Below are 112,291 nucleotides of genomic sequence, written 5' to 3'. Positions count from 1 at the left end.
GTCAGTAGCATCCACAACCTGCTGCGCGCGGTCATTGCTCTGTGCTTTTGCCCAGGTCACCGCCTCGTCGATCAGTTTGCGATACTCAGGGATCTGCGCGGCGTTAAGGATCAGAGAAGGGTTGGTTGTGGCATCCTGCGGCTGGTACAGCTTCATTGCCGCGATATCTCCGGTGTCAGCGACGACAGTGGTGAACTGACGAAGGGAGGTCAATTTATCCGTCATGATAGTGTTTCTCTTTTAACGTGCCCTGGATAATTCACACTACCGACAGCTTGCCAGCAGCGGAAAAATGACAGGTTTACTTGTTAGGGGGATGTAACCGGTCTGCCCTGATGATAACACGAGTGAGAGGCAGCGCAACCGCAGACAGTGCGCTTAGGCAGAGTATGATAAACTCAGAATATTAACAGGCTGCTAAGTAACAGCATGCACAATCAGTGGTAGCGCTTACATATTCACTTTGGCATCAACAAGAGGGACGTTAGTGCCTGATTTCTTTTTCTTTATCAACGAAGTCCTCTGGGGTTCGATCATGATATACCTGCTTTCAGGAGCAGGTATCTGGTTTACGTGGCGCAGCGGTCTGATTCAGTTTCGCTATATCCGCAAATTTGGCAGAAGTCTGAAAAACAGCGTCACCCCACAGCCGGGCGGCCTGACCTCGTTTCAGGCGCTCTGTACCAGCCTGGCCGCGCGCGTCGGCAGCGGTAACCTGGCCGGTGTCGCGCTGGCGATCGGCGCGGGTGGTCCGGGCGCGGTATTCTGGATGTGGGTGACGGCGATTATCGGTATGGCCACCTCCTTTGCTGAATGCTCGCTTGCGCAACTCTACAAAGAAAAAGACGGCAAAGGTCAGTTTCGCGGCGGTCCCGCCTGGTATATGGCTCGCGGGCTGGGAATGCGCTGGATGGGCGTTCTGTTCTCGATCTTTTTGCTGATTGCCTATGGCCTTATTTTCAATACCGTTCAGGCAAATTCCGTCGCCCACGCGCTGCGCTTTGCCTTCAATTGTCCGGAGTGGCTGACGGGCGGCGCGCTTGCCCTTCTCACCCTGCTGACCATTGTGACCGGGCTCAAAGGGGTTGCCCGCCTGATGCAGTGGCTGGTTCCGCTGATGGCGCTGCTGTGGGTGTCCACCAGCCTGATGGTATGCGCGATACATATCGACGAGGTGCCGAACGTCATCGTCACCATTTTCCAAAGCGCGTTCGGCTGGCGCGAAGCGGCTTCCGGCGCGCTGGGTTACACCCTTAGCCAGGCACTCACGGCGGGTTTTCAGCGGGGTATGTTCTCCAACGAAGCGGGAATGGGCTCCACGCCGAATGCCGCCGCAGCGGCCGCATCCTGGCCTCCGCATCCCGCCGCGCAGGGCATTGTACAGATGATTGGCGTCTTCACAGACACCATTGTTATCTGCTCCGCCAGCGCGATGATAATGCTACTGGCCGGTGCCGCTGAACAACCGTCCGGTAGTACGGCAGGCATTCATTGGGTACAACAGGCGCTGGTCTCCCTCGTCGGCGGCTGGGGCGCGGGCCTTGTCGCACTTGTCGTGGGACTTTTTGCCTTTAGTTCCATTGCGGTGAACTATATCTATGCCGAAAACAACCTTATCTTCCTGAAAGTTGACTCGCGTCTGGCCCGCAACATCCTTCGCGCGGGCGTGCTGGCGATGGTGTTTGTAGGTTGCCTGCTCAGCATGCCGATGATCTGGCAAATAGCGGACGTCATTATGGCGCTGATGGCCATCACGAACCTGACGGCCATTTTGCTGCTTTCACCGGTTGTGGCGCTGATCGCGCGCGATTATCTGCGTCAGCGCAAGCTCGGCGTACAGCCCGTCTTTGACGCCTCACGCTATCCCGAAATCGAGTCACAAATTGCCCCTGGCACCTGGGATGATTTGCCGCGGCAATAACAGCTATCGATCAATTCAGGGCGATTTTTTGTTAAAGTCGCTCTAAATTTCCTGCAAGGACTGGATATGCTGATTCTGATTTCACCTGCCAAAACGCTCGACTACCAGAGCCCGCTCGCCACTGAGCGTTATACCCAGCCGGAATTGCTGGACTACTCGCAACAGCTGATCCACGAGGCGCGTAAGCTTTCGGCTCCGCAAATCGCTTCGCTGATGAGCATCAGCGATAAACTCGCCGACCTGAATGCCACCCGTTTTCATGAGTGGCAGCCTGACTTCACGCCCGCCAACGCCCGCCAGGCGCTGTTGGCCTTCAAAGGTGACGTCTACACTGGCCTGCAAGCAGAAACGTTTAGCGAAGCCGATTTCGATTTTGCCCAGCTGCATCTGCGCATGTTATCCGGCCTGTACGGGGTGCTGCGACCGCTGGATCTGATGCAGCCGTATCGTCTGGAGATGGGTATCCGCCTGGAAAACGCTAAAGGTAAAGATCTGTACCAGTTCTGGGGCGATGTCATTACCGACAAGCTTAACGCGGCGCTGCAAGCCCAGGGGGACAACGTGGTGATCAACCTGGCCTCCGATGAGTACTTCAAATCGGTGAAGCCGAAGAAGCTGGATGCGGACATTATCAAGCCGGTATTCCTCGACGAGAAAAACGGCAAATTTAAAGTGATCAGCTTCTACGCCAAAAAAGCGCGCGGTCTGATGAGCCGCTTCATCATTCAAAACCGTCTGACGAAGCCAGAGCAGCTCACTGGCTTTAACAGTGAAGGGTATTTTTTCGACGAGGCATCGTCAGGAAAAAACGAGCTGGTGTTTAAGCGTCACGAGCAATAAAAAGACAACCCCGCCAGCTGGCGGGGTTTGTGTTAATGGTGCTTCCGGTCCGGGCCCGGGCGACGATCGTCATGACGGTGGTGATCGTCACGATCGCGATGTTCATCGTGCGGACGCCAGTGGTTATCGCGCCAGTCATAGTGAGCTTTCCACCAGTCATGGTCGCGCCAGCGGCCGCCATCCCAGTAGTGCCCGTTATTATCCCGATCGCCAATTTGCAGTTTTACCGCTGGCACGAGGGTGATCTCAGCTGCCTGCACCGCCATGGGAGCGACCAGCATCAGTGAAAGCGCGATAAGTGCAGGTTTCAGTGTAGACATAGGTGACTCCTTATTCTTCTTGCCCAACGTGGGCCGATGTAAGGAGAGTACGTGATGGGGACGGGGGATGTTATTCTCTGCAATCCTAAACGCTAAGTGACCGCATTTATTGGGAATTTCTGCTTTTTTCCTGCTGTTTTTCTCCTTAATTTCTTCACAAAAAAGCCGGGTGGCGCTGCGCTTACCCGGCCTACGATGAGTTCGCCGTTGTAGGCCCGGTAAGGCGAAGCCGCCACCGGGCAGCACAATCACGCTCGGGTCATCATCAGCTTACGCAGCGCGGCAAAGTCTGCGGGCAGCTCATGAGACAGCAGCGGCAGGTCGGCGCGATCGGCCAGCTCTTTTGGCAGCGGCAGCGTTTCCCCCAGGATCGCTTCCACGCTCTCTTTGAACTTGGCCGGATGGGCGGTGCCGAGGAACAGGCCATACTCACCCGGTTGAAGCTGATCGCGCAGGGCACGATAGGCAATCGCCGCGTGCGGCTCAGAGGTATAGCCCACCGCTTTCAGCTCGCGCATGGTGGCTTTAGTGGTTTCGTCCGTCACCGCTGCGTAACCCAGATCGCCCAGACGCCAGACCTTACGGCGGAACAGCTCTTCCACACGCGGCCAGTTGTTAGGCTGTGACACATCCATCGCATTGGAGAGCGTGGCCTGAGTCGCGTTCGGCGCCCATTTTCCGTCCTTCAGGAAACGCGGCACGGTGTCGTTGGCGTTGGTGGCGGCGATAAAGCGCTTCACCGGCAGGCCGAGTGATTTCGCCAGCAGGCCTGCCGTCAGGTCGCCGAAGTTCCCACTTGGCACGGAAACCACCAGCTGATTGCGCGCGTCCTGCGGCAGCTGCGCCACCGCTTCGAAGTAGTAGCAGATCTGCGCCAGCAGACGGCTGATGTTGATGGAGTTGGCAGAGTTCAGCCCCAGCGCCGCCTTCAGCTCTTCGTCATCGAAGGCCTGCTTCACTAGCGCCTGACAGGCATCGAAATCGCCGTCGATCGCCACGGTTTCAATGTTGCCCCCAAGGGTGCAGAACAGTTTTTCCTGAAGCGGGCTGATTTTGCCTTTCGGATAGAGGATCACCACGCGGACGTTTTTCAGGCCGTAGAACGCATGGGCCACCGCCGCTCCGGTATCGCCTGAAGTCGCGGTAAGAATGGTCACCGGTTTGTCGCCGCTAATGTGGGTCAGCATCTGCGCCATAAAGCGACCGCCGAAATCTTTGAACGCCAGCGTCGGGCCGTGGAACAGCTCCAGACAACCAACGTCAGGCTCCACCTGCTTCACCGGCGCCGGGAAAGCAAACGCCGCACGCACGCGCTCTTCGAGCAGCTCCTGCGGGATTTCGTCGCCGATAAAGGCAGACAGAATTTTGGTGCTGCGGGTGACAAAGTCCTGCTTCAGCAGCTCATCGATTTCGGTCAGCTGAAATTCCGGCAGGTCGTGGGGGAAGAACAGCCCCTGATTTTTGCCAAGCCCCTGCGTTACCGCCTGCGCGAAGCTGACCTGCTCGTTATGATCTTTAAGGTTGTAGAGTTTCATTCGTTATCCCAGTACTCGTGCGCCAGCCGTGTCCAGACGGCAAATATGAACAAAGCCTTCCTGATTTTGCAGGTAGTGTTTAGAGAGCCAGTCCGCCACGCGCTGCGCGGTGTCTGGCTTGTCGCATAAGGCGAACAGCGTCGGGCCGGAGCCGGAGATGCCGCACGCCTGTGCGCCGATATCCATGGATGCCTGTCGCGCTTCGTTAAAGCCCGGCAGCAGCTTCGTGCGATACGGCTCGGCAATGACGTCTTTCATCAGTTTCGCCGCCAGCTGCGGCTGACGGGTGTAGCAGGCGTGAATAAAGCCCGCCAGATGACGCCCGTGGGCGATACAGTCCTGACGACGATACTGCGCCGGCAGGATCGCACGCGCTTCGGCGGTAGACACTTTAATGCCCGGATAGGCCAGCACCCACAGCCACTCATCAAACCCTGGCACCTGCTGGCTGATGATGCCATTTTCTTCAATCATCAGCTGCATGCCGCCAAGGAAGCACGGCGCCACGTTATCATAATGAATGCTGCCGGAGATGCGCCCTTCCAGCTCGCCCATCAGCGCCAGCAGACGGCTGTTGTTCAGCGGCTTGCCGCAATGCTCATTCATCGCCACCAGCGCGGCGACCACCGAGCAGGCGCTCGAGCCCAGCCCCGAACCAATCGGCATGCTCTTTTCCAGCGTCATGGCGACCGGCACGTTTTTGCCGATCTCCTGACAGAAGCGTTCCCAGCACTGATAAACGATATTCTCGCGCGGTTCAGACGGCAGCTTACTGGCGAAGCGGCCGATGTTATTCAGGCTGAAGCGCTCTGCCGCCTCAACCGTAACCGTATCGCCCAGCAGCGAACCGTCCACCGGCGTGACCGCCGCGCCCAGCACGTCAAATCCGACGCTCATATTGGCGCTGGAAGCCGGGGCATATACTTTAACCATCTTAAACTCCTAACTTCCATGACAGGGTACGCAGCAGATCGGCAAACACGCCCGCCGCCGTCACATCATTCCCTGCGCCATAGCCGCGAAGCACCAGCGGCAGTGGCTGATAATAATGGCTGTAGAACGCCAGGGCGTTCTCGCCGTTTTTCACCTTGTACAGCGGATCGTTGCCATCCACTTCGGCAATCTTCACCCGGCAGACGCCGTCTTCTTCAATGTTGCCAACATAGCGCAATACCTTACCTTCATCACGGGCTTTCGCAACGCGTGCGGCAAAGGCGTCGTCAAGCTGCGGCAACCTGGCCATAAAGGCGCTGACGTCACCGCTGTCATCAAATTCTGCTGGCAGCACCGGCTCAATCACGATATCCGAAAGCTCCAGCTCGCGGCCAGTTTCGCGCGCCAGGATCAGCAGCTTACGCGCCACGTCCATGCCGGAGAGGTCGTCGCGCGGATCCGGCTCGGTGTAGCCCAGCTCGCGCGCGGCGCGGGTGGCTTCCGACAAGCTCATCCCTTCGTCCAGCTTGCCGAAGATAAACGACAGGGAGCCGGAGAGGATGCCGGAGAAACGCTGTAGTTCGTCGCCCGCGTTGAGCAGGTTTTGCAGGTTCTCGATGACCGGCAGGCCCGCGCCCACGTTGGTGTCATACAGAAACTTACGGCGCGACTTACTCGCCGCCAGCCGCAGCTGGTGATAGTAATCCATCGACGAGGTGTTGGCCTTTTTGTTTGGCGTCACCACGTGGAAACCTTCGCGCAGGAAGTCGGCGTACTGATCGGCCACCGCCTGGCTGGAGGTACAGTCAACAATCACCGGGTTAAGCAGGTGATATTCTTTCACCAGGCGGATCAGGCGGCCCAGGTTAAATGGCTCTTTCGCCTCTTCCAGCTCCGCCTGCCAGTTTTCCAGATTCAGACCGTGGACGTTAGTCAGCAACGCTTTCGAGTTCGCAATGCCGCAAACGCGCAAATCGATATGTTTCTTCTTAAGCCACTCCTGCTGGCGCTTCACCTGCTCCAGCAGCGCGCCACCGACACCACCGACGCCCACCAGGAACAGCTCAATCACCTGGTCGGTGTTGAACAGCATCTGATGCACCACGCGCACGCCGGTAGTGGCGTCATCGTTATCCACGACAACGGAAATGGAACGCTCTGATGAGCCCTGGGCAATCGCCACGATATTGATATTGGCCCGCGCCAGCGCGGCAAAGAATTTGGCGGAGATACCGCGCAGGGTGCGCATGCCGTCGCCGACCACAGAGATAATCGCCAGACGTTCCTGAATCGAGAGCGGCTCCAGCAGCTCTTCTTTCAGCTCCAGATAGAACTCTTCTTCCAGCGCGCGGCGGGCACGCAGGCAATCACCCTGCGGAACGCAGAAGCTGATGCTGTATTCGGAAGAAGACTGCGTGATCAGCACCACAGAGATCCCGTTGCGGGACATAGCGGCAAAGACGCGTGCCGCCATGCCGACCATGCCCTTCATCCCCGGGCCGGAGACGCTGAACATCGCCATGTTATTGAGGTTAGAAATGCCTTTCACCGGCAGGTCATCTTCATCCGCGCTGGCGCCAATCAGCGTGCCCGGCGCCTGAGGGTTACCGGTATTCTTAATCAGGCAAGGGATTTGGAACTGGGCAATCGGGGAGATGGTACGCGGGTGAAGAACTTTAGCGCCGAAGTAGGAAAGCTCCATCGCTTCCTGGTACGACATCGACTTCAGCAGCCTGGCGTCCGGCACCTGGCGCGGATCGCAGGTATAAACGCCGTCGACGTCAGTCCAGATCTCACAACAGTCTGCGCGTAAACAGGCCGCCAGCACGGCAGCGGAGTAGTCAGAGCCGTTACGCCCCAGCACCACCAGTTCGCCCTTCTCGTTACCGGCGGTAAAGCCTGCCATCAGGATCATATGGTCAGACGGGATTTTGCTCGCCGCAATACGGCGTGTCGACTCGGCAATGTCGACGGTGGATTCAAGGTAGTGGCCCACAGCCAGCAGTTTTTCAACCGGATCGATGACCGTCACGTGGTGACCGCGCGCTTCCATCACGCCAGCCATGATGGCGATAGAGAGTTTTTCACCCCGGCAAATCAGCGCCGCGTTGATGCTGTCCGGGCACTGACCAAGCAGGCTGATACCGTGAAGAACGTGTTTAATCTGGGCAAATTCAAGTTCAACGGTGCTTTTCAGCTGCGCCAGCGGGAAACCAGGCTGGGCGTCGGCCAGCCCCTGAAGCAGATCGGCAAAGATACGCTCGGCGTCGCTGATGTTCGGTAGTGCATCCTGACCACCGATGGTTTTTTCAATCATCGCCACCAGGTGGTTCGTGATTTTGGCCGGGGCAGAGAGCACGGTGGCAACCTGCCCCTGCCTGGCGTTGCTTTCCAGGATATCGGCAACACGCAGAAAACGTTCTGCATTTGCCACTGACGTACCGCCGAACTTCAACACTCGCATGGTTCTACCTCATTTCCTTTAGCCGAAAAAAAAGCCCGCACTGTTCAGGTGCGGGCTTTTTTCTGTTTTTCCTGTACGCGTCAGCCCGCATCGTTACCTGTGGTAATGATGATGGTTGTAGTAATGGTGGTGATGCTGATGCGTTTCATGGATGTTGTGTACTCTGTCATTATTATCTGTCTGTGCTCTATTCTTTTAGGGTTAAAGGATCGAGCCCCTTAAGTCAATGAATTTTTAATTCGATCACAATTCGAGATATTCTCACGTCCCGCTGCGGGCAGATTTATTTTCATCGGAATACCCCAGATGCAACCCCAGACATCAGCAGGATCGGCCATAATAAAAACCTATGACACTATTTTACTCGGCTAATTTTTTTTTCAATATCATGAAGCAATCGGTGCAGCATTGCCGTGTCGCGCTGCTCAAGACGCCCCAGGCGCTGCTGTAACCAGTCCACCATTTTTTGATCGTCAGCGACGCCCAACTGCTCAAGAAGGTTATTTGCACGAACACGCAGTGCCGCCAGCTGGTTTTCATCCGAAACTGTCACCGGTGGCTGAGAAATTTGTATTAAGGATGCTAATTGATAGCAATAGACCATCACCGCCTGCCCCAGATTGAGTGACGGATAATCCGCCACCATCGGCGCGCCCGTCAGCACGTCAGCCAGCTCCAGCTCTTCGTTAGTCAGCCCGGAATCTTCTCGCCCAAACACCAGCGCGGCTTTCTCCAGCCACTGGCTTTTCTCTTCCAGCATCGGCACCAGTTCAGCAGGCGTGGCGTAATAGTGAAACTTCGCCCGGCTGCGCGCGGTCGTCGCGACGGTAAACGAAATATCGTGGAGTGCGTCGGCGAGCGTAGCGTAAGTGGTTATATTATCGAGAATATCACCCGAACCGTGCGCCACCCAGCGCGCAGCAGGCTCCAGATGCGCCGTGCTGTCCACAATACGCAAATCGGTAAACCCCATAGTCTTCATGGCACGCGCCGCAGCGCCAATATTTTCAGCTCTTGCTGGTGCCACCAGCACAATCGACAGATGCATTTACGCTCTCTTTTTAATCAGTTAGCAGGTAAAAATGTGATTCAGTTCAACATATTACGCAGCGCGAATTTACAATTTTGCAACACAAATCACCGAAATAGCGTTTCATAACAATTAAAAAAAGCTAAACTATTTTGTGGCTGAACAATCAGTTAGAATGTTAACAGAAGTCCATTATCCTTATGTTTTGTAATGATAATGACCATATGAATACTCTTTTCTGATTGGATTCGTACCGTTTATCAATCAATGTCCGCAACTAGTTGGTTTATTGAAAAATTGTGACAAAGGCTAGCATTCAGCTACGATGATTTCATCAAACTGTTAACGTGCTACAATTGAACTTGATATATGTCAACGAAGCGTAGTTTTATTGGGTGTCCGGTGTCACTTAGCCTGTTATGTTGCTGTTAAAATGGTTAGGATGACAGCCGTTTTTGACACTGTCGGGTCCAAAGGGAAAGTACCCACGACCAAGCTAATGATGTTGTTGACGTTGATGGAAAGTGCATCAAGAACGCAATTACGTACTTTAGTCACGTTAAGCCGATCATGTTAATTTGCGACATGCATCAGGCAGGTCAGGGACTTTTGTACTTCCTGTTTCGATTTAGTTGGCAATTTAGGTAGCAAACATGCAGACCCCGCACATTCTTATCGTTGAAGACGAGTTGGTAACACGCAACACGTTAAAGAGCATTTTCGAAGCAGAAGGCTACGATGTCTTTGAAGCGACCGATGGCGCAGAGATGCATCAGATCCTTTCTGAAAATGATATCAACCTGGTGATTATGGATATCAACCTGCCGGGCAAAAACGGGCTTCTTCTGGCGCGCGAACTGCGTGAACAGGCGAACGTCGCGTTGATGTTCCTGACGGGCCGTGACAACGAGGTTGATAAAATTCTTGGTCTGGAAATCGGCGCGGATGACTACATCACCAAGCCGTTCAACCCTCGCGAGTTAACCATTCGTGCACGCAACCTGCTGTCCCGCACCATGAATCTGGGTACGGTAAGTGAAGAGCGTCGTAGCGTCGACAGCTACAAATTCAACGGCTGGGAACTTGATATCAATAGCCGTTCGCTGATTAGCCCGAACGGTGAGCAGTACAAACTGCCGCGCAGTGAATTCCGCGCGATGCTGCACTTCTGCGAGAACCCGGGCAAGATTCAGTCCCGTGCAGAACTGCTGAAGAAAATGACAGGTCGTGAGTTGAAGCCACACGATCGTACCGTTGACGTAACCATCCGCCGTATTCGTAAGCACTTCGAATCTACGCCGGATACGCCGGAAATCATCGCCACGATCCATGGTGAAGGCTATCGTTTCTGCGGTGACCTCCAGGAGTAATTCTCCCGTCACGCAGTAAAAAACGGCGCATTTGCGCCGTTTTTTTTATCAATGCCACGGCATAATCGGTACCGCGCTTATTGCGTTTTTCGGTGAGCCGTCCACGACTTTGTCGGAATAAGCCAGATAAGCCAGAGTGTTACGCTTCGCGTCATAAAAACGGACTACCTGTAGCTTTTTGAACACCAGCGAGGTCCGTTTCTGGAATACGACGTCGCCCTGCGCTTTGCCGTTTTTGATTTTATCACTCAATTCCACCGGGCCAACCTGCTGGCAGGAGATGGCCGCGTCAGACGTGTCTTCAGCCAGCCCCAGGCCGCCTTTAATCCCGCCGGTCTTTGCCCGGCTGACATAGCAGGTGACGTTTTTAACGTCCGGATCGTCAAAGGCTTCCACCACAATTTTGTGGTCCGGCCCAAACATTTTAAACACAGTATCCACGGAGCCAATTTGCTCCGCCTGTGCCACGCGCCCTGCCATCAGCGCCAGTGCTGTAAAGACTAAAACCTTGTATTTCATATTGTTACCATTCATAAAAATTACGCTGAGCGATTATTCAACAGGTTAGATAAAAATGTAGCAAGATCACAGGATTAGAATATATCCGCACATAAATCACTACAAAAAGCATTTATGCGCAAAAAAAACACTGAATGCTAAAACGTCAAAAAATGCTATTATCCGCTAACCTGTAAACAGGCACCTGCGGCAGTTTTAAGGATGAGGATAGTATATGGATCAGGCTGGAATTATTCGCGACCTGCTCACCTGGCTGGAAGGTCATCTCGACCAGCCTTTGTCACTGGATAATGTGGCGGCAAAAGCAGGCTATTCCAAGTGGCATCTGCAAAGGATGTTCAAGGATGTCACCGGTCATGCTATCGGTGCCTATATTCGCGCACGTCGTTTATCAAAGTCTGCTGTCGCGTTGCGCCTGACCGCGCGACCAATCCTGGATATTGCCCTGCAATATCGCTTCGATTCACAGCAAACCTTCACCCGCGCCTTTAAAAAACAGTTCTCGTTAACGCCAGCGCTTTATCGCCGCTCGCCGGACTGGAGCTCCTTTGGTATGCGTCCGCCGCTGCGTCTGGGCGAGTTTGCGATGCCAAAATATGAAATCATCACCCTGCCGGAAACGCACCTGGTCGGCACCACGCAGAGCTACTCCTGTTCCCTGGAGCAGATCTCCGAGTTCCGCCATCAGATGCGCGTTCAGTTCTGGCGCGAATTTTTAAGCCATGCTCCGGCGATCCCGCCGATTCTGTATGGCCTGAACGAAACGCATCCCAGCCAGGAAAAAGACGACGAGCAGGAGGTGTTCTATACCACGGCGCTGACGCCTGACATGGCGAACGGTTACATTCATGGCTCGAAGCCTGTCGTGCTGGAAGGCGGCGAGTATGTGATGTTCTCATACGAAGGTTTAGGAACGGGCGTTCAGGAGTTCATCCTGACCGTTTACGGGACCTGCATGCCGATGCTGAATCTGAATCGCCGTAAAGGTCAGGACATTGAGCGCTACTATCCGGCGCAAGATGCTAAACCGGAAGAAGGCCCTATCAATCTGCGTATGGAATTCCTGATTCCGGTACGTCGTTAACGCTGCAACTCATCCAGTGCAGGGGCATCAAGATGCGAAATGTCCCCTGCCATCTCAACTACCCACCCCGATGCCAGCCAGGCACTTTCCTGATAGTCGATACGGGAAATGGAACAGTTGCGCAGACGCAAACGGCGTTCGGCGTAAGCCGGCAGTCCCAGAATGGTGCTCACCAGGCAACCCAGCGCGATACCGTGGCTTACCAGCAGCGGTCGGCTACCTGCCGGGAGTTTCAGGCACTCGGCCAGCGCGGCATGCATGCGCACGCTCAGCTCCTGCATGGATTCCCCTTCAGGGATGCGACCATCTTCAGTGCCGTTCACCAGCGTGCGGCGCCAGCCTTCTTCGGTTTCCGTCAGCGTATCGATAGGACGTTTTTCCAGCACGCCCATATCCAGCTCGCGCAGACGCGGTTCGAGTGTCACGTCGCAGCCACAGGCATCGGCGATGATGCGTGCCGTCTGCTGCGTGCGGCCTAAATCACTGGAGATGACGTGAGTGATACCCAGCGTTCTGGCGCGCTCCGCCACCTGCCACGCTTGCTGCACACCTTTGTCGGTGAGAGGACTGTCTGACTGGCCTTGAATACGTCGCTCGGCGTTCCACTGCGTTTCACCGTGGCGAACAAGGTATACCTGTAACATGCTTTTTTTCCGTTATACTGCGATGAATTTTTTAAATCGAGCTTAATTATGCACCATGTTGTCTCTGCTACCACCAATCCTGCCAAAATTCAGGCAATTCTAAGGGCATTTGAAGAGATCTTCGGCGAAGGATCCTGCCATATTGACGCCGTCGGCGTCGAGAGCGGTGTGCCGGAACAGCCGTTTGGCAGCGAGGAAACACGCGCTGGCGCACGAAATCGCGTGGCGAATGCAAAAGCCGCCGCGCCAGACGCTGACTTTTGGGTCGCGATTGAAGCAGGCATCGACGAAGGGGCGACCTTCAGCTGGGTTGTCATCGAAAGCCGTGAGCAGCGCGGCGAAGCGCGTTCTGCCACGCTGCCGCTGCCGGAAGTCATACTGGAGAAAGTCCGCGCGGGTGAGGCGCTGGGGCCGGTAATGTCGCACTACACCGGCATTGATGAAATTGGTCGTAAAGAGGGGGCGATTGGCGTCTTTACGGGTGGCAAGCTTACGCGTTCAGGCGTTTACCACCAGGCCGTTATTCTGGCATTAAGTCCGTTCCATAACGCGATTTATCGTTAAGTTTGCAGGCCGGATAAGGCGAAGCCGTCATCCGGCGTTTTTCAGCAATACCGCTTCCAGCCACTGACGCAGTTCAACCGGCGCCGACTTCAGGCTGTTTGAACCACGGGTGATGGTCGCGATGCCCGCGCCCAGCTCGTTTTTCAGCTCGCGCTGGCTCATTTCGCCGCGCAGCAGTTCCTCAATAATGCGTACCCGCGTGCCCAGCGCTTCGCGTTCATCGGGCGTCAGCATCAGCTGTAGCAACGGTAAATGCAGATCTTTGTCGTAAGACTGGCGGAGCAACTCCACAAAACGAAGCCACTCCTGATGACGCTGTTCGGCCATGGCCGAGGAATACGGGGAATGCTGGGTCATGTTATGCTGCCTCTTGTACTCATTAGCGAGTACAGCATAACACAACCCGCGCCGATCAGTAACGTCTCTGCCACTCGGCATCGCTCATCAGGGTATCTTTCTGCCCCATGAAGTAGCGATAGTAGGCGTCATAAGCCAGCACATTCTTCACATAGCCGCGCGTTTCCGAGAACGGAATGCTCTCGACAAACGCCACGGCGTCGATGCGCCCTGCGCTGTTGCCAAGCCATGTCCGCACGCGGCCAGGCCCGGCGTTGTACGCCGCTGACGCGAAAATACGGTTATTACCGAACTGCTGATAGACGTACTGCAAGTAGCTGGTACCGATGTTGATGTTAGTCTCCGGATCCAGCAGCTGGGACGGGCTGCTGTAGCCTGGAATATTAAACATCTTCACCGTGTGCGTCGCGGTACCCGGCATAATCTGCATCAGGCCGCTGGCACCCACCGGAGAACGCACTTTCGGGTTCCAGGCGCTCTCCTGACGGGCAATGGCCATCGCATAGCTTTGCGGAATATCTTTGCCGCTGGTGTAGCGATCGAACAGATCCTTATAAGCCAGCGGGAAACGCTCTTCGAGATGATCCCACAGTTTGCCGGCGATCGTCGCTTGCACGCTCAGATCCCACCAGCGATTATCAAATGCATAGCGGGCAAGCTGCGCTTTCTCATCGGTGGTACGGCTGGTGACCAGATTCGCCCATTCGCTGCGCGCGGTATTATCCAGATTCCAGTACATCAGCTCGCGCACGCGCGCCATTTCCGGCCCCTGCGTCAGCGCCGGGTTCGCGTTGGCTGGCGCTTTGTCGATCTTCAGGGTGTACTCCTCGCCCAGACGCTGCGCCGCCGCCATCGGGTAGAATCCGCGCTGCTGCATCAGGGAGTGGAGGATCTCTTTGGCTTCATCTTCACGACCACGTTCCAGCAGCATGTCCGCCTGCCAGTAACGCCATTCATCTTTCTCTTTGGCATCCATCGGCAGACGCGCCAGCCAGGTATTGAGGCCACGACGATCGCCCGTTCCCAGCGCCATGCGCACGCGACGCTCCACCAGCGAGACAGAGTTCGAACGCATCACCGCATCGTCACGCCAGCGCGCCTGTTCGTCGGTGACATCTGTCCCCATCAGTCGCCATGCAACGATATCGCGCAGCTCCTGAGTTTGATCGTCATTAAGCTGCTGGGCCTGCACCAGCTGCGGGATCATCAGCCGGGCGTTTTCCACATCATCACGCGCCACGCTGGCAAAGGCCACCGCCGCCATCTGGCGGGTAAAATCGGTCGCGCCGGTGGTACGCGCAAACGTCAGCACGGTATTGGGATCGTTTGCCAGACCGATAACGGCAGACGCAATGGTCTGATAATCTGCGGGCATCTGGCCCGCCAGCACGGTGACCAGCCGGGTGTTTCCGGCCTTCATCGCCAGGCGAATACGTTCCAGGTAAGAGAGCGGATCCTGCTTGCCCGAGGCGCGCCAGGCGCTGAACAGCGGGTCACAGGCGTTTGGCTGGCTTTTGCCCGTCAACCACAGCTCTTTCGCGCCGGTCCAGGCTTCCTCCTGCTGACCGGTCGCCCATTTCGCATAATAGTAATTACACTGCGCTTCCGTCGCGCCCGGTTTATCCGGGCTGAAAGCCAGCAGGCCGCGCCAGTCTTCGCGGCGGGCCAGCTCGTTCACAAACCGGGACTTCAGGGTGCGCGCAGGCGGCAGGGTCGGGTTCGCCTGAATGAAGTTATTCACGGTGACGGTCGGTTGATTCATGAGATCGTCCGTGATCTGGCGATACTCAAGATACGGATACAGCGGATAATCCTTCAGCGTCGGCATCAGCGCCTGCACGGTATCCATCTGCTTGTTGTCCCATGCCTGTTTAATCTGGGCATAGCGGTTACGTTGTTCATCCAGTGAATCGGCATGCACCGCCTGGCTTACCGCCATTACGCATACGCTGGCAGCCAGCAGACGCCAGACCACCCGTTTGGCTTTTTCCACAAGCTCTTCCTCATTGTTTTTCGTCAGTTGCAGCGTCTTGCCACGTCAAAGTTACATCAACTTATGCTAACCAGGCATCCCACAACGCGCCACGTCATGGACACTTTTTTACCTTTCTTGCGCGTTTTAACACTCCCGACGTTCCTGGCTGGGATTAGGGCGTGAAAAAGGCTACACTTCGAGGCTGAAATTCATTCTCATCACGATAAAAGAGGCGAAGTCCAACGTGGCTCAATTCGTTTATACCATGCATCGTGTCGGCAAAGTTGTCCCGCCGAAACGTCATATTCTTAAAAATATCTCGCTGAGCTTCTTCCCGGGCGCAAAAATCGGTGTTCTGGGTCTCAACGGTGCCGGTAAGTCCACCCTGCTGCGCATCATGGCCGGCATCGATACAGACATCGAAGGTGAAGCCCGTCCGCAGCCTGGCATTAAGATCGGCTACCTGCCGCAGGAACCTCAGCTGAACCCGGAACACACCGTGCGTGAATCCGTTGAAGAAGCGGTATCCGAGGTGGTTAACGCGCTGAAAGGTCTGGATGAAGTGTATGCCAAATACGCCGAACCGGATGCGGACTTCGACAAACTTGCTGCACAACAGGGCAAGTATGAAGAGATTATCCAGGCGCACGACGGTCACAACCTGAACGTGCAGCTGGAGCGCGCGGCCGATGCCCTGCGTCTGCCGGACTGGGATGCGAAAATCGCTAACCTGTCCGGTGGTGAACGCCGCCGCGTGGCGCTGTGCCGCCTGCTGCTGGAAAAACCAGACATGCTGCTGCTCGACGAACCGACTAACCACCTGGATGCGGAATCCGTGGCGTGGCTGGAGCGCTTCCTGCACGACTTCGAAGGCACCGTTGTGGCGATTACCCACGACCGTTACTTCCTCGACAACGTCGCAGGCTGGATCCTGGAGCTGGACCGCGGCGAAGGTATTCCTTGGGAAGGCAACTACTCCTCCTGGCTGGAGCAGAAAGATCAGCGTCTGGCGCAGGAAGCTTCTCAGGAAGCGGCTCGTCGTAAGTCTATTGAGAAAGAGCTGGAGTGGGTGCGTCAGGGCGCGAAAGGCCGTCAGTCTAAGGGCAAAGCCCGTCTGGCACGCTTCGAAGAGCTGAACAACACTGAATACCAGAAACGTAACGAAACCAACGAACTGTTTATTCCACCTGGCGCACGTCTGGGGGATAAAGTGGTTGAAGTGACCAACCTGCGTAAGTCCTACGGCGACCGTCTGCTGATCGACGACCTGACCTTCTCCGTGCCGAAAGGTGCTATCGTTGGCATCATCGGTCCGAACGGCGCAGGTAAATCGACCCTGTTCCGCATGATGTCCGGTCAGGAACAGCCTGACAGCGGCTCTATCACCCTGGGTGAAACCGTGAAGCTGGCTTCCGTGGACCAGTTCCGCGACGCAATGGATAACAGCAAAACCGTGTGGGAAGAGGTTTCCGGCGGTCTGGATATCATGCGTATCGGCAACACCGAGATGCCAAGCCGCGCTTACGTTGGCCGCTTTAACTTTAAGGGCACTGACCAGGGCAAACGCGTGGGCGAGCTGTCCGGCGGTGAGCGCGGTCGTCTGCACCTGGCGAAGCTGCTCCAGGTTGGCGGCAACGTTCTGCTGCTTGATGAACCTACCAACGACCTGGACATCGAAACCCTGCGCGCGCTGGAAAACGCCCTGCTGGAGTTCCCGGGCTGCGCGATGGTTATCTCGCACGACCGCTGGTTCCTGGACCGCATCGCAACCCACATCCTGGACTACCAGGACGAAGGTAAGGTGGAGTTCTTCGAAGGTAACTTCACCGAATACGAAGAGTACAAGAAACGCACGCTGGGCGCAGACGCGCTGGAGCCGAAGCGTATTAAGTACAAGCGTATTGCGAAATAAAAGCAAAACGGCAACTTCGGTTGCCGTTTTTTATGTTTGTACCCTCTCCCCGTGGGAGAGGGCCAGGGTGAGGGCATCAGGCCGCACAGTGTGTAGGCCGGGTAAGGCGAAGCCGCACCCGGCTTTTTTATTTGCCCACGTAATACCGCTTCACCTCATCAAACTGCATCGCAAAGTCGATATAGCTCATCAGCGCAGGCGAATTGAGCTTACGGCTCGGGTAGGCCAGCCAGAGATCGTTTCCCTCAACGCTCCACGCCGACAGCACCTTCACCAGCGCGCCCTTTTCGATCTTATCTTCCAGCAGGAATGCGGGTAACAGCGTGATCCCCGCCCCGGCAATGGCGCATTCCCGGGCGTACACCAGGTTATCCGTCATGTGGGCGTTATCCGGCAGGTAGCGGTAATCCTCATTCTCGCTTCGCAGAAGCCACTCTGACCATGCCCGGTGCGTAATGCAGCGGTGATCCACCAGCTGTCGGGGATGGATTAACGGCGCCCGACGCGCCAGGTAGTGGGGCGAGGCCAGCATGTAGCGCGGACAGTGCCCAATCATGCGGCCAATCAGGGAAGAATCCTGCGGTTTGCCGGTGCGCAGCGCCACGTCAAAGCCAGACTCGACCAGATCCACCACATCGTCTGAGATCGACACATCCAGCGACACGTCCGGATAGCGAAGCTGGAACTCCGCATTCATATGCGCCAGCAGCGTCGCGCCAATTCCCGCCGGACAGGTGATCCGCAGCCGCCCGCTGGGGTTTTCGCGCAGCCGCTGAATGGCATACTCCGCGCGCTCGCTGGCCGCCAGCATTTCACGACAGTGCACCAGATAGTGTTTGCCCGCAAACGTCAGGCTTATTCTGCGCGTGGTGCGATTCAACAGACGGATCCCCACCTGTTGCTCCAGCTGGCTAATCCGCTGGCTGACGCTGGATTTCGGCAGTTCCGCCTTCTGCGCCGCCGCGGTAAAGCTGCCCATCTCAGCCACCAGCGCAAACAGCGCCATATCCTGAAGCTGTTTAAACATGATTGTTCACCCTGTACGAACGCTGAGTTCTGGATTGTCCATCTTATCATGCAGCTGACCACTTAATAGACTAGCCTCAACAAAACGCATGCCATTGAGGAGCACACCATGTCAGTGAAAGCCATTGCCGTTAACCCGGAAAATCCGTCCACCTTCGTTGAAATCACTCCGCCGATGCCGCAGCCCGGTGAACACGATCTGCTGGTGGAGGTAAAAGCCGTCTCCGTAAACCCGGTGGACACCAAGGTACATGCAGGCATTGCCAAAAGCGGACTGAAGGAGCCGCGCATTCTCGGGTGGGATGCCAGCGGTATCGTACAAGCCGTTGGGGCTGGCGTCACCGGATTCAAACCGGGTGACGAAGTGTGGTACGCGGGGGATATCACCCGTCCGGGCAGTAATACCACGCACCAGCTGATCGATGCGCGCATTGTCGGGCACAAGCCTGCAAGCCTTGACTGGGCCGCCTCGGCAGCACTGCCGCTGACGGCGCTTACCGCGTGGGAAGGCCTGTTTGAACGGCTGAAGATTCAGGATGCCGACGCAGATAAAACGCTGCTGATAATTGGCGGCGCGGGTGGAGTCGGATCGCTGGCGATCCCGTTTGCGAAGCACAACAGCAAGGTGAAGATCGTCGCAACCGCTTCACGAGAAGATTCCGCCCAGTGGTGTCGCGATCGCGGGGCTGACATTGTTGTAAATTACCGCGACCTGAAGGGTGAACTGGCGAAACAGGGGCTCACCTTTGTGGATTACATTTTTATCCTCAACGATACCGACGGGCACTGGGATGCGGTCAGCGATCTGATTGCCCCTCAGGGAGACATTTGTTCCATCGTTGAAAACGCGCATCCGCTGAACCAGGACAAGCTGAAGTCCAAATCTGCCGCCCTGCACTGGGAGTTTATGTACACCCGTAGCATGTACCAGACTGCGGATATGGCGCGTCAGGGTGAGATTTTAGATGAGGTGGCGAAGCTGGTGGATAACGGCGTGGTGGAAAGCTCGCTCAGCGAAACGCTGCACGGGCTAAGCGTGGAAAGCATTACCGAAGCGCACCGCAGGGTACTGGAGGGGCATATGCGTGGGAAGGTGGTGGTTGAGTATTGAGTGGACTGATTCCCTCACCCCGGCCCTCTCCCTTTGGGAGAGGGAGATTAAAGTCCCCTCTCCTGGTGGGAGAGGGGAAGTTATTAACCCTGCTCCCCCATCATCTCATTCACCAGCTCGACGCAGCGCAGGAAGCGGGAATCGTAGTCCGACTCTTCCACATGCACAAACTCAACGTTGTTCTCGTTAAGCATCTCTACCAGCATGGTCTGGAACTCCCGCCTGTCCACCGAGCTGCCCAGGCTGCGCATGCCGTCGGCCACCCATGGGGTGTTGTTTTCCAGCAGGATCACCAGATCAAAGCGGTATTCGTCAATCAGCGCCTGCACAAACGGGTGCTCGCGCCCTTCGTACTTTTTGCAGAACGCCTGCGTGGTGACGAAATCGGTATCAATAAAGGCGACTTTATTGGCGTATTTCACCGCAAAATCAATGTACTGGGCATGACCGAGCGCGATTTTATCGTAGTCGGAATACTGCAACGCCATCTCGTCGCCGCCAAGGTGTGAGAAGACGTAATCGCGGCCATACTCCCACGCACTGGTGGTATTGAAGATGTTAGCCAGCTTATTTACCAGCGTCGATTTCCCGCTCGACTCGCCGCCGAGGATCGCCACCGTACGCACGAAGAACGGCTTCACCTCGGTCGGGATGTAGTCCCAGTAACGGAACGGGTTCTCGCGGATCTGCGCCCCGCTGATGTTCATGAAGGTGCGTTTAGGATCGATCAGCACCGTCTCAATGCCCAGATGCTCACGGAACTGCGGCGCGTCGGACTCTTCAGAGGTGTAGATCCAGTTAGGCGCAATGCCCTTCTCTTCCATAAACGCTTTGATGCCGTTGCTCCACACGTCCCAGCCGTGCGGGTACGGTTCCATGCCCTCTTCGTTAAAAGCATGAATGCGTATATTTTTCTGGTACTTAAAGGTCTGAAGCAGCCAGCGCAGGCGGTCCGGCACGGTGGGCTGCTGCGACATGGCGCTGTCTTCAAACAGCTGGCGATCGCGGGTTTCATCATAACCCATGATGATATGCAGTTCGTCGACCTGGCTACAGGCGCGCTGGATCAGATAGATATGCCCGGTATGCAGCGGGTAGAACTTACCGAACACCACGCCAATGTTCTTTTGCATCCGCGGAAATTCAAGCCCCAGAAAACGGTGCAGCGCTTCCAGCTTCTGCGCGCTGGGGCTTTTGATTTTGGCGTTCAGCAGTTGGCTCAGATAGCCCTTGGTCATGCCGCTGGCGTCCGCCACCTGCTGCAACGTGCAGCCCTTCTGGCGGATAGCGGTCTTGATGTAGTCAAATGATGACATAAATTACGGTGCCTCCTGCAAAATCGAATACGTAATTATAAGTCGTCAAAGACATTTAACGCATCTGCGAGTTTTTTAACGCCAAAAACCTGCATCCCTTCCGGGATTTTTTTCGGCACGTTGGCGGCCGGAACAATCGCGCGGCGGAAGCCATGTTTTGCCGCTTCGGAGATACGCTCCTGACCGCTCGGCACCGGGCGGATCTCGCCGGCCAGCCCCACCTCGCCAAACACCACCAGATCCTGCGGCAACGGCCTGTCGCGCAGGCTGGAGACCATCGCCAGCAGCAGCGCCAGGTCCGCGCTGGTTTCCGTAACCTTCACCCCACCAACCACGTTGACGAACACATCCTGATCCGCCATTTGCAGACCGCCGTGACGGTGCAGCACCGCCAGCAGGATCGCCAGGCGGTTCTGTTCCAGACCGACCGCCACGCGCCGCGGGTTGCCCATCATCGATTGATCCACCAGCGCCTGAATTTCAACCAGCAGCGGACGCGTCCCCTCCCACAGCACCATCACCGAACTACCGGACGTGATCTCGTCGCCACGGCTCAGGAAGATGGCCGACGGGTTGCTGACTTCGCGAAGCCCCTGCTCGGTCATGGCAAACACGCCCAGCTCATTCACCGCGCCAAAGCGGTTTTTATGGCTGCGCAGGGTACGAAAACGGGAATCCGCATCGCCATCGAGCATCACCGAGCAGTCGATACAGTGTTCAAGCACTTTCGGTCCCGCCAGCGAGCCGTCTTTGGTCACATGACCAACCATCACAATCGCCACGCCGCGCGTTTTGGCAAAGCGCGTCAGGTAGGCCGCGGTTTCACGCACCTGCGCCACGCTTCCCGGTGACGACTGAATGTCAGCCATATGCATCACCTGAATGGAGTCAATCACCATCAGCTTCGGCTGCTCTTCTTCGGCGATCATGCAGATCTGCTCGATGCTGGTTTCCGAAAGCATATTCAGATTGCCGGTCGGCAGGCCGAGGCGGTGCGCGCGCATCGCCACCTGCTGAAGTGATTCTTCCCCCGTGACGTACAGGGTTTTCATCTGTTCGGCGAGCTTGCAGAGCGTTTGCAGCAGCAGGGTCGATTTACCCGCGCCCGGGTTACCGCCGATCAGAATGGCGCTGCCCGGCACTACGCCACCGCCGAGCACGCGGTCAAATTCTTTGAATCCGGTGGAAAAGCGCGGCAGCGCTTCCAGGCTGATATCCGAAAGTTTTTGTACCTTCGACACGCCTGCATTGCCCGCATAGCCGCTCAGCCGTTCATTGCGGGCCACGCTCGGCGAAGCCGCCACACCACGCACTTCGGTGATGGTGTTCCAGGCATGGCAGGCGCTGCATTGCCCCTGCCAGCGCGGATAATCCGCACCACATTCATTACAGACAAATGCGCGTTTTGGAGCTTTCGCCACGGTTTACCTCGTTATTTCTGTGCGGTCTGCGCGCCGGGTGGCGCTGACGCTTACCCGGCCTACAAAAGCAGGCCGCTATTTTTGATTAATGCTGCCGGAGAGAATGCAGAACACCCCCATCAGATCAGCATGACGGATAGTGACTTCCGTCTTTTCATTCACTTTCGGCTTGGCATGGTAGGCAATACCCAGCCCGGCAACTTTGATCATCGGCAGATCGTTCGCGCCATCGCCGATGGCGACGGTCTGCTCGACCGGAATGGCATATTTCTCCGCCAGACGCGTCAGCGTATTGGCTTTGTACTGCGCATCCACGATGTCGCCGATGACCTGTCCGGTGAGTTTGCCGTCCATGATCTCCAGCTCGTTTGCCACCACGGTGGTCAGACGCAGCTTGTCACGCAGGTAGTCGGCAAAGAAGGTGAACCCGCCGGAGGCAATCGCCACTTTCCAGCCGAGCGTCTCCAGCTTGAGCACCAGCTGCGTCAGCCCAGGCATCAGGGGCAGTTCATCGCGCACCTGACGCAAAATGTTAGCATCGGCCCCCTTCAGGGTCGCCACGCGCTGTCTCAGGCTGGCGGTGAAATCCAGCTCGCCGCGCATCGCGCGCTCGGTGACTTCCGCCACCAGCTCGCCGCTGCCCGCCAGTTTAGCAATCTCGTCAATACATTCGATCTGAATGGCGGTGGAGTCCATGTCCATTACCAGCAGGCCGGGCGTTTTCAGGTGCGGAATTTTGCCCAGGGGGGCAACGTCCAGCCCGGCGTCGTGCGCCAGACGCGTGGCGCGCTGCGTCAGGGAACCCGCCAGGCGAATAACCTGATAATCTTCCACGCACCAGGCCGCAACGATGACCATCGCTGCGCCCAGTTTGGTTTGATACTGGGTGAGGCGTTGCTTATCCAGGCCGCGTCCGTACAGCAGCCAGCCGCTACGGCCAGCGTGGTAATCGAGAGGCATCACCTCATCGCCACTTAAAGAGAGCGGCAATCCTGGCCATAAAGAGACATCCGTTGGCAGGTCGCACCAGGTAATGTTCGGCATTGAAGCTCCTGTAATTTCGTTCGCGCCGGAAGGTTCCAGAGGGAAAATAACGCATGAGGCTACCCTGTAACCATCACTTCTGGCAACATTAAGCCGTAAATTTTAAGCAGGTGGAATATGGCTCGCGCAAAACTGAAATTCCGGCTTCATCGCGCCGTGATTGTCCTGATCTGTCTCGCACTATTAGTGGCGCTGATGCAGGGGGCATCCTGGTTTAGCCAGAATCACCAACGACAGCGTAACCCGCAGTTTGAGGAACTGGCCCGGACGCTGGCGCGCCAGGTGACGCTCAACGTTGCGCCGTCTATGCGCACCGAAACGCCGGATGATAAGCGAATAGCCCAGGTATTGCGCCAGCTTACGGAAAACAGCCGCATTCTGGATGCGGGCGTGTACGATGAACAGGGCGACCTGATTGCCCGCGCGGGTGAGCATGTCGACGTGCGCGACAGGCTGGCGCTGGATGGCAAAAAAGCCGGGGGTTATTTCAACCAACAAATCGTCGAACCCATTCAGGGCAAGAATGGTCCGCTCGGCTATTTACGTCTGACACTCGACACCCACACCCTGCCAACCGAAGCCAAACAGGTGGATAACACCACCAATATTTTGCGCCTGATGCTGCTGCTCTCGCTGGCGATTGGCGTGGTACTGGCGCGCACGCTGCTCCAGGGCAAACGCACCCGCTGGCAGCAGTCGCCGTTCCTGTTAACCGCCAGCAAGTCGGTTCCCGAAGAGGAAGAGAGCGAGAAGAAAGAATAATGATAAAGTAGGCGGATGATTCGGAAAAGGAAATCTGCCATGTCGACGTTACGCCTGCTAATCTCTGACTCTTACGATCCCTGGTTTAACCTGGCGGTGGAAGAGTGCATCTTCCGCCAGATGCCTGCCACCCAGCGCGTCCTGTTTCTCTGGCGCAACGCCGATACGGTCGTTATTGGTCGCGCGCAAAATCCGTGGAAAGAGTGTAACACCCGCCGTATGGAAGAGGACAACGTCCGCCTGGCGCGCCGCAGCAGCGGCGGCGGTGCGGTGTTTCACGATCTGGGCAACACCTGCTTTACCTTTATGGCGGGCAAGCCGGAATACGACAAAACCATCTCGACCTCCATTGTGCTTAACGCGCTCAATTCACTCGGCGTGACGGCTGAAGCCTCGGGACGTAACGATCTGGTCGTGAAAACGCCTGAAGGCGACCGGAAAGTGTCAGGCTCAGCCTACCGCGAAACGATGGATCGCGGATTCCACCACGGCACATTATTGCTGAATGCCGATCTGAGCCGTCTGGCAAACTATCTGAATCCGGACAAGAAAAAGCTCCAGGCTAAGGGAATTACCTCCGTGCGCGGTCGCGTGGCGAATCTGGTGGAGCTCCTGCCGGGGATTACCCATGAACGCATTTGCGATGCGATCCGCGAGGCCTTTTTCAGGCATTACGGTGAACGCGTAGAAGCCGAGGTGATTTCTCCGGATAAAACCCCGGATCTGCCAAACTTCGCGGAAACCTTCGCCCGCCAGAGCAGCTGGGAGTGGAATTTCGGTCAGGCACCGGCGTTTTCACACCTGCTGGATGAGCGATTTACCTGGGGCGGCGTTGAGCTGCACTTTGACGTCGAGAAAGGCCATATCTCTCGTACTCAGGTATTTACGGATAGTCTTAATCCGGCACCGTTAGAAGCGCTGGCTGCACGTTTGCAGGGCTGTCTCTATCGGGCAGATATGCTGCAACAGGAGTGTGACGCGTTACGTGTTGATTTTCCGGAACAGGAACAAGAGTTGCGGGAGTTATCGGCGTGGATTGCGCAGGCAGTACGCTAATAAAAAAGCCCGCTGGCGCTCTGCTTAGCGGGCCTGTAAAACCGCTGGCCGGGTCAGGCGAAGCCGCCACCCGGCACAACAGGTATTACTCTTTATCGCCGAGCAGAACGGATTCCAGCGCGATTTTGATCATGTCGTTGAAGGTGGTCTGACGCTCGGCAGCGGTAGTCTGCTCGTGGGTACGGATGTGGTCAGACACGGTGCAGATGGTCAGCGCTTTCGCACCGAATTCAGCCGCCACGCCGTAGATACCGGCCGCTTCCATTTCCACGCCCAGAATGCCGTATTTTTCCATCACGTCGAACATGTCGCCTTCTGGCGAGTAGAACAGATCGGCAGAGAACAGGTTGCCCACGCGCGCGTCAACGCCCAGCGCTTTTGCCGCGTCAACCGCGTTACGCACCATGTCAAAGTCAGCGATGGCTGCAAAATCATGATCTTTAAAGCGAATGCGGTTGACTTTAGAGTCGGTGCACGCGCCCATGCCGATCACCACGTCACGCAGCTTAACGTCCATGCGCACTGCGCCGCAGGAGCCGACACGGATGATTTTCTTCACGCCGAAATCGGTGATCAGCTCTTTGGTGTAGATGGAGCAGGATGGGATACCCATGCCGTGACCCATCACGGAGATTTTGCGGCCTTTATAGGTGCCGGTGAAGCCCAGCATGCCGCGCACGTTGTTCACTTCACGCACGTCTTCGAGGAAGGTTTCTGCAATGTGCTTCGCGCGCAGCGGGTCGCCCGGCATCAATACGACGTCAGCGAAATCACCCATTTCTGCATTAATGTGAGGAGTTGCCATCTTCAGTTCCTTTTACATTGTTGTTTTTGCCGGGTGGCGGCTACGCCTTACCCGGCCTACATTCTGTTTCTCCCTCTCCCGGTGGGAGAGGGCCGGGGTGAGGGCATCAGGCCGCACCCAATCCGTTTAGAACATAGCCTTGCCATATTCCATGTCAGACGTACCAAAGTATTTCGCAATCGTCTGGCCGATGTCCGCGAAGGTCTCACGGTGACCCAGCGAGCCCGGTTTGACTTTCGGGCCGTACACCAGCACCGGAATGTGCTCACGGGTGTGGTCGGTACCGGTCCAGGTCGGGTCACAGCCATGGTCAGCGGTCAGGATCAGAATGTCATCTTCCCCCACCAGCTCCATCAGCTCTGGCAGACGGCGGTCAAACAGCTCCAGACCCGCAGCATACCCGGCGACGTCGCGACGGTGGCCCCAGGAGGAGTCGAAGTCCACGAAGTTGGTGAAGACAATGGTCTTATCGCCCGCTTCTTTCATCTCTTTGATGGTGGCGTCGAACAGCGCATCCAGACCGGTCGCTTTGACCTTTTTGGTAATGCCGCAGTTGGCGTAAATGTCCGCGATTTTACCCACGGAAACCACGTGGCCGTCTTTCTCGTCGACGAGTTTTTGCAGCACGGTCGGCGCCGGTGGCTCCACGGCCAGATCGTGACGGTTGCCGGTACGCTGGAAGTTACCCGCTTTGTCGCCGATAAACGGACGCGCGATAACGCGGCCAATGTTGTAGCCGCCTTCGGTCAGCTCTTCACGGGCGATCTCGCACAGCTCGTACAGTTTATCCAGGCCAAACGTCTCTTCATGGCAGGCGATCTGGAACACGGAGTCAGCAGAGGTATAGAAAATCGGCTTGCCGGTTTTCATATGCTCTTCGCCGAGCTGATCCAGAATCACGGTACCGGAAGAGTGGCAGTTGCCGAGGTAGCCCGGCAGGTTGGCGCGCTTCACCAGCTTATCGAGCAGCTCCTGCGGGAAGCTGTTCTCGTGATCGGAAAAGTAACCCCAGTCAAACAGCACCGGCACGCCGGCAATTTCCCAGTGACCGGACGGAGTATCTTTCCCGGAAGAGAGCTCGTGCGCCCACGCGTAGGCGCCCACCACTTCCGCGTTACCGTCCATACCGGCTGCGATCTTACCGGTAGAGCCTTCATGCGCTTTTACCAGCCCCAGACGGGTCAGGTTTGGCAGGTTCAGAGGGCCTTTACGACCGTTGTCCGCTTCGCCTTTTGCACAGGCTTCCGCGATGTGACCCAGGGTATCGGAACCCACGTCACCAAATCGTTCTGCATCTTCGGTTGCGCCGATGCCGAATGAGTCCAGCACCATAATAAATGCACGTTTCATAATTGTTCTCCGTACTTAGTGCTTCATAAAAATGCGATCAGATCAGTATACCGCTATTCAGTGATACGACGATAGACCGTCGGTGTGGTTTCCGGTGCTTTATCGTCAAGAGATATTGCCGCCTTCACCGCTTTCGCCGCGTCCTGCCAGCTGGCTTCATCTTTAGCGTGGATCACCGCCAGCGGACGTTGGCCGTCAACGCTGTCGCCCAGACGGGCCATATCGGTAAAGCCGACGCTGTAATCAATGGTGTCCGATGCCTGACGACGACCGCCGCCCATAGACACAACAGCCATGCCGAGCGCGCGGGTATCCATAGCCGAGACAAAGCCTTCGCTGTCCGCATAGACCGCTTTGCTGAGCATCGCGGTGGGCAGGTATTTCGCGTAGTTTTCCACGAAGTCGGTCGGGCCTTTCTGCGCCGCCACCATCCGACCAAAGATCTCCGCCGCTTTGCCGTTGTCCAGCACCGCCTGAAGCTTCGCGCGGGCTTCCGCGTCGTCTTTGGCCAGCTTGCCGGAGATTAACATCTCAACGCACAGCGCCATGGTGACATCGAACAGGCGCGGGTTACGGTATTCGCCTGTGAGGAACTGCACGGCCTCACGGACTTCAACCGCGTTACCGGCGCTGGAGGCCAGCACCTGGTTCATGTCCGTCAGCAGTGCAGTGGTGCGCACGCCCGCGCCGTTGGAGACGCCAACGATCGCTTCGGCCAGCGCCTCAGAGAGTTCATAGGTTGGCATAAACGCGCCGCTGCCCACTTTCACATCCATCACCAGCGCATCCAGACCTTCCGCCAGTTTTTTGGCAAGGATAGAGGCGGTGATCAGCGGGATGGAGTCTACGGTCGCGGTAATGTCACGCGTCGCGTAGAAACGCTTGTCAGCCGGAGCAAGAGAGCTGGTCTGGCCGATAATCGCCACGCCAACGTCTTTAATAATGTCGCGGAAGCGGTTGTCATCCGGGAAGATATCGAAGCCCGGAATGGCTTCCAGTTTGTCGAGCGTACCGCCGGTATGACCCAGGCCGCGCCCGGAAATCATCGGGATGTAACCGCCACAGGCCGCCACCATTGGGCCGAGCATCAGAGACGTCACGTCGCCCACGCCGCCGGTGGAGTGTTTGTCCACAATTGGGCCGTTAAGGTTGAGGCTTTTCCAGTCCAGAACGGTTCCTGAATCTCGCATCGCCATGGTCAGCGACACGCGCTCAGGCATCGACATATCGTGGAAGAAAATGGTCATCGCCAGAGCCGCAATCTGCCCTTCAGAGATGGTGTTATCACGAATGCCATTGATAAAAAAGCGGATTTCTTCGTCGCTTAATGCATGACCATCACGTTTTTTACGAATAATTTCTTGTGCGAGAAACACGGTAACCTCCATGCGGAATCGGGTGAATGGCGGCGGATATGTTGACCCGCCCTACGATCCTGTAGGCCGGGTTAGCGTAGCGCCACCCGGCAATTCAACTTAGTAGCTGCTTGCGCTCTTACCGTCACCGTGACCCAGCGCTTTCAGCAAGCTGGCCAGCAGGCTGGACGCGCCGAAGCGGTAGTGGCGGGAATCAGCCCAGTCGGCGCCGAACAGCTCGTCGGCAATCGCCAGGAACTGCTGCGCGTCTTCCGCGGTACGCACGCCGCCCGCCGGTTTGAAGCCAACGGTTTTGGACACGCCCATATCACGGATGACTTCCATCATGATGCGTGCGCTTTCCGGGGTAGCGTTGACCGGCACTTTACCGGTAGAGGTTTTAATGAAATCCGCGCCCGCTTTGATAGAGATTTCAGACGCTTTACGAATCAGCGCCTCTTCTTTCAGCTCGCCGGTTTCGATGATCACTTTAAGCAGCACGTTTGCCGCCGCACACGCGTCTTTACAGGCTTTCACCAGGTCAAAACCGACCTGCTCGTTGCCGGCGATCAGCGCGCGGTACGGGAATACCACGTCAACTTCGTCTGCGCCGTACGCAATCGCCGCGCGGGTTTCTGCCAGCGCGATGTCGATATCGTCATTGCCGTGCGGGAAGTTGGTTACGGTGGCAATGCGCACGTCCGGCGTGCCCTGCTCTTTCAGCGTTTTGCGGGCAATCGGGATAAAGCGCGGATAGATACAGACGGCGGCGGTGTTACCCACTGGCGTTTTCGCCTGATGGCACAGGGCGATGACTTTTTCATTGGTGTCGTCATCGTTCAGGGTGGTCAGGTCCATCAGTTTCAACGCGCGCAGGCTGCTTGCAGTTAAATCGGTCATAACATTCTCCAACGGCAGTGCCGTATAAATTTTACCTTGCGGGTCTGTGAGTATTCTAACATTCACCCGCATCCACACTTCGACATTCATCACAGTTAATGAAAACTGTGTGCAAATTTGCATTACTGTAATGAGATCTTCTTCAAATTTTAGTGCGTTAATTGCTGACTAAATCGGCGATATCCCCTGTCTGATCAAAAGCGCCACCAGGCTGGCTTCCTACAATTCGTTCACTATCCGCAGAACAACCAAGGAAGTGAACATGCCCGACGCCCTGCAACAACGTTGCCAGCACATTGTGACCAGCCCGGTGTTAACCCCGGAACAAAAACGTCATTTTCTGGCGCTGGAAGCAGAGAACAATCTGCCCTATCCCGCTCTGCCAGAGGCGGCCCGGGCCGCGCTGGACGAGGGATTCATCTGCGACATGTTCGAAGGCCATGCGCCTTACAAACCGCGCTACGTGCTGCCGGACTACGCTAAATTTCTGGCTAACGGCTCAGAATGGCTGGAGCTGGAAGGGGCGAAAGATCTGGATGATGCCCTCTCGCTGCTCACTATCCTTTATCACCATGTTCCGTCCGTCACATCGATGCCGGTCTATCTGGGCCAGCTCGATGAGATACTCAGCCCCTATGTTAAAATTCTAACACAGGATGAAATCGATAGCCGAATAAAACGTTTCTGGCGTTACCTGGACAGAACCCTGCCCGATGCGTTTATGCATGCCAATATCGGCCCGGCGGATACGCCTGTCACCCGAGCCATCCTTCGCGCGGATGCCGAACTGAAGCAGGTTGCGCCGAACCTGACCTTTATCTACGACCCGGATGTAACCCCCAGCGATCTGCTGCTGAGCGTGGCGGAAAACATTTGTGAATGTAGTAAACCGCATATTTCTAATGGCCCGGTGAATGATAAAATTTTCACAAAAGGTCGCTATGGCGTGGTGAGCTGTTACAACTCCCTGCCGCTGGCGGGCGGCGGCAGCACGCTGGTGCGCCTTAACCTGAAAGCGATTGCGGAACACAGCCGCTCACCGGAAGACTTTTTCACCCGTACCCTTCCCCACTACTGCCAGCAACAAATCGCGATCATCAATGCGCGCTGCGATTTTCTATATGAACAATCCGGCTTCTTTGAGAATAGCTTCCTGGTGAAAGAGGGGCTGATTGATGCCGATCGCTTTGTGCCGATGTTTGGCATGTACGGTCTGGCCGAAGCGGTGAATGTGCTGTGCGAGAAAGCAGGCATTACGGGACGTTACGGTAAGAACGAACACGCCAATGCGCTGGGCTACCGCATCAGTGAACAGCTTGCGGCGTTTGTTGAAAACACGCCGGTGAAACACGGCTGGCAGCACCGCGCGATGCTGCATGCCCAGTCTGGGATCAGTTCCGATTCTGGCACCACGCCGGGCGCACGTCTGCCGTACGGCGACGAACCGGACCCTGTCAGCCACCTGCTGGCCGTGGCGCCGCATCATAAACACTATCATTCGGGGATCAGCGATATTCTCACCCTGGAGGAAACGGTTAAACGCAATCCTCAGGCTGTGGTGCAGCTGTGCCTGGGGGCGTTCAACGCCGGTATGCGTGAGTTCACCGCGAATGTAGCCGGAAACGACCTGGTGCGCGTCACCGGGTATATGGTGCGGCTCTCCGATCTGGAGAAATACCGGGAGGCCGGCTCGCGCACCAACACCACCTGGCTCGGCGAGGAGGCCGCGCGCAATACCCGTATTCTGGAACGTCAGCCGCGCGTGATAAGCCATGAACAGCAGATGCGCTTTAGTTAGTCAGGTCATATCCTTCTCCTGCGTTGACGGGCCGGGCAGCCGCCTGGCGTTGTTCCTCCAGGGCTGTAACCTGCGCTGCAAAACCTGCCACAACCCGTGGACGATAGGGCGCTGCAACGACTGCGGCGACTGTGTTCCCCACTGTCCTCATGATGCGCTGGCAATTCAGGCCGGGCGCGTCTGGTGGCAGGAGAGTCACTGTCAGCAGTGCGACACCTGTCTGCACCTGTGTCAGCAGCAGGCGACGCCGATGGCGCAGCGCTATAGCGTCGAGGAGATCCTCTCCCGGGTTCGCACGTCCGCGCCGTTTATTGAGGGCGTGACCGTCAGCGGGGGTGAGGCCACCACGCAGCTGCCGTTTTTGGTTGCGCTGTTCACCGCGATCAAAGCCGATCCGTCCCTGCGCCATCTGACGTGCCTGGTGGACAGCAACGGCCTGTTAAGCGAAACCGGCTGGCAAAAGCTGTTACCGGTGTTTGACGGCGCGATGGTGGATCTGAAAGCCTGGGGCAATGAACATCACCGTTTTCTGACCGGGCGCGAAAACACGCAGATCAAGCAGAGCATCCGCTGGCTGGCCGATCGTCATCGCCTGACGGAGCTGCGCCTGCTGGTGATCCCCGCTCGGTGTGATTATCTGCACCATCTGCCATCGCTGACCGCTTTTATCCACGCGTTGGGGAACGTTCCTGTGCGGATCAACGCGTTTCATGCTCATGGGGTTTACGGGGAGGCGGCGCGATGGCGGAGCGCCACGCCGGAGGACATCGAGCCGCTGGCGCAGGCCCTGGAACGGCAGCAGATCACGGTGATCCGCCCGGCCCTTTATTTATAGCGTGATGCCGAAGACCGCGCGGGTGTTTTCCAGCAGCGCGCTGGCAATCACATCTTCAGGCTCCTGACGCAGCTCACACAGCACATCAAAAACGCGCGCCGCCTGCTCCGGGCGGTTGGGCTGGCCCTGAAAACCATTCAGCGGCATGTCAGGCGCATCCGTTTCCAGCAGGAGCGAGGTCAGCGGGAGCTGCGCCATCACATCACGGGTTTTGCTGGCACGCGGATAGGTCATGGTGCCACCGACGCCAATCTTATAGCCCAGCTCAATAAAACGCTGCGCCTGCTGAAGGCTTCCAGCGAAACCATGGACCACGCCCCTGCGCGGCACGTCGATACGCTTCAGGTGCATCGCCAGTTTGTCATGGGTACGTCTGGAGTGGAGGATCACCGGCAGATCGTGGCGCTTTGCCAGCCGGAGCTGCGCATCCAGGATCGTCTGCTGGCGCTCAAACTGCGGATCTTCACGATAGAGATCGAGGCCGATCTCACCGATGGCAACCAGCTTCGTATCCGCATTTTGCAGCGTGGCATCCAGCCTGTCGAGATGGTCATCAAGATGGTGCTCAATAACGATCGGATGCAGACCCAGCGCGGCATACAGCGCATCGTGCTCCCGGGCAAGCGCCAGAACTTTGTCGAATCTCGCCGCTTCAATAGCGGGCACAATAATGGCTCTCACACCGGCCTGAGCCGCGCGCGCAATACTTGATGTTTCCTCCCCGCTAAACGGCGGGAAATCAAAGTGGCAATGGGTATCGATAAAGCAGTGCGTCACGCCAGATCCTCGTTATCGAGTAAGCCATCGTTGGCCTGCGGCGCGTCCACCAGCGGCATCGCCACCGCGTCATTGGCCACAACGGCAGGCGGCAAAATGATGCTTTTATGCCGATGAAGAGGCGGTTGCTCCGCCAGCATTTTCCCGACGGTCGCCAGGAAGTAACGCCCGCACAGCCGCCCCGTTTTGTAATCCATACGCAACGCAGGCAGCCGACTGCCCAGCGCCATGCTCAACAGCGGTTTAGGCGGATAAATTTCAAAGATGCGCAGCTTGCCCGGTGGTTTTTCAATAAAACGCTGCATCGCGCCGTAGGTGGTTTCATGCTGCTTCGCGATATTCACCAGCGGTTGCAGGCTGCTGTCGCCCAGCCAGCGTTCCATCCGCTTAAACCACTGTGGGGTGTAATACATCTGCGAAGGCACCGTGCGGATCACCACAATGGTTTTTGCCCCGCGCCGCGCCGCCTCCTGTACCGGCACCGCGTCGCTGATACCGCCGTCAAGATAGCTTATCCCCTCCAGCAGGGCGCCGGTGCGGTAGAATCCCGGGATCGCGCTGGACGCGCGGATGATATCCAGCCAGTTCTCTTTCTGCGGCGAAAAGTAACCCGGCGAATAGTCATCGCCACGGCTGGCGCACATCCAGAACTCTTTGCCGGTATCGAACAGACGTGACGCGGTATCCATGGCCAGCGGCATCTGGCTGGAGGTGGCATCCAGTAACCAGTCGAGATCGATCAGGTTCCCGCCGCGTACGAAGCGTACCGGATTGAAGAATTCTTTGGAGGTGGTGTAGCGCATAATCACTTTGCGCGCATAGCCGGGCTGGTTGCAGACATAGGCGGAGAGGTTCTGCGCCCCGGCAGAGGTGCCGAAATAGAGATCGAACGGGTTGAATTGTGCGCGCATAAATTCGTCAAGCACGCCGGCGGTAAAGATACCGCGCTGCCCTCCCCCTTCACAGACCAGCGCAAGCTGGCCTGCATGAAACGGTTTTAACGTCAGCGGCGCAATATTGCCGAGCGTAACGGGAATTCGTTGCCCCACCTCTGCCTTCCTGTTTTCATTATTTTGATGAGACACAGTAACGCACTTCCCCGGTGGTTCTCAAACGAGAAAAAGCCAGTCACGAGGACTGGCTTGAGTTTGTTTAGTAAATATTGCGTTTGCTACGGGCGACGTCGACCCGTAAACAGGCTGACCAGGAACAGAATAATACCGACGACGAAGACAATTTTCGCTGCCCATGCCGCGGTACCCGCCAGTCCACCAAAGCCCAATGCGGCGGCAATTAACGCGATAACCAGAAATATAATGCCCCAACGAAACATAAGCCTCTCCTTTACCATAGTTAATGTCGGCCGCTAAACGTGAGCGCTCAGGTCACTCACCGGCTTTTCCAGAATCGTTTTTATTTCGCCCGCGGTTTTCAGCCTGACGGGCGAATGGTACTGCTTTACTTCGTTTTCAGATCGTTTTTGACGCTTTTCACACCATCAATAGCTTTCGCAATTGACTCGGCACGATCGCTTTGTGCCTGATTCTCAACCGTACCGGACAGCTGGACCACACCATCGGTGGTTTCAACTTTCACCATACGGGATGGCACGATGTCGTCAGCTAACAGTTTAGCTTTGATTTCGCTGGTAGTTGCTGCATCTCCGGCATAGCCCTTCACCGACGATTCTTTGCTGTCACGTACGTGCAGTTTGTCGCTGACGGAGCTTACGCCCTCAACGCCTTTCGCCACTTTAACGGCTTCTTCGGCCTGGGTCTGGCTTTCAACGAAACCGCTCAGGGTGACAACCTTGTTGTCGGTTTTAACAGAAATATCGGTGCTCTTGATGGATTCGTGATCCACCAGTGCGGCTTTCACTTTTGCTGTGATTGAGCTGTCATCCATGAAATTACCGACTTTATTCATAGAGCTATCGATTTTTTCCCCTGCGGTATTGGCGGAATTTTGCGCTTTATCCATGGTGCTGGTTTCCGCCAGAGCAGAACCGCTTACCAGGACACTACCCAATGTTACAGCCAGCAGAGTTTTAGAAATCTTCAGTCTTGTCATATTCATCGATTTATTCCTGTGTTTTGCCCATTATTTGGGCGACATACTTCCCTAATCTTGGTTTTATATATTGCGAATTAACACCGGGGAAAAATGGAGAACCAATGGACATGCATTGAACAGTTAATTCATCCACGCCCGGTGCTAAACACTGAGTTAAATATAGATCACAATCAGAGGGGTGCATTCAGAATTGGGGAAAAAACGAACGAATAGCGAAAAATTGCGGTGAATTAAGAACATTCCGCAAGGGTTTAATATCACAGGAATTAAAGAAGAGCACGGCGGCTGCCGTGCTCTGAAAGGAAATTAATGCTCGCGCGTTTTGCGGAACTGAACATCAGGATAACGTTCCTGCGTCAGGTTCAGGTTTACCATGGTTGGGGCGATATAGGTCAGGTTATCGCCACCGTCCAGCGCCAGCTGAACTTCGTTCTTACGTTTAAATTCTTCGAATTTCTTCACGTCTGAACATTCAACCCAGCGGGCGGTCGCCACGTTCACCGATTCGTAAATCGCTTCCACGTTGTACTCGCTCTTAAGACGGGCAACCACCACGTCGAACTGGAGCACACCCACCGCGCCCACGATCAGATCGTTGTTGGCGATTGGGCGGAACACCTGTACCGCGCCCTCTTCGGAAAGCTGGACCAGGCCTTTCAGCAGCTGCTTCTGCTTCAGCGGATCGCGCAGGCGAATGCGGCGGAACAGTTCTGGCGCGAAGTTCGGGATACCGGTGAACTTCATCATTTCGCCCTGCGTGAAGGTATCACCAATCTGAATGGTACCGTGGTTGTGTAAACCAATGATGTCACCCGGATAGGCTTCTTCTACATGCGAACGGTCGCCCGCCATGAAGGTCAGCGCGTCGGAGATCACCACGTCTTTACCGATACGGACCTGACGCAGCTTCATGCCCTTTTCGTACTTACCGGAAACCACGCGCATAAAGGCGACGCGGTCACGGTGTTTCGGATCCATGTTGGCCTGAATTTTAAAGACGAAGCCGGAGAACTTCTCTTCCTTCGCTTCTACTTCGCGGGTGTCGGTTTTACGCGGCATCGGCTGCGGGGCCCACTCCACCAGACCGTCGAGCATATGGTCAACGCCGAAGTTGCCGAGTGCGGTACCGAAGAAGACCGGGGTAATTTCACCGCTCAGGAACAGCTCTCTGTCGAACTCGTGCGACGCGCCTTTAACCAGCTCCAGCTCATCGCGCAGCTGGGCGGCCAGCTCTTCACCGACAGCGGCGTCCAGCTCGGGATTGTCCAGACCTTTCACAATGCGGACTTCCTGAATGGTGTGGCCCTTACCGGTCTGGTACAGGTAGGTTTCGTCTTTATAGAGGTGGTAAACCCCTTTGAACAGCTTGCCGCAGCCAATCGGCCAGGTGATTGGCGCGCAGGCAATCTTCAGCTCGTTTTCCACTTCATCCATCAGCTCCATCGGATCACGGATGTCACGGTCGAGTTTGTTCATAAAGGTGAGGATCGGCGTATCGCGCAGACGGGTGACTTCCATCAGCTTGCGGGTACGATCTTCAACACCTTTCGCGGCGTCGATCACCATCAGGCAGCAGTCCACCGCCGTCAGCGTACGGTAGGTATCTTCGGAGAAGTCTTCGTGCCCCGGGGTGTCCAGCAGGTTCACCAGGCAGTCGTGATACGGGAACTGCATCACGGAGGTGGTAATCGAAATACCACGCTGCTTTTCCATCTCCATCCAGTCGGATTTAGCATGCTGGCTGGAGCCACGGCCTTTAACGGTACCCGCGGTCTGGATCGCCTGTCCGAACAGCAACACCTTCTCGGTGATGGTCGTTTTACCGGCATCCGGGTGCGAGATAATGGCAAAAGTGCGGCGTTTGGCCACCTCTTGCAGATAAGGAGACAACGTCATAATCAATTCTTCTTAGGTAAGCGCGGCAGCAGGCCGCGCATCATGGAATACGAAAAATGCGGCTATTTTACCCATCAACAGGGGGCAGGCAATCATTGTTTACACAGGAGCTGCTCCAGTTCGTTCAATGACGTAACGGTCCAGGTCGGCTCGATGCCTTCCGGCAGCGTGCGACCATGCGCATTCAGCCAGACGGTCGACAGGCCCGATCTCATACCTCCCAGAATATCAGATTCTGCCGTATCCCCCACCATCAGCACGCGATCGCGGTCAGGATTGCCCGCTTGCGCCAGCGCATAATCGAAAATACGCGGATCCGGCTTCGGTACGCCCACCTCTTCGGAGATCACCAGCGCGTCGAAATGATCGCGCAGGCCGGTGCGTTCAAGGCGGATCTGCTGAAGCGCGGTAAAGCCGTTGGTAATGATCCCAAGCTTCACCTTCCCTTTCAGCGAATCCAGCAGAGAAACGGCGCCGGGCAGCGGCGCGCAGATATCCGCCATCGCATTCAGGAAGGCCTCGTTCAGCGCCCCAGGACTGACGTTTAACCGTTCAGCCCACACGTCAAAACGCTGATGCTGAAGCTGTAACGCGGTGATGGCTCCGTTCTGGTAATCCACCCACAGCGGTTTGTTCACCGCCTGATAGTCCTGAAAATCTTCCGCGGTGAACGTCACGCTATAGTCGAGAAACATCCGCTGTAGGCCGCCGAACGAGTCAAACGTAAACAGCGTTTCGTCGGCATCAAAGAAAATCCAGTCCCATTTCATCGTTACAACCTTATTTTCGTTATCCAATCGGCAGAGCCATGATAATGGCGTCTTCACGTCCCTCTGCGGTGGGGTAGTAGTTACGGCGGATAGTCGCCTCGTTGAAGCCTAAGCTTTCATAGAGCGCGATGGCGGCGACATTGGACGCGCGCACCTCCAGCCACAGGGTGAAAACGTCACGGGTTTCCAGCTCACGAATGAGGTGCTCAAGCAGTTCCCTGCCCAGCCCGCGGCGCTGGTAAGCGGGATCGACCGCAATATTAAACAGCGTCGCCTCGTCCAGAACGACCTGCGTGATGGCGAACGCAGCCATCGCACCGTCAACGTCCAGGCGGAGATTTAAATAGCGTTCGCCCTGATTGCTGGCAAACGTCTTTTCGCTCCACGGAAAGGCATGGGCGCGGGTTTCAATCGCGAACGCGGTGGTCAGGTCAGCCGTCGTGAGGGAAGAAATCGTGTTCATATTCGCAAATTTGTTGCCATAGCGCGCTACGCGCTTTTGGGTTGGCTTTCAGTTCGTCCAGCGCTGGCGAACTGATCTGGCTTCCTTCAAGAGGTAGCTCGTCCACCGCCCCGATTCGCCAGCTGTTACAGCGGCTGTCAGGGGGAAGCATCGCGACGCTTTCAGGCGCCAGCTGTAATACCTGATCGCGGGTCACCTTCAGGGTGCGAAGGACATCCTCAATCAGGGGCTCGTTCAGGGCAGGCGGCGCTTCTGCCACCATCACCAGGCGGACATGCGCAGGTATGGAGATGGCTATTTCGCCCCGCAACGCCGTCGGGCGACGCAAAGCCCACTGGGTAATGCCCAGCTGCTGCAACTGCCAGTCTCGTCGGGATATCATAGCGAAAACTCCTGTCTCTCAGGCGCGCAAATATAGCAAATGTGTCGAAACTGCGCCATCTACCTACTATAATCCCCGCCTGAGTTTATTGAGGAACAATTCATGTCTGCATTTACCCCGGCAAGTGAAGTCTTGCTGCGTCACAGTGATGATTTCGAAGAAAGCCGTATTCTGTTTGCCGGAGATATGCAGGATGACCTGCCCGCGCGTTTCGACTGTGCTGAAAGCCGTGCCCACACCCAGTACTATCACCACTGGCAGGTGCTGAGCCGCCAGATGGGCGAGCGCGCGCGCTTTAGCCTGGCGGCGGAGCAGAGCGATATTGCTGACTGCGATACGCTCATTTACTACTGGCCGAAAAACAAGCCGGAAGCCCAGTTCCAGCTGATGAACCTGCTTTCTCTGCTGCCGGTCGGCTGCGATATTTTTGTTGTCGGTGAGAACCGCAGCGGGGTGCGTAGCGCAGAGCAGATGCTCGAAGCCTGGGCGCCGCTGACGAAAATCGACAGCGCCCGTCGCTGCGGACTGTACCATGGTCGTCTGGAAAAACAGACCACCTTCGATGCCGACGCCTTCTGGGACGAGTACCAGCTTGACGGCCTGACCATTAAAACCCTGCCGGGCGTGTTCAGCCGTGATGCGCTCGATACGGGCAGCAAGCTGCTGCTGTCCACCCTGACGCCTCACACCAAGGGCAAGGTGCTGGACGTCGGCTGTGGCGCGGGCGTGCTGTCAACGGTTCTCGCCAGCCACTCACCAAAAGTGCGTTTAACCCTGTGTGACGTGAGCGCCCCGGCAGTAGAAGCCAGCCGCGCCACGCTTGCTGCGAATGGCATAGAAGGTGACGTGTTTGCCAGCAACGTCTTCTCCGACGTGACCGGTCGCTTTGACATGATCATCTCTAACCCGCCGTTCCACGACGGAATGGAGACCAGCCTTGAAGCGGCGCAAAAGCTGATCCGTGGCGCAACCCGTCACCTCAACAGCGGCGGTGAGCTGCGTATCGTAGCGAACGCCTTCCTCGCGTACCCGAAAGTGCTGGATGAAACCTTTGGCTTCCACGAAGTGATCGCCCAGACGGGCCGCTTTAAGGTCTATCGCACCGTGATGACGCGCCAGGCGAAAAAGTAACCCCCCGGTCCGGCGATGGCTGACGCTGCCATCGCCCATTTTTGCAGCAATCAAAACAACGTGCGCAATTTTCTGTTGACGTAAAGCTGAAAACATCTAGAATGCGCCTCCGTGGTTACGATACTTTTACAGTGTCGATGGTATGCGAAGGTGGCGGAATTGGTAGACGCGCTAGCTTCAGGTGTTAGTGTCCTTACGGACGTGGGGGTTCAAGTCCCCCCCCTCGCACCATAAATCACGTTGATATTGCTCGCACTGGGCGAAGGTGGCGGAATTGGTAGACGCGCTAGCTTCAGGTGTTAGTGTCCTTAGGATGTGGGGGTTCGAGTCCCCCCCCTCGCACCAACGAGGCGATATCAAACCAGTAAGATGACTGTGCGAAGGTGGCGGAATTGGTAGACGCGCTAGCTTCAGGTGTTAGTGTCCTTACGGACGTGGGGGTTCAAGTCCCCCCCCTCGCACCAATTATCTTACATCCCCTCAGCAGTGCCTCCTGTTTTTCCCTTTTATTTCAAACTCATCAGAATCACCAGCAGTCCACTGATTAGCGCAACGCATGATGGCAGCAGCACGTAATGCCGTAACTGTTTGTGCCAGATCATCGCGGATGTCACCAGCAAGCCTGAAACAATCATTGCTTTCCAGACATCAATGGGGAGATCGGCAAACATTAGCCCACCGATAATGGAACCAGGCAGTAATATTCCCCACCCACTTCCCAGCGCTTTGCTCAACATGGTTTCACCTCTCGCACTGATAATGATAACCAGTATCATATGATAGTAATTATCACTTGTCAGCATACGACGTAAGAAATTGCGCCAGCAATTGCTTTCCCATAATGACAGAGAATGTGTAAGGTGATAAATTGCCCACCTGTTAACTTCCGATAAAGTTTTTCTGATAATAAAAATTCAATTTTGTAGCGCCCAATATTACACAACAGCACCTTGCTCATTGTTTTAATTGAGTTTTAATAAAAACGCACGCATATGACATCACAATCCTGGCTGTCTTTAGTCAACAAGAAATATCAGCTATCTTTACGTTTGTTTTTATTTCTGAACGCCGCGTCAGCATTGTTCTCGGTAACAAACCCTCTCTATTCCGTGCGTGTGTTATCAGTCCCGCTCTTTGCCGTACTGACTATCAGCACAGGCTTACTTATCTGGCACTGGAAAAACAGCACGCGAAAAATAAATATCCCTGTTGTTTCAGCTATTTTTGGTCTTTTATGGGCCTGGCAGATCGTCTCTAAATTTCTGTTAATCACGCACGATCACGCGACCTATTTAATGATGGCGCTATTAACAGTGCTTTTTATAGGGTCTCTGGCGTTCGCGAGTAATATTAAAGCCTTTACGTTACATTCATTTCCCGCTTTTATATCCTGCCTGTGGCTTAGCCCGTCCGAAAACTGGCTGAGAATGGCCTATTTTTTCGCGCTGCCGGTGGTCGCCATTGGTATCCATCATGTTCTTCAGCGGCGCAATGACCGTTTCGCCCAGGAGCTGCTTTCCGAACTGCTGGAGGAGCGCGAAACCCTGACCGATCTCAGCATGATGGACCCGCTCACCGGCCTATATAACCGTCGCGGGCTGCAAAGCCGGCTGGAGAATCTTCCCAGGCCTGACGCTGGCGAGCACTTCGTGCTGCTGATGGATATCGACCACTTCAAAGCCTACAACGACCATTATGGCCATATGATGGGCGATCAGGCCTTGATCAGGGTCTCGGCTGCGATACGCGACGCCGTGCGCTCACGCGATGTTGTCGCCCGGTTTGGCGGGGAAGAATTTATGGTGCTGTTGAGTAACATCCCGCTGGAGCAAGCGCGACAGACGGCTGAACGCATACGTCAGAAGGTTTACGATCTTAAAATCCCCCATATGTTTAACGAAAGCGTCGCCACTAACGTGACCATCAGCATCGGCATCGCCATGTTCGAAGGTGACGACGTTGAGGGCGCGCTGGCGAAAGCCGATAAAGCCCTCTATGAAGCCAAGCATATGGGACGTAACAGCATTCTGCTGAGCGAAGAGCTTCATACCGCCTGAAACCGCCTTCACAGCGCCAGGATAAAACGCTTGCGCTCGGTTTTATCTATAGTTAGGATTGGCAATCATTATCATTTAGATTTGTAATCCACACTATGGCGACTCGTACCGCACACATCGTTGAGCCCCTGCTCTGGCGAGCTCCACTCTCCGCCGGGGAAACGACGCTTGCGGATGCCATTCGGGAAAAAATTGCCGTAACGCGCGCCCATCTGCTGGATTTCATCAAACTGGATGAAGCACCGCCGCATCATGCTCTGACGCTGACTGAGTGGCAACGCCCTGCGGAGCTGCGGTCACTGCTGGCAACCTATTCCGACCATATTTATCGTAACCAACCTACCCTGACGCGGGAAAACAAACCGCTGTTATCCCTCTGGGCACAGTGGTATATCGGGCTGATGGTGCCGCCTGTCATGCTGGCCCTGTTGACCCAGGAAACGATGCTCGATCTCTCGTCGGAACATTTCCATGTTGAGTTTCATGAAACCGGGCGTGCTGCCTGTTTCTGGATTGATGTACATGAAGATCCGAGCGCGAGACACCTGTCAGCGCAGGCGCGTATGGAACGGCTGATTACAAGAGCGCTGGTTCCGGTCATTGATGCGCTGGAAGCGACGGGAGAGATTAACGGCAAACTGATCTGGAGTAATACCGGGTATCTTATCCACTGGTATTTAACGGAGATGAAGCCGCTGCTCGGCGACGAGAAAGTGGATGCACTGCGTCAGAGCTGTTTCTTTGCCAGACAGCTGTCGGATGGACGGGACAACCCTCTTTACCGCACCGTGGTTCCGCGTGAGGGACTTCTGGTACGTCGTACCTGCTGTCAGCGCTACCGTCTGCCGGACGTGCAGCAGTGTGGCGATTGCACGCTTAAGTAGTCTGGCCCGGCCTGAAACCCGCAGAGAGAGGGAACAAACATTAAAAACGGCAACCTGCGTTGCCGTTTTGCTTTTACCTAAGCGACCTGCTGATTTTCCTCTTCTCCATTACGCTGTGCTTCTTCCGCTTCCTGCTGAAGCAACTGTTTCTCGTACACCTTGAAGAACGGGAAATAGATAATGGCGGAAACGCAGGCCAAAACCAGCACCAGAATGGCTGCACGGAAATCCCAGCCCAGCGCCCAGGCGGCACCAACCGGAGCCGGTGCCGTCCACGGCACAACGGAAATCACGCGGCCAATCAGATCAAACTTCATCGCTGCCCATGCCAGCACGGCATTAACCATCGGCGCCAGCAGGAAAGGAATAAAGAACACCGGGTTCATCACAATCGGCGTACCGAAAATCACCGGTTCATTGATATTGAAAATGCTTGGTACCACGCTCAGACGTCCAATGGAGCGCAGGTGCGCGGAGCGGCTACGCAGATAGCAGAACACCAGCCCCATCGTCGCCCCCGATCCGCCGATAACGATAAAGAACGTCCAGAAGGCTTCCATAAAGATGTGTGGCAAAGGCTGGCTCGCCGCCAGCGCGGTCTGGTTCGCCCCCAGGTTTGTCAGCCAGAACATTTGCAGCATCCCGGAGACAATCGCCGCGCCGTGGATCCCGGCAAACCACAGCAGGTGGCCAATCAGCACCGCCAGCAGGATCGCAGGCAGCGAGTCAGCCGCAGAGACCAGCGGTTTGAATATCGACATGATGGCCTGTGGGATCAGCATACCGAACTGCGACTGGATCAGCAGGCTCAGCGGGTAGAGCGTGAGCACCACCACCAGCACCGGGATCAGCAGGTCAAACGAGTTTTTGATCATCGGCGGTACCTGGTCTGGCAGGCGGATACCGATATTGTGTGCTTTCAGGAAACGCATCATCTCAACGCAATAGATCGCCACCAGAATCGCGGTGAAAATACCGGTCCCTCCCAGGCTATCCACCGGTAAAGCGCCTTTGGTTTTAGGGGCGGCGACCAGCAGGAACGCCATCAGCGACAGCATCGCGCACATGAACGGATCCAGCTGATGGGTTTTAACGTAATGTTTGCCCAGGTTGTAGGCAATAGCCGCACAGATATAAAGGGACATCACCCCCATTGTCATATCAAACGGCGTCAGAATTTGACCTTCAAACTGCTTCGCCATATCCAGCCAGGCGCGAGCAAAACCCCAGGTGGTATCAGGCGAAAAAGGCGGGTAAGCGAACACTAATAAAAACGAGCCTACAATCATAAACGGCATCGCTGAGATAAACCCGTCACGAATAGCCATAACGTGACGCTGGGAAGAGATGCGCCCGGCAATAGGGCTGACATAATTTTCAACGAAGCGGAAAATCAGATTAAATGCAGCGTGGTTGGCAGACATAGCAGATCTCCTGTCAGACGTTCGTTTTGGACGCTCTCACGTCACACGTTGTTCCATACATCAGCGTCACAACCTTGCCGGATCGTGTACCTGCGGTACTGCTCAAACGGAATGGTTTCATAATTAGCTCTTATTATTAGATACAGGGGAAGTTACACACTTAGTATTAATCTCTGCATCACGCTCTGCAACCGGTTACTGTAACCGGTTTCTGTGAATGTGAAGGCGATCCAGAAATCGACCCTGACGGATATTTGTTACTTAAGGGATATTTACAGCGACTAAATTCTTATGACAGATTACGCAGGATATTTGTCAGGAGGAATCAATGAGTTTGCAGTCTGTACAACAGTTTTTTGCCGAACACGCTCCGGATATAGAGATCATTGAGCTTAACCAAAGCACAGCGACTGTTGCCCTTGCTGCTGCCGCGCACAACGTTGAACCCGGCCAAATTGCCAAAACGCTGTCACTGAAAATTAAAAATGACGTGATTCTGGTGGTTGCAAAAGGCGATGCGCGTCTGGATAACAAAAAGCTTAAAGAGACATTCGGCGCAAAAGCCCGCATGCTCAGCAGCGATGAGGTAGTCACCCTGACGGGTCATCCTGTTGGCGGCGTCTGCCCTTTCGGACTGGAAAATCCGCTCTCTGTTTACTGTGACATCACATTAAAACAGTACGCGGAAGTGTTACCCGCAGCGGGTGCCATCCACAGTGCGGTGCGTATATCGCCCGACAGAATGGCGGAGCTGACCGCAGCAAAATGGGTCGATGTCTGCATTTAAACGTTGCGCCAGAAGAACTCTGGCGCACCACTTAACGCTGAGAGAATGAAGGAACGGTGAGAGCTGAACGACGCACTTCCCGGGCAGGGAGATGCGCCAGGATATCCGCCGCATCCAGTAATCCCACGTCAGAATTGACGCCCAGCTTTACCATTGCGTTAAACTTATGCGCCCGGATGGTTTTAATATTGCGTTCAAGCTGCGCCGCAATTTCAGGGATTGAAAATCCCGATGACATATAACGCAGTATTGCCCTTTCGGTTGGGCTTAACATACGATTCTGGCTAACACACCAGTGATTGTACATGTTGTCATTCACCTGATGCGTTTCGCTGAGTAATGTCTCCAGCCCCTCCATTAGCTGCTTTAGCGGAACCGATTTACTGATTATCCCATGCAAGCGAGAAGGCGAAAGATGGCTGACCAGCCTCGCCTCCATTTCGTCAGAGGCCAGCACGATACGCTGGACGTCGCTGTGGGTGAAGGTAAGATCCCGTAAACAGGCCAGACAGTTTCTCCGCTCTTCACGCTCATCAGACAGTGAATAGATAACCGCATAGAATGAGATATCCACGAGCGCCGCTTTAAAGCTGGCGAATCTGCTAAACAGGTGCACCTGGTAATGGCTCAGGGCGGGCATCGCAAAGAGATGCTTCAGCCCTACAGCGCTCATTGAGCAGCTTTCGATGACGGCGATATGTCTTGTTGCAGTGGTCTTTTCCATTCCTCAAACTCTCCATAAGCCGACATTAAACTGAGTTCTCGCATTCCCTGGGTACTGCTTATCCACGCGTACATATCGGCATTACTGCGAAGTGATAAGCGGCGCATTGCACTGTTTTTCTGTGCACTGATCGTTTTATTACTTTTATTCAGCAGCGTGGCTATTTGGTTGATTCCCCAACCTTTACCTAATAAACGCAACACCTTGCGTTCAGAGTGGGTGAGCGCAATCATTTGCTCACTCTCTTCTTCAATATCGGACGTTTCCGGTATTAATAACGTCTGGCTTATTCGCTCGGCACGTTCACTGCCCGCGCGAATAGCGTTAATAACGCCTTCGATCGGTTCCATATCCGAAAGCAGCGTGCTTTCCGGACGCATAAGAAGCTCTACTGCAAGTGGATAAAGGGGACGCGAGACAAGGAATATCCAGTGAATGTCCCGATACTGATTCATTAATCCATAATACTGCTCAAGCGTGCCGCGAGGATTACGATACTCACCTGAAATATCGGCAATAACGACCCCAGCGCGACGCAATTGTAGTAGCGTCAACTCCTGCATCGAACGGCAGTACGTTATTTCAAAATCAGGAAAATGACGCGTCATGACGCCACCTAGCCCATTTTGCATAACCGGCACTCTACTAATCACCACTCCGTGTTTACCATTCAATGGCAACATAGACCCTCCCTGTCATGAATTCATTATTTAAGAACGAACTAACCCTACGAGTTTAAACACGCTTGCATCCCTCAGTACAAAACGGCTTAATACTCGCAAATCAGAAGAAATGTCACATGGGTTAAGAAACGCCCAATACTGGCTTAATATCGCATAAAGACCACAAAACTTTAATTAAGATTGCGTGAAAAGATTGAAAATATGAAATTAGAAATACTTAATATATTGTCTTTATAAATCTATATTTTTATATTCATTAAATAAATAGAAAGTGCGGTTTTCTCCCCCTGCTCACGCGACTGATTGCACAAATGTTGATCTGGCCCAGCGCAAAGGGCCCTGCCCTTTGTGTTAAAAGTAAGCAATCTCTCTTCTCTTCAGGGCGTTTCATGCAGGCAGATCGGTCTACGCAACGTGCTACCACGCGGCTATGTATTCAGTGCGGGCTTTTTCTCTTACAACACGGGGCAGAAAGCGCCCTCGTGGAAGAACTTTCCACACGCCTTGGGCTGGCGCTGGGGATGGACAGCGTTGAGAGCTCCATCTCGTCAAATGCCATTGTGCTGACCACCATTAAAGACGGACAGTGCCTGACCTCCACCCGTAAAAATCATGACCGCGGCATTAACATGCACGTCGTGACGGAAGTGCAGCACATCGTGATCCTTGCTGAACACAAGCTGCTCGATCTGAGGGAGATAGAGAAACGCTTCAACCAGATCAAACCTCTCCGGTATCCACGCTGGCTGGTTGTGCTGATGGTGGGACTCTCCTGCGCCTGCTTCTGCAAACTCAACGCGGGCGGCTGGGACGGCGCTGTCGTGACCTTCTTTGCCAGCAGCATCGCGATGTATGTCCGCCAGCTGTTGACGCACAGGCAACTGCATCCGCAAATTAACTTCTGCATCACGGCGTTCGTGGCGACAACCGTATCCGGCCTTCTTTTGCGCCAGCCTTACTTCGCCAGCACGCCTACTGTTGCGATGGCCGCCAGCGTATTGCTGCTGGTGCCGGGTTTTCCCTTAATCAATGCCGTCGCTGATATGTTCAAAGGCCACATCAACACCGGTCTGGCGCGCTGGGCGATAGCCAGCCTGCTGACGCTGGCGACCTGTATCGGGGTGGTAATGGCCATGACACTCTGGGGGTTACGCGGATGGGCGTGATGGATTTTCTGCTCGCACTGGCGCAGGACATGCTCCTGGCAGCTCTTCCCGCCGTTGGCTTTGCGATGGTGTTTAACGTCCCACAGCGTGCATTACCCTGGTGTGCGCTGCTGGGTGCCATTGGCCACGGCTCACGTATGATCATGATGACCTCGGGCTTTAATATCGAATGGTCGACGTTTATCGCCTCCATGCTGGTCGGCAGCATCGGTATTCAGTGGTCCCGCTGGTATCTGGCGCACCCGAAAGTGTTCACCGTGGCGGCAGTCATTCCTATGTTCCCGGGCATTTCAGCCTATACGGCGATGATCTCCGCCGTCAAAATCAGCCACTTTGGCTACAGCGAACCGCAGATGATCCTGCTTCTGAGCAATTTCCTTAAAGCCTCGTCGATTGTGGGCGCGCTCTCCATCGGCCTGTCGATCCCCGGATTATGGCTTTACCGCAAACGTCCACGCGTATAATAAAATCGCTTGCAATTATATCGTGCGCTATCTATATTCATTTCATGGACGCAAAAACGAACGACACTACCAACGCGCTTCTGCTGGATAACCAGCTCTGCTTTGCCCTCTATTCGGCAAATCTGGCGCTTAACAAGCTGTACCGGCAACTGCTGGCGCCGCTTAACCTGACTTACCCGCAATACCTTGTGATGCTGGTGCTGTGGGAGCAGGATGATATCACGGTGTCAGACATTGGCGAGCGGCTGTTCCTGGATTCCGCCACGCTGACTCCCCTGCTGAAACGCCTGGAAAGCGCAGGATTAATCTTCCGCCAGCGTTCCCGTCAGGATGAGCGTCAGGTCGCCGTCACCCTGAGCGACGCGGGTCGGGCGCTGCAACAGCAGGCCGTGACGATACCCCACGCCGTGGGCTGTGCAGCGCAGTGTGATACCGACACCATGCTGGCGCTCAAGCAACAGCTCGAACTTTTGCGCCAACAGCTTCATCGCGCGTAAGGCTATACTTTACGCGTCTGATTCTAACTTAATACATCGCGCGCTATTTAATAGTGCATATAAACGTAAGATGAGGAACCTGCCATGTCTTTAGAAAAAGTTGTCTACACTGCCAAAGCCAAAGCAACCGGAGGCCGTGATGGCCGCGCAACGTCTTCCGATGGCGTTCTGGATGTCAAACTGGGTGTGCCAAAAGAGATGGGCGGCATGGGGGGTGAAGTAACCAACCCTGAACAGCTGTTCGCTGCGGGCTACTCCGCCTGCTTCCTGGGCGCAATGAAGTTCGTTGCGGCACGCGACAAATTCGCTCTGCCAAAAGACGCCTTTATTGAAGGCGAAGTGGGGATTGGCCCGCTGCCAACCGGTTTTGGTATCGAAGCGAAGCTGAACATCCACGTTGAAGGGATGGACGCAGCGGAAGCCAAAAAACTGGTGGATGCAGCGCATATCGTCTGTCCGTACTCTAACGCGACGCGCGGCAATATCGACGTGACGCTGAACATCATCGCGTAAACTGCCGCCTGTGATTTTAGCCCCGGTAAGCGTAACGCCGCCGGGGAAATCCTCTCCTTTCCTCCCCCTCTCTCTGTGCTACCATAACCCTCAATCACGTCCGTAGTAATCAGTTGAGAAAGTGTTATGTCCTCCAGAATCCTGACCACCAGCATTGCTGGCATTGATGCCTTTATGCGCGATCCTCGCGGTGTGTTGACGCACGCCGAAGGCGGCACGCTCGCGGTATTTGCCGACAACGCCCCGGCGTTTTATGCGGTCACGCCGGAACGTCTGGCGCAGCTTCTGGAAATTGAAGCGAAGCTGTCGCGTCCGGCGAGCGATGTCATGCTGGATAATCAGTTTTTTGACGAACCCGCCAGCGCCCCGGTGGCCGTTCCAATGGGAAAATTTCCCATGTACGCCGGTTGGCAGCCGGACGCCGATTTTCAGCGGCAGGCGGCCTTATGGGGAATAGCCCTCGCGCAGCCCGCGACGCCAGAAGAGCTGGCGGCCTTTACCGCTTATTGGCAGGCTGAAGGAAAAGTCTTCCACCATGTTCAGTGGCAGCAAAAGTTCGCGCGCAGTCTGCAAATCAACCGCGCCAGCAACAATGGCCAGCCAAAACGTGATATCAATGCCTTTTCAGAACCGGACAAAAAAATCCCTGATGGATTCCGAGGTGCGAAATGAAAAACGTCGGCGACCTGATGAAACGTTTGCAGAAGATGATGCCCGCCAACGTGAAGCCCGCCTTCACCACCGGTGAAGAGCTGCTGGCATGGCAAAAAGAGCAAGGTAAAATTCGCGCGGCTGCCCTCGCCCGCGAAAACCGCGCGATGAAAATGCAGCGCACCTTTAACCGCTCGGGCATTCGCCCTCTGCACCAGAACTGCTCCTTCGAGAATTATAAGGTCGAGTCACAGGGGCAGATGAACGCCCTCAACCAGGCGCGCCAGTACGTGGATGAATTTGACGGCAACATTGCCAGCTTCATCTTTAGCGGAAAACCCGGCACGGGGAAAAATCACCTTGCGGCCGCAATCTGCAACGAGCTGCTGCTGCGCGGGAAGTCAGTGCTGATTATCACCGTGGCCGATATTATGTCCGCCATGAAGGACACCTTCAGTAACCGCGAAACCAGCGAAGAACAGCTGCTGAATGATTTGAGTAACGTGGATTTGCTGGTCATCGACGAGATCGGCGTCCAGACGGAGTCCCGCTACGAAAAAGTGATCATCAATCAGATTGTCGATCGCCGTTCGTCGTCAAAACGCCCAACCGGTATGCTGACGAACCACAATATCGACGAGATGACCCGACTTCTTGGCGAGCGGGTGATGGATCGCATGAAGCTGGGTAACAGCCTGTACGTCATCTTCGACTGGGACAGCTATCGCAGCCGCGTCACCGGCAAAGAGTATTAAGATATTTCCAGGGAGCACCGGAAGAGCAGAGGTATATACTGAACCCACTTTTGGCCCAAAACGGACCTTGTTGAGTAAATCATTATGAAAAAACAGTTTCTTATCAGCATCCTTACTGGCGCCCTGCTGGTGACTGGCGCAGCGCAGGCCGCATCATGGCAGGAGTCGCTCTCCAGCGCAGCAAGTGAGTTAACCAAAGAGAGCGGCACTTCCCAGGGCGGGCTGTCAGCCTCGTCCCTCACCGGCCTGCTGAGTAACAGCTCCCAAAGCCTGAGCGCCGGAACGATGAACAACGCGGCGGGCATTCTGGAATACTGCGCGAAGCAGAAACTGGCTTCCGTTACCGATACCGAAAACATCAAAAACCAGGTGCTGGGTAAACTGGGTCTGGACACCCAGGAGCAGAAAGCGGACACCAACTATATGGACGGTATTCAGGGTCTGCTGAACGCGCAAAATGGCCAGCAGCTGAACCTCAGCACCCTTGGAAATTCATCTCTGGCGAAACAGGTAAAAACGAAAGCCTGCGATCTGGTGCTGAAACAAGGCGTTAATTTCCTCTCCTGATCGCCTCCCATTATCTGCCACAACACGCCGGGTTTATTACGTTAGTCTTACACCGCGGCGTGAAGTGCGTTTTTTTACCCCCTGCCACCACCTCAGCCTCCGTGTGCCACGATGCGACTGTATTCAAAAATCCGATTTTATAAACCAAATCCTAACAACAGCACACTTTCGTGACACTAAAATTGCAGCTAAGCGACATCGCAATTACATTGTATTACCCAAAAAATAAGCAATTAGCCGGCTAAGCGTCCGGCATGATGAGGATCTGCTGTTGTCAGAGTTAATGTCCCTTGTCCTTTTCCTGGCTTCCATCGGCGTTTATGCCTGGAAAGCTGGTCGTCACACCTGGTGGTTTGTGGCCACCCTGGTGGTGCTCGGCATTTTTATTGTTTTAAACATTACGTTATATGCCAGCGATTACTTTACCGGCGACGGTATTAACGACGCGGTGCTCTACACGTTGACCAACAGCCTGACCGGCGCTGGTGTAGGTAAGTACATCCTTCCGGGCCTGGGGCTGGTGGTCGCCCTGGTGGGCATCTTCGCCGCGCTGGCCTGGGTTCTGCGCCGTCGCCGTCACCGTCCGCATCATCATGGCTACAGCCTGCTGGCGCTGTGCCTGGCGCTGGCCTCCGTGGATGCCAGCCCGGCATTCCATCAAATTACCGAGCTGGTAAAATCCCAGTCGCGCGATGGCGATCCGGACTTTGCGGCCTATTACAAAGAACCCTCGAAGAAGATCGACAATCCCAGGCTCAACCTGGTCTATATCTACGGCGAAAGTCTGGAACGCACCTATTTTGATAACGATGCTTTCCCGAACCTGACGCCAGAGCTTGGCGCACTGAAAAACCAGGGCCTCGACTTCAGCCACACCATGCAGCTCCCTGGCACGGATTACACCATCGCAGGGATGGTGGCCTCCCAGTGCGGCATTCCGCTGTTTGCCCCGTTTGAAGGCAACGCCTCCGCCTCGATGTCGAGCTTCTTCCCGCAGAACATTTGCCTAGGCGATATCCTGAAAAACTCGGGCTATGAAAACTACTTTATGCAGGGCGCTAACCTGCGCTTTGCCGGGAAAGATGTGTTCCTGAAATCCCACGGTTTCGATCACCTGTATGGTTCCGAAGAGCTGAAAACCACGGTGGCCGATCCGGCCTACCGCAACGACTGGGGCTTTTACGACGATACCGTTCTGGATGAAACCTGGAAGAAATTCGAGGAGCTTTCCCGCGCCGGTAAACGCTTCTCGCTGTTTGCGTTGACCGTTGACACGCATCATCCGGATGGTTTCGTCTCACGCACCTGTAAACGTCAGGGCTATGACATTGACGGTAAAAACAACAAGTCGTTCAGCGCCGTGACCTGTAGCCAGGAGCATATCGCGGCGTTAATCGAGAAAATCAAAGCGTCGCCGTATTTCAAAAATACGGTCATCGTCGTCTCATCTGACCATCTGGCGATGAAAAACAGCGCCTGGGATGAACTGAATAAGCTGGATCGCAGCAACCTGTTCTTTGTGCTGCGCGGCGATAAACCGCAGCAGGAGATCATTGCCGCTAAACGTAACTCGATGGATAACGGCGCTACCGTGCTGGATATTCTGGGTGGCGATAACTTCATTGGCCTGGGTCGCAGTACGCTGTCGGGCCAGTCCCTGTCGGAAATCTTCCTCAACATGAAGGAAAAAATCCTCGCCTGGAAGCCGGATATCATTCGTCTGTGGAACTTCCCGAAAGAGATAAAAGACTTCACCATCGATCAGGATAAAAAAATGATCGCGTTCTCCGGCAGCCATTTCCGCCTGCCGCTGCTGCTGCGCGTGTCGGATAACCGCGTCGAGCCGCTGCCGGAAAGCGAATACTCCGCGCCACTGCGCTTCCAGCTGGCGGAATTTGCCCCGCGCGATAATTTCGTCTGGGTCGACAAATGCTACAAAATGGGCCAGCTCTGGTCGCAACAGCTCTCGCTGTCCACCGACTGGTGCGTCTCTCAGGGGCAACTCGGCGGCGAGCAGACCGTGCAACACGTTGACAAACCGCAGTGGCAGGGAAAAACCGCGTTTAAAGATACGATTATTGATACCGCACGCTATCAGCGCAACGTAGACCTGCTGAAAATCGTCGACAACGACATTCGTTATAAAGCAGACAGCTTCATCTTTAATGTTGCCGGCGCGCCGGAAGAGGTGAAGCAGTTCAGCGGTATTTCACGGCCGGAATCCTGGGGGCGCTGGTCTAACGCGCAGTTGGGCGATGAGGTGAAAATTGAATATACCCATCCGCTGCCGGAGAAATTCGATCTGGTGATCACCGCCAGGGCATTTGGTCCCAACGCAAACCGTCCTATACCGGTGCGCGTCGGTGATAAAGAACAGACGCTGACGCTGAGCAACGATGTCACCACCAGCACGCTGCATTTCGATAACCCAACGCGCAGCAATACGCTGGTCATTGTGCCACCCGATCCGCAGTCCACTAACGAAGGGAATATTCTCGGTCACGCTCCGCGCAAGCTGGGGATCGGCATGGTGGAGATTAAAATTGTGAGCAGCGCTGGCTGATGACGGCGTTCACTCTTCGCCCGACGCGCATCGACGACGTCGCTGCCCTGCCCGCCATTGAACGCGCGGCGGGGCAGCGGTTTCGCGACGTTCCTGAGCTGGCCTGGCTGGCAGACAATGAGGTTATTTCTGTTGAAGATCACCTCGGTTACGCCGGACGCGGATTAAGCTGGCTGGCGCTGGCTGACGACAGGCCCGTGGGCTTTATTCTCGCCGAAGCTCATCCATCGACGCTGTTTATTGTGGAACTGTCGGTTCACCTGGACTGGCAGGGACGAGGTCTTGGACGCCAGTTAATCGCCCGTGCCGCCGCGCATGCCCGCAGTCTGGGGCTGAACTCGCTGACGTTAACGACGTTTCGTGATGTCCCGTGGAATGCGCCCTTCTACAGGCGATTAGGGTTTGAAATGATGACGACGCTGACGCCAGAACTGCGCCAGAAACGCGAGGAAGAGACGGCGCACGGTTTAGCGTATGGTTCCCGCTGCGCCATGCGCCTGCCTCTGTAAGATCGCCCGGTGGCGCTGCGCTTACCGGGCCTACAAAACCCAATTCCGCCGTCCGGGTAAGGCGAAGCCGCCCCCGCCAAAACGCACACCCTGTAGGCCGGGTAAGGCGTAGCCGCCACCCGGCGAAACGCACAACCCGTAGGCCGGGTCAGGCGCAGCCGCCACCCGGCAAAACGCACATCCCGCAGGCCGGGTCAGACGCAGCCGCCACCCGGCAAAACGCACATCCCGCAGGCCGGGTCAGACGCAGCCGCCACCCGGCGAAACGCACAACCCGTAGGCCGGGTCAGGCGCAATCGCCACCCGGCAAAACGCACAGCGTCAGAACGTTTCCCAGTTATCGCCCGCGTCTGCGGTCGCCGGTTTACGCGCCACTACCGGTGCGGCAACGCTTTTCGCCGAGGCGAACTCGCGCGCCTTCATCTGTTCCTGCTGAATACGGAACACCGCAACGGCCTGCGTCAGACGGCTCGCCTGCTCTTCCAGTGCCGCGGCCGCCGCCGCAGACTCTTCCACCAGCGAGGCGTTCTGCTGCGTCACGCGATCCATCTCAGCCACCGCCAGCCCAACCTGGTCGATACCGCGGCTCTGCTCGTCAGACGCAGACGCGATTTCGCCCATGATATCCGTCACGCGCGTTACCGCATTCACGATCTCACCCATGGTTTCACCCGCGCTTTCAACAAGCGTTGAACCAATTTCCACGCGCCCCACGGAGTCTTCAATCAGGCTCTTGATCTCGCGAGCCGCCTGCGCGCTGCGCTGCGCCAGGTTTCGGACTTCACCTGCAACCACCGCAAAACCACGCCCCTGCTCGCCCGCACGCGCCGCTTCTACCGCCGCGTTCAGCGCCAGAATATTGGTCTGGAAGGCAATCCCGTCGATCACGCTGATGATATCGGCGATTTTCTGCGAACTGCCGGCGATGTCACGCATGGTCTGCACCACGTTATCCACCACCTTGCCGCCTTTCTGCGCGGTTTCAGACGCGCTCAGCGCCAGGTTGCTCGCCTGACGGGCGTTCTCGGCGTTCTGCTTCACGGTGGCAGTCAGCTGTTCCATGCTGGCGGCGGTCTCTTCCAGAGAGGCAGCCTGCTGTTCGGTACGGGATGAGAGATCGTTATTGCCCATCGAGATTTCGCTCGCACCACTGTAAATGGCGTTGGCGCCGTTACGCACGTCACCCACGGTACGCACCAGCTCGCCCTGCATATGGCGCAGGGAGTCAGCCAGTACACCCATCTCGTTGGAGCCTTCCACGTCGATGCGCTTCACCAGGTCGCCGCTGGCGATATGACGAATGCTGTCAATCAGACGGTTCAGCGGCGAAATCAGCGCCTGACGAATACCCAGCCAGACGGCAACAATCACCACCAGCACCGCAGCCAGCACGCTAATCAGCACCCAGATAGCCTGGCGGTAAGAGCTGTTGCTGTCTTCAACCGCGGTCTGATACAGCGCGTCGTTCTGTTGCAGGTAGTTGACGTACTGCTTCTCAAAGCCATCCTGATAGCTCTGGGTCGGCTGGTCGAAGAACTCATTGATTTTGCCCGCCCCCAGCAGCTGGATCAGCTCAGCCAGCGCGCCATGGTAAATATCGTAATTACGTTTGATTTCCAGTGCCGCAGCGTCGCTCTGACGCGGGTCGCGCGGCAGCGCTTCGTAATCCGCCCAGTTTTTTTCCGCCTGTTTCAGAGACGCAGAGGCAATCTGCATCAGCTCGGCGACGGTTGAGCCGCTGCCGATATTGTTCTGATCCATCATATAGCGGATACCCGCGCGGTTCAGGGTGTTACGGGTTTGCAGCAGCGCCACCCAGCTACCGTTCAGGGTGGATTGTTGCTGGCGAATGGTTTGCAGGATGGTGAAATTCTCTTTGTCATGCTTCAGGGCATTGAAGAAAAGACCACCAGACGTGAGTTGTAAAAGGCCAAATATCGCTAAAACCAGCAGTAAGCTGGTGACAATCTTGATTCGGTTTAACATGTTTTCTCTTTCCTCAGGCAGATACAGAATATTCGGCCTGGCATGAGAAAACTTTACGAAAATCATCCTGGAATTTAGGGTTTTTACGCTTCGTCCCTCACGGCGATATGTCGGTTTCCAAGTTCAATAAACTCTTCCAGCAGCGCCGTGAGCTGCTTCATCTTCTCAGGCGTATATTCCGCCTCAATCTGCTGGTACGCCTCTTCCACCTGAGCCTGAGCACGCTGGTACAGCGCGTTGCCTTCTTTCGTCAGCGACACGTACAGCTTGCGCTGGTCAGTCACCGGTTTTAAGCGCAGCACCAGACCGTCGCGCTCCATCCGCGTCAGAATGCCGGTCAGGCTTGGGCGCAAAATACAGGTGCGGAACGCCAGATCGTGAAAATCCATGGAGGGATGCTCGGCCAGCACGCGGACGATACGCCACTGCTGCTCGGTCAGATTATGCCGCTTCACTATCGGGCGGAAGTAGCCCATCGCCGCTTCACGCGCCTGCAACAGCGCGATGGTTAATGAGTCATGCATCATCTACCCCTTACATCATTAACAAATAAACAATTAAAAACAGATGCTTTTATAGACAACACGTTTTAACCCAAAAAGTCTAACAGAAACAAAGCTATTTTTTTAACTTATTGATTTAAATATCAATTCACCCTTTTATGTAAATTTATTGTTATTTGCATCACAAATTATTCACTTCTGATTGCGAAACGAACAGCAAAAGCATAAAACCAGATCATTAACATATTAATGAAATCAAAACCGGACAGCCGGTTTGAGGAGTATGGGAATGAAAGGTACTGTTTTTGCCGTAGCGCTAAACCACCAAAGCCAGCGAGTGGCCTGGGCTGAGGCGTTTGAAAAAGCCCCCTATAACGCGCCGCCAAAAACGGCGGTGTGGTTTATCAAGCCACATAACACTGTTATCCGCGCAGGCGAACCGATTCCCTTCCCGCAGGGAGAAACCGTGTTAAGCGGCGCGACGGTGGCGCTGGTGGTGGGCAAAACCGCCAGCAAAGTACGCGTTGAAGAGGCGGCGGCGTACATCGCCGGCTACGCGCTGGCTAACGAAATCAGCCTGCCGGAAGAGAGCTTCTACCGTCCGGCGATCAAGGCCAAATGCCGGGATGGATTTTGCCCGCTCGGCGAACCTGTCGCCGTTGATAACGTGGATAATCTGACCATCATCACCGAGATCAACGGCCGCGAAGCGGACCACTGGAACACGGCCGATCTGCACCGCAACGCCGCCGAACTGCTGAGCGCCCTGAGCGAATTTGCCACCCTGAACCCCGGCGATGCGATATTGCTCGGCACTCCGCAAAGCCGCGTCGAAGTTCGCCCGGGCGATCGGGTACGTATTCTGGCAGAAGGATTTCCGCCGCTGGAAAACCCGGTGGTGGAGGAACGCGACGTTGCCATCGCTTCGCGCACGCCGCCGCACGCCACGCTGTTTGCCCTCGGTCTGAACTATGCCGACCACGCCAGCGAGCTGGACTTCAAGCCACCCACCGAGCCGCTGGTGTTTATCAAAGCGCCAAACACCTTTAACGGCGACAACCAGACGTCGGTGCGCCCGAACAATATCGAGTACATGCATTACGAAGCGGAGCTGGTGGTGGTCATCGGCAAAACCGCGCGCAAGGTCAGCGAAGCCGAGGCGATGGACTACGTGGCGGGCTATACGGTGTGCAACGATTACGCCATCCGCGATTATCTCGAAAACTACTATCGCCCGAACCTGCGGGTGAAAAGCCGCGACGGGCTGACCCCCATCAGCCCGAACGTAGTGCCAAAAGAAGCCATTCCTGACCCGCACAACCTTCGTCTTCGCACCTACGTCAACGGTGAACTGCGTCAAGAAGGCACCACAGCAGACCTGATCTTCAGCATCCCCTACTTAATTGCGTATCTGAGCGATTTTATGACCCTGCAACCGGGCGACATGATTGCCACCGGCACGCCGAAGGGGCTGTCCGACGTGGTGCCGGGCGATGAGGTGGTGGTGGAAGTGGAAGGCGTAGGCCGTCTGGTAAACCGAATTGTCAGTGAGGAGACTGCAAAATGAAAAAGATTAACCACTGGATCAACGGTAAAAACGTCGCCGGAAGTGAGTACTTCCAAACCACTAACCCGGCCTCCGGCGAGGTGCTGGCAGAAGTGGCCTCCGGCGGCGAAGCCGAAATCCATCAGGCCGTTGCCGCCGCTAAAGAGGCGTTTCCGAAATGGGCCAACCTGCCGATGAAGGAGCGCGCGCGCCTGATGCGTCGCCTGGGGGATCTGATTGACCAGAACGTGCCGGACATTGCCGCGATGGAAACCGCCGACACCGGCCTGCCGATCCACCAGACCAAAAACGTGCTCATTCCGCGCGCCTCGCACAACTTCGAGTTCTTCGCCGAGGTGTGCCAGCAGATGAACGGCAAAACCTACCCGGTCGACGACAAGATGCTCAACTACACCCTCGTGCAGCCGGTGGGTGTCTGCGCGCTGGTGTCGCCGTGGAACGTGCCGTTTATGACCGCCACCTGGAAGGTCGCGCCGTGCCTGGCCTTAGGGAATACCGCGGTGCTGAAGATGTCTGAACTCTCCCCGCTGACCGCCGACCGTCTGGGCGAGCTGGCGCTGGAGGCGGGCATTCCGGCGGGCGTGCTCAACGTGGTGCAGGGCTATGGCGCCACGGCGGGCGACGCGCTGGTGCGTCATCATGACGTGCGCGCCGTCTCCTTCACCGGCGGTACCGCCACCGGGCGCAACATCATGAAAAACGCCGGGCTGAAGAAGTATTCCATGGAGCTGGGCGGCAAATCGCCGGTGCTGATTTTTGAAGACGCAGACATCGAGCGCGCGCTGGACGCCGCCCTGTTTACCATTTTCTCCATCAACGGCGAACGCTGCACCGCCGGCTCGCGCATCTTCATCCAGCAGAGCATCTACCCGGAGTTCGTCAAACGCTTTGCCGAGCGCGCCAACCGCCTGCGCGTGGGCGACCCGACCGATCCGAACACCCAGATTGGCGCGCTCATCAGCCAGCAGCACTGGGAAAAAGTCTCCGGCTATATCCGCCTCGGCATTGAAGAGGGGGCAACCCTGCTGGCGGGCGGCCCTGACAAACCGACCGATCTGCCTGCGCACCTGAAAGGCGGCAACTTCCTGCGCCCGACCGTGCTGGCGGATGTCGATAACCGCATGCGCGTGGCGCAGGAGGAGATCTTCGGGCCAGTGGCCTGCCTGCTGCCGTTTAAGGATGAAGCGGAAGGCCTGCGCCTGGCGAACGACGTGGAGTACGGCCTGGCATCTTACATCTGGACCCAGGACGTCAGCAAAGTGCTGCGTCTGGCGCGCAGCATCGAAGCGGGCATGGTGTTCGTCAACACCCAGAACGTGCGCGACCTGCGCCAGCCGTTTGGCGGCGTGAAGGCCTCCGGCACCGGGCGTGAGGGCGGCGAGTACAGCTTCGAGGTCTTCGCGGAGATGAAGAACGTCTGTATCTCCATGGGCGACCATCCGATTCCAAAGTGGGGGATCTGATCATGGGAAAATTAGCCTTAGCAGCAAAAATCACACACGTTCCGTCAATGTATCTCTCTGAACTGCCGGGCAAAAACCACGGCTGCCGCCAGTCGGCCATCGACGGGCATAAAGAGATCAGCAAGCGCTGCCGCGAGCTGGGCGTGGACACCATTATCGTCTTCGACACCCACTGGCTGGTGAACAGCGCGTATCACATCAACTGCGCGGACCATTTTGCGGGCGTCTACACCAGCAACGAGCTACCGCACTTTATCCGCGACATGACCTACGACTACGACGGCAACCCGGCGCTCGGCCAGCTGATCGCCGACGAGGCGGTGAAGCTCGGCGTACGCGCCAAAGCGCACAACATCCCGAGCCTGAAGCTGGAGTACGGCACGCTGGTGCCGATGCGCTACATGAACGCGGATAAGCACTTCAAAGTGGTCTCCATCTCGGCGTTCTGCACGGTTCACGACTTCGCCGACAGCCGCAGGCTGGGCGAGGCCATCGTCAGCGCCATCGAAAAATACGACGGCACCGTGGCGGTGCTTGCCAGCGGCTCGCTGTCGCACCGCTTTATCGACGACCAGCGCGCGGAGGAAGGGATGAACAGCTACACCCGCGAGTTTGACCGCCAGATGGACGAGCGCGTGGTGAAGCTGTGGCGCGAGGGGCAGTTCAAGGAGTTTTGCAGCATGCTGCCGGAGTACGCCGACTACTGCTACGGCGAGGGCAATATGCACGACACGGTGATGCTGCTGGGGATGCTCGGCTGGGACAAATACGACGGTAAGGTGGAGTTTCTCACCGAGCTGTTCGCCAGCTCCGGCACCGGCCAGGTCAACGCCGTTTTCCCGCTGCCCGCGTAAGGAGCCACCATGCCGCACTTTATTGCTGAATGTACCGACAACATCCGCGAAGAGGCCGACCTTCCGGGGCTGTTCGCCAAAGTGAACGAGGCGCTCGCCGCCACGGGCATCTTCCCCATCGGCGGTATCCGCAGCCGCGCCCACTGGCTGGACACCTGGCAGATGGCAGACGGTAAGCACGATTACGCCTTTGTGCATATGACGCTGAAGATCGGCGCGGGGCGCAGCCTGGAAAGCCGGGAAGAGGTCGGTGAAATGCTGTTTGCGCTGATTAAAGATCATTTCGCAGCGCTGATGAACAGCCGGTATCTGGCGCTGTCGTTCGAGCTCGACGAGCTGCACCCGACGCTTAATTACAAGCAGAACAACGTGCACGCGTTGTTTAAGTAGCCGTTTGCTCGCCCGGTGGCGCTGCGCTTACCGGGCCTACAACGGCCCCAAACCGTAGGCCGGGTAAGCGCAGCGCCACCCGGCAACAGCAGCACCGAACCGTAGGCCGGGTAAGCGAAGCGCCACCCGGCAACAGCCGCACAAAGGATACGCCATGCTCGACAAACACACCCATACCCTGATCGCCCACCGCCTGCATCAGGCGGAACAATCCCGGGAGCAGATCCGCGCGATCTCGCTGGAGTACCCGGAGATCACCATTGAAGACGCCTACGCCGTCCAGCGCGAATGGGTGAGCCTGAAAATCGCCGAAGGCCGCGTGCTGAAAGGCCACAAGATCGGCCTCACCTCCAAAGCGATGCAGGCCAGCTCGCAGATCAGCGAGCCGGACTACGGCGCGCTGCTGGACGATATGTTCTTCCACGACGGCAGCGACATCCCCGTGGATCGCTTTATCGTCCCGCGCATCGAAGTGGAGCTGGCCTTCGTGCTGGCAAAACCGCTGCGCGGCTCGAACTGCACGATCTTCGACGTCTACAACGCCACGGATTACGTCATCCCCGCCCTGGAGCTGATCGACGCCCGCTGCCATAACGTTGACCCGGAAACCCAGCGCCCGCGCAAGGTGTTCGACACCATCTCCGATAACGCCGCCAACGCGGGCGTGATCCTCGGCGGCCGCCCGATTAAACCCGACGAGCTGGATCTGCGCTGGATCTCCGCCCTGCTCTACCGCAACGGTGTGATCGAAGAGACCGGGGTCGCCGCAGGCGTGCTTAACCACCCGGCAAACGGCGTGGCGTGGCTGGCGAACAAACTCGCGCCATACGACGTGCAGCTTGAGCCAGGCCAGATCATCCTCGGCGGCTCGTTTACCCGCCCGGTTGCCGCCAGCAGAGGCGACACCTTCCACGTCGACTACGGCAACATGGGCTCCATCAGTTGCCGCTTTGTGTAGGAGTGCACCATGGAAAACGCATTTAAGACCGCGCTGAAAGCCGGAAAGCCGCAAATCGGCCTGTGGCTGGGGCTGACCAGCAGCTACAGCGCTGAGCTACTGGCCGGGGCCGGTTTTGACTGGCTGCTGATCGACGGTGAGCACGCGCCGAACAGCGTGCAGACCGTCCTGACTCAGCTCCAGGCCATCGCCCCTTATCCCAGCCAGCCGGTGGTGCGCCCATCGTGGAACGATCCGGTGCAGATCAAGCAGCTGCTGGACGTGGGGGCGCAAACCCTGCTGGTGCCGATGGTGCAAAACGCCGACGAAGCCCGTCTGGCGGTCAGCGCCACCTGCTATCCGCCTGCCGGCATTCGCGGCGTCGGCAGCGCGCTGGCGCGGGCGTCGCGCTGGAACCGCATCCCGGAGTATCTGCATCAGGCTAACGACGCCATGTGCGTGCTGGTGCAAATCGAAACTCGCGAGGCGCTGAAAAACCTGCCGCAGATCCTGGACGTGGAAGGGGTGGACGGCGTGTTTATCGGCCCGGCGGATCTGAGCGCCGACATGGGCTTCGCCGGTAATCCGCAGCACCCGGAGGTGCAGGCCGCCATTGAACAGGCGATCGCGCAGATCCTCAGCGCGGGCAAAGCGCCCGGCATCCTGATGGCGAATGAACAGCTGGCAAAACGCTATCTCAGCCTCGGCGCGTTGTTTGTCGCGGTCGGCGTGGATACCACCCTGCTCGCCCGCAGCGCCGAAGCGCTGGCGGCCCGCTTTACCGACGTCACCACAGCAGTTGATAACAATAAATCCGTCTACTAAACGTACGATGTGGAGCGCAACATGACGACCTCAACCCTGCATAATAAAGCTGTTGAACATCGCGTTATTAATAAGCTGTTCCGTCGTTTGATCGTGTTTCTTTTTATCCTGTTTGTTTTCTCGTTTCTCGATCGCATCAACATCGGCTTTGCCGGGCTGACGATGGGCAAAGATCTGGGCCTCACGTCAACCATGTTTGGCCTGGCCGCGACGCTGTTTTACGTGACCTACGTGCTGTGCGGGATCCCCAGCAACATCATGCTGGCGAAAATCGGCGCGCGGCGCTGGATCGCCGGGATCATGGTGGTGTGGGGCATCGCCTCCACCTGCACCATGTTCGCCACCAGCCCTGAAACGCTCTACGTCCTGCGCATGCTGGTAGGCATTGCCGAAGCGGGCTTCCTGCCGGGGATCCTGGTCTATCTCACCTGGTGGTTCCCGGCCTATCACCGCGCCCGCGCCAACGCGCTGTTTATGATCGCCATGCCGGTGACCATGATGCTCGGCTCGATCCTCTCCGGGTACATTCTGGCGATGGACGGGCTGTGGAACCTGAAGGGCTGGCAGTGGCTGTTCCTGCTGGAGGGGCTGCCGTCGGTGGTGCTCGGCGTGGTGACCTGGTTCTACCTTAACGACACCCCGGATCAGGCCACCTGGCTGGATGATGACGAAAAGCAGGCACTCAAAACGATGATCGCCCGCGAACAGGAGCTGGCCATTGCGCATACCGCCACGCCGCGCTCGACGCTGCGCGAGGTGCTGACGCCCGCCGTGCTGCTCTACACGCTGGCCTACTTCTGCCTGACGAATACGCTGAGCGCGATCAACATCTGGACGCCGCAGATCCTGCAAAGCTTCAACACCGGCAGCAGCAATATCGTGATTGGCCTGCTGGCGGCGATCCCGCAGTTTTGCACCATCCTCGGGATGATCTGGTGGAGCCGCCGCTCCGACAGGCTGAAAGAGCGAAAAAAGCACACCATCCTGCCGTATCTTTTTGCAGCGGCGGGATGGATGCTGGCCTCGGCGACCGATCACAGCCTGATCCAGCTGCTTGGCATCATCATGGCCTCAACCGGATCGTTTACCGCCATGGCGATATTCTGGACCACGCCGGATCAGGTGATTAGCCTGCAATCCCGCGCGGTGGCGCTGGCGGTGATCAACGCCATCGGCAACGTCGGGTCTGCCGTCAGCCCATTGCTGATAGGTATTCTGCGCGACGCGACCGGCAGCTTCAGCTCGGGACTGTGGTTCGTGGCGGGTCTGCTGGTGGTGGGCGCGCTGGTGCTGACGCGCATTCCGATGACGCAGCGGGATCAACAGAGGAACGATCATGTGCCAGAGCCCCATCGCCAACATTGATATCAGCAAGGATTACGACGAAAGTCTGGGCACCGACGATGTGCACTACCAGTCGTTTGCCCGCATGGCGGCCTTTTTTGGCCGCGACATGCAGGCGCACCGCCACGACCAGTATTTTCAGATGCATTTTCTCGACACCGGGCAGATTGAGCTCCAGCTCGACGACCACCGTTACTCGGTGCAGGCGCCGCTGTTCGTGCTAACACCACCGTCGGTGCCGCACGCGTTTATTACCGAATCCGACAGCGACGGCCACGTGCTGACGGTGCGCGAGGATCTCATCTGGCCGCTGTTAGAAGTGCTCTACCCCGGTACGCGGGAAGCGTTCGGCCTGCCGGGGATCTGCCTGTCGCTTGCCGACAGGCCTGACGAGCTGGCGGCGCTGAAGCACTACTGGCAGCTGATTGCCCGGGAATCCACGGAACAACTGCCCGGTCGCGAGCATACGCTGGTCCTGCTGGCCCAGGCCGTTTTTACCCTGCTGCTGCGCAACGCGAAGCTCGACGACCACGCGTCAGGCGGCATGCGCGGTGAGCTGAAGCTTTTTCAGCGCTTTAACCAGCTGACAGATGCTCATTACCACGAGCACTGGACGGTGCCGGAGTATGCCAGCGAATTGCATCTCACCGAATCTCGCCTGACCGATATCTGTCGCCGCTTCGCCAACCGCTCGCCGAAACGGCTGATCTTCGACCGCCAGCTGCGGGAAGCCAGGCGTTTGCTGCTGTTTTCCGACAGCACAGTGAGCGAAATTGCCTGGCAGCTGGGGTTTAAAGATCCGGCCTATTTCGCCCGTTTTTTTAACCGACTGACGGGGTGCTCACCCAGCGCATACCGGGCGCAGAAAGTACCGGTTTCCTGAACGCATAACGGTTCGTAGGGCGGGTAAGCGCAGCGCCACCCGCCGAAAAGCCGCACAGATCACAAAACCACCTCTCACCCGAAAAGTACCTGCCGTTGTCCCAATCGTCCCTTCACGTTCCGCCCGTCTCAAGCTTCAATTAAACAACAAAAACAAAACATAAATTTAACAACCATCTTCCGATACGAGGTCCCTATGAAGCCTGAAGATTTCCGCGCTGATGCCAAACGTCCGTTAACCGGTGAAGAGTATTTAAAAAGCCTGCAAGATGGCCGTGAGATTTATATCTACGGCGAGCGCGTTAAGGACGTCACTACCCACCCGGCATTTCGCAATGCGGCGGCGTCCATCGCCCAGATGTACGATGCCCTGCACAAGCCAGACATGCAGGATACCCTCTGCTGGGGTACCGACACCGGCAGCGGCGGCTACACCCATAAATTCTTCCGTGTGGCGAAAAGTGCCGACGATCTGCGCCAGCAGCGTGACGCCATCGCCGAGTGGTCGCGCCTGAGCTACGGCTGGATGGGGCGTACGCCGGACTACAAAGCCGCGTTCGGCTGCGCGCTCGGCGCTAACCCTGCCTTCTACGGTCAGTTCGAGCAGAACGCCCGCAACTGGTACACCCGTATTCAGGAAACCGGCCTGTACTTTAACCACGCCATCGTCAACCCGCCGATCGATCGCCATAAACCGGCGGACGAGGTGAAAGACGTTTACATCAAGCTGGAGAAAGAGACCGACGCCGGGATCATCGTCAGCGGCGCGAAAGTGGTGGCCACCAACTCGGCATTGACCCACTACAACATGATCGGCTTCGGCTCCGCGCAGGTGATGGGGGAAAATCCGGACTTCGCGCTGATGTTCGTCGCGCCGATGGATGCCGAAGGGGTGAAGCTGATCTCCCGCGCCTCATACGAGATGGTGGCAGGGGCGACAGGCTCTCCGTACGACTACCCGCTCTCCAGCCGCTTTGACGAGAACGACGCCATTCTGGTGATGGATCATGTGCTGATCCCATGGGAAAACGTGCTGATCTACCGCGATTTCGACCGCTGCCGTCGCTGGACGATGGAAGGTGGCTTCGCCCGCATGTACCCGCTTCAGGCCTGCGTGCGTCTGGCAGTGAAGCTCGACTTCATCACCGCTCTGCTGAAGAAGTCGCTGGAGTGTACCGGCACCCTCGAGTTCCGCGGCGTGCAGGCGGATCTCGGCGAAGTGGTGGCATGGCGCAACATGTTCTGGGCGCTGAGCGACTCCATGTGCTCCGAAGCCACTCCGTGGGTAAACGGCGCGTATCTGCCTGACCACGCGGCGTTACAGACCTACCGCGTGATGGCGCCAATGGCCTATGCGAAGATCAAGAACATCATCGAACGTAACGTGACCTCGGGGCTGATCTACCTGCCGTCCAGCGCGCGGGACCTGAACAACCCGCAGATCGACCAGTACCTGGCGAAGTACGTGCGCGGCTCCAACGGGATGGATCATGTCGAACGCATCAAGATTCTGAAACTGATGTGGGATGCCATCGGCAGCGAGTTTGGCGGACGTCACGAGCTGTACGAAATCAACTACTCCGGTAGCCAGGATGAGGTCCGCCTGCAATGCCTGCGTCAGGCGCAAAGCTCCGGCAACATGGACAAGATGATGGCGATGGTTGACCGCTGCATGTCCGAGTACGACCAGCACGGCTGGACCGTACCGCACCTGCACAACAACACTGATATCAACATGCTGGATAAGCTGCTGAAATAACGCAGCGGGAGGTTTCAATGCAATCTGAAGAACGCCTGCGTTTTCGCGACGCGATGGCCAGCCTGTCGGCGGCGGTGAATGTGATCACTACCGAGGGCGATGCGGGTCGCTGCGGCATTACCGCCACCGCCGTCTGTTCGGTCACGGACACCCCGCCCTCGGTCATGGTCTGCATCAACGCCAACAGCGCCATGAACCCGGTCTTCCAGGGCAACGGCAAACTGTGCGTCAACGTGCTGAACCACGAGCAGGAGATCATGGCCCGCCACTTTGCCGGGATGACCGGCATGGCAATGGAGGAGCGCTTTGCTCTCTCCTGCTGGCAGAAAGGACCGCTGGCGCAGCCGGTGCTGAAAGGCGCTCTGGCAAGCCTGGAAGGTGAGATAACCCAGGTGCAAACCATCGGCACCCATCTGGTCTACCTTGTGGAGATTAAGAACATCATCCTCAGCAGCGAGGGGCACGGCCTGATCTACTTCAAACGCCGTTTCCACCCGGTGATGATGGAGATGGAAGCCGCGATTTGATCCCGTTGCACAAAAAAACGCTAAGGTTTCCGCAAAGGTGCGCCGTTAACTATCCATAAGATAAATTTTCCGGGGCGGCTGGCAACGTCGTCAGCCGCCCCCTTAACGCTGGAAAGTCTTATGGCCCCTTCACCCCGAAGCCGCTCGGCTGAACGTCTGGTTGAAATCATTATTGCCCTGCATCGCAACGGAAGCGTTAATCGCCGCGATCTGATGCAAAAATTTGGCATTACCGAACGCACGGTGTACCGCGATTTACAGGCGCTTTCCCCGATTATTGAACACGACGGCAAAGGGCGCTATCAGCTGCTGCCCGCGTATCAGCCCTGCCGCTGCGTACACTACCCTGAAGCGAACGACAAAAGTCCACAGGGCTAGATTATTCTCAGTGATCTCAATCACATATTTTCTCCCACCGGGGGTGAGCCTTAACCACTCACCCTCGCTTTTGACCGCTCACGCATCGCTTTCAACCACTCACCCATTTACCGTGCTTTACACGCGCGAGGATCTGGCACGATCGCTCCAGCATTAATCAATACCTCCTCACAACGAACCCTGACCCTTTTTTCTTTACATAAAAAACCAGGTCTTATTATGGATACTAAAAAACTACTTAAGCACGTGCCCTGGGCCATCCTCGGGATCATCGGTGCTTTCTGTCTGGCGGTTGTCGCATTACGCCGGGGCGAGCACGTCAGCGCCCTGTGGATCGTGGTCGCGTCTGTTTCCGTCTACCTTGTGGCTTATCGCTACTACAGCTTGTACATCGCGCAGAAGGTTATGAAGCTCGACCCGACGCGCGCCACCCCGGCGGTTATTAACAACGACGGCCTGAACTACGTGCCAACCAACCGTTACGTGCTGTTTGGTCACCACTTTGCCGCTATCGCCGGTGCAGGCCCGCTGGTCGGCCCGGTGCTGGCCGCGCAGATGGGCTACCTGCCGGGTACGCTCTGGCTGCTGGCGGGCGTGGTGCTGGCGGGAGCGGTGCAGGACTTTATGGTGCTGTTTATCTCCTCGCGCCGTAACGGTTCGTCGCTGGGCGAAATGATCAAAGAGGAGATGGGCCGCGTGCCAGGCACGATCGCCCTGTTCGGCTGCTTCCTGATCATGATCATCATCCTGGCGGTGCTGGCCCTGATCGTGGTGAAAGCGCTGGCCGAAAGTCCGTGGGGCGTCTTCACCGTCTGCTCTACCGTACCGATTGCGCTGTTCATGGGCATCTACATGCGCTTCCTGCGCCCTGGCCGCGTTGGCGAGGTGTCTGTCATCGGTATCGTGCTGCTGGTCGCCTCCATCTACTTCGGCGGCGTGATTGCGCACGACCCGTACTGGGGTCCGGCGCTGACCTTTAAAGACACCACCATCACCTTCGCGCTGATCGGCTACGCATTCATCTCAGCGCTGCTGCCGGTGTGGCTGATTCTGGCTCCGCGTGACTACCTGGCAACCTTCCTGAAAATCGGCGTTATCGTCGGGCTGGCCATTGGTATTGTGATCATCAACCCGGAGCTGAAAATGCCGGCGGTGACGCAGTACATTGACGGTACCGGTCCGCTGTGGAAAGGCGCCCTGTTCCCGTTCCTGTTTATCACCATTGCCTGCGGTGCCGTGTCTGGCTTCCACGCGCTGATCGCCTCCGGCACCACGCCGAAGCTGATGGCCAACGAAACCGACGCGCGCTTCATCGGTTACGGCGCGATGCTGATGGAATCCTTCGTGGCGATCATGGCGCTGGTTGCGGCGTCGATTATCGAGCCTGGCCTGTACTTTGCGATGAACACCCCGCCGGCGGGTCTCGGCATTACCATGCCAAACCTGCATGAGATGGGCGGCGAAAATACCGCGCTGATCCTGGCGCAGCTGAAAGACGCCAGCGCGCACGCGGCGGCGACCGTCAGCTCCTGGGGCTTCGTGATTTCGCCTGAGCAGATCATGCAGACCGCGAAAGACATCGGCGAACCGTCCGTGCTGAACCGCGCAGGTGGCGCGCCAACGCTGGCGGTGGGTATCGCACACGTGTTCCACAAAGTGCTGCCGTGGGCGGACATGGGCTTCTGGTACCACTTCGGTATTCTGTTTGAAGCGCTGTTCATCCTCACCGCGCTGGATGCCGGTACGCGTGCAGGCCGCTTCATGTTGCAGGATCTGCTGGGTAACTTCGTGCCATTCCTGAAGAAAACCGACTCTCTGGTGGCCGGCGTTCTGGGCACTGCGGGCTGCGTAGGCATGTGGGGTTATCTGCTGTATCAGGGCGTTGTTGACCCGCTGGGCGGCGTGAAGAGCCTGTGGCCGCTGTTCGGCATCTCTAACCAGATGCTGGCGGCTGTGGCCCTGGTGCTGGGTACCGTTGTCCTCGTGAAGATGAAACGCACCAAATACATCTGGGTCACCGTGGTGCCTGCGCTGTGGCTGCTGCTCTGCACTACCTGGGCGCTGGGTCTGAAACTGTTCAGCACCAACCCGCAGCTGGAAGGCTTCTTCTTCATGGCTAACCAGTACAAAGAGAAGATTGCCGCAGGCGGCGCGGATCTGACCGCGCAGCAGATTGCCAACATGAACCATATCGTGGTGAACAACTACACCAACGCGGGTCTGAGCATTCTGTTCCTGGTGGTGGTGTACAGCATTATCTTCTACGGCATCAAAACCTGGATGAAAGTGCGTAACGTTGAGGGCCGTACGGACAAAGAGACCCCGTACGTACCGGTGCCGGAAGGCGGCGTGAAGACCTCCTCACACCATTAATTAAGCATGTTACTGTAGGCCCGGTAAGCGTAGCGCCACCGGGCTTCTTCTATCTGGAACCCTCAATGTTTGGTAACTTAGGCGAAGCAAAAAAATACCTCGGTCAGGCGGCGAAAATGCTGATTGGCATTCCGGATTATGACAACTACGTTGAGCATATGAAGACCAACCATCCGGATAAGCCGTACATGACCTACACTGAATTCTTCCGCGAGCGTCAGGAAGCGCGCTACGGCGGAAGTGGAGAAGGCGGCGTCCGCTGCTGCTAAAGGAGAAACCATGACCCCGATTGCCGTTACCCTGCTGACCGGTTTCCTCGGCGCCGGTAAAACCACCCTGCTGCGCCACATTCTGAACGAGCAGCACGGCTTCAAAATCGCCGTCATCGAAAACGAATTTGGCGAAGTCTCCGTTGACGATCAGCTGATTGGCGACCGCGCCACCCAGATCAAAACCCTGACCAACGGCTGCATCTGCTGCACCCGCTCTAACGAATTAGAAGACGCCCTGCTGGACCTGCTCGACAGCCGCGATCGCGGTGACATCGACTTCGACCGACTGGTGATCGAGTGCACCGGCATGGCCGACCCCGGCCCGATTATTCAGACCTTTTTCTCCCATGAGATCATTTGCCAGCGCTATCTGCTGGACGGCGTCATCGCTCTGGTGGATGCGGTACACGCCGACGAGCAGATGAACCAGTTCACCATCGCCCAGTCCCAGGTTGGCTACGCCGACCGCATCCTGCTGACCAAAACCGACGTGGCGGGTGAAAGTGAAAAACTGCGCGAGCGCCTGACGCGCATCAACTCGCGTGCGCCCATTTACACGGTGACGCATGGCGATATCGATCTCGCTCAGCTGTTCAACACCAACGGCTTTATGCTGGAAGAGAACGTCACCGCGAAACCGCGCTTCCACTTTATGTCCGACAAGCAAAACGACGTGACGTCGATTGTGGTTGAGCTGGACTACCCGGTTGACATCAGCGAGGTCTCCCGCGTGATGGAGAACCTGCTACTGTCATTTGCCGACAAGCTGCTGCGCTATAAAGGGATGCTGTGGATCGACGGCGAGCCGAACCGCCTGCTGTTCCAGGGCGTGCAGCGCCTGTACAGCGCCGACTGGGATCGCCCGTGGGACGATGAAGTGCCGCACAGCGTGATGGTGTTTATTGGAATACAGCTGCCGGAAGAGGAAATTCGGGCAGCGTTTGCGGGGCTGAAGAAATAACCGCACCGATTATCCCCTCTCCCCCGCGGGGAGAGGGTTAGGGTGAGGGGGAAACTTATTTCAACGCCTCCGGCAGCGTCACAATCCACAGCTCGCTGTCGGACTCCGGTTTCTTCAACGGCTTCACGCTGAGGGTGGTTTCAACCGGTTTGTCATCCAGCGTCAGCGCCCCCTGCGCGTTCACCCGATAATCCTTGAGCTTCTTGCCTTCGACTGGCTTCTGCATCGCCACCTTCACGCCAAAGTCATTATCGTTCGCCACTGCCAGCGTTTTGCTGTCAATCAGCGCCAGCCCTTCGGCCTTTTCCTGCTGCCAGCCCAGCGCACGCAGATCGACCACCTGCGTTTTTTCCGCAAGCGTGATGCCACGCTGCGCCAGCGTTTTCTCATCATCAAACTCCGGGTATTCGCCCGGCTTGTCGAAGGCCGCCAGATCGCTCGCCTTGCTCAGATCAACCCTGTAGATGAGGTTACGCATTGCGTCATTTTTATCCTCGCCCTGTTCAATCAGCAGGATGGTGTGGTTATCCAGCGCCACGATGTCGCCGATTTTGGCGTCGCTGTTTTTGCTGTAGGCCGCGCTGTCGACAGGGTAGCCGTACATCGCGGTTTTCCCGGTCGCCGGATCGAAGCTCACCAGACGCGTAAACAGCGCCTGTTTTTTGCTCTTCCCGTCGATATCCAGCGTGCTTTGCACGGCGGCGATAATGCGTCCGTCCGGCATGCGGGTCAGTCCTTCAAAGCCCCGGTTTGCCTGACGCCATTTGATAACGTTTGGCAGACCGCCCGCGATGGATTTCTCCCCTTCCGTCGCCTGCGGACCGTGGATCGCGAGGATTTTCCCTTTACTGTCGACGTTAATCAGGAACGGGCCATACTCATCGCACAGCCAGTAACCGCCCTTCCCGTCCGGCGTGATGCCTTCCGTATCCAGCCCGCGGTTATCGCCTTTCAGCACTTTTAAGGTGTCGCTTAGCGCGACTTCATTGGTAGATCCAATCACGCCGCTTTGCAGCGGCAGGCCGTTGATCTCGCCTTTATCATCATGCAGCGGTCGCGCGTCCACGGCCTCCGCTTTGCCGTTTAGCACACGGATCGTCATCAGCAGCGGGGCGAAATCCGGGGTAGCAAAGATTTTGGCATCGCTTTTCCCCATTTTTGGCGAATCCGCGTTAGGACCGCGATCGGTCACGGTCGCAAACGTCAGCGCATCGCCCTGCTTGCCCGTGAATAACAAACCCGAACCAATCCCCACCGGGAGCCCGTTCGGGAATGCGCTGGCAAACGCACCGCTGTATTTGACATGCGCGCCTTCGGGAAAGCTGACGACGTAGCGCTCCGCGGTTGGCTGTGCCGCCAGGCCAGAGAAAGAGAGCGCACAACCGATTAGCACAGGAATAATTTTTCTTTTCATATTGTTAGCATCCAGTAAGTGAAGCCAACAACGTAATGAAGAAACGTGTCAGAAAAATGACATGTAATGGCAACGAAGCGGCGCGTACGGACGTATATCAATCACCAGAAATGTAAACCTCTGTCTTTATCTGTGTCAGCTGAAATACTTTTGGAAATTATTAGAAACCCAATTAATTCATGGCGAAGGACTATTTGCACCTCGTTCATTTTACGTTTAGCCAGGAATGTAAACTGTCCCTAAACGCGAATGTATTGGACATTGACGATTTGCCATATAAACAATTCATCAACATTTACCATTCAAAAACTCAACACAAACAGCATATAAATGCGAGACATATCACATTTGCAGTCATAAACATCGCTTGTTAAGGTGCCCTCAGATTAATTTAATGACGAGGAAACACTCATGAAAAAACTTAACATCCTGATCCTTTCTGCTCTGACCGCGGTATCGGGCTCCGCACTGGCCATGGGTGGCAGCATTGAGCAGGGTAAAAACTTTACTAACCTCAATCTGGAAATGGGGAAATCCTCATCCGGCCTGTATGCGGAGAGCAACTGGCTGAAAAACACCGATGACGGTACCCAGACCGGCGGCGTTGGGGCAGGCTACAACCTGGAAGTGGGTCCGGTGATGCTGAACGCTGGCGCGAAAGCCATCTACATCGGCCCGAAAAAAGGCGATAACGGCGTGGCATTCCCGATTGGCGGCGGCGTTAACGTTGCGCTTACGGACAGCATTCACGTGTTTGGTGAAGGTTATGTGGCGCCAGACGGCCTGAACAACAGCGTGAAGAACTATGTTGAAGCTAACGGCGGCGTAAGCTGGACGCCAGTCAAACCTGTCACGCTGAAAGTGGGCTATCGCCACGTGAGCGTAGACGGTAAAGACGGTCGTCCAAACCACACGCTGATCGATGGTGCATATGTAGGCGGTGGAGTGTCCTTCTAAGCCTGTTTGCGCGTTTCGCCCGGCGGCGCTACGCTTGCACGGGCCTACAATGAAGGGTGCAATGTATTAAAATTATTGCACATTGATTGTAGGCCGGGTAAGCGCAGCGCCACCCGGCAAGAAAGGCGATGCGACCGTTAATAAAAAACCTGCCGGATGGCAGGTTTTTTTATTAACGCATTACTTGCGAACGACCACCAGCTTCTGGTTCACAAACTCTTTGATCCCCAGGTCCGACAGCTCTCGTCCGTAACCCGAACGTTTTACGCCGCCGAACGGCAGCTCTGCCGCAGTGTCGGTGAGCCAGTTGATGTACACCATCCCGGTCTCAATGCGCGACGCCATTTTCTTCGCGCGCTCAATGTTCTGGCTGAACACCGCGCCGCCCAGACCGTAGTGGGAATCGTTAGCCAGTGCGACCGCTTCGTCGTCGCTTTTCACCACGTAAACCTGCGCTACCGGACCGAAGAACTCCTCGAAGTACGCCGGGTTATCACGCGAGATATGCGTCAGGATGGTCGGCTCAAAGAAGCTTCCGTCACGCTGAACCGGCTTGCCGCCATGGTGCAGCTTCGCGCCATTTTTCACCGCCTCGTTAACCTGTTTAGTTAGCGTCTCCAGCGCGTCTTTGGACGACAAAGGCCCCAGCGTGGTGCTTTCGTCCAGCGGATCGCCAATTTTCACCTGCTTAAACGCCTCGGTGAATTTGCGCAGGAAGGCGTCTGCAATCTTTTCATGCAGGATAAAGCGCTTCGCCGCGGTACAGACCTGCCCGGCATTGTTCAGCCGCGCGTTAACGCCGATCTTCACGGCTTTATCCAGGTCGGCATCGTCCAGCACCACGAACACGTCGTTCCCGCCCAGTTCCAGGGTCGATTTTTTGAGGTGCTTCGCAGCCTGTGCCGCAACCACGCTACCCGCTTTTTCTGAACCGGTCAGCGCCGCCCCCTGTACGCGATCGTCGGCGATGATGTTCGCCACCTGTTCGGACGAGATAAACAGGTTGGTCCACGCCCCTTCCGGCGCGCCCGCTTCACGTACCAGCTGTGCAAAGGTCTCTGCACAGTGCGGCACGATGCTGGCGTGCTTGGCGATCACCGGGTTGCCCGCTGCCAGGTTTGGCGCCAGAACGCGCATCAGCTGATAGTACGGGAAGTTCCATGGCTCGACGGCCATCAGCACGCCGATGGGGTGATGTTCAACCCATGCTTCCCCGAGTTCAGAGTCATACTTCATCGGGGCCAGGAACTGCTTCGCGTTGTCCGCATAGTAGCGGGCGATTTGCGCGCACAGCTTCACTTCGCCACGGCTTTGTTCGATGAGCTTGCCCATCTCCTGACTGGCGATTTTCGCCAGATCCTCCACGCGTTCGTCGATCAGGTCCGCCAGCTTATGCAGCACCGGCAGGCGCTGGCTTATGTCGCCTTTCGCCCAGTCGGAGTGATAGAGCGCATCGGCTGCCTTCAGCGCCGCTTCAACGTCTGCGTCAGTGTGAGAGGGATATTCTTTGATGAGCTGGTTCGTGGCAGGATTTACTGTCTGGTAAGCCATATCGAATCTCCTTGTTTTACCGCTTAGGGTATTAAGGGTAGTCAATCTGACTGGCTTTGAAGGTAAAGTTGGGTATATACGGAGGGTTCTTAACAAGACGCTGCCAGGCGATGCGCAGACATGGTATAAAAAATGCTCATCAATGGAGTTCCTATGACCGATACCCGCCACATCCGCCAGACCTTTAACCGCGCAGCAGGCCTTGAGCTGCGCAGTACGTGGCAGAGCACCCGGGCATACAAACGTCATTGCCATCCACAGCTCTCCATCGGCGCGATTGTGGAAGGCCAGACCTGCTGCGTAAGTCACGGCAACGCGTACGTTCTTGATCCCGGTGATCTTATCGTGATCCCGGCTTATGCCCCGCACAGCTGCAACCCCGTTGTCGGGAAGCCGCGCAGTTACCATATGCTCTATATCGACACCGATCTTCCCCTGGCGCTACAGGTTATTCGCGATCCCACGCTCTTTAAGCACTTTCTTGCCGTTGTCGGGACGATGTCCTCCGCATCCGTGGAGACCCTGCTTTCTGCCCTTCCCCGTTGCGCGGGTGAGATGAATGCACCTCGCTCAACCAGCCAGCAGGTTCAGCAGGCGTTACTCTCCGACCTTGCCGCACCGCCTTCCCTTGACGAACTCGCCCAACGATTCTCACTGCGCAAGGAGACGCTGATCCGCACTTTCAGGCAGGATACCGGCCTGACGCCGGGCAGTTTCCTCAACATTTCGCGCGTGGAGTACGCCAAAGCGCGGCTGCGCGCGGGGGATGATATCGCCGACGTGGGCTACCAGAGCGGGTTTGCCGACCAGAGTCATTTTCATAAGACCTTCGTGAATTATACCGCTGCCACGCCGCGCCAGTACGCCACGGGCCGATCAATATCAGACAATAATCAGGATACGTAACGTCGTAAGGTGACCTCAGATTTGTCACTGAGGTCGCTATGGAACTGTTATTTCCCTCCGCCTTTCTTGCCCTGGCGCTGGCGCATTTTGTTGCCCTGTTAAGCCCGGGCCCGGATTTCTTCCTGCTGGTAGGCTACACCGCCCGCTACCGGCTGCGCGGCAGCGCCGGATTGTGTCTCGGCATCGCAGCAGGTAACGGGTTGTATATCTTACTGGTGATTATCGGCTGGAGCGCGCTGCGCCAGTTTGGGTGGCTGTTTACGCTTATCGAACTGTCCGGCGCGCTGTACCTGCTGTGGATTGGCTCGCATCTTGTGCGCAGCCGCCCGCAGCCGCTGGCGCTGGAAGAAACCCGCCAGCGCTGCCCTTCTCTGCGGAAGCAAATCCTGCTGGGGCTGGGTTCGGCGCTGTTAAATCCCAAAAACGCGTTGTTCTACCTGGCGCTAATGACAGCGTTACTCGGGCCGGACGTCACGCTGCTTCAGCAGGCGACCTGCGGCGTCTGGATGGTGATGGTGGTGCTGGTATGGGATCTGGCGCTGATATCGCTGATGGGGTTACCGGCGGTTCAGCGAAAGCTCAGCCGTTCGCTCTGGCTGATAGAGCGCACGGCAGGGGTGGTGTTGATGGGGTTTGGTGGGTGGGTGCTGTGGCGGGTAGTGGCAAATATCCTCTGAGAGAAAAGGCAGCCTGACGCTGCCTGTGTTATTTTTTGTTCTGATCGCGCAGCATCGCCTCGCGCAAAATGGCATTAAGCCGCGTCTGGTAACCTTTCCCTGGCCGTTTAAGCCACTCCATCACGTCGGCGTCAATGCGTACTGATGCCTGAGTTTTGAGCGGTCGATAGAATTTTCCCCGCACGGCACCGGCCCAGCGATCATCCTCCGTGGCCGGTATATCGCTGTAATCAATTTCCCTGTCGGGTTTATCCGCCAGCGCTTTGAGTTCAGCCTCCCGGCGGGCACTCACTTCCGGTGCACTACCGCGTTTATGTTTAACGATGCTCATAACGCCTCCTCTCTTTACGATCCGCTTTACGCGCACTGATGATACGTATGATTTCATCCCCGCTTTCAAAACGTACCGTGTGCGCGACCAGAATGACAATAACGCCCTGTACAAGACCAATGGTTTGCCAGCGAAACTCCCCGTTTTCATAACGATCCTGAACAGACAAATGGCAGGGATCGTCAAAAACCAGAACTGCATCTTCAAAACGAATGGCGTGTTTTTGCAGATTGCTTTTCGCCTTATTGCTATCCCACTCATACTCTATAGGCATAGTGTACCCTTCCCTGATTGTATATACAAAAAAGCATATACAAACAGAGCAGTATTTGAACAAAAAAGATAATGTTTTGATTTGATTTCTGAAGGAGCATTCCAGAAAGTGAGATGACTGGCCTCGTGCAGCTTTGCACTTTTCCCCCGTATCCCTCTATCCTTAACCCATGGAAAAACATACCGAACTCAAACGCGCCAAGCTTCTCGCGCTGTCGCTGCTGCTGATTGCCGTCGCAGCGTTTATCACCACCCTGTTCCTGCCGCAAACCTTCTGGGTGCGCGGCGTAAAGGCCATTGCCGAAGCGGCGATGGTCGGCGCGCTGGCGGACTGGTTTGCCGTTGTCGCGCTGTTCCGCCGGGTGCCAATTCCCTTTATCTCGCGCCATACGGCGATTATCCCGCGCAATAAAGACCGCATCGGCGACAATCTCGGCCAGTTCGTGCAGGAAAAGTTTCTCGATACGCAATCCCTTGTCGATCTTATCCGTCGCTACGAGCCCGCACAGATGATTGGGACCTGGTTCAGCCAGCCCGATAACGCCCGGCGCGTGGGGCAGCATCTGGTGCAGGTGATGAGCGGTTTTCTGGAACTTACCGACGATGGACGCATTCAGCGCCTGCTCAAACGCGCCGTCCACAAGGCTATCGACAAGGTCGATCTAACCGAGACCAGCGCCGTCATGCTGGAAAGCATGACCAAAAACAACCGTCACCAGGTGCTGCTGGACGCCATCATCAACCGCCTGATTACCCTGATTCAGCGGGAAAGCACGCGGGAATTTATTGCCGACCAGATCGTCCACTGGCTTAAGACCGAGCATCCGCGCAAGGCGATGGTGCTGCCCACCGAGTGGCTGGGCGATCAAAGCGCGGAGATGGTGTCGAACGCGGTGAACACGCTGCTGGACGATATCAGCCACGACCGCACGCACCAGATCCGTCAGGCGTTTGACCGCGCCACGATCAAGTTCATCGACAATCTGAAAAACGATCCGGAGATGACGGCGAAAGCCGAGAATATCAAACACTACCTGAAGAATGACGAAGCCTTTAACCGCTATCTGGGGGAAATGTGGGCTGACCTGCGCCAGTGGCTGAAAAATGACATGCAGAGCGATGATTCCCGCGTGAAGCAGCGTATCGCCAACGCCGGGCTGTGGTTTGGCGAAACGCTGACCAACGACGCCAGCCTGCGGGCGTCGCTGAATGAGCATCTGGAGCAGGCCGCGCACCGCGTGGCGCCGGATTTCGCCGCGTTCCTGACGCGCCATATCAGCGACACGGTGAAAAGCTGGGATGCCAAAGACATGTCACGCCAGATAGAACTCAATATCGGTAAAGATCTTCAGTTCATTCGCGTTAACGGTACCCTTGTGGGCGGAACAATTGGCCTGATCCTGTTTCTGCTCTCGCAACTGCCCGCCGTGCTGGGGCATTAATCCGCTTTTGGCGGCGCGATAACGTAGCGCGTCGCCTCGAAGCGGTTCAGGATCAGGTGCACCAGAAAGACCATCGTCAGCGTGATCACCAGCGCGAAGGTGACGGAGGTGATGCGGTACAGATCGCTGAACACCAGGTCGCTGTCCGGGTGCATGTTCTGCCCGAACATAATGCCGATGGTGGTGATACTGGCGAAGCCTACCCCGGCGCCGACCTTCTCCATTACGTGCAGACGCGCGCCAAACGCCAGTCCAAGGCCAATCAGCGGCATCATCAGCAGCATATGGCTGCTGTGATCGTAGAGGATAAGCTGGACGACAAGGATATAGAGACACCCCAGCACCACGCCGACTACGCGCCAGATGGAGCTGATAACCGAGCCGCGATAGTGCATCGGGAACAGGATCAGAATGCCCGCCATCAGCGCCGAAAGCGAATCGCTTAAGTCGCTCATCTGGAACACCACGAAAATCAGCGTCGCCACGGTGCCCGAGAGCAGAGACTCGTGGCGCACGCGGGCGTCATCTTTCTCGATCAGCGGCGGCGGCTTACGCGGCTCCACGTCCGGCAGCAGGTAGTTCATCAGCGCGCTCAGACACACCGCCATTACGCTCGCTTCGATGTTAGAGAATAAAAGCGTGTGCCAGTTGGTGGTGGGGTAGCTCATAAAGTTGAGCATCACGCTCTGGCAAACCACGCCCATCGAGCCGAACAGGAACAGCGGCCCCTTACTCATAAAGCGAAAACGCATCACGTACAGGGCAAACACCACCAGCGTCATAATGACCGGCCACTGGGACAGATAGCCGATGATAAACACCATTTCGATGCAGTTCAGCGAGGCGCTGAAGATAAACTGCTTCGCCACGTGGCGGTTAAACACCGGCACCAGCGAGAGCAGCATGATCGGATAGACCACAAAAAACACGCCGTAGCTGGTGTTGTAGAAACTCGAAATACTGAGCGCAATCATCCCGGCAAAGACGATACGCAGGGTCTGGCGAAAGTCGTTTGCCGTATAGACGATGTTGCCGTGCGGGGTAAATACCCGCGCCAGGGTGCTAATAGACATAGTGAAGCAGGCTCACCAGATGGATTTGCATCCCGGAGAAGAATCGCGCAAACGGCCCTTCGCTATTGTAGAGCTGCACGGTGGCGCGCGCGCCGGTCGGCAGCGACTTCGGTAAGGCTTCGTCCAGCGCCACGTGAATGCGCATACGCTGGGCATCACGCACCCAGCGGTTGGAGGTTTCCGGTTCAGAAAGTTGACCGTTTACGGCCTCCTGTCCGGCGAGGATCCCCGCGTCGCTGCTGGTGACGTGGGCACGGAAAACTTGCCCCGGGAAGGCGTCGAACACCACGGCGGCGTCGGTCCCCTGGTGGGTATGCCGCAGGCTCTTCTCGCGGAAATCCGCCACGATATCGATCCGGGTGTTCACCAGCGCCAGCGCAGCCGAACCGGACGAGGCGTAAAAACCGGGGCTTAATTGCAGGTTACTGACCGTGCCGTCCGCCTCGGCGTAGACCTTCGTCCAGCCAAGATTCAGCTCCGCTTCATCCAGCGCGTTACGGTATTTTTGCAGCGTCACGTTGCGGTGCTCATCCCGCTCGCCGCGCTGAATGCGCAGGTTATGAATATTCGCCTGAATCGAGCTGACGGACTGCTCGCTGCTCTGCCAGGTGGTACGGACCTTATCCAGATCCGCCTGCGACACGCTCTGCAAGGTACTCAGTTTCTGGTAGCGGTCGAAGGTAACTTTGTCATTACGCGCCGTCAGCACCGCGGTTTTCAGGCTGGCCTGCGCCGCGGCAATCTGCGCGTCCAGCTGATCGTTAGACAGACGCGCCTGTTCCAGCGCAATCTGCGCCGCTTCGACCTTATTGCGAAACGGCGTGGCGTCGAGCTCAAACAGCAGATCGCCTCTCTTAACCTGGCTATTGTTGTGGACATGTACCGCCGCCACATACCCGGAGACGCGGGCAGACACCGGGGTCACCACGCGCATCACGGTGGAGTCCGGCGTCAGCGGGATCCAGATATCCGCGACGATAAAGTAGACAAACATCAGCAGGAAAGAGGCAATACTCACCCTTACCCAGCGGGCAAACTTTTGTTCAGGAGTCATTATTTTTCGGTCTTATTATCTTCTTCGCGGATTGTCCGCAAATTGCAGGCGATTTGATTGAGTGTGGCGCTGAAAATATCGAGATGTTCCGGCGCGATGTTTTGCGATACGCGCGCCTGATACGTCTCAATCACCTGAGAGAGCCTTTCAAGAATGGCTTTTCCCTCAGGCGTCAGCGTCAGCAGCCGGATACGCTTGTCATACGGCGAGACGGTGCGCAGCAGGTAGCCCTGCTTTTCCAGCTGTGTCAGCGTACGCATTAGCGGAGGCAGTTCAATCCCCTGCACTTCCGCCAGCTCGCTGACCGAGACGTTATCCCCGAGTTGATGAAGCTGCATCATCACCGTCCAGCTCGACTGGGTTAACCCGGTGTCGAGAATGGCGTCGTCGATGACTGCGCGCCACTGACGCACGATCATCGCCATCCGCATGCCCATCGGCCTGCGGCTAAACAGATCTTCTTCACTCATGGGGAATCCTCTCGTAGTACGCCATTACGATAATAGTTATCAGGGTAAGTATCAAGAAACGAGAAGTTAAAGCGCAGGAATTGCGAAACGATGTTCTCCCTCTCCCTGTGGGAGAGGGTCGGGGTGAGGGCATCAGCCCGCAACGGCGTTTAGCGGCTAAAATGCTTCCTGACGGCACTTTTCCCCGAAGCCGTCACCACCACCTCCCTATACCCCGCCACCCGCTGGATCCAACCTTTGCTTCCCATGTGGATGAGCAGCGCCGCGCCGGCCTCTCCCCCCAGATGAAACCGCCGCTCGCTCCAGTCCAGGCAGGCGCAGCACGCCTTGCGACGGGTATTGGGATTTAACGGAATACCAAGCTTCAGAAACTGCTCGCGGCCATGTAGCGTGAGCGCTGAACCGTCTGCCTCAAGCCAGCCTTCCGCCTGCATGAATTCATAGATATGCACCGCCACCGTTCCGGCAAGATGGTCGTAGCAGGTTCGTGCTTCGCGCAGGGCTTTTGGCGCGGAGGTTTCCGGCGGCGTGATGCGGCTCCAGGAGAGCCCCATCATCTGCTCGACAAGCGCCGCCACGTCGTGTCCCGCCAGGCGATAGTAGCGATGCCGCCCCTGAGACAGGCAGGTAATCAACTTTCCCTCCACCAGCCGCGCGAGATGCCCACTGGCGGTCGACGGCGCAACGTCTGCCGCCACGCTCAGCTCTGTAGCCGTCCACGCCCGCCCGTCCATCAGAGCACAGAGCATCTTCACGCGCGACGGATCGGCCATTGTAGCCGCTACAGCGGCAATGGCCTGTTCCAGCGCCGCCGCAATTTCACCCTGCTCGCCGGGCCTGTTGTCGAAAATCACATGAACGTCATACATCCGCGTGCCCTCCCGTTTCGGAGCTGTACTCCCGCATCAGCTGCGCCACGCGAATACGGTAGAAAGAAAAAATCGACTCCCGTCCTTCGGCCTGCGCCGCCTGATGAAAGACGTTCTGCTTCCAGCGGCGGACGGCCTCTTCATCCCGCCACCAGGAAAGGGACAGGATTTTGCCGTCGGTCGTCAGGCTCTGGAACCGTTCGATATCAATAAAGCCGTCGATATCGGCCAGCACAGGCTTAAGCTCTGCGGCAAGTTGAAGATAGCGCGCCTGATGCGCCGGTGCAGCTTTGGCTTCGAAAAGGACTGCGATCATGAAGGTCTCTCCGTTGTGATGTTGGGGAGAGAATGCAGAATGGAGAGATACAATGCTTCGGTATGGAGCGAAGTGTTTGCCGGATGGCGCTGCGCTTATCCGGCCTACGGTGTTTTGTAGGCCCGGTAAGCGTAGCGCCACCGGGCAGGGTTTAACCCACAATCGACCTCGGCTCCATAAACGCCCGAATCCCCCACTCGCCATCGTCACGTCCCGCCAGGCTTACGGGCGCTGGTGGCGATAATCCGCGAGCGCGGGATTACTCCAGGTTAGCCTTGTTCAGCCCATATGCCGCATCCAGCGAGCCCGGCTCCATGCGGGAGGTAATGCCCAGGCGGTTCCAGGCGTTGATCGCTACGATGGCGAAGTTCAGCTCTGAAATCTCCACGTCCGAGAAGTGCTCCGCCACGCTGCGGTACAGCGCGTCGCTCACGCCGTGAACGCCAATCTGGGTCAGCGCTTCGGTGAAGGCCAGCGCGGCTTTCTCGCGGGCGCTGAACAGCGGCGAATCGCGCCATGCCGCCAGATGGTACAGGCGCAGCTCGCGCTCGCCGGCAATTTTGGCCTCTTTCGAATGCATATCCAGGCAGAAGGTACAGCCGTTCAGCTGCGAGACGCGAATGTCGATCAGGTGCTTCAGCGCCGGATCAATGGAGGTTTTCGCCACTTCCATGCTCAGGGCGGAAAGCGCGTTGGCGAGTGCAGGTGTGGCTTTGTGGTGGTTTACGCGGGTGCTCATTGTCTTTCCTCTTTTTTGTGCGGTTTTTATCATGCGATGAGGCAAATCTACGCCGTTAATGACATAGTAAAAAGACACAAAAAACCTGAAATGAGGTAGGACATGAAGCCAGGCTATCACGACATTTATACCCGCTATCGCGATAACATCACGCGCGGCGTACTGAAGCCCGGCGACAAAGTGCCTGCCATCCGCGTGCTGGCTGAAGAGCTTAAGGTCGCGCGAAAAACCGTTGAAACAGCCTATGCCATTCTGACGGGGGAAGGATATCTGGTAAGCCAGGGCGCGCGCGGCACGCGGGTGAATCCGGATCTTCTGCTGCCCGCGCAAAACGCCCCGGCAGAACAAGCGACCGGCACGCTGCCGGCGTCGTTGATTAGCCAGCGCGAACGGGCCGGTTTTCTGCGCCCCGGCATTCCCGCGCTCAACAGCTTCCCCTATAAAAAATGGCTGCTGCTGGCAGGCCAGGCGACGCGCGCCATGCGTCAGGATGAAATGCTCAACCCGCCGGTGCTGGGCTGGTATCCGCTGCGCGAGGCAATTGCCCGCTATCTCAATATCTCGCGCGGGTTGTCCTGCACCGCAGAACAGGTGCTGATCACCAGCGGCTACAGCGGCAGCCTGCGCCTGATCCTCGACACGCTCGCCAGCCGCAGCGATAAGGTGGTATTTGAGGATCCGGGCTACTTTATGGGCCAGCAGTTGCTCAAGCGCATTGTGCCCCGCCTGCACACCGTGCCGGTCGATCGCGCAGGGATGGATACGGACTACCTGCTGCGTAATCACCACGATGCCCGCTTCGCCATCGTTACCCCGTCGCACCAGAGCCCGCTGGCGGTGACGCTCTCCCTGCCGCGCAAGCAGCAGCTGCTCGACTGGGCGTCACAAAACGAGGCGTGGATTATCGAAGATGACTATGACGGCGAATTTCACTACACCCGCAAAGTGCTGCCGTCGTTGAAAAGCCTCGACCAGCATGACAGGGTGATCTTTATGGGCACCTTCAGCAAAACCATCATGCCTTCACTGCGCATGGGCTACGTGGTGATGCCCGCCAGCACCGTCGGCGCGTTTACCGACAGCGCGGACATCCTCACCAGCGGCCAGCCGGTGCTGACACAAAAGATCCTCACTGCCTTTCTCAACGAGGGGCATTTTTTTCGGCATCTCAAGAAGATGCGCGCGCTCTATCAAACCCGCCGCGACTGGATGATTGCCGCCCTGCGTGAGGTCTATGGCGATCTGTTCTTCACCGAGCAAAACGACGGTGGAATGCATATTGTCGCGTTCCTCGCAAAGGGAAGCGCTGACCGGGAGATCGCCCGCTGCTGGCAGGAACAGCAATTGCAGGTCAATGCGCTTTCGGCGTGGTATCGCGGGTCGGGCAAACGCTACGGGCTGGTGATGGGCTATAACAACGTGCGGTCATATCAGGAGGCGGTTGAGCTGCTGGAAAGGCCGAAACGGCAGACGCTTGCGCTGTTGAGCTGAAAACCGCCGGGTGGCGGCTGCGCCTTACCCGGCCTACGGTCTCCTGTAGGCCCGGTAAGCGTAGCGCCACCGGGCAACCCTATGCTCACACATCATATCGCGATAACCCGACGTCCTTGAGCTGCTCGTCGCTCATCTGGCTCAGAATACGGCGGGTACGGTTGATGCGATACCAGTTACGCAGCGTTTTCGCTATCCAGACAAACGCGATAAACGGACGTTTTGAACGATTCTCGTAGAATTCCATGATGCTCTCCTCGCTGTGCCAGTGGAGTTATCATCATGGAAAACGGCCAGTACAATACAGATTCAAAAACCGCTTTTGTTTACCATACAGATCCGCTAAAACGGTATCTGCATGGTGGTTTACCCATCAATCTGTACTGGTTTAATGCTCTGTATGGTGAAAAAAAAGGATACAGCATGACGCGCTATCAACATCTGGCCAACCTCCTGGCGGAACGTATCGAACAAGGGCTGTATCGCAGCGGTGAACGTCTGCCGTCGGTACGCACGCTGAGCCAGGAGCACGGCGTGAGCATCAGCACCATACAGCAGGCCTACCAGATCCTCGAAAACCGCCAGCTGATTACGCCTCAGCCGCGCTCCGGCTATTTTGTCTCGAAACGCAAAGCCCAGCCGCCCGTCCCGGCGATGACGCGCCCGGTACAGCGCCCCGTGGACGTCACCCAGTGGGACGAAGTGATGATGCTGCTGGACGCCCGCGCCGACAAAGAGATGATCTCCTTTGGCGGCGGCTCACCGGACATTAACCAACCGAGCCTGAAGCCGCTGTGGCGTGAGATGAGCCGCATTGCGCAGCATAATCCGGGCGAAATGCTGAGCTATGACGTGCTCGACGGGCGCCTGGAGCTACGCGAGCAAATCGCCCGTCTGATGCTGGATGGCGGCTCCACCGTGGCGGCAAACGAGATTGTCATCACCAACGGCTGCCACGGCGCGCTGTCGATCGCTCTGCTCTCGGTGTGCAAGCCGGGTGACATCGTGGCAGTCGAGTCACCATCGTTTCACGGCACCATGCAGATGCTGCGCGGCTTTAACATCAAGGCCATTGAAATTCCCACCGATCCCGAGACCGGGATCAGCATCGAGGCGTTAGAGCTGGCGCTGGAGCAATGGCCGATCAAGGCGGTGATCCTGGTGCCGAACTGCAATAACCCGCTCGGGTTTATCATGCCGGAGTCTCGCAAGAAGCAGGTCTTAGCCCTGGCACAGCGGCACGATATCGTGATTGTTGAGGATGACATTTACGGCGAGCTGGCGGCGGAGTACCCGCGTCCGCGCACCATTCATTCTATGGACATAGATGGCCGCGTGCTCTTATGCAGCTCGTTTACCAAAACCGTGGCGCCGGGCCTGCGCGTCGGCTGGATCGTGCCGGGGCGCTATTACGACCGGGTGATGCACATGAAGTACGCCGCGGGCGGGTTTAACGTGCCGGGCACGCAGATGGCGGTGGCGGCGTTTATTCGCGACGGCCATTACCATCGCCACGTGCGCCGTATGCGTCAGATTTATCAGCAGAATATGGAAACCTATACCTGCTGGGTGCGGCAGTATTTTCCGGCAGAGATATGCGTCACCCGCCCGCAAGGAAGCTTCCTGCTGTGGGTTGAGCTGCCGGAGACGGTCGATATGGTGTGCGTCAGCAAGCAGCTGTGCCGTCTGAAGATCCAGGCTGCGGCCGGGTCTCTGTTTTCTGCCTCCGGGAAGTACCGCAACTGCCTGCGGATCAACGTGGCGTTGCCGCCGACGGAGAAGAACCGCGAAGCGCTGAGGAAGATGGGCGAGGCAATTGTGATTGCGATGGAGGAGTAGTGCGGCCTGTTGCCCTCACCCCAACCCTCTCCCAAAGGGAGAGGGTGGAAACCGCCACCGGGCAATGGTCAACGACTCAGAACTTCCACGAAACGCTGCCCACAATGCTGCGTTCTGCACCGAAGTAGCAGTAAGAGAGCGAGTTACACGCCGCGACGTAGCTTCTGTCCGTCAGGTTATTGACGTTCAACTGCGCGCTCACGCCCGTGAGCCCCACTTTCGACAGGTCATACCCCACGGTCATATCCACCAGCGTGTACGACGGAAGCGTATGGGTGTTCTGGCGATCGCTGGCGATCCCGTTGACATAGCGCACGCCGGAGCCGACGGTCAGGCCATCCAGAGGGCCGGTTTTGACGTCGTAACTCAGCCAGGCGCTGGCCATGTTACGCGGGGCATAAACGGCGCGCTTGCCCTCCTCTTCCGGGCTGCTCTTCTTGTAGCGAATATCCGTGTAGGTGTACGCGGCCTGCATACGCAGGCTGTCGGTCAGCTGACCAATCGCCTCCAGTTCAACGCCTTCGGATTCGATTTCACCGATGGAACGGTACGGATCGGTCGGCTCCTCTTTAGTGGCAATGTTCTTCTGGTTAATGCGGAACACCGAGGCGCTGAACTGGCTGTTCATCCCCTCCGGCTCATACTTCACACCCGCTTCCCACTGCTTGCCCTTCATCGGATCCAAAATGTTGCCCTGCTCGTCGGCAAAGCTGGTCGGCGTAAAGGCGGTAGAGTAGCTGACGTACGGCGCGACGCCGTTATCAAACAGATACAGCAGCGCCGCGCGGCTGCTGAAGTTATTTTTATCCAGATCGCTGCGGGTGTGGTTGAAGTTGTCGACGTTCGACACGCTCACCTGGTCGTAACGCCCGCCCAGCGTGAGGCGCCAGCGGTCAATGGACATCTGATCCTGTAGGTAGTAGCCGGTCTGGCGCAGCTTGTGTTTTTCCCTGCTGTACTGGGTGATGTAGTCCGGCTTCGCGCCGTAAACAGGATGGAAAGCGTCAATCGGCGGGAAGCCGCCGTAGTAGCCAGTGACGTTGTTGGTGCGGTCCTGGTAGTCCATGCCGATCAGCACGCGGTGGTTTACCGCCCCGGTATCGAAGCTGCCGTCGACCTGGTTATCCAGGGTGATGGCGTTCATCTTCTCGTCGGAGCCGGAATAGCCGCGGTTCAGCTCGGTGTCATTCAGCCAGCCTGCGGCATACACCTGGTTCAGCTCGACTTTGGTGTGCAGGTAGCGCAGCTTCTGGCGCACGGACCAGCCGCTGTCAAACAGGTGCTCGATGTTATAGCCGACCATGTTTTCCCGACGATCGTACTTGTCGTAATCGTCCTCGCCCTCGAAGAAGGTGTTGGAGATTTTCTTACCGCTGTGCGGTACAACGGTGCCCTCATATGGCAGGCCGGAGTGGCTGCCGCCTTCCGGATCGCGGTGCAGGTAGGCCATTAGATCCAGACGGGTGTTGTCGGTGATACGCCAGGTCAGGCTCGGCATCAGGGCGTAACGCTCTTCCTTCAGCGGATCGAACTGGGAATCGGCATAGCGGGTCATCCCGCTGAGGCGCACCGCCACGCGGTCGTTATCATCAACCGGGCCAGTGACGTCGAACATCGCCCCACGCTGGTTATTGTTACCGGCGAAGAGCTTGATCTCCCCGCCAGGATCGAACGATGGCTTACGGGAGGTGAGCGCCACAATCCCGCCCGGCGATGAGCGGCCATAGAGCACGGAGGCCGGACCGCGCACGACTTCGATACTGTCCAGGAACCACGGGTCAACCACCAGCGAGCTGTGGGAGTTGGTGTCGCCCATCATCTTCAGGCCGTCGAGGTAGACGTTGTCCAGGCTGCCGTCCGAGAAGCCGCGCAGCACCATGTAGTCAAAGCGGTTTGACGCCCCGATCTGGTTGCTGTAGACCCCCGGCGTGTAGCTCACGGCCTGACGCACGCTGGTTGCGCCCTGCTCTTCGAACTGCTCGCGAGTGACGATAGAGACCGACTGCGGGGTTTCAATATCCGGTGTTTCAAGCTTGGTGGCCGCAGACTGCATCTGCGAGGTCACCACCACGGTGTCAGTTTTTTGGGCATCCTGCGCCAGTAAAGGAAAAGCAACGCTACCGGTAACCCATCCCACCAGCAGTGCCAGACGCGATTTAACAAACATAACCCTCTCCAGAGATATTTCTTATTGTTAATAAGAATTATTACCTTTTTGAGAGTGCAAACGGCTATGCGTGCCGCCAGGTTACGTATGCGCGATGCTAAACCACACGGAATGCATTCGCGCGACAGGAGAAATTACGTTAGCGGAGTTTGCGCACGTCCCCCGGTGAAATCCCGTAATGACGACGAAACGCGGTGGCAAAGTTGGTGGCATGCTGATACCCGCACATCCAAGCCGCCTGCTGCACGCTGTGGCCTTCCAGCAGATAGCGGCGCGCCAGCGCAAGGCGACAGTCGCGAAGGTAATCGAAGAGCGTGCAGCCGTAGCGCTGACGGAACTTGCTGCGCAGGCTGCTTGGGCTCATTGCGGCAAGGGCTGCCAGCTGCGCGAGAGTATGATCCCGTTCAGGAGACTGTTCCAGCAGGCTCCGCACGCGTTCAAGACGCGCATGCTCAGGGCGGCCTGGGCAAGGCTGCTGGCGCTGGTTGAGGCCATGGCCGAGCAGCTGATACATCAGCCCCTCCAGCAACAGCTTGCGTGAGAGCACGCTTCCCCCCTGCCGCTGCGCATGCAGAATACCTGACATCACAAACTCGGGAACCTGCCAGACAAACGCGGGTGCATTCAGGCTTTGCCATTCCAGAAGCAATGACTCAAGCAGGGCTTCACGTCCGGCATCGTGCGGGTAGACGCCAAACGAGAGCGTTTTCAGCGTGCTGTCGGCATCGTGACGCGCGCTCATCACCTGATCTTCACTCAGACGTGAGCTGAACGCCATGCCCGGGCGGACGGGATAATTGATACCATTGAGCGTGAGCGTCACGCACCCTTCCAGCACCACCAGCATATAGAGCGGGCTGCTGTGGCGAGAGGTGGTTTCATAGGGCTGTAATACACGTACGTCGGAGTGGGTCAGCGAAATGCCGGACGAGAGCATCATCTCTTCAACATTCCCCTGCAACACGGGGCTACCGCTGACCTGCGCCTCTTTTAACTGGGGGAAACGGTAGTCGATGCCGTAGCGCTCGCCGAATACCTGAAAATCTTCAACAAAAAATATGCGTTTCGCTGATCTATTTTCACTCTGGAGCATCATTTGGGGCCTGCATCGGGGAAAGGACAGGCAAAACAGTACCATCCATTTGTAATGGCAGCAATCACCGGGCGCAGACACTATTACGCTCCGGACGAAGCCGGAGCGAAGGCATATATTTCCTTGCGAGAAATATATTTATGCTTCCTGCCACTCAGCAAAAACCTCTTTATGGTTTTTGGTCAGGACAACTTTATTATCTTCGACCTTATCAACCCAGCCGAGAGGAATAAAGTGGTGCTTGCCGCCCGATTCCGGATCGCTCTTCGCAAGCTTGATACGCTCACCATCAAGATGGTCCACAACCCCGACGTGCGTTCCGCAGCTGGCGACAACCTGAGTGTGATCCTTAATTGCGCTTTTATCTACCATAATTATTCTCCTGTTTCGGTTATTTGCCTGTTGCACGAAATTAACTGTAGCGCATAAATTCAGGCTTAAACGTCTTATTAGCATTTTGAAACATCATTGACAGAACCGAATATTAAGTCTACTTAACGCCGAAATGAAAAAATAAGAATGAGATGAATTATTACCGACTGATTATTTCCCGTTCATAATTAAATTATCGCAACCAACGAGGAGGTATTTATGACGATTCGCAATAATCGGGCAGAAATTTCACTGGCTCTTGGTGAAGCGGTTTTAGACATCGTGCAAAAAGGCCATGAAGTATCGCGAGAAAATCTTGCCCGGGCGATGAAAATCAAAGCGGAGAAAGAGCGCGACGATGAGCGGCTTCTTAACTACTGGAAGGCCTGTAATATGCTGGTCTGAACCTGGCGGCGTTTAGCCTGACTAAACGCCGCCTGCTGTTACTCGTCGAAGAACCAGTAGCCCTGGTTAATCAAACCGGTCAGCTCTTCCACAAACGCCGGATTATTCAGCGCATCGCCCAGCTCAGCCTGGCCGAGCTCGGTGAAGCGGCACAGCGCGTCCGCCCCGTTCACATCCGCCGTTTCCAGCTGTTCGCTGTTGATAAAGACGCTGCCGTTGATGTTCAGCACGCGCAGCCCGCTCAGGCGGGAGAGCGTTTCGCCCCCTTGCAGCGCGTCGAGCACCTCTTCTGCGGAATACGGCGGCTCGGCGGCGGCAATATCCAGCTCGTGACGCGGCGTGGAGACGAAGCTGCCAAACCATTTCGTAAAATCATCTGGCTTGCTAATCATGTCGATCATCATCTGGCGAATGCGATCGAGCTCGTACTGCTCCACGCGGCCAGGGTGTTCGCGGCAGGTCAGATCCGGATCGCTGTAATGTTCGCCGCCCAGATCGTTCTCCAGCGCGTAGTCGGCAAAGCTGCTGATCAGATCGCGACCGTTCGGCCCGCGGAAACCGACAGAGTAGTTGAGCGCGGTTTCATGGGTGAAGCCGTCATGCGGGAATCCAGGCGGAATGTAGAGGATATCGCCCGGGGCCAGATCTTCGTCGATGATCGGCTCAAACGGATCGACATGCAGCAGGGCCGGATGCGGACAGAACTGACGCATCGGCAGCTTGTCCCCCACGCGCCAGCGGCGGCTGCCCATCCCCTGGATAATAAACACATCGTACTGATCGATATGCGGCCCAACGCCGCCACCCGGGACGGAGAAGGAGATCATCAGGTCATCAAGACGCCAGTCCGGCAGGACGCGGAACGGACGCACCAGCTCTGCTGCGGGCATATGCCAGTGGTTCACCGCCTGCGCCAGCAGGGACCAGCCGGTTTCACCGAGGTTATCGAAATGCTCAAACGGGCCATTGCTCGCCTGCCACTTGCCGTTAGCATGGCTTACCAGGCGGCTATCAACTTCCGGCTCCATCGCCAGACCCGCCAGTTCATCAGGGGTAATGGGGTCGACAAAATTCGGGAAGGCATTTTTCAGCACAACGGGTTGTTTTTGCCAGTATTTTTCAAGAAATTCCGGCCAGTTCAGGTTCAGTTGATACGCCATGGATAGCACCAGTGAGAGGGGAGACAGGCGCGATTATAGAAGAGACAGCGAGGGGGGAACTTGTCATGGGTCAATCGAGCGCGCGTAGGTCGGGTAAGGCGAAGCCGTCACCCGACGCACACGCGGGCTTAAACTTAATCCAGGTTCAGCTCGTCATAATGGGTAATCAGTTTACCCACGATGCCGTAGTCCAGCGCTTCCGCCGGTGACATCCAGAAGTTACGGTCGGTGTCTTTCTTCACTTTCTCCAGCGGCTGGCCGGTGGCGTCAGCAATCAGCTTGTTCACGCGCTCCAGCATGCGGATGATCTCGCGCGCTTCGATTTCGATATCCGTTGCCTGACCGCGCACGCCGCCCAGCGGCTGGTGGATCATAAAGCGGGTATTCGGCAGAGCGTAGCGGTGCTCTTTTTTCGCCGCCAGGAAGATGGTGATCCCGGCGCTCGCCACCCAGCCGGTGCCGATCACATGCACTTCCGGACGGATAAACTTAATGAAGTCGTGGATGGTGTCGCCCGCTTCTACGTGGCCGCCCTGACTGTTGATGTACAGCTTGATCGGATCGTTGCTGACGCTTTGCAGCAGGATCATCTGAGTGATGACCTTCTGGGCCAGCTCCTGGTTAATCTCTCCGGAGATGACAATCGAACGGGATTCCAGCAGTTTTTGCTGTAGAGCGCCCGCGCCGTTTGTTCCTTCCGCTTTTTCCTTGTCGCTTTCTTTCAGTGTGTAGTGCATTGTTGTTTCCTCAGCTTGTCGCGCTCAAAACCAGAGTGTAGCCTGTTTTACCGGTGAAAGTCCTCACAGACAAATAACGAGGGATCTTATGAATATTGCACATGTCGCACTCTGGACCCGCAGCCTGGACGCGCAGGTTCAGTTCTGGGAAACGGTGTTTGGCGGCCGCAGTAATGACCGCTACGTCAGCAAAAATCGTCCGGGGTTTAAATCTCACTTTATTACCCTGGATGACGGGCCGACCATCGAGCTGATGACGCTGCCGGGCCTGCCCAGTGCACCTTCGCACCCGGAATTTATCGGCTGGGCGCATATCGCCATCAACGTCGGCAGCAAAGCGCAGGTGGACAGTATGGCAGCGCAGGCGCAGGCAAGCGGCTCCCTGCTCAGCGCCCCGCGTATGACCGGGGACGGTTTCTATGAAGCGGTGATTGCGGACCCGGACGGCAACCGTATTGAGCTTGTCGGTGCATAAAAACAGCGTTTCGTTCCTTCATCGCCTCCGCTCCAGCTCGCTATACTTCATATGGTTATCATATTGCTAAATGATAATGATATTTAATGTGTTAAGATGAAAGTCAGCATAAACAGTCTCTTACGTAGCCATAGTGACTGTTTACATCCTCGACATTTAAATCAACACCGGGGCGGTGAATGGAACACATTGTTTATGTGGTTGATGACGATGACACAGTCAGGCAGTCCGTTGTCAGGCTGTTGGAATCTGCGGATATACATGCCCTTGGCTTTTCCTCAGCAGAGGCCTTTCTCAGCCATCCCTTTGAAGATCTGCCCTCCTGCGTGATCCTCGATATGCAAATGCCCACGATAACCGGGTTTGATGTCGCAGATGCGCTGAAAGACAGCGGGCGGGAAATACCGATCATCTTTCTCACCGGCCACGGCACCATCCCTATGTCCGTCCGGGCGATCAAAGGCGGGGCCTACGAATTTCTCACTAAGCCCGTTGAATCCAGCGCGCTCATCGGCTCCATCGAATCCGCGCTCAGGCTGGCACAGCACAACGCCGCCCGCGTCAAAGAGCACTACGCCCTGAAACAGCGCCATCTGTCCCTCACGCCGCGCGAGCATAAGGTGCTTGAGCTGGCCGTCAGCGGCAAGCTCAACAAGCAGATCGCCGCCGAGCTGGGCGTCAGTGAGATTACGGTGAAAGTGCACCGCCGCCGGGTGATGGAGAAAATGCAGGTCCGCTCCGTGGCTGAACTGGTCAGGGCCGTCGAGCGCCTGACCAAACATCAGCCAGCGGAATAACCGTTACATCTCCTGTCCGGCAAGCGGCAACGCGAAGGTAAACACCGTGCCGTACGGCTCTCTGCGGCGCGCGCTCAGTTTCCCCCGGTGCCGTTCAATGATGCTGGCGCTGATGGTCAGCCCCATGCCCATTCCCTGCGCTTTGGTCGAATAGAACGAGTCAAAGATCCGCTCGGTGAGCTCCGGCTCAATGCCGCTGCCGGTATCGGCGATCTCGAAGATCACCTTCCCCTCGGCGCAGTTCGCGGTGGAGATCGTGATGCTGCACGGGCGATCCGTCACTTCCGCCATCGCTTCCATCGCATTCATCACCAGGTTAAGCAGCACCTGCTGGATCTGCACGCTGTCGCCGATGATAAAGCTGTCGTCAGCGTTCAGAAGATAATCAACGCTTATGTGTCGCAGCTCAAGTTCGCTGCGGGAAAGCATAATGATGTGGTGGATCAGGAAGTGCAGATCGATTCGCGTAAACGTGGGGTCCTGTTTGCGCGTCAGAGACTGAATGCTGCGGATGATCTCCCCTGCCCGCTCGCCCTCGGCGGCGATCTCCTCCAGCCCCTCGCGCACTTTGTCCAGCCGCGCCGGATCGCGGTTGAGCCAGCGCAGGCTTGCGCCGGCGTTCGAGACAATCGACATCAGCGGCTGGTTGATCTCGTGCGCGATCGAGGAGGTCAGTTGCCCGACGGTAGTGGCTCGTGAGACCCGCGCCAGATCCGCCTGCGCCACCCGCATCGCATCCTCCGCCGCCCGCTGGCTGGTGATGTCGGTAATGATGCCGTAATACTCATTCACCTCGCTGCCCACCCCCACCGGATCGCCAATCCCGAGGAGGTAACGAACGGAGCCGTCGGTGCGGATGATGCGAAACTCCGCGCGCATCGACAGCCCGTCACGCACGCTCTGATTAACGAGGGTGCTGATCCGGCCATAATCATCCTCATGCACGAAGGTCAAAAACTCCGCCATTGAGATCATCTTTTGCTGCTCCGGCAGGCCAAGGATACGGGCGTATTCTTCGGACATAAACATCAGATCCTGCACCAGTTCCCAGCGCCAGCTGCCGGTATGGCTGATCTGCTCGCCCAGCATCAGTGAGGTCTGGCTGGCGCGCAGCTCTTTCTCCACCCGTCGGCGCTGGATGTTTTCCGCCAGCAGCTCGGCGTAGAGCCGCGCCGTCTCCAGCGAAACCGCCGCCTGCGCGCCCAGCAGGCTGACCACGCGCGAATGTTCGGCGGTAAACACCTCCGGCATCAGGCGGTTTTCCAGATACAGAATCCCCACCAGCCGCGCCTGTTTGAACATCGGCACGCACATCACGGCGGCGCCGGACGTCACCAGATACGGATCCTGGCTGAACGGGTGGAACTCCTCCGGTTTGCCGGTGCGGATCTCCTGCCCGGTGCGGATCACCGCGGCCAGCACCGACAGCGGCATGTCCGTCGCCATCGGTGACGCTTTCAGGATGCGCACCCGCACGCCGTCGGTACTGGTCCAGGCGCTGGCTTCAATCTCCGGGATGTGATTATCGCTGACACGCAGCAGCAGGCCACGCTGCGCCCCGGCCCGTTCAAGCAGCAGCGTCATCAGGTTTTCGATTAAACGTTCAAGGTTGATCTCTTCGGATAAGGCGCGTGAGGCTTTGATGACGCTCTGTAAATCGCGGATCACCTCGTTCTGGGCAAACGCCGCCGTGTCATACGCGCGGCTCTGCCCGGAGGCCAGCAGATGGGGGAAATCCTGCTCCAGCTGGCGCACCTTGGCCTGCGCCCCGACGCGCCCCCAGGCGGCAATCGCGCCGCGGAAATGGGCGTCGGAGGCGGTCGGGTAGCCGCAGGCCAGCGAGAAACGCCCGGCCAGCTCGTGCGCCAGGGCATTGATCGGGTTAAACCCGCCCTCCCGCGAGAGTCGCACCGCTTTTTCATACTGCTCCAGCGCGATGCTGTTCATGCCGTCCAGACGGACGATTTCGGCATAAATCAGCGCCTCTTTATCGGCAAATGTGCCCGGATTGATCCGCGCCCAGAGGGCTATTTTGTCGTAATGGTGATGAATACTGCGGCGATAATCCGCCGAAAAGGTTTCCGGCGTGAGCTGGCGGGAGAGCGCCAGCGCGCTGTAAAAATGGTAATCCAGCAGATGAATATGACCCGGCGCGGACCACGCATACCAGCCCGCCATTTCTAAATCCGCCTGTGCGTCGGCGTATTCGCCGCAGGAAAAGTGCGCCATCCCGCGATAGAGCCAGTACCAGAAGAGCATGGTCGAGGTCTGCTCGGGCGCCTGCTCCGGCGGCGCGGGCAGCAGATCGTCAGGCAGCGCCTGGGCGGCGCTCCATGGGCCCGTCACCGGCGTGCGTAAAAACTCCACGTAGCGGCGCTGAATGTGCAGAACGGTTTCAATGTCCTGGTAATCCGTTTTGCGCACAAAGGCCAGACCGCGATCGATGCTGGTCAGCACGCCATCCAGATGATCGCCCCGGGAGAGGAAGTTAATGATCTGATGACAGGCCGCGAAGCAGGCCATCGTCATGTCGCCGTGGGTCACCGCTGAGGTAAAGCAGGCCTTGGCGCACTCGATAGTGTACGACAGCGGCTGGGTCCAGACGCTGAGCTGGTCGAGCGGCAGCAGAGTTTTGGCTTCATAGGCATCATAGCCGTGGCGGTTCACCAGCTCACGAGCCAGCGTGCCGTACTCAAACCCGAGACGGTATTCGGCGTAGCGGTGGCCAATCAGCACGCCAAACCAGGCCATCGCCGTGGTGGAAGCACCGGTTATGCCGTGATCGAGCGTGAGGTGCATCATCCGGCACAGGAGTAAAAAGTGCAGGCGCGGGCAGGTAAAGCTGGCGAAAATACTGGCGCTGTAAAGCAGGTTCATCACCGCTTCGGTCTCTGCGTTCTCCATCAGCTTAAGCTGAGAAAACGGGTTCTGCGGCGCGTCGGCGGTGCGTTGACAGAACTGCTGCCAGGCCTCGTCACATTCGGCATTTTCCGGGTAGCGGCTGATCTGGATCCCGAACACGCCCAGCCAGCATAACGACGCCTCCAGCGCCAGGCGGATCTCCGACTGGCGCATATAAACTTCCGCCAGCAGGTTGGCGGCCAGCGCTTTCTCCGTCAGCCCGCCCGGTGAACCGAGGATCGCATCGCACAGCGCACGCGTGCGCTCCAGGTGTCCGAGCGCAAACTCACAGCCCGCCTCTTCGATATCCAGCATAAAGTCCGAGACCGGGCCCGCATTCCCCAGCGCTCTGGCGGTCTGGATATAGCTTAAGGCGGAAAGGTAATCGCCGGTACGCTTCGCACGCCGCGCGGCCTGAAGGCTCAGCTCCCGGAATCGCTGCCGCTGGGGTGCAGGCTGGATGCAGTCCAGCGCGGCGCTGACGTGGTGAACCGCGCGGAACAGCAGTTCGTTGCCCGCCGTCTGCCGCGCGGCATCCGCCAGCAGGCTGGCGGTGGTCAGGTGCAGATGGCTTTTCTCGCCCTCATCCAGCAGGGCAAAGGCGGCTTCCTGCACCCGATCGTGGGTAAAAGCGTACTCTTTCTCCGTCAGCACAATCAGCTGAGCGGTCACCGCCGGATGAAGCGCGTAGCGGATTTCCGCCGCCGACCGCCCCACCACGCGGCACAGCATCTCCAGCTCGCCCGTGCAGCCGAGGCAGGCGATGCTGCCCAGCAGGCGGCGCGTCTCGTCGGGCATCTCCTTGAGCTGTTCAAGCACCAGCGTCACCACGTTCTCGGTGTAGTGCCGGGCGCGGATGGCCTGGAGATCGTAATGCCATTTCCCCTGATATTTGTTGTGCACCACCAGTCCGTCATCGACGATGCGGCGGAAAAATTCCTGCACGAACAGCGGGTTGCCGCCGGTTTTTTCATGGATCAGCGTGGCAAGATCGGCGGTACCGGTACTGCGGGCATGAAAAATCCCCCCGAGCCAGCGCGCCACGGCCTTCACCGACAGCGGCTGCGGCACGATCGTCGTGGCGTGTTGCGCCGCCTCCGGCAGGCTCGCCAGCGCGGTCTGCAAGGTGGGCTCAGAAAGCGAACTGAGATCGCGGTGCGCCACCACCACCAGCAGCGGGATGGCGCCGCAGGCGCGCAGCAGGTGATCGAGCGTTTGCAGGCTGGCGGCGTCGATCCACTGCACATTATCCAGCAATAGCACCAGCGGCGCGCCCTGGGTGGCGAAGGTTTTCACCAGCGCCAGCATCATATGGCTGAAGCGCGCCCGCGCGTCGATGGAAAAGGTATCCGCAGAGAAACGCGGTTTGTTCTCAAGGAGTAAATTCAGCTCCGGCACCAGGCTAACGGCCAGCTCCTCGAAGCCTTCCAGCGCGCGCGATAGGCGGATTTTCCACGTCGCTACCTCCCCGGCTGGCAGCCCGAGCAGGTGCAGCGTGAGCGTCCGAAACGCCGAACTCAGCACGCCGTAGGGCAACGTGGGAGAATATTGATCGACCTTGCCCACCGCCAGCAGCACCTTGCGCTGTTGCAGCGATTTCAGCGTGGTGGCGATCACGGAAGATTTGCCGATCCCCGAAGGCCCCCCAATAGTCACCAGTTCCGGCGCACCGCTCTGGCTGACCCGCTCAAACGCGGCGATGACGTCGCTGGCCTGCGGATGCGCAGAGAAAAGCGAATCGGCAAGATGGATCGCCGGAGAGCGATCCTGCTGGCCGGGAATAAAGTCGACGATCTCACCTTCGGCGGTCAGCGTCGCCTGGCAGCGCCTGAGGTCGGCAATCAGCCCGTCGACGGTCTGATAGCGATTCTCCGGATTCTTCTCCAGCAGCTTAAGGATAATGGTCGACAGCATGCCGGGTACGTCCGGGCGCACCCGCCCCGGCGCAAGCGGCTCAGAGGCAATGTGGTAATGCGCCCAGTTGGTCTGGTCATCAGCGCTCAGTTCAAACGGCAATCGCCCGGTCAGAAGTTCATAAAGCACGATACCCAGACTGTAGAGATCGCTCCGGCTGTCGACGGCGCGCCGGGTACGCGTGGTGTGTTCCGGTGACATGTAGGCGGGCGTGCCGCCAGACGCGGCAAGCCGTGACTGGGTGAACGCGTCGGAGGTGCCGCAGGAAAGACCGAAGCTGCAAAGACGGCAGGTGGCGTCGTGATGAACGAAGAACGCCCCGGGTTTGATATCGCCGTGGATCAGGTTGTGCAGATGCATCTGGCGCAGGGGACCGCAGATGCGGATCGCCATTTCGATAAAGCGGGCGATCCCGGAAATCGCCTTACCTGCCCGGCACGCCAGCAGTTCAAAGCAGAACGGCGCGTAGACCAGCGCAAAACGTCCACGGTACTGGGTTGAAGCGACGGGCCGGATAGCCCAGCCGTCATGAAGCCGATCGCGCAGGGCAAACTCGTTTTTCAGCAGCCGGGTGGCCCGCTCCTCTTCTTCATCGCTGACCGCGGTGGCAATAATAAACGAACCGCCGGACTGGGGATGCCGCCCGTTCATCCAGGAGATGCCGCCCTCCTGCGCCAGCACGGTAAAAATGACATCCTCTTTCAGAACAAAAGCCCGCCCTTCATGGAGACTTCCCCGGGCGGGCCAAAATGCAGGCGACGTATGTTCGTTCATCCGCGATCCTTATTGTCGGCGGGTCAGCTCCCGCTGAATATGATCCAGCAGAATATCGATGTTAATCGGCTTACGCAAAAATGCAGCGGCGCCCAGACTGAGTGCATACCGCTGCATATTTTCATCAGCATGACCGGAGATAAACAGTATTGGCGGTGGCGGCGTGGCCAGCAACCGCAGCTTCTCAAACAGCTCGATGCCGTTCATGCCGCGTAGCTTGATGTCGGTGATCACCAGCGACGCGCCGGACAGGGCGAGAGGGTGGCTCAAAAACACCTCTGCCGAATCGAAGGTATCGGTAGCATACCCTTCCGATTGCAGCAGGTTACTGAGCCCGCTGCGAACAGAGCGTTCGTCATCAATGATGGCAATGCGCCACGGCAGCGTCATGCTGTCTTTCCTCAAACAAATCGTTACGCGTCGCGGCTTTCCTTCGCGGGCGCTGGGGGCGCGGTACCGCTGATCTTCGGTACGCATTCATGACGAAACCAGGCCAGGGTCAACGGTTCGCGGCTCACCAGACGCCGTCCGATGGGGATTAGCTGTTCACCCACCAGCATGCCGAACAGGCCAAGCAGCGCGACGACCGGCGGCGCCGGGGAATGCACGTCGAGCAGGGCGTAAAGTACCCCAGCCGCGACCCCGCACACCAGCGAAATAATCCAGGCCTTCATGATGACGCTCCGGTCAGGTGCTGAACGTGGGGAACCGTCACCTGCACGCCCGCGGGATTATCGCGGGATAAAAGATGACGCATCGCCTGTTCCCCCGCCAGCATCCCCAGCAGGCCAATCAGCGCCAGCGCGGGCGGCGCGGGGGAACGCACCTTCAGCACGGCATACATCAGGCCAATCAACACGCCTGCCGCGAGGGATATCAACCCTGTACTCATTGTGAACTCCAGAGAAAAAGGCAGCGGCGAGCCGGATGAGGGACCAGCCCGCCAGCGGGACTTAGCGTGCCGGAACCGGCGCTAAGGTGCGGTGCTCGCTCTTCTGACGAGACGGCGCTTTGTGCACCATGGTGTAGGCGTAATCCACACCCATTCCGTAGGCGCCGGAGTGCTCGCGCACGATATCCATCACCGCGGTGTAGGTCTCTTTGCGCGCCCAGTCACGCTGCCACTCCAGCATCACCTGCTGCCAGGTCACCGGGATCACGCCCGCCTGGATCATGCGCTGCATCGCGAAGTCGTGGGCTTCTTTGGAGGTGCCGCCGGAGGCGTCTGCCACCATATAAATTTCGTAGTCGCCTTCCAGCATCGCGCACAGGGCAAAGCTGTTATTGCACACTTCGGTCCACAGGCCCGCGACAACCACCTTCTTCTTGCCGTTGGTCTTCAGCGCGTCGCGCACCTTCTGGTCGTCCCAGGAGTTCATGGAGGTACGCTCCAGAATGTCCTGGCCCGGGAACACGTCCAGCAGCTCCGGATAGGTATTGCCGGAGAAGCTTTCGGTCTCAACGGTGGTGATGATGGTTGGGATGTTGAACACCTTAGCCGCTTTCGCCAGCGCCACGGTGTTGTTTTTCAGCACCTGGCGGTCAATAGACTGCACGCCGAACGCCATCTGTGGCTGGTGATCGATGAAGATGATCTGACAGTTGGCAGGGGTTAAGACTTCGAGCTTAGAAGTGGTCATAAGATTATCCAGTGAGGTTAAAGGTTAAAATCGCCGCGAACAGCACGCCGATAAAATCGCGTTCATCCTATGACCCACAGCGCTGTGGTGTAATTATCTCTTCGTATAGTTAACCTTAGGTATAGTTATACTTTGGTATACCTATCCTATTGTATAACTGGATCTTTGCCGAAACCGGTTCCCATAATCCTGACCATTCCCCTCTTAGTCTGGAGCTATTATGGTTACCCTCGGTAAAGCCGATCTCATTCTGGTTAACGGCCAGTTTCACACCGTCGATCGCGAGAATCCTGTCGCGGAAGCCGTTGCCGTGCGCGACGGAAAATTTCTGGAAGTGGGTACCGTCGCCGAGGTGATGCAACACCACTGCGACGGCACTAAGGTGGTCGACTTAAAAGGCCACACCGCCATCCCCGGCCTGAACGACTCGCACCTGCACCTGATCCGCGGCGGCCTGAACTACAACCTCGAGCTGCGCTGGGAAGGCGTGCCGTCCCTGGCCGACGCCCTGCGGATGCTAAAAGGGCAGGCCCTGCGCACGCCGTCGCCCCAGTGGGTGCGCGTGGTGGGCGGCTGGAGCGAGTTCCAGTTCGCCGAGCGCCGCATGCCGACCCTCGACGAAATTAACGACGCCGCGCCTGACACCCCGGTGTTTATCCTCCACCTGTACGACCGCGCCCTGCTCAACCGCGCCGCGCTGAAGGTGGTCGGCTACACCAAAGACACGCCAAACCCGCCGGGCGGGGAGATCCAGCGCGACGCCAACGGCAACCCGACCGGAATGCTTATTGCCCGTCCGAACGCCATGATTTTGTACGCCACGCTGGCGAAAGGGCCGAAGCTGCCGCTGGAGCAGCAGGTCAACTCCACGCGCCAGTTCATGCGCGAGCTGAACCGTCTGGGGCTGACCAGCGCCATCGACGCGGGCGGCGGCTTCCAGAACTACCCGGAAGATTACGAGGTGATTGCCGAGCTGCACGAGAAAAAGCAGATGACCATCCGCATCGCCTACAACCTGTTTACCCAGCGTCCGGGCCACGAGCTGGAAGACTTTGAAAAATGGACCGATATGCTTACGCCGGGCCAGGGCAGCGATTTCTTCCGCCACAACGGCGCGGGCGAGATGCTGGTCTTCTCCGCCGCCGATTTTGAAGACTTCCTCGAGCCGCGCCCGGATCTCGCGCCGGGCATGGAGGACGAGCTGGAGCGCGTAGTGCGCCATCTGGTGGAGCACCGCTGGCCGTTCCGCCTGCACGCCACTTACAACGAATCCATCAGCCGCATGCTGGACGTGTTCGAGAAGGTGAACCGTGACATTCCGTTCAACGGGCTGCACTGGTTCTTCGACCACGCCGAAACCGTGTCGCAGGCCAACATTGACCGCATCAAAGCACTCGGCGGCGGTATTGCCGTGCAGCACCGCATGGCCTTCCAGGGGGAATACTTTGCCGAGCGCTACGGCATCGAAGCCACCCGCCACACGCCGCCGGTGGCAAAAATGCTCGAGACCGGCGTGCCGGTGGGCCTGGGAACGGACGCCACCCGCGTGGCGAGCTATAACCCATGGACCGCGCTCTACTGGCTGGTCTCCGGCCGCACCGTTGGCGGGATGCAGATGTACGATCACAGCGCCCGTCTGGATCGCGATACCGCCCTGATGCTCTGGACCCAGGGCAGCGCGTGGTTCTCCAGCGAGCAGAACCAGAAGGGGCAGATCAAAGCGGGCCAGCTCGCGGATCTGGCGGTGCTCAGCAAAGATTACTTCCGCGTGCCGGAGGAGGAGATCAAGGGCATCGAGTCCGTCCTCACCGTGGTGAACGGCGATATCGTCTATGCCGCAGGCGCTTTTGGCCCACTCGCGCCGCCCGCCATTCCGGTCCTGCCCGAGTGGTCCCCGGTGGTGAAGGTGCCGGGCCACTACCGCAGCGCGCCGCCGCAGGCCGCACGCGTGGGTATGAGTATGGCTCACCACTGTAGCGGCCCGTGCGGGGTTCACAACCACCAGCATGACTTTGCCCGCACGTCAGAGATGCCGGTATCCGACGATAACGCTTTCTGGGGTGCGCTGGGTTGCAGCTGCTTTGCATTCTGATGAAACAAAATGACGCTTCGCCCCGGATCGATCCGGGGCTGTTCTTTCTGCGCCTGACCGGCAGTCTGCTGCTGCTTTACGTGCACGGTCTGCCGAAGGTGCTGCACTTCAGCGAAGAGCTGACGCGCATCGAAGATCCGTTTGGTTTTGGGCCGTATGCCAGTCTGATCCCGGCGATCGTCGCCGAGGTGATCTGCCCGCTGTTTATCATTGCGGGGATTTACACCCGCCTGGCGTGCCTGCCGATTATCGCCGTGCTGCTGGTGGCGATGCTGGCGGTCCACCCGAACTGGTCGATTGCCGAGGGGCAGTTTGGCTGGCTGCTGCTGATTATCTTCACCACCCTCGCCCTTACCGGGCCGGGCCAGTGGCGAGTGCAGCGTAAAACAACGGAGAGGTTCGCATGACCCAGGTAAACGACGTTCGCGACGCACACGTCGAGACGACGCCCGCCCCCGCGGTTTCACCCTGGCAGCCGCTGAGCCAGCCGGTGTTCCGCATGCTGTGGATCGCCACGGTGGTCTCTAACGTCGGCTCATGGATGAGCGACGTCGGTATCAACTGGAGCATGCTGACGCTCAGCGCCGATCCTTTAGATATCGCGCTGGTGCAGGCGGCGAGCAGCCTGCCGATGTTCCTTTTCGCCCTGCCGTCCGGGGTGATGGCGGACATCGTTGATCGACGTAAATACCTGCTCTTCTCCCAGCTGTGGGTGTTCATTGCCGCCGCCGGGCTGACGCTGCTCTCTTTTACCGGACACGTCACCCCCACCGTTCTGCTGGCGGCGACATTTCTGCTGAGCGTGGGTGCGGCCATGAGTTCGCCGCCGTTTCAGGCGATTGTCCCTGACCTGGTGAGCAAGCCCGAGCTGGGTTCCGCCGTGGCGCTTAACTCGCTCGGGGTCAATATCAGCCGGGCAATTGGCCCTGCGCTGGGCGGTTTTCTGCTGTCGCTTGCCGGGCCGTGGATGGTGTTTGCCCTGAACGCGCTGTCCGTGATGGGCGTGGCGTGGGTGCTGTGGCGCTGGCGTCCGGCACCGTCCGTGCAGCGTTTGCCACCGGAGCACTTCTTCTCTGCGGTGCGCTCCGGGATTCGCTACGTGCACGCCGCGCCGGTGCTGCGCAACGTGCTGGTGCGCACCGTGGCCTTTTTTGTTTTCGGCAGCGCGGGCTGGGCATTGCTGCCGCTGGTGGCGCGCCGCGAGCTGGGCTTAGGCCCGGCGGGCTACGGCGTGATGCTGGCGTGTATCGGCCTTGGCGCCATTGCCGGGGCCATCCTGCTGCCGCGTCTGCGCCAGCGGCTGAACGCCGATCGGCTGATGGTGGCCGCCAGCCTGACGTTTGCGATCACCATGCTGGCGCTGGCATTTGTACGTCACTTTTGGCTGCTAAACTTGTTTGAGTTCTTTACCGGCTTCGCGTGGATTGCGGTGCTCTCCACCCTCAACCTTGGCGCGCAGCGCAGCGCCGCACGCTGGGTAAAAGCCCGGGCGCTGGCGGTGTATCTGACGGTCTTTTTCGGTTCGATGACCGCAGGCAGCGCCGTCTGGGGCCAGATCGCCTCGCAGTTCGGCACTCCGGCTTCGCTGGTTGTCGCCACGCTGGGGATGGTGCTGGCGAGCATGACGGTGTTCCGCTGGAAGCTGGAGAAAGATCCGGATTTAAATCTCGACCTGAGCGGGCAGCCGCTGGACGGGGTGGAGATTGAACTCCCGAACGAGCGTGGCCCGGTGCTGGTCTCGCATGAGTACATCATCGACCCGCAGAACGCGAAAGCGTTTTTGCAGGCCGTGCACGAGCTACGCCGGGTGCGCCGCCGCGCCGGGGCGATGAGCTGGGCGGTGTACGAAGATATTGAACGTCCGGGTCTGTTTATCGAAACCTTCCTGATGGGTTCCTGGATCGAGCATCTGCGCCAGCAGGAGCGCCACACCATGAATGACCTCCTGTTGCAGAGCCGCGTTCTGGCTTTTCATCAGGGCACAACATCACCGGCAATTCGTTATCTGGTCGCGCCGGTCTGAACATAACAATCACCTGTAGAGGAACACACTATGGCAACGTTTAAGGCAAAAGATGGTACGCAGATTTATTACAAAGACTGCGGCGCGGGCAAACCGGTTCTTTTCAGCCACGGCTGGCCGCTGGATGGGGATATGTGGGACAGCCAGCTGAACCACCTGGCCGAGCGCGGCTACCGCACCATCGCCTTTGACCGTCGCGGGTTTGGACGTTCAGATCAGCCGTGGAACGGCTATGACTACGATACCTTTGCATCCGACATTAACGACCTGATCACCACGCTGGATCTGCGCGACGTGACGCTGGTGGGCTTCTCCATGGGCGGCGGCGACGTAACGCGTTACATCAACAACTACGGCAGCGAACGCGTGGCCGGTCTTGCCCTGCTGGGCGCGGTAACGCCCATTTTCGGCAAATCCGAAAGCTACCCGGAAGGGGTCGATCAGAGCGTGTTCAGCGGGATTCGCGACGGACTGCGTAAAGATCGCGCTCAGTTCATCAGCGATTTCGCCACCCCATTCTACGGCACCAACGCCGGGCAGACCGTTTCTGCCGGTGCCCTGACGCAGACGCTGAACATCGCCCTGCTGGCGTCCCTGAAGGGCACCATCGACTGCGTAACCGCCTTCGCCGAAACCGACTTCCGCCCGGATATGGCGAAAATCGACGTGCCGACGCTGGTGATCCACGGCAGCAACGACCAGATCGTGCCGTTTGAAACGACCGGCAAGCTGGCGGCAGAGATGATCAAAAACGCCACGCTGAAAGTGTACGACAACGCGCCGCACGGCTTCGCGCTGACCCACCAGGACCAGCTCAACGAAGATCTGCTGGCGTTTGTGAAGTCGCTGTAAGTCATTACGCGAAGCCTGATGGCGCTTCGCTTATCAGGCCTACAAGGGCTGGTCCTGTAGGCCGGGTAAGGCGCAGCCGCCACCCGGCGCTTTCGCAGACGCATTCCGCTCCGCCAGCAGCCGACAAATCTCCGCATGCTTCTCCTCGGTAAAGTTAAAGCGCGACATAAAGCCCATTCGGATCAGCGAGCCTATCGCCGGTAACAAACAAATGCCGAAGAACAGCCCCGCCAGCACGCTGTCGCTCTGTGACTGCGCCTGCGGCACATAGTCGATCATCGTCAGAAACACGCCGATGAGCCCGCCGCCCACCGCCACCGACATCTTGCCGGTAAAGGTCTGCCCGGAGAAGGTGATCGCCGCGCAGCGCTTGTGGGTGTGATACTCCGCATACTCGATGGTGTCGGCAATCATCGACGAGGTGAGGATGTTGGTCATCATCACGAACAGCGTGCTCAGGCCGAGCAGGATAAACAGCAACGCCGTGTGCTGATAGCCCGTGAACCACATCACCACGCGCACCGCCACGTCCAGCCCGCAGAGGATCATAAACAGATTCCGCTTCTGCATCCGGCGCGTCAGCAGCGGGGCGACCAGGCACAGCACCGCCGCCACTATCCCCATCACGCCAATTGCCATTTGCAGGCTGCCGTCGCCCATATTGTTGATAAAGAAGTAGATATAGAGACCGCCCGCCACGTTATGGAACACGCAGAAAAAAAACGACAGCAGGACGATAAACAGCGGCTTGTTCTGGCGCAGGTTGTGGAAGGTGTCGCGCATCGTCACCTTTTCCGGGCTCGGCGGCACGCGCTCTTTGATCTGCATAAAGCCGTTGAGCATCAGCGGCAGGCCCACCAGCATCATCACCAGCGCCGCCATAAAGTAGCCTTTATCGTTGCTGTACTGGGCAAAGAACGCCGCCAGCTTCGGGAAGAAGATGTTGGCGCAGGCGATCCCGGCGTTCACTCCAAGCATCGCCGCCGTCACCGCGCGGGTGCGCTGGCCGGAGTCGTTGGTCATCACCGATGACATCGACCAAAACGGGATATCGGAGATGGCGTACAGCGTCCCCAACAGGATATACGTCACCCCGGCGTAGAGGATTTTGGTGGTCATGTCCGCTTCGATTTTATAGAACGCCAGCAGGGTGACCCCGGTGATCAGCAGCGGGGCGATCAGTAAAAAGTGGCGAAACTTGCCGAACCGGCTGTTAATGGTGTCCATAATGCTGGCAAACAGCGGATCGTGAACCGCATCCCACGCACGGGCAATCAGGAAGATGGTGCTTGCCGCCAGCGCCGAGATCCCCAGCACGTCGGTGTAAAAATAGTTAATAAACGAACCCACTAAACCAAAGCTAAAACACTGACCTAAACCATAGCCAAAGTAAGACCACAACTCGCGAGACGGTATTTTCATTGTCATTGCCATAGTGCGTACCTGGTTGCCCGGCGACAGCGCGCCGGGTCATTATTATTAGCCCTGCGGATTCGGGGCGATTTTGCGCAGCTTCTTCATCAGCGCGATTTCAGCGCGTGAGAACGGGATACCGTTCTCCTCAAACACGTCGTGGAACCACAGGCGGCAGTAGTCCGTGGACTCCTTCATCACTACCGGCCACGGCAGCCAGGTCTGGGTTTTACCGCGCACCAGCCCCCACTGATACGGCGCGACCTTCGCCATGTACATCAGCGGGAGCTGCTCTTCGATGGTGCCGCCCACGTGACGCGCCAGCCATTCGGTGCAGAAGATTGGGCGGCCCAGCGCCTGAAGCTGCTGGATAATCGCCGTCATGCGCCCGGTATTGGTATAGGCGTGGTAGCTCACCACATCTGACAGCGCCAGCGCGGTCTGGTCCAGCGGGTGCTGGTAAAACGTCTCGCCCTCTTCTTCCGCCGGCAGACGCCACGCGCAGATGGTGAGCGGCTGGGTCGGGTCTTCCTCACGCACCCAGCGGAACGCCTGCTTCATCAACTCGTGCGCGCAGGTCTCCAGCTTCTCGTCGTACAACACCTCCTCCGTGCCGGTCGCGAAAATGCCGCGGTTGCCCGGCTCGTTATACAGATCCCAGAGCAATACGCGCTTATCCTCGCGGAACTGGCGCACAACGTCGCGGATATAGCGCTCAATCTGTGGCCAGCAGTCGCGATCGCACACCTTGTCGCGTCCCGGGCTCGCCGCCGCCTGGCTGTTGTGCTTGCCCGGTACGGGCGGCTTTTGCGGGCCGAGGTACGGCTCGTCGCCGGAGAACCCGCAGTCGTCCATCAGGGTCAGCATGGTGCTGAACCCGTGACCGTCGGCAATCGTCAAAAAGCGGTCGATGCGCGCCATCAGCCCGTCGCGGTCGTGCTCCCAGACGATGAACGGCAGGTTGATGCGCAGGGTGTTATAGCCCGCGTCCGCCGCCCAGCCCAGCTCGTGGTCGATGGTGTCGGCATCGAAGGTCTCTTCCTGCCAGATATCGGTCCAGTTCACCGCCGTCGACGGCAGATAGTTAAACCCGCACAGCCAGCCTTTCTGCTGATACCACGCCTGTGCCTGCTCCCTGCTCCACTGCTCTTTCATTACGCGTCCTCTCGCTGATAATATTTAGCTAATAAATATTAGCTGAAGAATAAATGCGCAAATCGTGGCGCTCAGAAAAGCGACGCCTCTCACAAAGTTCACGCTTCGATGGATGAGAAACGTGATCGACGGCGCTAAAGCGTGCGGTTAGGGTATGATGCGAAATCGCGAAAGGGAGAGGACGGATGAAGCGAAAAACAAAAGTGACGATGAACGATATTGCGCGGGCGGCAGGGGTGTCGCAGGCGACGGTATCGCTGGTGCTTAACCAGTCCCGCAACATCAAGCTCAGCGACGACACCCGTCAGCGGGTGATCAACGTCGCCACCGAACTCGGCTATGACCGCCTCCCCGCCGTTCACGCTCCGCGCAACCAGGAGGAGATCGCCCTGCTGGTCAGCTCCATGCAGAGCTTCGACCCGTTTATCGACGCCATCAGCCAGGCGCGGGAAGCGGCGTGGCGCAACGAGACCCTGCTCACCGTCTTCGACTACGGCGACGACGTGGAGCTGGCCCTGAACATCATCCGCCAGCTGGACAAGCGCAACTGCATCGGGATTATCCTTGCCTCTCCGGTCACGAACGTCGTCGATATGACGGCATTCCAGGACTGCACCCGCATCCCGCTGGTGCTGCTCAACCAGCGCGACCCCGGCTCGCCGCTGCTGCCGTCGTTTATTCCGGACGACTACGCCAACGCTTTCCAGGTTACCAGACACCTCATCGCCTGCGGCGCCACGCGCATCGCCCACATCACCGGCGAGAGCTGGATGGAGGCCTCGCGCCAGCGTCTGGCGGGCTACCAGGCGGCATTACAGCAGGCCGGACTGGCGTGCGACGACGGCCTGGTGCGCCAGACCAACTGGCAGTTCAGCGAGTCCTTTACCGCCACCACGTCTCTGCTGGAACTGGCCGAGCGCCCGGACGCTATCTTCTGCGCCAGCGACTGGCTGGCGATTGGCTGCTATCAGGCGCTGGCGGTGAACGGCGTGCGCATCCCGCAGGACATGCTGCTGGCGGGCTACGACGACCAGAAGATTTCCGAGCAGCTCACCCCGCCGCTGACCAGCATCCAGTTGCCTTACAGCGAGCTGGGACGGCTGGCGGTGGAGTACCTGTGCAATCAGGAAGATGCCGCCACGCACGTGACGCTGGCGGGCAGGCTGAAGGTGCGCGCCTCAAGCAGCGGCGCCTGAGCCGCTTTACCCCTGCGTTTTTGCATGATAGGTTAATTCGATGAACACACGCTCCGCCGTACTCACCATTAAACGCTGGTGGCTGCCTTCTTAAAGGCGGCCCGGAGTTGTTTTCCCCATTTTCAGAGAGCCGCCGAAAGGCGGCTTTCACACATCCAGGACCCCTTTCGGCAATTGCACATTAAGGAGTCTTTATGAACGCACCAACCATCCTCACCGGCGATCGCCCAACCGGCCCGCTGCACCTCGGTCATTTCGTCGGATCGCTGCGCCAGCGCGTGGCGCTTCAGCACACGCACAACCAGTTTGTGCTGATTGCTGACCTTCAGGGGCTGACCGACAACGGCAGCAACCCGCAAAAAATTCGCGACAACATCCCGGAAGTGCTGGCCGACTACCTCGCCGCGGGCATCGACCCGAACCAGACCACGATCTGCCTGCAATCCGCCCTGCCCGCCCTCGCCGAGCTGACGATGCTGTATATGAACATCGTCACCGTCGCCCGCGTGGAGCGTAACCCGACGGTGAAAAACGAGATTGCGCAGAAAGGCTTCGCCCGCTCGCTGCCGGTCGGGTTTATGGCCTACCCCATCAGCCAGGCGGCGGACATCACTGCGTTTAAGGCCGAGTGCGTGCCCGTCGGCGACGACCAGTTGCCGATGATTGAGCAGACCAACGAGATTGTGCACAAGATGAACAGCCTGCTGCCCACCCCGGTGCTGCGCCACTGCAAGGCGATGCTGAGCGACACCAGCCGCCTGCCCGGCATCGACGGCGGTGCCAAGATGTCGAAATCGCTGGGCAACACGCTGCACCTTTCGGCCAGCGAAGAGACGATTCATCGTGCGGTCAGCGCCATGTACACCGACCCGCACCACCTGAAGGTGAGCGACCCGGGGCAGATTGAGGGGAACGTGGTGTTTACGTACCTCGACGCGTTTCATCCGGACAAGGAGAAAGTGGCGGCGATGAAGGCGCACTATCAGGCGGGCGGGCTAGGCGACAGGGTGTGTAAGAACGAGCTGGAGGCGTGTTTGCAGGAGCTGATTGCGCCGATGCGGGAGCGGAGGGCGATGTACATGCAGGATAAAGGGGAGCTGATGGCGATGCTGAAGCGCGGGACCGAATGGGCGCAGGGGGTGACGCAGGAGACGTTGAGGGAGGTGAAGGTGGGGCTGGGGGTGCCGGTGTTTAGTTAAGCTAGGTTTAGCGGTGGAGTGCGGGGGATTGGCATGAAGCCGCTAATTATCTCATTAAAGATAAAATTGATACCTATAACAATTCTTAATTTCTTGTTTAGATAAAATAAATTGCTTCAGTCACATTAATATTACATTGATAAATCCTTTATTGCGCATTTAAAGGATTATTATGGCCGATGTAGAAGATATAGCCCGGAGATTATGCAACATAATAGCTTCTCCTGATACAGTTACTGGGCTTATAAATGGAGGGCTATCTGTACCGCTAGATTATGGATATCTGGTTTATGGTATCTTTGACACGGATACCAGGTATGCTCGAGAAACTCAACGAATACGAATGCTCACTGCCATAAAAAACGACATTTTGAATTACGAGAACATTGTCAATGCAGTTAAAGCCATATTCGAAGCGTTCAACAGATATTTAACCGAGGCGGAGCAGGATAAAATATACAGATCTGTAATGACTTCAATCGCAGGTAGAGTATCAACCAATATTATTGCATCTACTATCGCGAAACATGTTATTGAAAGAACTTCCTTTACGTTTCTTGTTTTTAAAGGGAAAGGCAACCCAATCACGGCACTGAGCACGCTCCTTTTGTTTGGGGGAATGGCTGAACGATCAATCAGAACATCTGACAGACTCAAAGCCGAAGCCCCAGAGGTATATCAACTTCTAAGACCCAGAGACTACGACCTACTTTATTTTCTGTTCGCTGATGCCGTACAGCCTTTCGTAGATGCTATCCATGTAGGTTATTCAGAAGGAAAATCTGTATTTAATCAGATCATGAAGAAAGTTAATGAAAAACTAACTGCACAAACTACGGCAGGCGCGTATGAGTAAGTTTATCATCCCCATTATAAACCTGCTTCTTTGCTCATATTTAGTTATAGCCTATATTCTTAGCTGGGTTGAATTCGAAACCTGGAATGATAAAACAATCGCCTTTTGCATAATTACCATAAGCGCTTACATTATTTCATTAGTACTGAATAAATTACTGCCAAGAAAGATACGTATTTTGGGCGGGATCCTGGATGTGTTATCAGGTCCCTTACTGATCATCGGTGCATTTGCTTGTATAGCTGTCCTTGAACCATGGCCGCTGAAAATTATTGGCTTATTCATATGGGTCGTGGCGATGTTGCACCTACCTTCTTTTGTAAATATAGATGAGGAATAATTATGTCAAATCCAGCGTATCTTTGGTTAACCGATGCTAATGGCTCACCCGTCGTAGGAGGTTCCATGGTGTCCGGCCGGTTTGGTGCTATTGAATTAAAGGCAGTCGCTCATCACCTCACCATTCCTGTGAGTGAAAATACAGGCCGACTAACAGGTACCCGCGTACATACACCGATTGCCGTTCAGAAAGAGTTTGATAAAACGACACCAGTTCTCATCAGGGCACTGTGTGAAAACCAAACACTGAAATCGGCTACGATAAAAATGTACCAAATTGATGATGCAGGAATCGAGAGAGAATATTTCAACATTATCCTGGAGA

112 protein-coding genes, 3 tRNA genes, 1 pseudogene and 1 other annotated feature (2 of these 117 cut by a window edge) are annotated in these 112,291 nt (G+C 57.1%); of the genes and pseudogenes, 59 read left to right on the top strand and 57 right to left on the bottom strand.

Translation table 11 applies throughout. The features are described 5' to 3' along the window. Window positions 1-225 carry the 5' end (the start) of a transaldolase gene (tal, locus tag ACJTMZ_RS12255; protein ID WP_003856481.1) on the bottom strand. Its footprint begins 729 nt before the window's first position, so the window shows 225 of its 954 coding nt (coding positions 1-225); its start codon is at window positions 223-225; the stop codon falls past the left edge of the window. A gap of 262 nt (window positions 226-487) precedes the next feature. Between tal and ACJTMZ_RS12250 the strand changes: the two genes are divergently transcribed. Both ACJTMZ_RS12250 and yaaA read left to right on the top strand, forming a co-directional pair. Further along, window positions 488-1,921, top strand: a complete 1,434-nt coding sequence (locus ACJTMZ_RS12250) for a sodium:alanine symporter family protein (protein ID WP_017383821.1) — start codon at window positions 488-490, stop codon at window positions 1,919-1,921. A 66-nt stretch (window positions 1,922-1,987) separates the two neighbouring features. Continuing rightward, window positions 1,988-2,761 (top strand): peroxide stress protein YaaA, encoded by a 774-nt coding sequence (gene yaaA / locus ACJTMZ_RS12245; RefSeq protein WP_015572628.1) that lies wholly within the window; start codon window positions 1,988-1,990, stop codon window positions 2,759-2,761. Window positions 2,762-2,793: 32 nt separating this feature from the next. Here the strand turns inward: yaaA and ACJTMZ_RS12240 are convergent, their stop codons facing one another. The 7 genes from ACJTMZ_RS12240 to yjjY all read right to left on the bottom strand — a co-directional run bounded on the left by ACJTMZ_RS12240 (window position 2,794) and on the right by yjjY (window position 9,601). Beyond that, a complete protein-coding gene (locus ACJTMZ_RS12240) occupies window positions 2,794-3,081 on the bottom strand; it encodes a DUF2502 domain-containing protein (protein ID WP_015572627.1) in 288 nt (95 codons plus the stop codon). 248 nt (window positions 3,082-3,329) lie between these two features. Continuing rightward, on the bottom strand, window positions 3,330-4,616 hold the full coding sequence (gene thrC, locus ACJTMZ_RS12235) for a threonine synthase (RefSeq protein WP_015572626.1): 1,287 nt from the start codon (window positions 4,614-4,616) through the stop codon (window positions 3,330-3,332). Window positions 4,617-4,619: 3 nt separating this feature from the next. Further along, window positions 4,620-5,549 (bottom strand): homoserine kinase, encoded by a 930-nt coding sequence (gene thrB, locus ACJTMZ_RS12230; RefSeq protein ID WP_022650380.1) that lies wholly within the window; start codon window positions 5,547-5,549, stop codon window positions 4,620-4,622. 1 nt (window position 5,550) lies between these two features. After that, window positions 5,551-8,013 carry a bifunctional aspartate kinase/homoserine dehydrogenase I gene (gene thrA / locus ACJTMZ_RS12225; protein ID WP_047364747.1) on the bottom strand — a complete coding sequence of 821 codons (2,463 nt, stop codon included), beginning with the start codon at window positions 8,011-8,013 and terminating at the stop codon, window positions 5,551-5,553. A 24-nt stretch (window positions 8,014-8,037) separates the two neighbouring features. Next, window positions 8,038-8,155: a sequence feature (Thr leader region), on the bottom strand. Then, window positions 8,094-8,162 carry a thr operon leader peptide gene (gene thrL, locus ACJTMZ_RS12220; RefSeq protein WP_015572623.1) on the bottom strand — a complete coding sequence of 23 codons (69 nt, stop codon included), beginning with the start codon at window positions 8,160-8,162 and terminating at the stop codon, window positions 8,094-8,096. (Overlaps the previous feature by 62 nt.) Window positions 8,163-8,368: 206 nt before the next feature. Continuing rightward, on the bottom strand, window positions 8,369-9,061 hold the full coding sequence (locus ACJTMZ_RS12215) for a tRNA/rRNA methyltransferase (protein WP_047364749.1): 693 nt from the start codon (window positions 9,059-9,061) through the stop codon (window positions 8,369-8,371). Window positions 9,062-9,460: 399 nt separating this feature from the next. Then, the gene (gene yjjY, locus ACJTMZ_RS12210) at window positions 9,461-9,601 is read right to left on the bottom strand and encodes a protein YjjY (RefSeq protein WP_001541509.1); all 141 of its coding nucleotides are present in this window, start codon (window positions 9,599-9,601) and stop codon (window positions 9,461-9,463) included. A 95-nt stretch (window positions 9,602-9,696) separates the two neighbouring features. Between yjjY and arcA the strand changes: the two genes are divergently transcribed. After that, window positions 9,697-10,413 carry a two-component system response regulator ArcA gene (arcA, locus tag ACJTMZ_RS12205; RefSeq protein WP_003856501.1) on the top strand — a complete coding sequence of 239 codons (717 nt, stop codon included), beginning with the start codon at window positions 9,697-9,699 and terminating at the stop codon, window positions 10,411-10,413. Between the two features lie 48 nt (window positions 10,414-10,461). Here arcA and creA read toward each other — a convergent pair whose 3' ends face one another. Then, window positions 10,462-10,932: a protein CreA gene (gene creA / locus ACJTMZ_RS12200; RefSeq protein WP_032103047.1), complete on the bottom strand. Its 471-nt coding sequence runs from the start codon at window positions 10,930-10,932 to the stop codon at window positions 10,462-10,464. 214 nt (window positions 10,933-11,146) lie between these two features. On the opposite strand from creA, the gene robA reads away from it, so the two are divergent. Next, the gene (gene robA, locus ACJTMZ_RS12195) at window positions 11,147-12,016 is read left to right on the top strand and encodes an MDR efflux pump AcrAB transcriptional activator RobA (protein ID WP_003856504.1); all 870 of its coding nucleotides are present in this window, start codon (window positions 11,147-11,149) and stop codon (window positions 12,014-12,016) included. Here the strand turns inward: robA and gpmB are convergent. After that, the gene (gene gpmB, locus ACJTMZ_RS12190; protein ID WP_006810187.1) at window positions 12,013-12,660 is read right to left on the bottom strand and encodes a 2,3-diphosphoglycerate-dependent phosphoglycerate mutase GpmB; all 648 of its coding nucleotides are present in this window, start codon (window positions 12,658-12,660) and stop codon (window positions 12,013-12,015) included. The genes robA and gpmB overlap by 4 nt on opposite strands. A 48-nt stretch (window positions 12,661-12,708) precedes the next feature. Between gpmB and yjjX the strand changes: the two genes are divergently transcribed. Then, complete coding sequence (gene yjjX, locus ACJTMZ_RS12185; protein ID WP_015572619.1) at window positions 12,709-13,224, top strand: inosine/xanthosine triphosphatase; 516 nt, start codon at window positions 12,709-12,711, stop codon at window positions 13,222-13,224. A gap of 27 nt (window positions 13,225-13,251) precedes the next feature. On the opposite strand, the gene trpR is transcribed toward yjjX, so the two are convergent. Further along, window positions 13,252-13,581: a trp operon repressor gene (trpR, locus tag ACJTMZ_RS12180; protein WP_003856511.1), complete on the bottom strand. Its 330-nt coding sequence runs from the start codon at window positions 13,579-13,581 to the stop codon at window positions 13,252-13,254. Window positions 13,582-13,636: 55 nt separating this feature from the next. Then, a complete protein-coding gene (gene sltY / locus ACJTMZ_RS12175; RefSeq protein ID WP_045339643.1) occupies window positions 13,637-15,574 on the bottom strand; it encodes a murein transglycosylase in 1,938 nt (645 codons plus the stop codon). A gap of 226 nt (window positions 15,575-15,800) precedes the next feature. On the opposite strand from sltY, the gene ettA reads away from it, so the two are divergent. Then, a complete protein-coding gene (gene ettA, locus ACJTMZ_RS12170; protein WP_006810191.1) occupies window positions 15,801-17,468 on the top strand; it encodes an energy-dependent translational throttle protein EttA in 1,668 nt (555 codons plus the stop codon). 127 nt (window positions 17,469-17,595) lie between these two features. Here the strand turns inward: ettA and ACJTMZ_RS12165 are convergent, their stop codons facing one another. After that, on the bottom strand, window positions 17,596-18,495 hold the full coding sequence (locus ACJTMZ_RS12165; protein ID WP_252010799.1) for a LysR substrate-binding domain-containing protein: 900 nt from the start codon (window positions 18,493-18,495) through the stop codon (window positions 17,596-17,598). A gap of 108 nt (window positions 18,496-18,603) precedes the next feature. On the opposite strand from ACJTMZ_RS12165, the gene ACJTMZ_RS12160 reads away from it, so the two are divergent. Further along, complete coding sequence (locus ACJTMZ_RS12160; protein ID WP_047364751.1) at window positions 18,604-19,605, top strand: zinc-binding alcohol dehydrogenase family protein; 1,002 nt, start codon at window positions 18,604-18,606, stop codon at window positions 19,603-19,605. Between the two features lie 83 nt (window positions 19,606-19,688). Here ACJTMZ_RS12160 and nadR read toward each other — a convergent pair whose 3' ends face one another. The 3 genes from nadR to serB all read right to left on the bottom strand — a co-directional run bounded on the left by nadR (window position 19,689) and on the right by serB (window position 23,386). Continuing rightward, complete coding sequence (gene nadR / locus ACJTMZ_RS12155; RefSeq protein ID WP_023303055.1) at window positions 19,689-20,921, bottom strand: multifunctional transcriptional regulator/nicotinamide-nucleotide adenylyltransferase/ribosylnicotinamide kinase NadR; 1,233 nt, start codon at window positions 20,919-20,921, stop codon at window positions 19,689-19,691. Between the two features lie 35 nt (window positions 20,922-20,956). After that, entirely contained in the window at window positions 20,957-22,342 is a 1,386-nt protein-coding gene (gene radA, locus ACJTMZ_RS12150) for a DNA repair protein RadA (protein WP_017383829.1), read from the bottom strand. A gap of 75 nt (window positions 22,343-22,417) precedes the next feature. After that, window positions 22,418-23,386, bottom strand: coding sequence for a phosphoserine phosphatase (serB, locus tag ACJTMZ_RS12145; protein WP_003856524.1), 969 nt, complete (start codon window positions 23,384-23,386; stop codon window positions 22,418-22,420). A gap of 117 nt (window positions 23,387-23,503) precedes the next feature. Here serB and ACJTMZ_RS12140 point away from each other — a divergent pair, with 117 nt between their 5' ends. Next, the gene (locus ACJTMZ_RS12140; RefSeq protein ID WP_015572615.1) at window positions 23,504-24,148 is read left to right on the top strand and encodes a YtjB family periplasmic protein; all 645 of its coding nucleotides are present in this window, start codon (window positions 23,504-23,506) and stop codon (window positions 24,146-24,148) included. Window positions 24,149-24,187: 39 nt separating this feature from the next. Then, window positions 24,188-25,204 (top strand): lipoate--protein ligase LplA, encoded by a 1,017-nt coding sequence (lplA, locus tag ACJTMZ_RS12135; RefSeq protein WP_015572614.1) that lies wholly within the window; start codon window positions 24,188-24,190, stop codon window positions 25,202-25,204. An 85-nt stretch (window positions 25,205-25,289) separates the two neighbouring features. Here the strand turns inward: lplA and deoD are convergent, their stop codons facing one another. From deoD to deoC, 4 genes are all read right to left on the bottom strand, one after another. Continuing rightward, window positions 25,290-26,009, bottom strand: a complete 720-nt coding sequence (deoD, locus tag ACJTMZ_RS12130; RefSeq protein WP_003856538.1) for a purine-nucleoside phosphorylase — start codon at window positions 26,007-26,009, stop codon at window positions 25,290-25,292. Window positions 26,010-26,135: 126 nt separating this feature from the next. Further along, window positions 26,136-27,359, bottom strand: a complete 1,224-nt coding sequence (gene deoB, locus ACJTMZ_RS12125) for a phosphopentomutase (protein ID WP_003856540.1) — start codon at window positions 27,357-27,359, stop codon at window positions 26,136-26,138. Window positions 27,360-27,412: 53 nt separating this feature from the next. Then, window positions 27,413-28,735 (bottom strand): thymidine phosphorylase, encoded by a 1,323-nt coding sequence (deoA, locus tag ACJTMZ_RS12120; RefSeq protein ID WP_017383831.1) that lies wholly within the window; start codon window positions 28,733-28,735, stop codon window positions 27,413-27,415. Window positions 28,736-28,834: 99 nt separating this feature from the next. After that, the gene (deoC, locus tag ACJTMZ_RS12115) at window positions 28,835-29,614 is read right to left on the bottom strand and encodes a deoxyribose-phosphate aldolase (RefSeq protein ID WP_023303054.1); all 780 of its coding nucleotides are present in this window, start codon (window positions 29,612-29,614) and stop codon (window positions 28,835-28,837) included. A gap of 262 nt (window positions 29,615-29,876) precedes the next feature. On the opposite strand from deoC, the gene ACJTMZ_RS12110 reads away from it, so the two are divergent. Further along, the gene (locus ACJTMZ_RS12110) at window positions 29,877-31,412 is read left to right on the top strand and encodes a YjjI family glycine radical enzyme (RefSeq protein ID WP_252010798.1); all 1,536 of its coding nucleotides are present in this window, start codon (window positions 29,877-29,879) and stop codon (window positions 31,410-31,412) included. Beyond that, window positions 31,387-32,247, top strand: a complete 861-nt coding sequence (locus ACJTMZ_RS12105; RefSeq protein ID WP_023303052.1) for a YjjW family glycine radical enzyme activase — start codon at window positions 31,387-31,389, stop codon at window positions 32,245-32,247. The genes ACJTMZ_RS12110 and ACJTMZ_RS12105 overlap by 26 nt, the downstream gene beginning before the upstream one ends. Here ACJTMZ_RS12105 and ACJTMZ_RS12100 read toward each other — a convergent pair. The 8 genes from ACJTMZ_RS12100 to ACJTMZ_RS12065 all read right to left on the bottom strand — a co-directional run bounded on the left by ACJTMZ_RS12100 (window position 32,242) and on the right by ACJTMZ_RS12065 (window position 38,608). Continuing rightward, the gene (locus ACJTMZ_RS12100) at window positions 32,242-33,024 is read right to left on the bottom strand and encodes a metal-dependent hydrolase (protein WP_017383834.1); all 783 of its coding nucleotides are present in this window, start codon (window positions 33,022-33,024) and stop codon (window positions 32,242-32,244) included. The two genes, ACJTMZ_RS12105 and ACJTMZ_RS12100, sit on opposite strands and share 6 nt — an antisense overlap. Then, window positions 33,021-34,073, bottom strand: a complete 1,053-nt coding sequence (locus ACJTMZ_RS12095) for a patatin family protein (protein WP_003856550.1) — start codon at window positions 34,071-34,073, stop codon at window positions 33,021-33,023. The genes ACJTMZ_RS12100 and ACJTMZ_RS12095 overlap by 4 nt, the downstream gene beginning before the upstream one ends. 122 nt (window positions 34,074-34,195) lie before the next feature. Then, window positions 34,196-34,357, bottom strand: coding sequence for a DUF1328 domain-containing protein (locus tag ACJTMZ_RS12090; RefSeq protein WP_003856556.1), 162 nt, complete (start codon window positions 34,355-34,357; stop codon window positions 34,196-34,198). A gap of 125 nt (window positions 34,358-34,482) precedes the next feature. After that, entirely contained in the window at window positions 34,483-35,100 is a 618-nt protein-coding gene (gene osmY / locus ACJTMZ_RS12085) for a molecular chaperone OsmY (RefSeq protein WP_015572610.1), read from the bottom strand. A gap of 303 nt (window positions 35,101-35,403) precedes the next feature. Continuing rightward, complete coding sequence (gene prfC, locus ACJTMZ_RS12080; RefSeq protein WP_006810210.1) at window positions 35,404-36,993, bottom strand: peptide chain release factor 3; 1,590 nt, start codon at window positions 36,991-36,993, stop codon at window positions 35,404-35,406. Between the two features lie 92 nt (window positions 36,994-37,085). Beyond that, on the bottom strand, window positions 37,086-37,763 hold the full coding sequence (yjjG, locus tag ACJTMZ_RS12075; protein ID WP_017383835.1) for a pyrimidine 5'-nucleotidase: 678 nt from the start codon (window positions 37,761-37,763) through the stop codon (window positions 37,086-37,088). A 19-nt stretch (window positions 37,764-37,782) separates the two neighbouring features. Then, window positions 37,783-38,226 carry a ribosomal protein S18-alanine N-acetyltransferase gene (rimI, locus tag ACJTMZ_RS12070; protein ID WP_003856565.1) on the bottom strand — a complete coding sequence of 148 codons (444 nt, stop codon included), beginning with the start codon at window positions 38,224-38,226 and terminating at the stop codon, window positions 37,783-37,785. Next, on the bottom strand, window positions 38,195-38,608 hold the full coding sequence (locus tag ACJTMZ_RS12065; protein WP_017694553.1) for a DNA polymerase III subunit psi: 414 nt from the start codon (window positions 38,606-38,608) through the stop codon (window positions 38,195-38,197). Before ACJTMZ_RS12065 ends, rimI begins: the two co-directional genes overlap by 32 nt. A 102-nt stretch (window positions 38,609-38,710) precedes the next feature. Here ACJTMZ_RS12065 and rsmC point away from each other — a divergent pair, with 102 nt between their 5' ends. From rsmC to ACJTMZ_RS12045, 4 genes are all read left to right on the top strand, one after another. Then, window positions 38,711-39,739 (top strand): 16S rRNA (guanine(1207)-N(2))-methyltransferase RsmC, encoded by a 1,029-nt coding sequence (gene rsmC, locus ACJTMZ_RS12060; protein ID WP_408626923.1) that lies wholly within the window; start codon window positions 38,711-38,713, stop codon window positions 39,737-39,739. Between the two features lie 144 nt (window positions 39,740-39,883). Then, window positions 39,884-39,970: transfer RNA gene (locus ACJTMZ_RS12055), tRNA-Leu, on the top strand. A 28-nt stretch (window positions 39,971-39,998) separates the two neighbouring features. Further along, a tRNA-Leu gene (locus tag ACJTMZ_RS12050) sits at window positions 39,999-40,084 on the top strand. A gap of 32 nt (window positions 40,085-40,116) precedes the next feature. Further along, window positions 40,117-40,203 (top strand) — tRNA-Leu (locus tag ACJTMZ_RS12045). A gap of 42 nt (window positions 40,204-40,245) precedes the next feature. Here the strand turns inward: ACJTMZ_RS12045 and ACJTMZ_RS12040 are convergent. Then, window positions 40,246-40,515: a DUF1435 domain-containing protein gene (locus ACJTMZ_RS12040; RefSeq protein WP_026080652.1), complete on the bottom strand. Its 270-nt coding sequence runs from the start codon at window positions 40,513-40,515 to the stop codon at window positions 40,246-40,248. A gap of 216 nt (window positions 40,516-40,731) precedes the next feature. On the opposite strand from ACJTMZ_RS12040, the gene ACJTMZ_RS12035 reads away from it, so the two are divergent. Beyond that, window positions 40,732-41,796 (top strand): GGDEF domain-containing protein, encoded by a 1,065-nt coding sequence (locus tag ACJTMZ_RS12035; RefSeq protein WP_032103055.1) that lies wholly within the window; start codon window positions 40,732-40,734, stop codon window positions 41,794-41,796. Between the two features lie 95 nt (window positions 41,797-41,891). Beyond that, complete coding sequence (gene fhuF / locus ACJTMZ_RS12030; RefSeq protein ID WP_003856570.1) at window positions 41,892-42,680, top strand: siderophore-iron reductase FhuF; 789 nt, start codon at window positions 41,892-41,894, stop codon at window positions 42,678-42,680. 77 nt (window positions 42,681-42,757) lie between these two features. Here fhuF and ACJTMZ_RS12025 read toward each other — a convergent pair whose 3' ends face one another. Next, the gene (locus tag ACJTMZ_RS12025) at window positions 42,758-44,104 is read right to left on the bottom strand and encodes a PTS cellobiose transporter subunit IIC (protein WP_003856571.1); all 1,347 of its coding nucleotides are present in this window, start codon (window positions 44,102-44,104) and stop codon (window positions 42,758-42,760) included. A 328-nt stretch (window positions 44,105-44,432) separates the two neighbouring features. Here ACJTMZ_RS12025 and ACJTMZ_RS12020 point away from each other — a divergent pair, with 328 nt between their 5' ends. Beyond that, complete coding sequence (locus tag ACJTMZ_RS12020) at window positions 44,433-44,891, top strand: YbaK/EbsC family protein (protein ID WP_003856572.1); 459 nt, start codon at window positions 44,433-44,435, stop codon at window positions 44,889-44,891. Between the two features lie 31 nt (window positions 44,892-44,922). Here ACJTMZ_RS12020 and bglJ read toward each other — a convergent pair whose 3' ends face one another. Together bglJ and ACJTMZ_RS12010 are read right to left on the bottom strand one after the other, a co-directional pair. Then, the gene (gene bglJ, locus ACJTMZ_RS12015; RefSeq protein WP_015572607.1) at window positions 44,923-45,564 is read right to left on the bottom strand and encodes a DNA-binding transcriptional activator BglJ; all 642 of its coding nucleotides are present in this window, start codon (window positions 45,562-45,564) and stop codon (window positions 44,923-44,925) included. Next, on the bottom strand, window positions 45,561-46,298 hold the full coding sequence (locus ACJTMZ_RS12010; RefSeq protein WP_017383841.1) for a LuxR C-terminal-related transcriptional regulator: 738 nt from the start codon (window positions 46,296-46,298) through the stop codon (window positions 45,561-45,563). Before ACJTMZ_RS12010 ends, bglJ begins: the two co-directional genes overlap by 4 nt. Window positions 46,299-46,687: 389 nt before the next feature. On the opposite strand from ACJTMZ_RS12010, the gene ACJTMZ_RS12005 reads away from it, so the two are divergent. The 9 genes from ACJTMZ_RS12005 (at window position 46,688) to ACJTMZ_RS11965 (ending at window position 53,983) form a co-directional block, all read left to right on the top strand. Continuing rightward, complete coding sequence (locus ACJTMZ_RS12005) at window positions 46,688-47,464, top strand: threonine/serine exporter ThrE family protein (RefSeq protein WP_017383842.1); 777 nt, start codon at window positions 46,688-46,690, stop codon at window positions 47,462-47,464. Further along, a complete protein-coding gene (locus ACJTMZ_RS12000; RefSeq protein ID WP_015572605.1) occupies window positions 47,455-47,928 on the top strand; it encodes a threonine/serine exporter in 474 nt (157 codons plus the stop codon). The genes ACJTMZ_RS12005 and ACJTMZ_RS12000 overlap by 10 nt, the downstream gene beginning before the upstream one ends. Before the next feature lie 44 nt (window positions 47,929-47,972). Continuing rightward, the gene (locus ACJTMZ_RS11995; protein WP_015572604.1) at window positions 47,973-48,425 is read left to right on the top strand and encodes a MarR family winged helix-turn-helix transcriptional regulator; all 453 of its coding nucleotides are present in this window, start codon (window positions 47,973-47,975) and stop codon (window positions 48,423-48,425) included. 84 nt (window positions 48,426-48,509) lie between these two features. Beyond that, window positions 48,510-48,938 carry an organic hydroperoxide resistance protein gene (locus ACJTMZ_RS11990; protein ID WP_003856578.1) on the top strand — a complete coding sequence of 143 codons (429 nt, stop codon included), beginning with the start codon at window positions 48,510-48,512 and terminating at the stop codon, window positions 48,936-48,938. Window positions 48,939-49,064: 126 nt separating this feature from the next. Beyond that, window positions 49,065-49,610, top strand: a complete 546-nt coding sequence (gene dnaT / locus ACJTMZ_RS11985; RefSeq protein WP_003856579.1) for a primosomal protein DnaT — start codon at window positions 49,065-49,067, stop codon at window positions 49,608-49,610. Next, the gene (dnaC, locus tag ACJTMZ_RS11980; protein ID WP_003856580.1) at window positions 49,607-50,344 is read left to right on the top strand and encodes a DNA replication protein DnaC; all 738 of its coding nucleotides are present in this window, start codon (window positions 49,607-49,609) and stop codon (window positions 50,342-50,344) included. The genes dnaT and dnaC overlap by 4 nt, the downstream gene beginning before the upstream one ends. 84 nt (window positions 50,345-50,428) lie before the next feature. Beyond that, entirely contained in the window at window positions 50,429-50,911 is a 483-nt protein-coding gene (locus tag ACJTMZ_RS11975; protein ID WP_015572603.1) for a DUF2501 domain-containing protein, read from the top strand. A gap of 271 nt (window positions 50,912-51,182) precedes the next feature. Beyond that, entirely contained in the window at window positions 51,183-53,474 is a 2,292-nt protein-coding gene (gene opgB, locus ACJTMZ_RS11970) for a phosphatidylglycerol--membrane-oligosaccharide glycerophosphotransferase (RefSeq protein WP_017383843.1), read from the top strand. After that, window positions 53,474-53,983 (top strand): GNAT family N-acetyltransferase, encoded by a 510-nt coding sequence (locus tag ACJTMZ_RS11965; RefSeq protein WP_045141642.1) that lies wholly within the window; start codon window positions 53,474-53,476, stop codon window positions 53,981-53,983. The genes opgB and ACJTMZ_RS11965 overlap by 1 nt, the downstream gene beginning before the upstream one ends. Window positions 53,984-54,304: 321 nt before the next feature. Here the strand turns inward: ACJTMZ_RS11965 and tsr are convergent, their stop codons facing one another. Both tsr and hpaR read right to left on the bottom strand, forming a co-directional pair. After that, window positions 54,305-55,969 carry a methyl-accepting chemotaxis protein gene (gene tsr, locus ACJTMZ_RS11960; protein WP_017383845.1) on the bottom strand — a complete coding sequence of 555 codons (1,665 nt, stop codon included), beginning with the start codon at window positions 55,967-55,969 and terminating at the stop codon, window positions 54,305-54,307. Between the two features lie 83 nt (window positions 55,970-56,052). Continuing rightward, on the bottom strand, window positions 56,053-56,493 hold the full coding sequence (gene hpaR / locus ACJTMZ_RS11955; protein ID WP_047732763.1) for a homoprotocatechuate degradation operon regulator HpaR: 441 nt from the start codon (window positions 56,491-56,493) through the stop codon (window positions 56,053-56,055). Window positions 56,494-56,761: 268 nt separating this feature from the next. Between hpaR and hpaG the strand changes: the two genes are divergently transcribed. From hpaG to yjiA, 14 genes are all read left to right on the top strand, one after another. Further along, complete coding sequence (hpaG, locus tag ACJTMZ_RS11950; protein ID WP_032670602.1) at window positions 56,762-58,039, top strand: 4-hydroxyphenylacetate degradation bifunctional isomerase/decarboxylase; 1,278 nt, start codon at window positions 56,762-56,764, stop codon at window positions 58,037-58,039. Next, window positions 58,036-59,502, top strand: coding sequence for a 5-carboxymethyl-2-hydroxymuconate semialdehyde dehydrogenase (hpaE, locus tag ACJTMZ_RS11945; RefSeq protein ID WP_017383848.1), 1,467 nt, complete (start codon window positions 58,036-58,038; stop codon window positions 59,500-59,502). The genes hpaG and hpaE overlap by 4 nt, the downstream gene beginning before the upstream one ends. A 2-nt stretch (window positions 59,503-59,504) precedes the next feature. Beyond that, the gene (gene hpaD / locus ACJTMZ_RS11940) at window positions 59,505-60,356 is read left to right on the top strand and encodes a 3,4-dihydroxyphenylacetate 2,3-dioxygenase (protein WP_039262285.1); all 852 of its coding nucleotides are present in this window, start codon (window positions 59,505-59,507) and stop codon (window positions 60,354-60,356) included. A gap of 9 nt (window positions 60,357-60,365) precedes the next feature. Then, entirely contained in the window at window positions 60,366-60,746 is a 381-nt protein-coding gene (locus ACJTMZ_RS11935) for a 5-carboxymethyl-2-hydroxymuconate Delta-isomerase (protein ID WP_033486715.1), read from the top strand. 154 nt (window positions 60,747-60,900) lie between these two features. Beyond that, window positions 60,901-61,704: a 2-oxo-hept-4-ene-1,7-dioate hydratase gene (hpaH, locus tag ACJTMZ_RS11930; protein WP_252010796.1), complete on the top strand. Its 804-nt coding sequence runs from the start codon at window positions 60,901-60,903 to the stop codon at window positions 61,702-61,704. A gap of 9 nt (window positions 61,705-61,713) precedes the next feature. Further along, window positions 61,714-62,508 (top strand): 4-hydroxy-2-oxoheptanedioate aldolase, encoded by a 795-nt coding sequence (gene hpaI / locus ACJTMZ_RS11925; protein ID WP_126805007.1) that lies wholly within the window; start codon window positions 61,714-61,716, stop codon window positions 62,506-62,508. Between the two features lie 21 nt (window positions 62,509-62,529). Then, window positions 62,530-63,873: a 4-hydroxyphenylacetate permease gene (gene hpaX / locus ACJTMZ_RS11920; RefSeq protein WP_165747396.1), complete on the top strand. Its 1,344-nt coding sequence runs from the start codon at window positions 62,530-62,532 to the stop codon at window positions 63,871-63,873. After that, entirely contained in the window at window positions 63,845-64,735 is an 891-nt protein-coding gene (hpaA, locus tag ACJTMZ_RS11915) for a 4-hydroxyphenylacetate catabolism regulatory protein HpaA (RefSeq protein ID WP_017383853.1), read from the top strand. Before hpaX ends, hpaA begins: the two co-directional genes overlap by 29 nt. Window positions 64,736-64,930: 195 nt before the next feature. Next, window positions 64,931-66,493, top strand: coding sequence for a 4-hydroxyphenylacetate 3-monooxygenase, oxygenase component (gene hpaB / locus ACJTMZ_RS11910; protein ID WP_023295873.1), 1,563 nt, complete (start codon window positions 64,931-64,933; stop codon window positions 66,491-66,493). 17 nt (window positions 66,494-66,510) lie between these two features. After that, window positions 66,511-67,020 carry a 4-hydroxyphenylacetate 3-monooxygenase reductase subunit gene (locus ACJTMZ_RS11905; RefSeq protein WP_039271792.1) on the top strand — a complete coding sequence of 170 codons (510 nt, stop codon included), beginning with the start codon at window positions 66,511-66,513 and terminating at the stop codon, window positions 67,018-67,020. Between the two features lie 120 nt (window positions 67,021-67,140). Then, window positions 67,141-67,398: an HTH domain-containing protein gene (locus ACJTMZ_RS11900; RefSeq protein ID WP_015572587.1), complete on the top strand. Its 258-nt coding sequence runs from the start codon at window positions 67,141-67,143 to the stop codon at window positions 67,396-67,398. Between the two features lie 219 nt (window positions 67,399-67,617). Then, a complete protein-coding gene (locus ACJTMZ_RS11895; protein ID WP_045344435.1) occupies window positions 67,618-69,771 on the top strand; it encodes a carbon starvation CstA family protein in 2,154 nt (717 codons plus the stop codon). A gap of 65 nt (window positions 69,772-69,836) precedes the next feature. Then, complete coding sequence (locus ACJTMZ_RS11890; RefSeq protein ID WP_003856610.1) at window positions 69,837-70,040, top strand: YbdD/YjiX family protein; 204 nt, start codon at window positions 69,837-69,839, stop codon at window positions 70,038-70,040. A gap of 10 nt (window positions 70,041-70,050) precedes the next feature. Further along, the gene (gene yjiA, locus ACJTMZ_RS11885) at window positions 70,051-71,004 is read left to right on the top strand and encodes a GTPase (protein WP_032652472.1); all 954 of its coding nucleotides are present in this window, start codon (window positions 70,051-70,053) and stop codon (window positions 71,002-71,004) included. 55 nt (window positions 71,005-71,059) lie between these two features. Here yjiA and ACJTMZ_RS11880 read toward each other — a convergent pair whose 3' ends face one another. Beyond that, window positions 71,060-72,418 carry an esterase-like activity of phytase family protein gene (locus tag ACJTMZ_RS11880; RefSeq protein ID WP_045339621.1) on the bottom strand — a complete coding sequence of 453 codons (1,359 nt, stop codon included), beginning with the start codon at window positions 72,416-72,418 and terminating at the stop codon, window positions 71,060-71,062. Between the two features lie 411 nt (window positions 72,419-72,829). On the opposite strand from ACJTMZ_RS11880, the gene ACJTMZ_RS11875 reads away from it, so the two are divergent. Beyond that, complete coding sequence (locus ACJTMZ_RS11875; protein ID WP_006810254.1) at window positions 72,830-73,375, top strand: YfaZ family outer membrane protein; 546 nt, start codon at window positions 72,830-72,832, stop codon at window positions 73,373-73,375. A 180-nt stretch (window positions 73,376-73,555) separates the two neighbouring features. Here ACJTMZ_RS11875 and ACJTMZ_RS11870 read toward each other — a convergent pair whose 3' ends face one another. Continuing rightward, the gene (locus tag ACJTMZ_RS11870) at window positions 73,556-74,926 is read right to left on the bottom strand and encodes an aldehyde dehydrogenase family protein (protein WP_252010795.1); all 1,371 of its coding nucleotides are present in this window, start codon (window positions 74,924-74,926) and stop codon (window positions 73,556-73,558) included. Between the two features lie 153 nt (window positions 74,927-75,079). On the opposite strand from ACJTMZ_RS11870, the gene ACJTMZ_RS11865 reads away from it, so the two are divergent. Together ACJTMZ_RS11865 and ACJTMZ_RS11860 are read left to right on the top strand one after the other, a co-directional pair. Beyond that, entirely contained in the window at window positions 75,080-75,832 is a 753-nt protein-coding gene (locus ACJTMZ_RS11865) for an AraC family transcriptional regulator (RefSeq protein WP_015572582.1), read from the top strand. A gap of 38 nt (window positions 75,833-75,870) precedes the next feature. Beyond that, window positions 75,871-76,509, top strand: coding sequence for a LysE family translocator (locus ACJTMZ_RS11860; protein ID WP_047364772.1), 639 nt, complete (start codon window positions 75,871-75,873; stop codon window positions 76,507-76,509). 28 nt (window positions 76,510-76,537) lie between these two features. On the opposite strand, the gene ACJTMZ_RS11855 is transcribed toward ACJTMZ_RS11860, so the two are convergent. After that, entirely contained in the window at window positions 76,538-76,840 is a 303-nt protein-coding gene (locus ACJTMZ_RS11855; protein WP_017694570.1) for a BrnA antitoxin family protein, read from the bottom strand. Continuing rightward, complete coding sequence (locus ACJTMZ_RS11850; RefSeq protein ID WP_015572580.1) at window positions 76,827-77,114, bottom strand: BrnT family toxin; 288 nt, start codon at window positions 77,112-77,114, stop codon at window positions 76,827-76,829. Before ACJTMZ_RS11850 ends, ACJTMZ_RS11855 begins: the two co-directional genes overlap by 14 nt. Before the next feature lie 169 nt (window positions 77,115-77,283). On the opposite strand from ACJTMZ_RS11850, the gene ACJTMZ_RS11845 reads away from it, so the two are divergent. Continuing rightward, a complete protein-coding gene (locus ACJTMZ_RS11845) occupies window positions 77,284-78,555 on the top strand; it encodes a DUF445 domain-containing protein (protein WP_015572579.1) in 1,272 nt (423 codons plus the stop codon). On the opposite strand, the gene ACJTMZ_RS11840 is transcribed toward ACJTMZ_RS11845, so the two are convergent. The 6 genes from ACJTMZ_RS11840 to ACJTMZ_RS11815 form a co-directional block, all read right to left on the bottom strand. Continuing rightward, the gene (locus tag ACJTMZ_RS11840; RefSeq protein ID WP_252010794.1) at window positions 78,552-79,628 is read right to left on the bottom strand and encodes a DUF2955 domain-containing protein; all 1,077 of its coding nucleotides are present in this window, start codon (window positions 79,626-79,628) and stop codon (window positions 78,552-78,554) included. The genes ACJTMZ_RS11845 and ACJTMZ_RS11840 overlap by 4 nt on opposite strands. Continuing rightward, window positions 79,618-80,685, bottom strand: a complete 1,068-nt coding sequence (locus ACJTMZ_RS11835; protein ID WP_026080654.1) for an HlyD family secretion protein — start codon at window positions 80,683-80,685, stop codon at window positions 79,618-79,620. The genes ACJTMZ_RS11840 and ACJTMZ_RS11835 overlap by 11 nt, the downstream gene beginning before the upstream one ends. Beyond that, window positions 80,682-81,152, bottom strand: coding sequence for a MarR family winged helix-turn-helix transcriptional regulator (locus ACJTMZ_RS11830; RefSeq protein WP_015572576.1), 471 nt, complete (start codon window positions 81,150-81,152; stop codon window positions 80,682-80,684). Before ACJTMZ_RS11830 ends, ACJTMZ_RS11835 begins: the two co-directional genes overlap by 4 nt. A gap of 149 nt (window positions 81,153-81,301) precedes the next feature. After that, window positions 81,302-82,021, bottom strand: a complete 720-nt coding sequence (locus ACJTMZ_RS11825) for an ArsR family transcriptional regulator (protein WP_252010793.1) — start codon at window positions 82,019-82,021, stop codon at window positions 81,302-81,304. Further along, window positions 82,014-82,337, bottom strand: coding sequence for an antibiotic biosynthesis monooxygenase (locus tag ACJTMZ_RS11820; RefSeq protein ID WP_252010792.1), 324 nt, complete (start codon window positions 82,335-82,337; stop codon window positions 82,014-82,016). The genes ACJTMZ_RS11825 and ACJTMZ_RS11820 overlap by 8 nt, the downstream gene beginning before the upstream one ends. A 259-nt stretch (window positions 82,338-82,596) precedes the next feature. Next, window positions 82,597-83,076: a carboxymuconolactone decarboxylase family protein gene (locus ACJTMZ_RS11815; RefSeq protein WP_252010791.1), complete on the bottom strand. Its 480-nt coding sequence runs from the start codon at window positions 83,074-83,076 to the stop codon at window positions 82,597-82,599. Window positions 83,077-83,178: 102 nt separating this feature from the next. Here ACJTMZ_RS11815 and ACJTMZ_RS11810 point away from each other — a divergent pair, with 102 nt between their 5' ends. Then, entirely contained in the window at window positions 83,179-84,567 is a 1,389-nt protein-coding gene (locus tag ACJTMZ_RS11810) for a PLP-dependent aminotransferase family protein (protein WP_017383868.1), read from the top strand. Window positions 84,568-84,652: 85 nt separating this feature from the next. Here the strand turns inward: ACJTMZ_RS11810 and ACJTMZ_RS11805 are convergent, their stop codons facing one another. Further along, entirely contained in the window at window positions 84,653-84,814 is a 162-nt protein-coding gene (locus ACJTMZ_RS11805; protein WP_015572572.1) for a DUF1127 domain-containing protein, read from the bottom strand. 176 nt (window positions 84,815-84,990) lie between these two features. Between ACJTMZ_RS11805 and ACJTMZ_RS11800 the strand changes: the two genes are divergently transcribed. Then, window positions 84,991-86,406: a PLP-dependent aminotransferase family protein gene (locus ACJTMZ_RS11800; RefSeq protein WP_032668118.1), complete on the top strand. Its 1,416-nt coding sequence runs from the start codon at window positions 84,991-84,993 to the stop codon at window positions 86,404-86,406. 76 nt (window positions 86,407-86,482) lie between these two features. On the opposite strand, the gene foxA is transcribed toward ACJTMZ_RS11800, so the two are convergent. The 3 genes from foxA to ACJTMZ_RS11785 all read right to left on the bottom strand — a co-directional run bounded on the left by foxA (window position 86,483) and on the right by ACJTMZ_RS11785 (window position 90,038). Next, on the bottom strand, window positions 86,483-88,591 hold the full coding sequence (gene foxA, locus ACJTMZ_RS11795) for a ferrioxamine B receptor FoxA (protein WP_103557149.1): 2,109 nt from the start codon (window positions 88,589-88,591) through the stop codon (window positions 86,483-86,485). A gap of 121 nt (window positions 88,592-88,712) precedes the next feature. Next, entirely contained in the window at window positions 88,713-89,669 is a 957-nt protein-coding gene (locus ACJTMZ_RS11790) for an AraC family transcriptional regulator (protein WP_015572569.1), read from the bottom strand. A gap of 135 nt (window positions 89,670-89,804) precedes the next feature. Further along, window positions 89,805-90,038, bottom strand: a complete 234-nt coding sequence (locus tag ACJTMZ_RS11785; RefSeq protein ID WP_003863067.1) for a DUF2171 domain-containing protein — start codon at window positions 90,036-90,038, stop codon at window positions 89,805-89,807. Between the two features lie 219 nt (window positions 90,039-90,257). Between ACJTMZ_RS11785 and ACJTMZ_RS11780 the strand changes: the two genes are divergently transcribed. Further along, entirely contained in the window at window positions 90,258-90,443 is a 186-nt protein-coding gene (locus ACJTMZ_RS11780) for a hypothetical protein (RefSeq protein ID WP_015572568.1), read from the top strand. A gap of 38 nt (window positions 90,444-90,481) precedes the next feature. Here ACJTMZ_RS11780 and ACJTMZ_RS11775 read toward each other — a convergent pair whose 3' ends face one another. Together ACJTMZ_RS11775 and ACJTMZ_RS11770 are read right to left on the bottom strand one after the other, a co-directional pair. Next, window positions 90,482-91,603: a cupin domain-containing protein gene (locus tag ACJTMZ_RS11775; RefSeq protein ID WP_015572567.1), complete on the bottom strand. Its 1,122-nt coding sequence runs from the start codon at window positions 91,601-91,603 to the stop codon at window positions 90,482-90,484. A 134-nt stretch (window positions 91,604-91,737) separates the two neighbouring features. Then, window positions 91,738-92,343, bottom strand: a pseudogene (locus ACJTMZ_RS11770) (ATP-dependent Clp protease proteolytic subunit); the annotation flags it as partial. An 85-nt stretch (window positions 92,344-92,428) separates the two neighbouring features. Here ACJTMZ_RS11770 and ACJTMZ_RS11765 point away from each other — a divergent pair. Next, on the top strand, window positions 92,429-92,815 hold the full coding sequence (locus ACJTMZ_RS11765; protein WP_015572565.1) for a VOC family protein: 387 nt from the start codon (window positions 92,429-92,431) through the stop codon (window positions 92,813-92,815). A 179-nt stretch (window positions 92,816-92,994) separates the two neighbouring features. Continuing rightward, window positions 92,995-93,612: a response regulator gene (locus tag ACJTMZ_RS11760; RefSeq protein ID WP_252010790.1), complete on the top strand. Its 618-nt coding sequence runs from the start codon at window positions 92,995-92,997 to the stop codon at window positions 93,610-93,612. Window positions 93,613-93,615: 3 nt separating this feature from the next. Here ACJTMZ_RS11760 and ACJTMZ_RS11755 read toward each other — a convergent pair whose 3' ends face one another. The 5 genes from ACJTMZ_RS11755 to ACJTMZ_RS11735 all read right to left on the bottom strand — a co-directional run bounded on the left by ACJTMZ_RS11755 (window position 93,616) and on the right by ACJTMZ_RS11735 (window position 100,841). Continuing rightward, window positions 93,616-99,201 carry an AAA family ATPase gene (locus tag ACJTMZ_RS11755; protein WP_252010789.1) on the bottom strand — a complete coding sequence of 1,862 codons (5,586 nt, stop codon included), beginning with the start codon at window positions 99,199-99,201 and terminating at the stop codon, window positions 93,616-93,618. Window positions 99,202-99,210: 9 nt separating this feature from the next. Beyond that, a complete protein-coding gene (locus ACJTMZ_RS11750; protein WP_006810275.1) occupies window positions 99,211-99,591 on the bottom strand; it encodes a response regulator transcription factor in 381 nt (126 codons plus the stop codon). A 23-nt stretch (window positions 99,592-99,614) separates the two neighbouring features. Next, window positions 99,615-99,875: a XapX domain-containing protein gene (locus ACJTMZ_RS11745; protein WP_003863056.1), complete on the bottom strand. Its 261-nt coding sequence runs from the start codon at window positions 99,873-99,875 to the stop codon at window positions 99,615-99,617. Further along, on the bottom strand, window positions 99,872-100,093 hold the full coding sequence (locus tag ACJTMZ_RS11740) for a DUF1427 family protein (protein ID WP_022646923.1): 222 nt from the start codon (window positions 100,091-100,093) through the stop codon (window positions 99,872-99,874). Before ACJTMZ_RS11740 ends, ACJTMZ_RS11745 begins: the two co-directional genes overlap by 4 nt. A 61-nt stretch (window positions 100,094-100,154) precedes the next feature. Next, window positions 100,155-100,841 (bottom strand): hydrolase, encoded by a 687-nt coding sequence (locus tag ACJTMZ_RS11735; RefSeq protein ID WP_015572562.1) that lies wholly within the window; start codon window positions 100,839-100,841, stop codon window positions 100,155-100,157. Window positions 100,842-101,061: 220 nt separating this feature from the next. On the opposite strand from ACJTMZ_RS11735, the gene ACJTMZ_RS11730 reads away from it, so the two are divergent. The 4 genes from ACJTMZ_RS11730 to ACJTMZ_RS11715 are packed head-to-tail and all read left to right on the top strand — an operon-like array spanning window position 101,062 to window position 105,808. Beyond that, window positions 101,062-102,933, top strand: a complete 1,872-nt coding sequence (locus tag ACJTMZ_RS11730) for an amidohydrolase (RefSeq protein WP_023295861.1) — start codon at window positions 101,062-101,064, stop codon at window positions 102,931-102,933. Further along, the gene (locus ACJTMZ_RS11725; RefSeq protein WP_023295860.1) at window positions 102,933-103,340 is read left to right on the top strand and encodes a DoxX family protein; all 408 of its coding nucleotides are present in this window, start codon (window positions 102,933-102,935) and stop codon (window positions 103,338-103,340) included. The genes ACJTMZ_RS11730 and ACJTMZ_RS11725 overlap by 1 nt, the downstream gene beginning before the upstream one ends. Then, on the top strand, window positions 103,337-104,956 hold the full coding sequence (locus ACJTMZ_RS11720; RefSeq protein WP_023303025.1) for an MFS transporter: 1,620 nt from the start codon (window positions 103,337-103,339) through the stop codon (window positions 104,954-104,956). Before ACJTMZ_RS11725 ends, ACJTMZ_RS11720 begins: the two co-directional genes overlap by 4 nt. 30 nt (window positions 104,957-104,986) lie before the next feature. Then, window positions 104,987-105,808, top strand: a complete 822-nt coding sequence (locus tag ACJTMZ_RS11715; RefSeq protein WP_023295858.1) for an alpha/beta fold hydrolase — start codon at window positions 104,987-104,989, stop codon at window positions 105,806-105,808. Window positions 105,809-105,847: 39 nt separating this feature from the next. Here ACJTMZ_RS11715 and ACJTMZ_RS11710 read toward each other — a convergent pair whose 3' ends face one another. Next, a complete protein-coding gene (locus ACJTMZ_RS11710) occupies window positions 105,848-107,242 on the bottom strand; it encodes a glycoside-pentoside-hexuronide (GPH):cation symporter (protein WP_252010788.1) in 1,395 nt (464 codons plus the stop codon). 45 nt (window positions 107,243-107,287) lie between these two features. After that, complete coding sequence (locus ACJTMZ_RS11705; protein WP_214593412.1) at window positions 107,288-108,376, bottom strand: cellulase family glycosylhydrolase; 1,089 nt, start codon at window positions 108,374-108,376, stop codon at window positions 107,288-107,290. Between the two features lie 185 nt (window positions 108,377-108,561). Here ACJTMZ_RS11705 and ACJTMZ_RS11700 point away from each other — a divergent pair, with 185 nt between their 5' ends. From ACJTMZ_RS11700 to ACJTMZ_RS11680, 5 genes are all read left to right on the top strand, one after another. After that, window positions 108,562-109,572, top strand: coding sequence for a substrate-binding domain-containing protein (locus ACJTMZ_RS11700; protein ID WP_252010787.1), 1,011 nt, complete (start codon window positions 108,562-108,564; stop codon window positions 109,570-109,572). Window positions 109,573-109,766: 194 nt separating this feature from the next. Continuing rightward, complete coding sequence (gene trpS, locus ACJTMZ_RS11695; RefSeq protein WP_252010786.1) at window positions 109,767-110,771, top strand: tryptophan--tRNA ligase; 1,005 nt, start codon at window positions 109,767-109,769, stop codon at window positions 110,769-110,771. A gap of 172 nt (window positions 110,772-110,943) precedes the next feature. After that, window positions 110,944-111,627 (top strand): hypothetical protein, encoded by a 684-nt coding sequence (locus ACJTMZ_RS11690; protein WP_045348375.1) that lies wholly within the window; start codon window positions 110,944-110,946, stop codon window positions 111,625-111,627. Beyond that, the gene (locus ACJTMZ_RS11685) at window positions 111,620-111,967 is read left to right on the top strand and encodes a hypothetical protein (RefSeq protein WP_045348374.1); all 348 of its coding nucleotides are present in this window, start codon (window positions 111,620-111,622) and stop codon (window positions 111,965-111,967) included. Before ACJTMZ_RS11690 ends, ACJTMZ_RS11685 begins: the two co-directional genes overlap by 8 nt. A gap of 2 nt (window positions 111,968-111,969) precedes the next feature. Beyond that, window positions 111,970-112,291 carry the 5' portion of a type VI secretion system tube protein TssD gene (locus ACJTMZ_RS11680; RefSeq protein WP_045348372.1) on the top strand. Its footprint extends 158 nt past the window's final position, so the window shows 322 of its 480 coding nt (coding positions 1-322); the start codon lies at window positions 111,970-111,972; its stop codon lies off the right edge, out of view.

The organism is Enterobacter sp. DN, from assembly GCF_046054285.1.
GTDB classification, from domain to species: Bacteria; Pseudomonadota; Gammaproteobacteria; order Enterobacterales; family Enterobacteriaceae; genus Enterobacter; species Enterobacter hormaechei_C.
Note: the sequence above shows the minus strand (reverse complement) of the source record. Positions and strands in the feature narration are given on the sequence as shown.

Coding starts and splice junctions, on each gene's coding strand:
- yaaA (WP_015572628.1), top strand. CDS start 1,988: ATGCTGATTCTGATTTCACCTGCCAAAACGCTCGACTACCAGAGCCCG.
- ACJTMZ_RS12240 (WP_015572627.1), bottom strand. CDS start 3,081: ATGTCTACACTGAAACCTGCACTTATCGCGCTTTCACTGATGCTGGTC.
- thrC (WP_015572626.1), bottom strand. CDS start 4,616: ATGAAACTCTACAACCTTAAAGATCATAACGAGCAGGTCAGCTTCGCG.
- thrB (WP_022650380.1), bottom strand. CDS start 5,549: ATGGTTAAAGTATATGCCCCGGCTTCCAGCGCCAATATGAGCGTCGGA.
- thrA (WP_047364747.1), bottom strand. CDS start 8,013: ATGCGAGTGTTGAAGTTCGGCGGTACGTCAGTGGCAAATGCAGAACGT.
- ACJTMZ_RS12215 (WP_047364749.1), bottom strand. CDS start 9,061: ATGCATCTGTCGATTGTGCTGGTGGCACCAGCAAGAGCTGAAAATATT.
- arcA (WP_003856501.1), top strand. CDS start 9,697: ATGCAGACCCCGCACATTCTTATCGTTGAAGACGAGTTGGTAACACGC.
- creA (WP_032103047.1), bottom strand. CDS start 10,932: ATGAAATACAAGGTTTTAGTCTTTACAGCACTGGCGCTGATGGCAGGG.
- robA (WP_003856504.1), top strand. CDS start 11,147: ATGGATCAGGCTGGAATTATTCGCGACCTGCTCACCTGGCTGGAAGGT.
- gpmB (WP_006810187.1), bottom strand. CDS start 12,660: ATGTTACAGGTATACCTTGTTCGCCACGGTGAAACGCAGTGGAACGCC.
- yjjX (WP_015572619.1), top strand. CDS start 12,709: ATGCACCATGTTGTCTCTGCTACCACCAATCCTGCCAAAATTCAGGCA.
- trpR (WP_003856511.1), bottom strand. CDS start 13,581: ATGACCCAGCATTCCCCGTATTCCTCGGCCATGGCCGAACAGCGTCAT.
- ACJTMZ_RS12165 (WP_252010799.1), bottom strand. CDS start 18,495: ATGTTTAAACAGCTTCAGGATATGGCGCTGTTTGCGCTGGTGGCTGAG.
- ACJTMZ_RS12160 (WP_047364751.1), top strand. CDS start 18,604: ATGTCAGTGAAAGCCATTGCCGTTAACCCGGAAAATCCGTCCACCTTC.
- nadR (WP_023303055.1), bottom strand. CDS start 20,921: ATGTCATCATTTGACTACATCAAGACCGCTATCCGCCAGAAGGGCTGC.
- serB (WP_003856524.1), bottom strand. CDS start 23,386: ATGCCGAACATTACCTGGTGCGACCTGCCAACGGATGTCTCTTTATGG.
- ACJTMZ_RS12140 (WP_015572615.1), top strand. CDS start 23,504: ATGGCTCGCGCAAAACTGAAATTCCGGCTTCATCGCGCCGTGATTGTC.
- lplA (WP_015572614.1), top strand. CDS start 24,188: ATGTCGACGTTACGCCTGCTAATCTCTGACTCTTACGATCCCTGGTTT.
- deoD (WP_003856538.1), bottom strand. CDS start 26,009: ATGGCAACTCCTCACATTAATGCAGAAATGGGTGATTTCGCTGACGTC.
- deoB (WP_003856540.1), bottom strand. CDS start 27,359: ATGAAACGTGCATTTATTATGGTGCTGGACTCATTCGGCATCGGCGCA.
- deoC (WP_023303054.1), bottom strand. CDS start 29,614: ATGACCGATTTAACTGCAAGCAGCCTGCGCGCGTTGAAACTGATGGAC.
- ACJTMZ_RS12110 (WP_252010798.1), top strand. CDS start 29,877: ATGCCCGACGCCCTGCAACAACGTTGCCAGCACATTGTGACCAGCCCG.
- ACJTMZ_RS12105 (WP_023303052.1), top strand. CDS start 31,387: ATGAACAGCAGATGCGCTTTAGTTAGTCAGGTCATATCCTTCTCCTGC.
- ACJTMZ_RS12090 (WP_003856556.1), bottom strand. CDS start 34,357: ATGTTTCGTTGGGGCATTATATTTCTGGTTATCGCGTTAATTGCCGCC.
- osmY (WP_015572610.1), bottom strand. CDS start 35,100: ATGAATATGACAAGACTGAAGATTTCTAAAACTCTGCTGGCTGTAACA.
- prfC (WP_006810210.1), bottom strand. CDS start 36,993: ATGACGTTGTCTCCTTATCTGCAAGAGGTGGCCAAACGCCGCACTTTT.
- yjjG (WP_017383835.1), bottom strand. CDS start 37,763: ATGAAATGGGACTGGATTTTCTTTGATGCCGACGAAACGCTGTTTACG.
- rimI (WP_003856565.1), bottom strand. CDS start 38,226: ATGAACACGATTTCTTCCCTCACGACGGCTGACCTGACCACCGCGTTC.
- ACJTMZ_RS12065 (WP_017694553.1), bottom strand. CDS start 38,608: ATGATATCCCGACGAGACTGGCAGTTGCAGCAGCTGGGCATTACCCAG.
- rsmC (WP_408626923.1), top strand. CDS start 38,711: ATGTCTGCATTTACCCCGGCAAGTGAAGTCTTGCTGCGTCACAGTGAT.
- ACJTMZ_RS12040 (WP_026080652.1), bottom strand. CDS start 40,515: ATGATACTGGTTATCATTATCAGTGCGAGAGGTGAAACCATGTTGAGC.
- ACJTMZ_RS12035 (WP_032103055.1), top strand. CDS start 40,732: ATGACATCACAATCCTGGCTGTCTTTAGTCAACAAGAAATATCAGCTA.
- fhuF (WP_003856570.1), top strand. CDS start 41,892: ATGGCGACTCGTACCGCACACATCGTTGAGCCCCTGCTCTGGCGAGCT.
- ACJTMZ_RS12025 (WP_003856571.1), bottom strand. CDS start 44,104: ATGTCTGCCAACCACGCTGCATTTAATCTGATTTTCCGCTTCGTTGAA.
- ACJTMZ_RS12020 (WP_003856572.1), top strand. CDS start 44,433: ATGAGTTTGCAGTCTGTACAACAGTTTTTTGCCGAACACGCTCCGGAT.
- bglJ (WP_015572607.1), bottom strand. CDS start 45,564: ATGAGCGCTGTAGGGCTGAAGCATCTCTTTGCGATGCCCGCCCTGAGC.
- ACJTMZ_RS12010 (WP_017383841.1), bottom strand. CDS start 46,298: ATGTTGCCATTGAATGGTAAACACGGAGTGGTGATTAGTAGAGTGCCG.
- ACJTMZ_RS12005 (WP_017383842.1), top strand. CDS start 46,688: ATGCAGGCAGATCGGTCTACGCAACGTGCTACCACGCGGCTATGTATT.
- ACJTMZ_RS12000 (WP_015572605.1), top strand. CDS start 47,455: ATGGGCGTGATGGATTTTCTGCTCGCACTGGCGCAGGACATGCTCCTG.
- ACJTMZ_RS11995 (WP_015572604.1), top strand. CDS start 47,973: ATGGACGCAAAAACGAACGACACTACCAACGCGCTTCTGCTGGATAAC.
- ACJTMZ_RS11990 (WP_003856578.1), top strand. CDS start 48,510: ATGTCTTTAGAAAAAGTTGTCTACACTGCCAAAGCCAAAGCAACCGGA.
- dnaT (WP_003856579.1), top strand. CDS start 49,065: ATGTCCTCCAGAATCCTGACCACCAGCATTGCTGGCATTGATGCCTTT.
- dnaC (WP_003856580.1), top strand. CDS start 49,607: ATGAAAAACGTCGGCGACCTGATGAAACGTTTGCAGAAGATGATGCCC.
- ACJTMZ_RS11975 (WP_015572603.1), top strand. CDS start 50,429: ATGAAAAAACAGTTTCTTATCAGCATCCTTACTGGCGCCCTGCTGGTG.
- ACJTMZ_RS11965 (WP_045141642.1), top strand. CDS start 53,474: ATGACGGCGTTCACTCTTCGCCCGACGCGCATCGACGACGTCGCTGCC.
- tsr (WP_017383845.1), bottom strand. CDS start 55,969: ATGTTAAACCGAATCAAGATTGTCACCAGCTTACTGCTGGTTTTAGCG.
- hpaR (WP_047732763.1), bottom strand. CDS start 56,493: ATGCATGACTCATTAACCATCGCGCTGTTGCAGGCGCGTGAAGCGGCG.
- hpaG (WP_032670602.1), top strand. CDS start 56,762: ATGAAAGGTACTGTTTTTGCCGTAGCGCTAAACCACCAAAGCCAGCGA.
- hpaE (WP_017383848.1), top strand. CDS start 58,036: ATGAAAAAGATTAACCACTGGATCAACGGTAAAAACGTCGCCGGAAGT.
- hpaD (WP_039262285.1), top strand. CDS start 59,505: ATGGGAAAATTAGCCTTAGCAGCAAAAATCACACACGTTCCGTCAATG.
- ACJTMZ_RS11935 (WP_033486715.1), top strand. CDS start 60,366: ATGCCGCACTTTATTGCTGAATGTACCGACAACATCCGCGAAGAGGCC.
- hpaH (WP_252010796.1), top strand. CDS start 60,901: ATGCTCGACAAACACACCCATACCCTGATCGCCCACCGCCTGCATCAG.
- hpaI (WP_126805007.1), top strand. CDS start 61,714: ATGGAAAACGCATTTAAGACCGCGCTGAAAGCCGGAAAGCCGCAAATC.
- hpaX (WP_165747396.1), top strand. CDS start 62,530: ATGACGACCTCAACCCTGCATAATAAAGCTGTTGAACATCGCGTTATT.
- hpaA (WP_017383853.1), top strand. CDS start 63,845: ATGTGCCAGAGCCCCATCGCCAACATTGATATCAGCAAGGATTACGAC.
- hpaB (WP_023295873.1), top strand. CDS start 64,931: ATGAAGCCTGAAGATTTCCGCGCTGATGCCAAACGTCCGTTAACCGGT.
- ACJTMZ_RS11905 (WP_039271792.1), top strand. CDS start 66,511: ATGCAATCTGAAGAACGCCTGCGTTTTCGCGACGCGATGGCCAGCCTG.
- ACJTMZ_RS11900 (WP_015572587.1), top strand. CDS start 67,141: ATGGCCCCTTCACCCCGAAGCCGCTCGGCTGAACGTCTGGTTGAAATC.
- ACJTMZ_RS11895 (WP_045344435.1), top strand. CDS start 67,618: ATGGATACTAAAAAACTACTTAAGCACGTGCCCTGGGCCATCCTCGGG.
- ACJTMZ_RS11890 (WP_003856610.1), top strand. CDS start 69,837: ATGTTTGGTAACTTAGGCGAAGCAAAAAAATACCTCGGTCAGGCGGCG.
- yjiA (WP_032652472.1), top strand. CDS start 70,051: ATGACCCCGATTGCCGTTACCCTGCTGACCGGTTTCCTCGGCGCCGGT.
- ACJTMZ_RS11880 (WP_045339621.1), bottom strand. CDS start 72,418: ATGAAAAGAAAAATTATTCCTGTGCTAATCGGTTGTGCGCTCTCTTTC.
- ACJTMZ_RS11875 (WP_006810254.1), top strand. CDS start 72,830: ATGAAAAAACTTAACATCCTGATCCTTTCTGCTCTGACCGCGGTATCG.
- ACJTMZ_RS11870 (WP_252010795.1), bottom strand. CDS start 74,926: ATGGCTTACCAGACAGTAAATCCTGCCACGAACCAGCTCATCAAAGAA.
- ACJTMZ_RS11865 (WP_015572582.1), top strand. CDS start 75,080: ATGACCGATACCCGCCACATCCGCCAGACCTTTAACCGCGCAGCAGGC.
- ACJTMZ_RS11860 (WP_047364772.1), top strand. CDS start 75,871: ATGGAACTGTTATTTCCCTCCGCCTTTCTTGCCCTGGCGCTGGCGCAT.
- ACJTMZ_RS11855 (WP_017694570.1), bottom strand. CDS start 76,840: ATGAGCATCGTTAAACATAAACGCGGTAGTGCACCGGAAGTGAGTGCC.
- ACJTMZ_RS11850 (WP_015572580.1), bottom strand. CDS start 77,114: ATGCCTATAGAGTATGAGTGGGATAGCAATAAGGCGAAAAGCAATCTG.
- ACJTMZ_RS11845 (WP_015572579.1), top strand. CDS start 77,284: ATGGAAAAACATACCGAACTCAAACGCGCCAAGCTTCTCGCGCTGTCG.
- ACJTMZ_RS11840 (WP_252010794.1), bottom strand. CDS start 79,628: ATGTCTATTAGCACCCTGGCGCGGGTATTTACCCCGCACGGCAACATC.
- ACJTMZ_RS11830 (WP_015572576.1), bottom strand. CDS start 81,152: ATGAGTGAAGAAGATCTGTTTAGCCGCAGGCCGATGGGCATGCGGATG.
- ACJTMZ_RS11825 (WP_252010793.1), bottom strand. CDS start 82,021: ATGTATGACGTTCATGTGATTTTCGACAACAGGCCCGGCGAGCAGGGT.
- ACJTMZ_RS11820 (WP_252010792.1), bottom strand. CDS start 82,337: ATGATCGCAGTCCTTTTCGAAGCCAAAGCTGCACCGGCGCATCAGGCG.
- ACJTMZ_RS11815 (WP_252010791.1), bottom strand. CDS start 83,076: ATGAGCACCCGCGTAAACCACCACAAAGCCACACCTGCACTCGCCAAC.
- ACJTMZ_RS11810 (WP_017383868.1), top strand. CDS start 83,179: ATGAAGCCAGGCTATCACGACATTTATACCCGCTATCGCGATAACATC.
- ACJTMZ_RS11805 (WP_015572572.1), bottom strand. CDS start 84,814: ATGGAATTCTACGAGAATCGTTCAAAACGTCCGTTTATCGCGTTTGTC.
- ACJTMZ_RS11800 (WP_032668118.1), top strand. CDS start 84,991: ATGACGCGCTATCAACATCTGGCCAACCTCCTGGCGGAACGTATCGAA.
- ACJTMZ_RS11790 (WP_015572569.1), bottom strand. CDS start 89,669: ATGATGCTCCAGAGTGAAAATAGATCAGCGAAACGCATATTTTTTGTT.
- ACJTMZ_RS11785 (WP_003863067.1), bottom strand. CDS start 90,038: ATGGTAGATAAAAGCGCAATTAAGGATCACACTCAGGTTGTCGCCAGC.
- ACJTMZ_RS11780 (WP_015572568.1), top strand. CDS start 90,258: ATGACGATTCGCAATAATCGGGCAGAAATTTCACTGGCTCTTGGTGAA.
- ACJTMZ_RS11775 (WP_015572567.1), bottom strand. CDS start 91,603: ATGGCGTATCAACTGAACCTGAACTGGCCGGAATTTCTTGAAAAATAC.
- ACJTMZ_RS11765 (WP_015572565.1), top strand. CDS start 92,429: ATGAATATTGCACATGTCGCACTCTGGACCCGCAGCCTGGACGCGCAG.
- ACJTMZ_RS11760 (WP_252010790.1), top strand. CDS start 92,995: ATGGAACACATTGTTTATGTGGTTGATGACGATGACACAGTCAGGCAG.
- ACJTMZ_RS11755 (WP_252010789.1), bottom strand. CDS start 99,201: ATGAACGAACATACGTCGCCTGCATTTTGGCCCGCCCGGGGAAGTCTC.
- ACJTMZ_RS11750 (WP_006810275.1), bottom strand. CDS start 99,591: ATGACGCTGCCGTGGCGCATTGCCATCATTGATGACGAACGCTCTGTT.
- ACJTMZ_RS11745 (WP_003863056.1), bottom strand. CDS start 99,875: ATGAAGGCCTGGATTATTTCGCTGGTGTGCGGGGTCGCGGCTGGGGTA.
- ACJTMZ_RS11740 (WP_022646923.1), bottom strand. CDS start 100,093: ATGAGTACAGGGTTGATATCCCTCGCGGCAGGCGTGTTGATTGGCCTG.
- ACJTMZ_RS11735 (WP_015572562.1), bottom strand. CDS start 100,841: ATGACCACTTCTAAGCTCGAAGTCTTAACCCCTGCCAACTGTCAGATC.
- ACJTMZ_RS11730 (WP_023295861.1), top strand. CDS start 101,062: ATGGTTACCCTCGGTAAAGCCGATCTCATTCTGGTTAACGGCCAGTTT.
- ACJTMZ_RS11725 (WP_023295860.1), top strand. CDS start 102,933: ATGAAACAAAATGACGCTTCGCCCCGGATCGATCCGGGGCTGTTCTTT.
- ACJTMZ_RS11720 (WP_023303025.1), top strand. CDS start 103,337: ATGACCCAGGTAAACGACGTTCGCGACGCACACGTCGAGACGACGCCC.
- ACJTMZ_RS11715 (WP_023295858.1), top strand. CDS start 104,987: ATGGCAACGTTTAAGGCAAAAGATGGTACGCAGATTTATTACAAAGAC.
- ACJTMZ_RS11710 (WP_252010788.1), bottom strand. CDS start 107,242: ATGGCAATGACAATGAAAATACCGTCTCGCGAGTTGTGGTCTTACTTT.
- ACJTMZ_RS11705 (WP_214593412.1), bottom strand. CDS start 108,376: ATGAAAGAGCAGTGGAGCAGGGAGCAGGCACAGGCGTGGTATCAGCAG.
- ACJTMZ_RS11700 (WP_252010787.1), top strand. CDS start 108,562: ATGAAGCGAAAAACAAAAGTGACGATGAACGATATTGCGCGGGCGGCA.
- trpS (WP_252010786.1), top strand. CDS start 109,767: ATGAACGCACCAACCATCCTCACCGGCGATCGCCCAACCGGCCCGCTG.
- ACJTMZ_RS11690 (WP_045348375.1), top strand. CDS start 110,944: ATGGCCGATGTAGAAGATATAGCCCGGAGATTATGCAACATAATAGCT.
- ACJTMZ_RS11685 (WP_045348374.1), top strand. CDS start 111,620: ATGAGTAAGTTTATCATCCCCATTATAAACCTGCTTCTTTGCTCATAT.